105 protein-coding genes and 2 tRNA genes (1 of these 107 cut by a window edge) are annotated in these 113,170 nt (G+C 71.5%); 68 read left to right on the forward strand and 39 right to left on the reverse strand.

What is annotated here, in order from left to right; translation table 11 throughout:
- Positions 1-147: 147 nt before the first annotated feature.
- Positions 148-1,434, reverse strand: coding sequence for an ABC transporter substrate-binding protein (locus ACFY36_RS27430; RefSeq protein ID WP_499748801.1), 1,287 nt, complete (start codon positions 1,432-1,434; stop codon positions 148-150).
- Between the two features lie 300 nt (positions 1,435-1,734).
- On the opposite strand from ACFY36_RS27430, the gene ACFY36_RS27435 reads away from it, so the two are divergent.
- Positions 1,735-2,748: a LacI family DNA-binding transcriptional regulator gene (locus ACFY36_RS27435; RefSeq protein WP_498655141.1), complete on the forward strand. Its 1,014-nt coding sequence runs from the start codon at positions 1,735-1,737 to the stop codon at positions 2,746-2,748.
- Positions 2,749-2,786: 38 nt separating this feature from the next.
- The gene (locus ACFY36_RS27440) at positions 2,787-5,255 is read left to right on the forward strand and encodes an MFS transporter (RefSeq protein WP_499748802.1); all 2,469 of its coding nucleotides are present in this window, start codon (positions 2,787-2,789) and stop codon (positions 5,253-5,255) included.
- Here ACFY36_RS27440 and ACFY36_RS27445 read toward each other — a convergent pair.
- Positions 5,232-5,963 (reverse strand): siderophore-interacting protein, encoded by a 732-nt coding sequence (locus ACFY36_RS27445; RefSeq protein WP_499748803.1) that lies wholly within the window; start codon positions 5,961-5,963, stop codon positions 5,232-5,234. The two genes, ACFY36_RS27440 and ACFY36_RS27445, sit on opposite strands and share 24 nt — an antisense overlap.
- A 135-nt stretch (positions 5,964-6,098) precedes the next feature.
- The gene (gene ilvD, locus ACFY36_RS27450) at positions 6,099-7,946 is read right to left on the reverse strand and encodes a dihydroxy-acid dehydratase (protein ID WP_499748804.1); all 1,848 of its coding nucleotides are present in this window, start codon (positions 7,944-7,946) and stop codon (positions 6,099-6,101) included.
- A 112-nt stretch (positions 7,947-8,058) separates the two neighbouring features.
- On the opposite strand from ilvD, the gene ACFY36_RS27455 reads away from it, so the two are divergent.
- From ACFY36_RS27455 to serA, 6 genes are all read left to right on the forward strand, one after another.
- Positions 8,059-10,371, forward strand: a complete 2,313-nt coding sequence (locus tag ACFY36_RS27455) for a putative bifunctional diguanylate cyclase/phosphodiesterase (RefSeq protein ID WP_499748805.1) — start codon at positions 8,059-8,061, stop codon at positions 10,369-10,371.
- 203 nt (positions 10,372-10,574) lie between these two features.
- On the forward strand, positions 10,575-12,398 hold the full coding sequence (locus ACFY36_RS27460; RefSeq protein ID WP_499748806.1) for an acetolactate synthase large subunit: 1,824 nt from the start codon (positions 10,575-10,577) through the stop codon (positions 12,396-12,398).
- Positions 12,398-12,913: an acetolactate synthase small subunit gene (ilvN, locus tag ACFY36_RS27465; RefSeq protein WP_097318253.1), complete on the forward strand. Its 516-nt coding sequence runs from the start codon at positions 12,398-12,400 to the stop codon at positions 12,911-12,913. Before ACFY36_RS27460 ends, ilvN begins: the two co-directional genes overlap by 1 nt.
- 14 nt (positions 12,914-12,927) lie before the next feature.
- Positions 12,928-13,941, forward strand: coding sequence for a ketol-acid reductoisomerase (gene ilvC / locus ACFY36_RS27470; RefSeq protein ID WP_499748807.1), 1,014 nt, complete (start codon positions 12,928-12,930; stop codon positions 13,939-13,941).
- 94 nt (positions 13,942-14,035) lie between these two features.
- The gene (mpgS, locus tag ACFY36_RS27475) at positions 14,036-15,247 is read left to right on the forward strand and encodes a mannosyl-3-phosphoglycerate synthase (protein WP_499748808.1); all 1,212 of its coding nucleotides are present in this window, start codon (positions 14,036-14,038) and stop codon (positions 15,245-15,247) included.
- A 46-nt stretch (positions 15,248-15,293) separates the two neighbouring features.
- The gene (gene serA, locus ACFY36_RS27480) at positions 15,294-16,898 is read left to right on the forward strand and encodes a phosphoglycerate dehydrogenase (RefSeq protein ID WP_499748809.1); all 1,605 of its coding nucleotides are present in this window, start codon (positions 15,294-15,296) and stop codon (positions 16,896-16,898) included.
- On the opposite strand, the gene ACFY36_RS27485 is transcribed toward serA, so the two are convergent.
- Positions 16,885-17,256 carry a hypothetical protein gene (locus tag ACFY36_RS27485; RefSeq protein ID WP_379036850.1) on the reverse strand — a complete coding sequence of 124 codons (372 nt, stop codon included), beginning with the start codon at positions 17,254-17,256 and terminating at the stop codon, positions 16,885-16,887. The genes serA and ACFY36_RS27485 overlap by 14 nt on opposite strands.
- Positions 17,257-17,588: 332 nt before the next feature.
- Between ACFY36_RS27485 and ACFY36_RS27490 the strand changes: the two genes are divergently transcribed.
- The 4 genes from ACFY36_RS27490 to ACFY36_RS27505 all read left to right on the forward strand — a co-directional run bounded on the left by ACFY36_RS27490 (position 17,589) and on the right by ACFY36_RS27505 (position 22,866).
- A complete protein-coding gene (locus ACFY36_RS27490) occupies positions 17,589-18,620 on the forward strand; it encodes a 3-isopropylmalate dehydrogenase (RefSeq protein ID WP_499748810.1) in 1,032 nt (343 codons plus the stop codon).
- A 132-nt stretch (positions 18,621-18,752) separates the two neighbouring features.
- Complete coding sequence (locus ACFY36_RS27495; protein WP_499748811.1) at positions 18,753-19,850, forward strand: branched-chain amino acid aminotransferase; 1,098 nt, start codon at positions 18,753-18,755, stop codon at positions 19,848-19,850.
- Between the two features lie 96 nt (positions 19,851-19,946).
- A complete protein-coding gene (locus ACFY36_RS27500; protein ID WP_499748812.1) occupies positions 19,947-21,668 on the forward strand; it encodes a caspase family protein in 1,722 nt (573 codons plus the stop codon).
- Between the two features lie 247 nt (positions 21,669-21,915).
- Positions 21,916-22,866, forward strand: a complete 951-nt coding sequence (locus ACFY36_RS27505; RefSeq protein WP_499748813.1) for a LacI family DNA-binding transcriptional regulator — start codon at positions 21,916-21,918, stop codon at positions 22,864-22,866.
- On the opposite strand, the gene ACFY36_RS27510 is transcribed toward ACFY36_RS27505, so the two are convergent.
- Positions 22,863-23,597: a tyrosine-protein phosphatase gene (locus ACFY36_RS27510; RefSeq protein WP_499748814.1), complete on the reverse strand. Its 735-nt coding sequence runs from the start codon at positions 23,595-23,597 to the stop codon at positions 22,863-22,865. The two genes, ACFY36_RS27505 and ACFY36_RS27510, sit on opposite strands and share 4 nt — an antisense overlap.
- A gap of 241 nt (positions 23,598-23,838) precedes the next feature.
- Between ACFY36_RS27510 and cimA the strand changes: the two genes are divergently transcribed.
- Both cimA and ACFY36_RS27520 read left to right on the forward strand, forming a co-directional pair.
- Complete coding sequence (gene cimA, locus ACFY36_RS27515) at positions 23,839-25,410, forward strand: citramalate synthase (RefSeq protein ID WP_499748815.1); 1,572 nt, start codon at positions 23,839-23,841, stop codon at positions 25,408-25,410.
- Positions 25,407-25,778, forward strand: a complete 372-nt coding sequence (locus ACFY36_RS27520; protein ID WP_498691921.1) for a RidA family protein — start codon at positions 25,407-25,409, stop codon at positions 25,776-25,778. The genes cimA and ACFY36_RS27520 overlap by 4 nt, the downstream gene beginning before the upstream one ends.
- Here ACFY36_RS27520 and thrS read toward each other — a convergent pair.
- The 8 genes from thrS to ACFY36_RS27560 all read right to left on the reverse strand — a co-directional run bounded on the left by thrS (position 25,744) and on the right by ACFY36_RS27560 (position 33,751).
- Positions 25,744-26,943 carry a threonine--tRNA ligase gene (gene thrS / locus ACFY36_RS27525; RefSeq protein WP_499749313.1) on the reverse strand — a complete coding sequence of 400 codons (1,200 nt, stop codon included), beginning with the start codon at positions 26,941-26,943 and terminating at the stop codon, positions 25,744-25,746. The two genes, ACFY36_RS27520 and thrS, sit on opposite strands and share 35 nt — an antisense overlap.
- 146 nt (positions 26,944-27,089) lie before the next feature.
- Positions 27,090-27,617, reverse strand: a complete 528-nt coding sequence (locus ACFY36_RS27530; RefSeq protein ID WP_499748816.1) for a GNAT family N-acetyltransferase — start codon at positions 27,615-27,617, stop codon at positions 27,090-27,092.
- Positions 27,614-28,558, reverse strand: coding sequence for an endonuclease/exonuclease/phosphatase family protein (locus ACFY36_RS27535; RefSeq protein WP_499748817.1), 945 nt, complete (start codon positions 28,556-28,558; stop codon positions 27,614-27,616). The genes ACFY36_RS27530 and ACFY36_RS27535 overlap by 4 nt, the downstream gene beginning before the upstream one ends.
- On the reverse strand, positions 28,555-29,565 hold the full coding sequence (locus ACFY36_RS27540; RefSeq protein WP_499748818.1) for an endonuclease/exonuclease/phosphatase family protein: 1,011 nt from the start codon (positions 29,563-29,565) through the stop codon (positions 28,555-28,557). Before ACFY36_RS27540 ends, ACFY36_RS27535 begins: the two co-directional genes overlap by 4 nt.
- A gap of 24 nt (positions 29,566-29,589) precedes the next feature.
- Positions 29,590-30,936, reverse strand: coding sequence for a M16 family metallopeptidase (locus ACFY36_RS27545; protein ID WP_499748819.1), 1,347 nt, complete (start codon positions 30,934-30,936; stop codon positions 29,590-29,592).
- Entirely contained in the window at positions 30,933-32,240 is a 1,308-nt protein-coding gene (locus tag ACFY36_RS27550; protein WP_499748820.1) for a M16 family metallopeptidase, read from the reverse strand. Before ACFY36_RS27550 ends, ACFY36_RS27545 begins: the two co-directional genes overlap by 4 nt.
- Positions 32,241-32,294: 54 nt before the next feature.
- The gene (locus ACFY36_RS27555; protein ID WP_499748821.1) at positions 32,295-32,507 is read right to left on the reverse strand and encodes a hypothetical protein; all 213 of its coding nucleotides are present in this window, start codon (positions 32,505-32,507) and stop codon (positions 32,295-32,297) included.
- A complete protein-coding gene (locus ACFY36_RS27560) occupies positions 32,507-33,751 on the reverse strand; it encodes an AAA family ATPase (protein WP_499748822.1) in 1,245 nt (414 codons plus the stop codon). The genes ACFY36_RS27555 and ACFY36_RS27560 overlap by 1 nt, the downstream gene beginning before the upstream one ends.
- 139 nt (positions 33,752-33,890) lie before the next feature.
- On the opposite strand from ACFY36_RS27560, the gene arfB reads away from it, so the two are divergent.
- Both arfB and ACFY36_RS27570 read left to right on the forward strand, forming a co-directional pair.
- Positions 33,891-34,331 carry an alternative ribosome rescue aminoacyl-tRNA hydrolase ArfB gene (gene arfB / locus ACFY36_RS27565; protein ID WP_499748823.1) on the forward strand — a complete coding sequence of 147 codons (441 nt, stop codon included), beginning with the start codon at positions 33,891-33,893 and terminating at the stop codon, positions 34,329-34,331.
- 25 nt (positions 34,332-34,356) lie between these two features.
- Positions 34,357-34,554: a hypothetical protein gene (locus ACFY36_RS27570; RefSeq protein ID WP_499748824.1), complete on the forward strand. Its 198-nt coding sequence runs from the start codon at positions 34,357-34,359 to the stop codon at positions 34,552-34,554.
- Positions 34,555-34,566: 12 nt separating this feature from the next.
- Here ACFY36_RS27570 and ACFY36_RS27575 read toward each other — a convergent pair whose 3' ends face one another.
- Both ACFY36_RS27575 and ACFY36_RS27580 read right to left on the reverse strand, forming a co-directional pair.
- On the reverse strand, positions 34,567-34,785 hold the full coding sequence (locus ACFY36_RS27575) for a hypothetical protein (protein ID WP_499748825.1): 219 nt from the start codon (positions 34,783-34,785) through the stop codon (positions 34,567-34,569).
- 61 nt (positions 34,786-34,846) lie between these two features.
- Complete coding sequence (locus ACFY36_RS27580; RefSeq protein ID WP_499748826.1) at positions 34,847-35,143, reverse strand: helix-turn-helix domain-containing protein; 297 nt, start codon at positions 35,141-35,143, stop codon at positions 34,847-34,849.
- Between the two features lie 112 nt (positions 35,144-35,255).
- On the opposite strand from ACFY36_RS27580, the gene ACFY36_RS27585 reads away from it, so the two are divergent.
- Positions 35,256-35,486 carry a hypothetical protein gene (locus tag ACFY36_RS27585; RefSeq protein WP_499748827.1) on the forward strand — a complete coding sequence of 77 codons (231 nt, stop codon included), beginning with the start codon at positions 35,256-35,258 and terminating at the stop codon, positions 35,484-35,486.
- Here ACFY36_RS27585 and ACFY36_RS27590 read toward each other — a convergent pair.
- The gene (locus ACFY36_RS27590) at positions 35,473-36,414 is read right to left on the reverse strand and encodes a 3-methyladenine DNA glycosylase (protein WP_498655116.1); all 942 of its coding nucleotides are present in this window, start codon (positions 36,412-36,414) and stop codon (positions 35,473-35,475) included. The two genes, ACFY36_RS27585 and ACFY36_RS27590, sit on opposite strands and share 14 nt — an antisense overlap.
- Positions 36,415-36,588: 174 nt before the next feature.
- Between ACFY36_RS27590 and ACFY36_RS27595 the strand changes: the two genes are divergently transcribed.
- From ACFY36_RS27595 to ACFY36_RS27610, 4 genes are read left to right on the forward strand one after another with little or no spacing between them, the layout of a single operon-like run.
- On the forward strand, positions 36,589-37,524 hold the full coding sequence (locus tag ACFY36_RS27595) for an ABC transporter ATP-binding protein (RefSeq protein ID WP_499748828.1): 936 nt from the start codon (positions 36,589-36,591) through the stop codon (positions 37,522-37,524).
- Entirely contained in the window at positions 37,521-38,363 is an 843-nt protein-coding gene (locus ACFY36_RS27600; protein ID WP_499748829.1) for an ABC transporter permease, read from the forward strand. Before ACFY36_RS27595 ends, ACFY36_RS27600 begins: the two co-directional genes overlap by 4 nt.
- Before the next feature lie 36 nt (positions 38,364-38,399).
- Positions 38,400-38,621, forward strand: coding sequence for a helix-turn-helix transcriptional regulator (locus tag ACFY36_RS27605; RefSeq protein WP_360243580.1), 222 nt, complete (start codon positions 38,400-38,402; stop codon positions 38,619-38,621).
- Positions 38,622-38,660: 39 nt separating this feature from the next.
- A complete protein-coding gene (locus ACFY36_RS27610) occupies positions 38,661-39,452 on the forward strand; it encodes a fumarylacetoacetate hydrolase family protein (RefSeq protein WP_498655114.1) in 792 nt (263 codons plus the stop codon).
- On the opposite strand, the gene ACFY36_RS27615 is transcribed toward ACFY36_RS27610, so the two are convergent.
- Positions 39,441-40,175 carry a TetR/AcrR family transcriptional regulator gene (locus ACFY36_RS27615; protein ID WP_499748830.1) on the reverse strand — a complete coding sequence of 245 codons (735 nt, stop codon included), beginning with the start codon at positions 40,173-40,175 and terminating at the stop codon, positions 39,441-39,443. The genes ACFY36_RS27610 and ACFY36_RS27615 overlap by 12 nt on opposite strands.
- 47 nt (positions 40,176-40,222) lie before the next feature.
- On the opposite strand from ACFY36_RS27615, the gene ACFY36_RS27620 reads away from it, so the two are divergent.
- From ACFY36_RS27620 to ACFY36_RS27635, 4 genes are all read left to right on the forward strand, one after another.
- Positions 40,223-41,026, forward strand: a complete 804-nt coding sequence (locus ACFY36_RS27620) for an NAD(P)H-binding protein (protein ID WP_499748831.1) — start codon at positions 40,223-40,225, stop codon at positions 41,024-41,026.
- An 87-nt stretch (positions 41,027-41,113) separates the two neighbouring features.
- Positions 41,114-41,185: transfer RNA gene (locus tag ACFY36_RS27625), tRNA-Gln, on the forward strand.
- Positions 41,186-41,285: 100 nt separating this feature from the next.
- Positions 41,286-41,358: transfer RNA gene (locus ACFY36_RS27630), tRNA-Glu, on the forward strand.
- A 1,712-nt stretch (positions 41,359-43,070) separates the two neighbouring features.
- Complete coding sequence (locus ACFY36_RS27635) at positions 43,071-43,769, forward strand: MBL fold metallo-hydrolase (protein WP_499748832.1); 699 nt, start codon at positions 43,071-43,073, stop codon at positions 43,767-43,769.
- Here ACFY36_RS27635 and ACFY36_RS27640 read toward each other — a convergent pair.
- The 4 genes from ACFY36_RS27640 to ACFY36_RS27655 are packed head-to-tail and all read right to left on the reverse strand — an operon-like array spanning position 43,718 to position 48,745.
- A complete protein-coding gene (locus ACFY36_RS27640; protein WP_499748833.1) occupies positions 43,718-44,464 on the reverse strand; it encodes an MBL fold metallo-hydrolase in 747 nt (248 codons plus the stop codon). The genes ACFY36_RS27635 and ACFY36_RS27640 overlap by 52 nt on opposite strands.
- Entirely contained in the window at positions 44,461-45,249 is a 789-nt protein-coding gene (locus tag ACFY36_RS27645) for an alpha/beta hydrolase (protein ID WP_499748834.1), read from the reverse strand. Before ACFY36_RS27645 ends, ACFY36_RS27640 begins: the two co-directional genes overlap by 4 nt.
- Before the next feature lie 52 nt (positions 45,250-45,301).
- On the reverse strand, positions 45,302-48,019 hold the full coding sequence (locus ACFY36_RS27650) for a helix-turn-helix transcriptional regulator (RefSeq protein WP_499748835.1): 2,718 nt from the start codon (positions 48,017-48,019) through the stop codon (positions 45,302-45,304).
- 39 nt (positions 48,020-48,058) lie between these two features.
- Positions 48,059-48,745, reverse strand: a complete 687-nt coding sequence (locus ACFY36_RS27655) for an IclR family transcriptional regulator (RefSeq protein ID WP_023561932.1) — start codon at positions 48,743-48,745, stop codon at positions 48,059-48,061.
- Between the two features lie 49 nt (positions 48,746-48,794).
- On the opposite strand from ACFY36_RS27655, the gene leuC reads away from it, so the two are divergent.
- The 4 genes from leuC (at position 48,795) to ACFY36_RS27675 (ending at position 52,432) form a co-directional block, all read left to right on the forward strand.
- Positions 48,795-50,234 carry a 3-isopropylmalate dehydratase large subunit gene (gene leuC / locus ACFY36_RS27660; protein WP_499748836.1) on the forward strand — a complete coding sequence of 480 codons (1,440 nt, stop codon included), beginning with the start codon at positions 48,795-48,797 and terminating at the stop codon, positions 50,232-50,234.
- A 14-nt stretch (positions 50,235-50,248) separates the two neighbouring features.
- Positions 50,249-50,836 carry a 3-isopropylmalate dehydratase small subunit gene (leuD, locus tag ACFY36_RS27665; protein WP_499748837.1) on the forward strand — a complete coding sequence of 196 codons (588 nt, stop codon included), beginning with the start codon at positions 50,249-50,251 and terminating at the stop codon, positions 50,834-50,836.
- A 179-nt stretch (positions 50,837-51,015) separates the two neighbouring features.
- On the forward strand, positions 51,016-51,900 hold the full coding sequence (locus tag ACFY36_RS27670) for an HU family DNA-binding protein (protein ID WP_499748838.1): 885 nt from the start codon (positions 51,016-51,018) through the stop codon (positions 51,898-51,900).
- Between the two features lie 91 nt (positions 51,901-51,991).
- Positions 51,992-52,432: a hypothetical protein gene (locus tag ACFY36_RS27675; protein ID WP_499748839.1), complete on the forward strand. Its 441-nt coding sequence runs from the start codon at positions 51,992-51,994 to the stop codon at positions 52,430-52,432.
- Here the strand turns inward: ACFY36_RS27675 and ACFY36_RS27680 are convergent.
- The 4 genes from ACFY36_RS27680 to cofC are packed head-to-tail and all read right to left on the reverse strand — an operon-like array spanning position 52,389 to position 56,380.
- The gene (locus ACFY36_RS27680) at positions 52,389-53,270 is read right to left on the reverse strand and encodes an NUDIX hydrolase (protein ID WP_499748840.1); all 882 of its coding nucleotides are present in this window, start codon (positions 53,268-53,270) and stop codon (positions 52,389-52,391) included. The two genes, ACFY36_RS27675 and ACFY36_RS27680, sit on opposite strands and share 44 nt — an antisense overlap.
- The gene (locus ACFY36_RS27685) at positions 53,270-55,486 is read right to left on the reverse strand and encodes an RNA degradosome polyphosphate kinase (RefSeq protein WP_499748841.1); all 2,217 of its coding nucleotides are present in this window, start codon (positions 55,484-55,486) and stop codon (positions 53,270-53,272) included. Before ACFY36_RS27685 ends, ACFY36_RS27680 begins: the two co-directional genes overlap by 1 nt.
- 43 nt (positions 55,487-55,529) lie before the next feature.
- Positions 55,530-55,727, reverse strand: a complete 198-nt coding sequence (locus ACFY36_RS27690; RefSeq protein ID WP_498691885.1) for a cold-shock protein — start codon at positions 55,725-55,727, stop codon at positions 55,530-55,532.
- A gap of 17 nt (positions 55,728-55,744) precedes the next feature.
- Complete coding sequence (gene cofC / locus ACFY36_RS27695) at positions 55,745-56,380, reverse strand: 2-phospho-L-lactate guanylyltransferase (RefSeq protein WP_499748842.1); 636 nt, start codon at positions 56,378-56,380, stop codon at positions 55,745-55,747.
- Positions 56,381-56,501: 121 nt separating this feature from the next.
- On the opposite strand from cofC, the gene ACFY36_RS27700 reads away from it, so the two are divergent.
- The 8 genes from ACFY36_RS27700 (at position 56,502) to ACFY36_RS27735 (ending at position 62,870) form a co-directional block, all read left to right on the forward strand.
- On the forward strand, positions 56,502-57,233 hold the full coding sequence (locus tag ACFY36_RS27700; RefSeq protein WP_499748843.1) for a lysophospholipid acyltransferase family protein: 732 nt from the start codon (positions 56,502-56,504) through the stop codon (positions 57,231-57,233).
- Entirely contained in the window at positions 57,230-58,225 is a 996-nt protein-coding gene (locus ACFY36_RS27705; RefSeq protein WP_499748844.1) for an NAD(P)H-dependent glycerol-3-phosphate dehydrogenase, read from the forward strand. The genes ACFY36_RS27700 and ACFY36_RS27705 overlap by 4 nt, the downstream gene beginning before the upstream one ends.
- Complete coding sequence (locus tag ACFY36_RS27710; protein WP_499748845.1) at positions 58,222-59,322, forward strand: cystathionine gamma-lyase; 1,101 nt, start codon at positions 58,222-58,224, stop codon at positions 59,320-59,322. Before ACFY36_RS27705 ends, ACFY36_RS27710 begins: the two co-directional genes overlap by 4 nt.
- Positions 59,319-59,681, forward strand: a complete 363-nt coding sequence (locus ACFY36_RS27715; protein ID WP_498691880.1) for a hypothetical protein — start codon at positions 59,319-59,321, stop codon at positions 59,679-59,681. The genes ACFY36_RS27710 and ACFY36_RS27715 overlap by 4 nt, the downstream gene beginning before the upstream one ends.
- An 81-nt stretch (positions 59,682-59,762) precedes the next feature.
- Positions 59,763-60,113: a GntR family transcriptional regulator gene (locus ACFY36_RS27720; protein ID WP_499748846.1), complete on the forward strand. Its 351-nt coding sequence runs from the start codon at positions 59,763-59,765 to the stop codon at positions 60,111-60,113.
- Positions 60,110-60,988 carry an ABC transporter ATP-binding protein gene (locus ACFY36_RS27725; RefSeq protein WP_499748847.1) on the forward strand — a complete coding sequence of 293 codons (879 nt, stop codon included), beginning with the start codon at positions 60,110-60,112 and terminating at the stop codon, positions 60,986-60,988. Before ACFY36_RS27720 ends, ACFY36_RS27725 begins: the two co-directional genes overlap by 4 nt.
- A complete protein-coding gene (locus tag ACFY36_RS27730) occupies positions 60,985-61,668 on the forward strand; it encodes a hypothetical protein (RefSeq protein WP_499748848.1) in 684 nt (227 codons plus the stop codon). Before ACFY36_RS27725 ends, ACFY36_RS27730 begins: the two co-directional genes overlap by 4 nt.
- A gap of 119 nt (positions 61,669-61,787) precedes the next feature.
- Entirely contained in the window at positions 61,788-62,870 is a 1,083-nt protein-coding gene (locus tag ACFY36_RS27735; protein WP_499748849.1) for a D-alanine--D-alanine ligase family protein, read from the forward strand.
- Here ACFY36_RS27735 and ACFY36_RS27740 read toward each other — a convergent pair.
- Positions 62,864-63,505, reverse strand: coding sequence for a DUF3515 family protein (locus ACFY36_RS27740; protein WP_499748850.1), 642 nt, complete (start codon positions 63,503-63,505; stop codon positions 62,864-62,866). The two genes, ACFY36_RS27735 and ACFY36_RS27740, sit on opposite strands and share 7 nt — an antisense overlap.
- Position 63,506: 1 nt before the next feature.
- Positions 63,507-63,740 carry an Lrp/AsnC ligand binding domain-containing protein gene (locus ACFY36_RS27745; RefSeq protein WP_097318348.1) on the reverse strand — a complete coding sequence of 78 codons (234 nt, stop codon included), beginning with the start codon at positions 63,738-63,740 and terminating at the stop codon, positions 63,507-63,509.
- Positions 63,741-63,799: 59 nt separating this feature from the next.
- Between ACFY36_RS27745 and ACFY36_RS27750 the strand changes: the two genes are divergently transcribed.
- Together ACFY36_RS27750 and ACFY36_RS27755 are read left to right on the forward strand one after the other, a co-directional pair.
- Positions 63,800-64,756, forward strand: coding sequence for a thiamine-phosphate kinase (locus ACFY36_RS27750; RefSeq protein ID WP_499748851.1), 957 nt, complete (start codon positions 63,800-63,802; stop codon positions 64,754-64,756).
- 57 nt (positions 64,757-64,813) lie between these two features.
- Positions 64,814-65,272: a GNAT family N-acetyltransferase gene (locus tag ACFY36_RS27755; RefSeq protein WP_499748852.1), complete on the forward strand. Its 459-nt coding sequence runs from the start codon at positions 64,814-64,816 to the stop codon at positions 65,270-65,272.
- A 121-nt stretch (positions 65,273-65,393) separates the two neighbouring features.
- On the opposite strand, the gene rpmB is transcribed toward ACFY36_RS27755, so the two are convergent.
- Positions 65,394-65,585 carry a 50S ribosomal protein L28 gene (rpmB, locus tag ACFY36_RS27760; RefSeq protein WP_097318353.1) on the reverse strand — a complete coding sequence of 64 codons (192 nt, stop codon included), beginning with the start codon at positions 65,583-65,585 and terminating at the stop codon, positions 65,394-65,396.
- A gap of 157 nt (positions 65,586-65,742) precedes the next feature.
- On the opposite strand from rpmB, the gene ACFY36_RS27765 reads away from it, so the two are divergent.
- The 3 genes from ACFY36_RS27765 to ACFY36_RS27775 are packed head-to-tail and all read left to right on the forward strand — an operon-like array spanning position 65,743 to position 70,264.
- Positions 65,743-67,746: a DAK2 domain-containing protein gene (locus tag ACFY36_RS27765; RefSeq protein ID WP_499748853.1), complete on the forward strand. Its 2,004-nt coding sequence runs from the start codon at positions 65,743-65,745 to the stop codon at positions 67,744-67,746.
- Positions 67,743-69,926, forward strand: a complete 2,184-nt coding sequence (gene recG, locus ACFY36_RS27770) for an ATP-dependent DNA helicase RecG (protein WP_499748854.1) — start codon at positions 67,743-67,745, stop codon at positions 69,924-69,926. Before ACFY36_RS27765 ends, recG begins: the two co-directional genes overlap by 4 nt.
- Positions 69,923-70,264 carry a DUF952 domain-containing protein gene (locus ACFY36_RS27775; protein WP_499748855.1) on the forward strand — a complete coding sequence of 114 codons (342 nt, stop codon included), beginning with the start codon at positions 69,923-69,925 and terminating at the stop codon, positions 70,262-70,264. Before recG ends, ACFY36_RS27775 begins: the two co-directional genes overlap by 4 nt.
- A 46-nt stretch (positions 70,265-70,310) precedes the next feature.
- On the opposite strand, the gene ACFY36_RS27780 is transcribed toward ACFY36_RS27775, so the two are convergent.
- Entirely contained in the window at positions 70,311-71,480 is a 1,170-nt protein-coding gene (locus tag ACFY36_RS27780) for a cell wall anchor protein (protein WP_499748856.1), read from the reverse strand.
- 355 nt (positions 71,481-71,835) lie between these two features.
- Between ACFY36_RS27780 and rsmD the strand changes: the two genes are divergently transcribed.
- From rsmD to mutM, 9 genes are all read left to right on the forward strand, one after another.
- Positions 71,836-72,399, forward strand: coding sequence for a 16S rRNA (guanine(966)-N(2))-methyltransferase RsmD (gene rsmD, locus ACFY36_RS27785; RefSeq protein WP_499748857.1), 564 nt, complete (start codon positions 71,836-71,838; stop codon positions 72,397-72,399).
- Entirely contained in the window at positions 72,396-72,875 is a 480-nt protein-coding gene (coaD, locus tag ACFY36_RS27790) for a pantetheine-phosphate adenylyltransferase (protein WP_097318367.1), read from the forward strand. Before rsmD ends, coaD begins: the two co-directional genes overlap by 4 nt.
- Before the next feature lie 81 nt (positions 72,876-72,956).
- Positions 72,957-73,454: an ATP synthase subunit B family protein gene (locus tag ACFY36_RS27795; protein WP_097318369.1), complete on the forward strand. Its 498-nt coding sequence runs from the start codon at positions 72,957-72,959 to the stop codon at positions 73,452-73,454.
- Between the two features lie 88 nt (positions 73,455-73,542).
- Positions 73,543-74,106: a YceD family protein gene (locus tag ACFY36_RS27800; RefSeq protein WP_499748858.1), complete on the forward strand. Its 564-nt coding sequence runs from the start codon at positions 73,543-73,545 to the stop codon at positions 74,104-74,106.
- A gap of 3 nt (positions 74,107-74,109) precedes the next feature.
- Positions 74,110-74,283 (forward strand): 50S ribosomal protein L32, encoded by a 174-nt coding sequence (gene rpmF, locus ACFY36_RS27805; RefSeq protein WP_097318372.1) that lies wholly within the window; start codon positions 74,110-74,112, stop codon positions 74,281-74,283.
- A 111-nt stretch (positions 74,284-74,394) separates the two neighbouring features.
- Entirely contained in the window at positions 74,395-75,303 is a 909-nt protein-coding gene (locus ACFY36_RS27810) for a phosphate acyltransferase PlsX (protein ID WP_499749314.1), read from the forward strand.
- Positions 75,304-75,305: 2 nt separating this feature from the next.
- Positions 75,306-76,079, forward strand: a complete 774-nt coding sequence (gene rnc / locus ACFY36_RS27815; protein ID WP_499748859.1) for a ribonuclease III — start codon at positions 75,306-75,308, stop codon at positions 76,077-76,079.
- A complete protein-coding gene (locus ACFY36_RS27820; RefSeq protein ID WP_499748860.1) occupies positions 76,076-77,233 on the forward strand; it encodes a mannosyltransferase family protein in 1,158 nt (385 codons plus the stop codon). The genes rnc and ACFY36_RS27820 overlap by 4 nt, the downstream gene beginning before the upstream one ends.
- Positions 77,234-77,247: 14 nt before the next feature.
- Complete coding sequence (gene mutM / locus ACFY36_RS27825; protein WP_499748861.1) at positions 77,248-78,102, forward strand: bifunctional DNA-formamidopyrimidine glycosylase/DNA-(apurinic or apyrimidinic site) lyase; 855 nt, start codon at positions 77,248-77,250, stop codon at positions 78,100-78,102.
- On the opposite strand, the gene ACFY36_RS27830 is transcribed toward mutM, so the two are convergent.
- From ACFY36_RS27830 to ACFY36_RS27840, 3 genes are read right to left on the reverse strand one after another with little or no spacing between them, the layout of a single operon-like run.
- A complete protein-coding gene (locus ACFY36_RS27830; RefSeq protein ID WP_097318384.1) occupies positions 78,056-78,625 on the reverse strand; it encodes a spherulation-specific family 4 protein in 570 nt (189 codons plus the stop codon). The two genes, mutM and ACFY36_RS27830, sit on opposite strands and share 47 nt — an antisense overlap.
- A gap of 25 nt (positions 78,626-78,650) precedes the next feature.
- Complete coding sequence (locus ACFY36_RS27835) at positions 78,651-80,054, reverse strand: hypothetical protein (RefSeq protein WP_499748862.1); 1,404 nt, start codon at positions 80,052-80,054, stop codon at positions 78,651-78,653.
- On the reverse strand, positions 80,051-81,754 hold the full coding sequence (locus tag ACFY36_RS27840; protein WP_499748863.1) for a DUF3492 domain-containing protein: 1,704 nt from the start codon (positions 81,752-81,754) through the stop codon (positions 80,051-80,053). Before ACFY36_RS27840 ends, ACFY36_RS27835 begins: the two co-directional genes overlap by 4 nt.
- A gap of 484 nt (positions 81,755-82,238) precedes the next feature.
- Between ACFY36_RS27840 and ACFY36_RS27845 the strand changes: the two genes are divergently transcribed.
- The 3 genes from ACFY36_RS27845 to ACFY36_RS27855 all read left to right on the forward strand — a co-directional run bounded on the left by ACFY36_RS27845 (position 82,239) and on the right by ACFY36_RS27855 (position 86,828).
- Entirely contained in the window at positions 82,239-82,433 is a 195-nt protein-coding gene (locus ACFY36_RS27845) for a hypothetical protein (protein ID WP_097318386.1), read from the forward strand.
- Positions 82,434-82,630: 197 nt separating this feature from the next.
- A complete protein-coding gene (smc, locus tag ACFY36_RS27850; RefSeq protein WP_499748864.1) occupies positions 82,631-86,212 on the forward strand; it encodes a chromosome segregation protein SMC in 3,582 nt (1,193 codons plus the stop codon).
- Between the two features lies 1 nt (position 86,213).
- The gene (locus ACFY36_RS27855) at positions 86,214-86,828 is read left to right on the forward strand and encodes an HAD-IA family hydrolase (RefSeq protein ID WP_499748865.1); all 615 of its coding nucleotides are present in this window, start codon (positions 86,214-86,216) and stop codon (positions 86,826-86,828) included.
- A 4-nt stretch (positions 86,829-86,832) separates the two neighbouring features.
- On the opposite strand, the gene ACFY36_RS27860 is transcribed toward ACFY36_RS27855, so the two are convergent.
- Both ACFY36_RS27860 and ACFY36_RS27865 read right to left on the reverse strand, forming a co-directional pair.
- Positions 86,833-87,351 carry a DinB family protein gene (locus ACFY36_RS27860; RefSeq protein WP_499748866.1) on the reverse strand — a complete coding sequence of 173 codons (519 nt, stop codon included), beginning with the start codon at positions 87,349-87,351 and terminating at the stop codon, positions 86,833-86,835.
- Positions 87,348-89,018: an alkaline phosphatase D family protein gene (locus tag ACFY36_RS27865; RefSeq protein ID WP_499748867.1), complete on the reverse strand. Its 1,671-nt coding sequence runs from the start codon at positions 89,016-89,018 to the stop codon at positions 87,348-87,350. The genes ACFY36_RS27860 and ACFY36_RS27865 overlap by 4 nt, the downstream gene beginning before the upstream one ends.
- A gap of 119 nt (positions 89,019-89,137) precedes the next feature.
- On the opposite strand from ACFY36_RS27865, the gene ftsY reads away from it, so the two are divergent.
- The 7 genes from ftsY to ACFY36_RS27900 all read left to right on the forward strand — a co-directional run bounded on the left by ftsY (position 89,138) and on the right by ACFY36_RS27900 (position 98,882).
- A complete protein-coding gene (gene ftsY, locus ACFY36_RS27870) occupies positions 89,138-90,322 on the forward strand; it encodes a signal recognition particle-docking protein FtsY (protein WP_499748868.1) in 1,185 nt (394 codons plus the stop codon).
- Positions 90,323-90,357: 35 nt separating this feature from the next.
- The gene (locus ACFY36_RS27875) at positions 90,358-91,155 is read left to right on the forward strand and encodes a phosphotransferase (RefSeq protein WP_097318764.1); all 798 of its coding nucleotides are present in this window, start codon (positions 90,358-90,360) and stop codon (positions 91,153-91,155) included.
- A 191-nt stretch (positions 91,156-91,346) separates the two neighbouring features.
- Complete coding sequence (locus ACFY36_RS27880) at positions 91,347-92,717, forward strand: ammonium transporter (RefSeq protein WP_499748869.1); 1,371 nt, start codon at positions 91,347-91,349, stop codon at positions 92,715-92,717.
- Between the two features lie 35 nt (positions 92,718-92,752).
- The gene (locus ACFY36_RS27885) at positions 92,753-93,091 is read left to right on the forward strand and encodes a P-II family nitrogen regulator (protein ID WP_097318397.1); all 339 of its coding nucleotides are present in this window, start codon (positions 92,753-92,755) and stop codon (positions 93,089-93,091) included.
- Positions 93,092-93,105: 14 nt separating this feature from the next.
- A complete protein-coding gene (locus tag ACFY36_RS27890; RefSeq protein WP_499748870.1) occupies positions 93,106-95,370 on the forward strand; it encodes a [protein-PII] uridylyltransferase in 2,265 nt (754 codons plus the stop codon).
- Positions 95,371-95,411: 41 nt separating this feature from the next.
- On the forward strand, positions 95,412-97,829 hold the full coding sequence (locus ACFY36_RS27895; RefSeq protein WP_499748871.1) for a glycosyltransferase: 2,418 nt from the start codon (positions 95,412-95,414) through the stop codon (positions 97,827-97,829).
- A gap of 96 nt (positions 97,830-97,925) precedes the next feature.
- Positions 97,926-98,882 carry a class I SAM-dependent methyltransferase gene (locus tag ACFY36_RS27900; protein ID WP_499748872.1) on the forward strand — a complete coding sequence of 319 codons (957 nt, stop codon included), beginning with the start codon at positions 97,926-97,928 and terminating at the stop codon, positions 98,880-98,882.
- A 185-nt stretch (positions 98,883-99,067) separates the two neighbouring features.
- On the opposite strand, the gene ACFY36_RS27905 is transcribed toward ACFY36_RS27900, so the two are convergent.
- Positions 99,068-101,185: a glycosyltransferase gene (locus ACFY36_RS27905; protein WP_499748873.1), complete on the reverse strand. Its 2,118-nt coding sequence runs from the start codon at positions 101,183-101,185 to the stop codon at positions 99,068-99,070.
- 68 nt (positions 101,186-101,253) lie between these two features.
- Here ACFY36_RS27905 and ACFY36_RS27910 point away from each other — a divergent pair, with 68 nt between their 5' ends.
- Genes ACFY36_RS27910 through ACFY36_RS27925 form a run of 4 tightly spaced genes read left to right on the forward strand, consistent with a single transcriptional unit; the run spans position 101,254 to position 105,854 of the window.
- Positions 101,254-103,212 carry a glycosyltransferase gene (locus tag ACFY36_RS27910; RefSeq protein ID WP_499748874.1) on the forward strand — a complete coding sequence of 653 codons (1,959 nt, stop codon included), beginning with the start codon at positions 101,254-101,256 and terminating at the stop codon, positions 103,210-103,212.
- Positions 103,205-103,816: a hypothetical protein gene (locus ACFY36_RS27915; protein ID WP_499748875.1), complete on the forward strand. Its 612-nt coding sequence runs from the start codon at positions 103,205-103,207 to the stop codon at positions 103,814-103,816. The genes ACFY36_RS27910 and ACFY36_RS27915 overlap by 8 nt, the downstream gene beginning before the upstream one ends.
- Before the next feature lie 30 nt (positions 103,817-103,846).
- A complete protein-coding gene (locus ACFY36_RS27920; protein WP_499748876.1) occupies positions 103,847-105,397 on the forward strand; it encodes a hypothetical protein in 1,551 nt (516 codons plus the stop codon).
- A gap of 37 nt (positions 105,398-105,434) precedes the next feature.
- Complete coding sequence (locus ACFY36_RS27925; RefSeq protein ID WP_499748877.1) at positions 105,435-105,854, forward strand: hypothetical protein; 420 nt, start codon at positions 105,435-105,437, stop codon at positions 105,852-105,854.
- Positions 105,855-105,865: 11 nt separating this feature from the next.
- On the opposite strand, the gene ACFY36_RS27930 is transcribed toward ACFY36_RS27925, so the two are convergent.
- Positions 105,866-106,351 (reverse strand): CAP domain-containing protein, encoded by a 486-nt coding sequence (locus tag ACFY36_RS27930; RefSeq protein WP_499748878.1) that lies wholly within the window; start codon positions 106,349-106,351, stop codon positions 105,866-105,868.
- Positions 106,352-106,526: 175 nt separating this feature from the next.
- Between ACFY36_RS27930 and ACFY36_RS27935 the strand changes: the two genes are divergently transcribed.
- Genes ACFY36_RS27935 through ACFY36_RS27945 form a run of 3 tightly spaced genes read left to right on the forward strand, consistent with a single transcriptional unit; the run spans position 106,527 to position 110,202 of the window.
- Positions 106,527-108,428 (forward strand): glycosyl transferase, encoded by a 1,902-nt coding sequence (locus ACFY36_RS27935; protein ID WP_499748879.1) that lies wholly within the window; start codon positions 106,527-106,529, stop codon positions 108,426-108,428.
- An 11-nt stretch (positions 108,429-108,439) separates the two neighbouring features.
- Positions 108,440-109,147 carry a hypothetical protein gene (locus tag ACFY36_RS27940; RefSeq protein ID WP_499749315.1) on the forward strand — a complete coding sequence of 236 codons (708 nt, stop codon included), beginning with the start codon at positions 108,440-108,442 and terminating at the stop codon, positions 109,145-109,147.
- 38 nt (positions 109,148-109,185) lie between these two features.
- Entirely contained in the window at positions 109,186-110,202 is a 1,017-nt protein-coding gene (locus ACFY36_RS27945; protein ID WP_499748880.1) for a glycosyltransferase family 2 protein, read from the forward strand.
- Here ACFY36_RS27945 and ACFY36_RS27950 read toward each other — a convergent pair.
- The 3 genes in view from ACFY36_RS27950 to ACFY36_RS27960 are tightly spaced (at most 48 nt apart) and all read right to left on the reverse strand, a layout consistent with a single transcriptional unit that may run on beyond the window.
- The gene (locus ACFY36_RS27950) at positions 110,088-110,870 is read right to left on the reverse strand and encodes a hypothetical protein (protein WP_499748881.1); all 783 of its coding nucleotides are present in this window, start codon (positions 110,868-110,870) and stop codon (positions 110,088-110,090) included. The two genes, ACFY36_RS27945 and ACFY36_RS27950, sit on opposite strands and share 115 nt — an antisense overlap.
- A gap of 48 nt (positions 110,871-110,918) precedes the next feature.
- Positions 110,919-112,181 carry a nucleotide sugar dehydrogenase gene (locus ACFY36_RS27955; RefSeq protein ID WP_499748882.1) on the reverse strand — a complete coding sequence of 421 codons (1,263 nt, stop codon included), beginning with the start codon at positions 112,179-112,181 and terminating at the stop codon, positions 110,919-110,921.
- Positions 112,178-113,170, reverse strand: partial view of a stealth family protein gene (locus ACFY36_RS27960; RefSeq protein WP_499748883.1) — the 3' portion only. Its footprint extends 768 nt past the window's final position; the window shows 993 of its 1,761 coding nt (coding positions 769-1,761); its start codon lies off the right edge, out of view — the gene reads right to left on this strand; it ends in the stop codon at positions 112,178-112,180. The genes ACFY36_RS27955 and ACFY36_RS27960 overlap by 4 nt, the downstream gene beginning before the upstream one ends.

The raw sequence follows: 113,170 nt of genomic DNA on the forward strand, positions 1-113,170 counted from the left end.
ACCGGTTTGCCCCTGGGCGGGGCCGTGGCCGGGGTGGGGGGGGGCGGGGCGGGGGGGGGCGCGGCGGGGGGGGGGGGGGCGGGCCCCCCGCCCCCCCGTGGGGGGGGGGGGGGCGCCCCCCCGCCCCCCCCGCCTCTCGACTGAGGGTCAGGACTTGGCGACCTTCTCGGCTTCCTTGACCGCCTCGGCCCAGGCCGCTTCCGGCTTCAGGCCACCCTGCTGCACCCGGGTGATGACGTTCTCGACCGCGACGCGGGTCGGGCCGTTCTTCTTGCCCAGGTACTGCGGCTGGAGGTTCTCCGCGGTGGCCGCGAAGATCTGGCCGGTGGGGGCGTTGCTCATGAACTCCTTCTTGTAGTCCAGCACCGCCGGGTCCTTGTAGAGCGCCGGCTGCGAGGGCAGGTTGCCGACGGTCTTGAAGACCTCGATCTGCTGCTCCGGCTGGACCATCCACTTCACGAAGTCGACCGCCGCGTCGACGTTCTTGCCCTGCGACGGAACGGTCCACCAGGAACCGCCCCAGTTGCCGCCGCCGCCGGGGATCGAGGCGATGTCCCACTTGCCCTTCTGCTCGGGCGCGGTGTCCTGGATGTGGCCGAGCATCCAGGCCGGGCAGGCCAGCACGGCGAACTGGTCCTTCTTGAAGCCCTGGTCCCAGTTGGGCTGGAAGCTGGCCAGGTCGGCCGAGATGTCGGCCTGGATGGCCTTCATGCTCAGGTCGAACGCGACCTTGGGGCCGCCGTCCATCTTCAGCTGTTCCTGCTCGTCGTAGAAGCCGACCGGCTGCTGGGCGAGCACGGGGTTGAACATGTTGGTGCCGGAGTCGACGAACTTCTTGCCCGTCTTGGCCTTGTACTGCTTGCCGACCTCGATGAACTGGTCCCAGTTGGACCAGAGCTTCGAGACGGCCTCACGGTCGGTGGGCAGGCCGGCCTTCTTGAACAGGTCGGTGCGGTAGCACATGGCCAGACCGCCGACGTCGGTGCCGAGGCCGATCTGCTTGCCATCGGCCGACAATGACTGCTTCCACTTCCAGGGCAGGTACTTCGACTCGAACTCGGCGCCGCCCTTGTCGAGGTAGTTGACGAACTTGTCCGCCTGGCTGCGGAACTGGACGACGAAGCCCTCGTCGATCGCCGAGATGTCCGGTGCGCCGGAGCCGGCCACCAGCTTCTTCTGAAGGTCCTCGTGCTGGGCGTTGTACTCGCCCGAGTTCAGCACGATCTTGACGTTCGGGTGGTCCTTCTCGTACGCCGCCTTCAGTTTGTCGAGGCCCATGTCGCCCCAGAAGGCGACCTTGAGCGTGATCTGGTCGCCGCTCGCCTTGTCCTCGTTGCCACCCTCGAGCGCCTGCCCGCTGCATCCGGCGACCACGAGAGTGGCCGCGATGCCCGCGGCGGCGGCACGCAGAGTCCGTTTGCCCAGCCGTTCCATTGCGCCTCCATGACGGAGAGAAGAATTCACTGAACCGGATAAGTTGTGGAGACGCTAAAGCCGGGGTCGATGAGTGTCAATAGCTTGTTACGGGGTTGATCTGTCAACGTTGTCAGTGGAGAGTAAGCGGGACAAATGGGAAATATTGGTTGATCACTGTTTACAAAGGGAGCTGTGTGCGGTGACACTTAACCGATCAAGTCGGCGGGTCGATGCCTCGAATGGCTTCGTGAGAGCGCTCTACCGATCCGTGCCAAGGCGAGGGACGCCGGTAAGCTCAGCGGGAACAGAGGAGACCGAGTGAAGCGGCCGACGATCGCCGACATCGCGCGGCGTGCCGGAGTTTCGAAAGGCGCCGTGTCGTACGCCCTCAACGGGCAGCCGGGAGTTTCCGAGGCGACCCGGCAGCGGATCGTCGCGATCGCCCAGGAGATCGGTTTCAACCCGAACAGCGCCGCCCGCGCGCTGTCCGGCGCCAGCGCCCGCGCCGTGGGCCTGACCCTGTGCCGGCCCGCCCGCATGCTCGGCATCGAGCCGTTCTTCATGGGCCTGATCAGTGGCTTCGAGGCTGAGCTGGCGGCGCGCTCCTACGCGCTGACGTTGCAGGTCGTCGCCACCCCCGAGCTCGAGGTCGAGGTCTACCGCCGCTGGTGGGGCGAGCGCCGCATCGACGGCGTGATCGTCACCGACCTCCGTGAGAACGACGTCCGCATCCCGGTGCTCCAGCAGCTTCAGCTGCCGGCCGTGGTGATCGGCGGTCCCGGCGACACGGGCCGCATCGCGCAGGTCTGGTCCGACGACGCCGGCGCGGTCACCGAGACGGTCCGCTATCTGGTCGCCCTCGGCCATCGCCGGATCGCCCGGGTCAGCGGCCTGCCCGACCTGCTGCACACGCAGACCCGCACCAAGGCCTTCAGCGCGGTGTGCGCGTCGCTCGGGCTGAACGAGGCGGTCACCGTGCCGTCCGACTACACCGGCGAGGAGGGCGGCCGGGCCACCCGGCGGCTGCTCATCGGCAACGACCGCCCCACCGCGATCATCTACGACAACGACGTGATGGCGGTGGCCGGACTGGCCGTGGCGCAGGAGATGGGCCTGGCCGTTCCGGGCGATCTGTCCATCGTGGCCTGGGACGACTCGCCCCTGTGCAGCCTGGTCCACCCGCCGCTGACGGCGCTGAGCCGCGACATCGCCGAGTACGGCGCGCACGCCGCCCGTGAGCTCCTGGCCGCCATCGACGGCAAGCAGGTGGGCAACGTCGAGGCCGGCACGGCCCACCTGACCCCCCGGGGAAGCACAGCCCCACCCCGCTGAGCCGTTCCCATCGGGCAACATTTCTCGTTGCTCGATCCATGGGCGCAGAGAAGCAGCTGAGTCACCGTCACGTCGTGGAGGTGCTGGCCGGGCTGATGCTCGGCATGTTCCTGGCCGCGCTCGATCAGACCATCGTCACCGCGGCCATCCGGACCATCGGCGACGATCTGCACGGGCTGAGCATGCAGGCCTGGGTCACCACGGCCTACCTGATCACGGCGACGATCTCGACTCCGCTGTACGGCAAGTTGTCCGACATCTACGGCCGCAAGCGCTTCTTCCTGGCCGCCATCACGATCTTCGTGATCGGATCGGCCGCCTGCGCTTTCGCGGATTCGATGTACCAGCTGGCCGGCTTCCGGGCCCTGCAGGGACTGGGCGCGGGCGGTCTCTTCTCGCTCGCGCTGGCCATCGTGGGCGACCTCGTGCCGCCCCGTGAACAGGCCCGCTACCAGGGTTACTTCCTGGCCGTCTTCGGCTCGGCGAGCGTGCTCGGCCCGGTGATCGGCGGCTTCTTCGCGGGCGCCGACGAGATCCTCGGCATCGCCGGCTGGCGCTGGGTCTTCCTGGTCAACGTGCCGATCGGCGCCCTGGCGCTGGTCGTGGTGGCCCGGGTGCTGCGGATCAGGCACGAGCGGCGCGACCACCGCATCGACTGGTGGGGCGCGCTGACGATCTGCCTCTGCCTCGGCCCGCTGCTCACCGTGGCCGAGCAGGGCCGCGAGTGGGGCTGGACCTCGGCCCGGTCCGTCGCCTGCTACGCGGTGGGCGGGGCCGGGCTGCTGCTCTTCCTGCTGGCCGAGAGGCTCATGCGGGAGGAGGCGCTGATCCCGCTGCGGTTCTTCCGCAACCGGACGTTCGCGCTCACCGCGGGCGGCGGATTCGTGGTGGGGATGGGGATGTTCGGCGGGCTTGCGATGCTTCCGCTCTATCTGCAGATCGTGCGAGGAGCGACACCGACCGAGTCCGGGCTGCAACTGCTGCCGATGACCGCGGGCATCATGCTGGGGTCGCTGATCTCGGGGCAGGTGATCAGCCGGACCGGGCGGTACCGGATCTTCCCGGTGCTCGGCGCGGCCCTCATGATCGGCGGGTTGCTGCTGTTGCACCTGGTCGGCGCGGAAACCCCGTACTGGCAAACGGGTCTTTTCATGGGGGTCTTCGGCCTGGGCCTGGGAGGGGTGCTGCAGCCGGTCACGCTGGCCGTGCAGAACGCCATGGCGCGCTCGGAGATCGGGGTGGCCACGGCGTCGTCGACGTTCTTCCGGCAGATGGGCGCCACGGCCGGCACGGCGGTCTTCCTGTCGGTGCTGTTCGCGACGGTCGGCGACAAGATCGGCGAGGCTTTCCGGGACGCGGCGGACGATCCGGCGTTCCAGAGCGCGATCAAGACGCCCGGGCCGGGGGATCGGCCGATCCTGGAGGCGGTGGGTGGCCGGCCGGCGCTCGACGACACGTCGTTCCTGGAGCACGTGACGCCGGTGCTGGCGCAGCCGTTCAAGGCGGGCTTCTCGGACGCGATGGGCACCCTGTTCCTGATCGCGGCGGCGGTCATGGTGGTGGCGTTCGCCCTGTTCCTTTTCCTGCCCGGCCTGCCCCTGCGCACCCGAGCCGACGACGCCTCAGTCGCCGAGCCCTTCGCCGAGCCGAAGTCCGCCGTCTGGGCCAAGCCGCCGGCCGGGGCCGATGGCCGGGCCGCGGGCGAGCCGGCCAACGCGATGCGCATCGAGAGGAAATCCACGTTGGACATGACAAAGGAAGCCGTTGTTCTGGGACGGATCGACGGGCCCGGCGGGATGCCGCTGCCCGGCGCCACCCTGACCATCACCGACTTTCAGGGGCGGGAGCTGGCCCGGGCGGTCACCGGCCTCGACGGCACCTATCGGATGACCCTCGACGCCGGCGGCTCGCTGCTCCTGATCTGCGCGGCCGAGAACCACCAGCCCGCCGCCGCCACCATCAACGTGGGCGCCGGCGAGATCCGCCGCGTGCTGTCGCTGGCCGGCGCCGGCCAGATCACCGGCCGGATCCTCGACCGGGCCGGCCGGCCCGTCGCCGAGGCCGCGCTGACCCTCACCGGCCCGCTGGGCGAGGTCGTCGCCACCGCGACCGCCGGCGCCGACGGCCGCTACGCGATGACCGGTCTGGACGGCCGCGAGTACACGCTCACCGCCACCGCGCCGCACGCCACTCCGGTCTCCCGGACGGTCTCCCCGGGCCGCCCGGCCGACCTGACCCTGACCGTCGGTGGCGTGCTGACCGGCAACGTCCGCGCCGCCGGTTCCGGCCACCCGATCCCGCAGGCCTCGGTGCTGGCCGTCGACCGTACGGGCGCGGTGGCCGGCGCCGCCACGACCGGCCCGGACGGCCGCTACGAGCTGCACGACCTGCCGCCCGGCGTCTACACGGTCGCGGCCAGCGGCCACGCCCCGGTCGCCAGCCGCGTCGAGCTGGCCGGCGACCACACCGACCACGACATCACCCTAGGAGCGGTTGGTGCCCATTGAGCGGCCCTCGATCCAATAGGCCAGGGTGTACGTGTTCTCCTTGGTCGCGCCTTCACGGGAGCGGGCCACCGACCGTACGGACTTCAGTGATCCCGACTCGCCGGCCGCCCACACCTGATGGCCCGGCTTCAACAGCGGTTGTACGGCTGTGGCCAGCGACCCCGAGCCCTCACGGGCCGCGTGGTGCACGGTCAGCCGGGGGTGTTCCGCGAGCGGGAAACCGGGGGCGTCCTCCAGCAGGACCTCGACCTCCGTGGTGGGCGGCAGGGTGCGGAGGATGCCGTTGATCGCCGGCACCGACGACGGGTCGCCGATCAGCAGCACGCCCGGCGTCCCTGTGGCGAGCCGGAACGGGGCCGAGCCGAGCGAGACCACGGCGACCTTCGTGCCCGCCTCGGCCGAGACGGCCCAGGCCGAGGCCGGCCCGGCCGGCTCGTGGAGCAGGAAGTCGACGTCGATCGTGCCGGCCTTCTCGTCGGCGTCGGCGATCGTGTAGGCGCGCTGGTACTCCCGCTTGCCGCCGTCCGGGTCGGGGATCCAGAACCGTACCCAGGCCGCCGGTTCGGGGCGGACCTTCTCCAGCAGCGTCGGCGCCTCGAAACTGAGCCGCACGTAATGCGGGGTCAGCTCGCGCTTACCGGTCAGCGTGAGCACGTGATCGCGGGCGCCGAGCACCTTGAGGACGGCGCCTTCCCATCCGCGCGCCATAGGGACGCCACCACCTTCCGTCGAGCCTCCGCCCGCCTTCCGGTCGAAGGGAGGTAAGGCTAACCTAAGTGGCGATGCGGCGAAAAGGCCCCGCACCCAGCGGGTGCGGGGCCTCGAGGCCGACTGCGAAGAGCTCTACTCGGGGACGCGGCGGTAAGCGCCGTCGCTGGCGCTGGTGGCCATCGAGGCGTACGCCCGCAGCGCGGCCGACACCGGGCGCACGCGGTCGACCGGGGAGTACGGCTTGGGGCGCCGCTCCTCCTCGTGCCGGCGCTGGGCCAGCTCGTCGTCGTGGACGTTCAGCGTGATGCTGCGGCCCGGGATGTCGATGGTGATCTCGTCGCCGGTCTGGACCAGCGCGATCAGGCCGCCGGCCGCCGCCTCGGGGGAGACGTGGCCGATGGACAGGCCGCTGGTGCCGCCGGAGAAGCGGCCGTCGGTGATCAGCGCGCACGCCTTGCCGAGGCCGCGGCCCTTGAGGAAGCTCGTCGGGTAGAGCATCTCCTGCATGCCCGGCCCGCCCTTGGGCCCCTCGTAGCGGATGACCACCACGTCGCCCTCGACCACCTGCTTGCCGAGGATGCCCTCGACCGCGGCGTCCTGCGACTCGAAGACGCGGGCCGGGCCGGTGAACTTCCAGATCGACTCGTCGACGCCGGCCGTCTTGACCACGCAGCCGTCGGGCGCCAGGTTGCCGAACAGGATGGCCAGTCCGCCGTCGACCGTGTAGGCGTGCTCGACCGAGCGGATGCAGCCCTTCTCGCCGTCGGTGTCGAGCGTGGCCCAGCGGTTCTCGGTGCTGAAGGGCTGGGTCGTACGGACACCGCCCGGAGCGGCGTGGAAGAGCTCCAGCGCCTCGGCGGACGGCGAGCCGCCGCGAATATCCCATTTGTCCAGCCAGGACGACAGATCGGGCGAATGGACCGAGCGGACGTCCTGGCGAAGGGAGCCGCCGCGGTTCAGTTCGCCGAGCAGGGCCGGGATGCCGCCGGCCCGGTGCACGTCCTCCATGTGGTACTTCGGGCTGTTCGGGGCGACCTTCGACAGGCACGGCACCCGGCGCGAGATCGCGTCGATGTCGGCCACGCTGAAGTCGAGGCCGGCCTCGCGGGCCGCGGCCAGCAGGTGCAGCACCGTGTTGGTCGAGCCGCCCATGGCCACGTCGAGGGCCACCGCGTTCTCGAAGGCCGACCGCGAGGCGATGCTCCGGGGCAGGACCGACTCGTCGTTCTTCTCGTAGTAGTCACGAGCGATCTCGACGATCAGCGAACCCGCCTTCTCGAAGAGAGCCTTGCGGGAGGCGTGCGTGGCCAGCGTCGAGCCGTTGCCCGGCAGGGCCAGGCCGATCGCCTCGGTCAGGCAGTTCATCGAGTTGGCGGTGAACATGCCGGAGCAGGAGCCGCAGGTCGGGCAGGCCGAGCGCTCGATGGTGTCGAGCTGGGCGTCGGTCACCTTCTCGTTGGCGCTCGCGCTCATGGCGTCGACCAGGTCGAGCTTCTCGTGCACGATGCCCTCGATGGCGACCGTCTTGCCGGCCTCCATGGGGCCGCCCGACACGAAGACGGTCGGGATGTTGAGCCGCAGGGCGGCGATCAGCATGCCCGGGGTGATCTTGTCGCAGTTCGAGATGCAGACCAGGGCGTCGGCGCAGTGGGCGTTCACCATGTATTCGACCGCGTCGGCGATCAGCTCGCGGCTGGGCAGCGAGTAGAGCATGCCGCCGTGGCCCATCGCGATGCCGTCGTCGACCGCGATCGTGTTGAACTCGCGGCCGACACCGCCGGCCTGGGCGATCGACTCGGCGACGAGGCCGCCGAGGTCCTTGAGGTGCACGTGACCCGGTACGAACTGCGTATAGCTGTTGGCAATCGCCACGATGGGCTTGCCGAAGTCGTCGTCGGTCATCCCGGTGGCGCGCCAGAGGGCACGCGCGCCGGCCATGGTCCGACCGTGGGTCGAGGTCCGGGAACGCAGGTCAGGCATCCCCTCATAGTGCCACTGGCCGGGACGTAAACGACCCGTGACGTCCACTGCTCGGGATTATGGATGCCCCTGAGGGCTCCCTAAATCGACGGAGATCAGGCAGAGTGTCTCCGTGCAATCACCGTCCGGCGTGGAGCTGGCGGGGCTCTTCGGCCTTCTGGTCGCGGTCCCGGCCGTCGCATTGCTGGGCAATTCCGGCCGCCGGCACACGGGAGCGGCCCGCCGGGCCCATCTGATCCTGGCCGCCGGCGGCGCCATCGTGACCGCCGCCGCGCTGGCCGGCGTGATCAGTGTGCTGATCACCACTGCGTCGCCGCCCCGGCTGGGTCTCGGCACCGCCGTGGCCGTCGGCACCGCCCTCGGCATCCTCCTGCTGCTGGTCGGCACGGCCGTCCTGCCCGGCGCCGCCGAGAGCCCCGGCGTGGCCGTCCGGCGCCTGCTCGACGGGCTGGTGGTGGCCGCCGCCATCTGGTTCGTGGGCTGGGTGCTGCTCAGCGAGCCGACCCGCGTCCTGGGCGACGCGACGCCGATGGCCTGCCCGTCGGTGCTGGTGCCGGCCGCGTTCGCGGTGATCTCGCTGGGCCTGACCATCGTGCTGGCGATGCACGCCCACCGCCCGCGCCTGGTCACCGTGCGGGTGGCCACCGGCGTGACCGCCGTCGCGTTCGCCGCGGTCGCGATCGCCTCGGGCATCTGCCAGGACCAGGACGGCGTGCTGCTGGGCGGCGCGCTCCTGCTCCCGGCCGGGCTCTTCGTGATCGCCCGGGCCGTCGAGGTGGCCGACCGGCCGGTCCAGGTGGTCGGCGACGTCGCCGAGCGCAGCAACACGGCGTACGCCTTCGTGCCGATGGGCGCCATGGTCGTCGCGCTCGGCTTCCATCTGGCCCAGGGCGGGGAGTTCACGCTGTACGGCTATCTGGGCGCCGCCGTCGAAGGGCTTGCCCTGGTCACCCGCCAATGGCTGGCCTTGCGAGATGTGCGCCGGTACACCCTCGAGCTGCGGCGGCGGGAGGCGCATTTCCGCGAGCTGGCGCACACCGATCCGCTGACCGGGCTGGCCAACCGCCGTGGGCTGCGCAAGGCGCTGCTCGACGACGAGGAGCCGCAGGTGCTCGTCGGCATCGACCTCGACGGCTTCAAGACGGTGAACGACATGCGCGGGCACGACGTCGGCGACGCGGTGCTGGTCGAGGTGGGCGAGCGGCTGCGCCGCAACCTGCTCGACGGCGACGTGGCGGCCCGCCTCGGCGGCGACGAGTTCGCGGTGCTCATGCGGGGCACGGCCGACGAGGCCATGCTGACCGCGCATCGGCTGCTGGCGGTGCTGTGTGAGCCGTACGAGGTGGATGGTGGCTCGGTCTTCCTGTCAGCCAGCCTGGGCGTGGCCGACACAGGCGAGCTGATCCGCGACGCCGACCTGGCCCTGCGCTACGCGAAACAGCGCGGCAAGAACAGGGTCGAGCGCTACCAGGCCCGCTACGACGAGCTGCTGCGCCGCCGCGGCACGCTGGAGAGCGAGCTGCGCCACGCCATCGACCGTGACCAGCTGCGCCTGGTCTTCCAGCCGGTGGTGGCCCTGCCGTCGATGCGCCCGGTCGGGGCCGAGGCGCTGCTGCGCTGGCACCATCCCACCCTCGGCGCCGTACGGCCGGACGAGTTCATCCCGGTCGCCGAGGAGTCCGGGCTGATCAACCGGATCGGCGCCTGGGTGCTGGAGCAGGCCGTCATCCAGCTCGCCGACTGGCTGTCGAAGGGCCACGACGTCTGGGTCTCGGTCAACCTCTCGCCCAAGGAGCTGCACGCGGTCGACTACGCCGGTCAGGTCGCCGACGTGCTGGCCGAGCACGGCGTGCCGTCCCAGCGGCTGGTGCTCGAGGTGACCGAGCACGCGGTCGCCACCGACATGGAGGAGCTGATCAGCCGCCTGGCCGAATTGCGGGCCACCGGCGTGCGGATCGCCCTCGACGACTTCGGCGCCGGCTATTCGTCGCTGGGCCAGCTCCGGACGCTGCCGGTCGACATCCTGAAGATCGACCATGCCCTGGTGGCCGAGCCCGAGTCGCGCACCGGCACGGCGGCGCCGCTGGTCGACGTCGTGGTCCGCATCGGGCACCGGCTCGGGCTCGAGGTGCTGGCCGAGGGCATCGGCACGCCGTCGCAGCGGGCCGTGGTCGAGGAGGCGGGCTGCCGGCTCGGCCAGGGCTCGCTGTTCGGCTGGGGCGTGCCCGCCGAGCATCTCGAGGCCCAGTTGCAGACGCTGCGCACGGGCACCCGCGCGCTGCCCGCGCCGCCCAAGCCGGCGCCGCCCAAGGACCAGCCCGCGCGCAGTCAGGTGGTGGCCCTCGGACCCGGAATGCGGCAGCTCAGGGCCGTGTTGCCGACCGATCCGGCGTTCGGGGCCCGAACGGGTGAGCCGTCCGAGTGATCAAAATGTGGGATCAGTTGACTCACCGCGTGAGATGGGGGAAGGTGTTTCCCATGTGCTTCGCGTCCCGAGTACTTATGTGAGCGCACTCCCGTCGGCTGATCGGCCGACCCGAGTGCGCTAGGTCCCGTGCTTCCCGCACGAGGGCCTTTTTTGTTGCTCAAGTACCGGACCGACTGACCCGTAAAGGTTTGTGAGTAGCCATGACGAGACCCACACCTGAGACTCTCGCCCACCGAGCCAACCCGGCCACTGTCGCGGCGGCCGCCTCCGCCTCGGCCGTAGCCTCCCCGGTCCCCACCTCGGGCGCCGGGTCGCTCGTGCGGTCGCTGGAAGCGCTCGGTGTCGAGGTCGCGTTCGGCATTCCCGGGGGCGCGATCCTCCCGGCGTACGACCCGCTCTACGACTCCAAGGTCCGGCACATCCTGGTGCGTCACGAGCAGGGCGCCGGGCACGCCGCCACCGGGTACGCCCAGGCCACCGGCAAGGTCGGCGTCTGCATCGCGACCAGCGGCCCGGGCGCGACCAACCTGGTGACCCCGATCGCCGACGCCTACATGGACTCGGTGCCGATCGTCGCCATCACCGGCCAGGTCGCCCGCCCGGCGATCGGCACGGACGCCTTCCAGGAGGCGGACATCCAGGGCATCACGCTGCCCATCACCAAGCACAACTTCCTGGTGCAGACCCCGGAGGAACTGCCGCGGATCCTGGCCGAGGCGTTCCACCTGGCCGCCACCGGCCGTCCCGGCCCGGTGCTGGTCGACATCCCCAAGGACGTGCTGCAGGCGCAGACCACCTTCACCTGGCCGCCGGCGCTCGACCTGCCCGGATACCGCCCCACGCTGCACCCGCACGGCAAGCAGATCCGCGAGGCGGCCCGGCTGATCGCCGCGGCCAAGCGCCCGGTGCTCTACGTGGGTGGCGGCGTGCTCAAGGCCGGCGCCACCGACGGGCTGCGCAAGCTGGCCGAGATGACCGGCATCCCGGTCATCACCACGCTGATGGCGCTCGGCGCGTTCCCCGACTCGCACCCGCAGCACCTGGGCATGCCGGGCATGCACGGAACCGTCCCGGCGGTGTACGCGCTGCAGAAGTCCGACCTGCTGATCACGCTGGGCGCCCGCTTCGACGACCGGGTCACCGGCAAGCTCGACTCGTTCGCCCCGGACGCCAAGGTCGTGCACGCCGACATCGACCCGGCCGAGATCGGCAAGAACCGGCACGCCGACGTCCCGATCGTGGGCGACGCCCGGCACGTGATCGACGAGCTGATCGCCGCGGTCAGCGCGAGCAACGAGAAGAACAGCTACGAGGCGTGGTGGGCCACGCTGAACGACCTGCGCGAGCGCTACCCGCTGGGCTACGACGAGCCGGACGACGGCTCCCTCGCCCCGCAGTACGTGATCGAGCGGATCGGCCAGCTCGTCGGCCCGGACGCGATCTACGTGGCCGGCGTGGGCCAGCACCAGATGTGGGCCTCGCAGTTCATCAAGTACGAGAAGCCGGCCACCTGGCTCAACTCGGGCGGCGCGGGCACGATGGGCTACGCCGTCCCGGCCGCCATGGGCGCCAAGGTCGGCAAGCCGGACACCCCGGTCTGGGCGATCGACGGCGACGGCTGCTTCCAGATGACCAACCAGGAGCTCGCGACCTGCGCCCTGGAGGGCATCCCGGTCAAGATCGCCGTCATCAACAACGGCAACCTGGGCATGGTCCGGCAGTGGCAGACGCTGTTCTACGAGGGCCGCTACTCGAACACCGAGCTGGGCACGCACAAGCACCGCATCCCCGACTTCGTGAAGCTGGCCGAGGCGCTCGGCTGCATCGGGCTGCGCTGCGAGTCGAAGGACGACGTCGACAAGATCATCAAGCAGGCCATGGAGATCAACGACGCCCCCGTGGTCATCGACTTCACGGTCGGCAAGGACGCCATGGTCTGGCCGATGGTCCCGGCCGGCACGAGCAACGACGAGATTCTGTTCGCCCGGGACGTGCGTCCCTCCTTCGACGAGGATGACCTCTGATGAATCGGCACACCCTCAGCGTGCTGGTCGAGAACAAGCCGAGCGTGCTCGCCCGCGTCAGCGGCCTGTTCTCCCGGCGCGGCTTCAACATCGACTCCCTGGCGGTCGGCGAGACGGAGAACCCGGACGTCAGCCGCATCACGATCGTGGTCAACGCCGACTCCTCACCCCTGGAGCAGGTGACCAAGCAGCTCAACAAGCTGGTGAACGTCCTCAAGATCGTGGAGCTGGACCCGCAGCAGTCGGTCCAGCGCGAGCTCCTGCTGGTCAAGGTGCGCGCCGATCGCGCGCAGCGCAGCCAGGTGCTCGAGACGGTCGAGTTGTTCCGGGCCCGGGTGATCGACGTCGCTCCGGACACCCTCACCATCGAGGCCACAGGCAACCCCGACAAGCTTGACGCGTTGCTGCGCGACCTCGAGCCGTACGGCATCAAGGAAATGGTCCAGTCCGGGCTCGTGGCCATCGGTCGCGGTTCTCGCTCGATCACCACCGGTCCCGCTCTCCGGGCCGCCTGAAAAGAAGGAATGCAATGACCGCCGAAGTTTTCTACGACGACGACGCCGACCTGTCGATCATCCAGGGCAAGAAGGTCGCCGTGATCGGGTACGGCAGCCAGGGCCACGCCCACTCGCTGTCGCTGCGTGACTCGGGCGTCGAGGTGGTGGTCGGCCTCAAGGAGGGCTCCAAGAGCCGGGCCAAGGCCGAGGAGCAGGGCCTCGAGGTCAAGACGCCGGCCGAGGCGTCGGCCTGGGCCGACGTGATCATGCTGCTCGCACCGGACACCGCGCAGCGCAAGATCTACACCGAGTCGATCGCCCCCCACCTGTCCGCGGGCAAGGCGCTCTTCTTCGGGCACGGCCTCAACATCCGGTTCGAGCTCATCAAGCCGCCGGCCGACGTGACCGTGGCCATGGTCGCCCCCAAGGGCCCGGGTCACCTGGTCCGCCGCCAGTACGTGGACGGCAAGGGCGTGCCGTGCCTGGTCGCCGTCGAGCAGGACCCGACCGGCGAGGGCCTCGCGCTCGCGCTCTCCTACGCGAAGGCGATCGGTGGCGCCCGGGCCGGCGTCATCAAGACCACCTTCAAGGAGGAGACCGAGACCGACCTGTTCGGCGAGCAGGCCGTGCTCTGCGGCGGCACCGCGGCGCTCGTGCAGACCGGTTTCGAGGTGCTCACCGAGGCCGGCTACGCGCCGGAGATCGCGTACTTCGAGTGCCTGCACGAGCTCAAGCTGATCGTCGACCTCATGTACGAGGGCGGCATCTCCCGCATGCGCTACAGCGTGTCGGACACCGCCGAGTTCGGTGACTACGTCAGCGGCCCGCGGGTCATCAACGCCGAGACCAAGGCCGAGATGAAGCGGATCCTGGCCGACATCCAGTCCGGCGAGTTCACCCGCCAGCTGATCGAGGACGACGACAACGGCCGCCCGCTGCTCACCAAGTACCGCGAGCAGGGCGCCAACCACCCGATCGAGGTCACCGGCCGCAAGCTGCGCGACATGATGAGCTGGGTCGACCGGCCCATCACCGAGACCGCCTGATCGACGTACGAAAGAGCCCGGCCCCTTTCCCTGGGGGCCGGGCTCTTTTTATGACGGAAACAGATCTGTCACGTGGCATTCGTAACCTCGCGCCATGAGACTGGCTGATTCTTTCCGGAGTGAGCGTTTCGGGGCGGTCCGGATCCATGAGCTCCAGAGGGTCATCGAGCTGGATTCCGGCAGCTCGGAGGCGCTGCGCGCGGTCGAATCGGAAATGGTTGTCGTCGTTCCGTGCATGAATGAGACACGCTCGGTCATCGAGGGTGTTCTTTCCGGAATTCCGCACGACTGCCTCATCGTGCTGGTCTCGAACAGCGACCGGCAGCCGGTCGACCGCTACGAGATCGAGGCGCAGACCGTCGAGCAGTTCTGCCGGCTCGCCGGCCGCTCGGCGATCACCGTGCACCAGCGTGACCCCGGCGTGGCCGCGGCCATGAAGGCGGCCGGCATGCCCGAGCTGATCGACGACGACGGCCTCGTGCGGGCCGGCAAGGGCGAGGCGATGCTGCTCGGCATGGCGCTCGCCGCGATGACCGGGCGGAAGCACATCGGCTATGTGGACGCCGACAACTACGTGCCCGGGTCCGTGCACGAATACTGCAGGGCCTACGCGGCCGGTCTGGCTCAGGCCGATTCGCCGTACGCCATGGTCCGGATCTCCTGGCACTCCAAGCCCAAGCTTCGTGACGGCCGGCTCTTCTTCAGCCGCAAGGGCCGCAGCTCGCAGATCACCAACGAGTGGCTCAACCGCTTCCTGGCCGAATATTCGGGATTCGGCACCGAGGTGATCGCCACCGGCAACGCCGGCGAGCACGCGATGACCCTCGAACTGGGCCTGAAGCTGCGGATCGCCGGTGGCTTCGCCGTCGAGCCGTACGAGTTCATGGACCTTTTCGAGCAGTTCGGCGGCGTCCTGGAGAGCACCGACGCCGATGTGATGGCCAGTTCGGTGCCGGTCCTGCAGATCGAGACCCGCAATCCGCACTTCCACGACAACAAGGGCGAGGAGCATGTGCGGGGCATGCGGATGCAGGCTCTCAACGTGCTCTACCACTCGCCGGTGACGCTCCCGTCGGTCCGTCAGGCGATCCTCGATTTCATGGTCGAGCAGGGCGCCCTCACGACCGGCCAGGAGCCGCCCCGGGAGCGGGTCTACCCGCCGGTGGGCACGCTCGACCTGGACCTTCTCTACGACGCGCTGGACGCCGAGGCGCTCAGCTTCCGCCAGCCGGACGGCCTGGCCCTCACCGGGCGGCCCTCGTCGCCACCGATCGACCGCGCGTCGATACCACGGAGGGTGGCCTAGCGCTTACCATCGCGGACATCAATGTCCGCAATGGATGGAGCGCCGCATGGCAGCCGTCGTCCTGATCGCCGAGGAGCTGGCGCCGTCCGCCGTCAGCGTTCTCGCCCACGACTACGACGTGCGGGCGGTCGACGGCGCCGACCGTGACGCCCTGCTGGCCGCGGTCGGCGAGGCCGACGCCCTGATCGTCCGGAGCGCCACCACGGTCGACGCCGCGGTGCTGGCGGCCGGCCGGCGGCTGCGCGTGGTCGCGCGGGCCGGCGTCGGGCTCGACAACGTCGACGTGGCCGCCGCCACCGCCCGTGGCGTGCTGGTGGTCAACGCGCCCACCAGCAACATCGTCTCGGCCGCCGAGCAGGCCATCGCGCTGCTGCTCACGGTCGCCCGGCATACGGTCACCGCCTCGACGGCGCTCAAGGCGGGCCGCTGGGAGCGGTCGCGGTTCACCGGCGTCGAAGTGCAGGGCAAGACCGTCGGGGTGGTCGGGCTGGGGCGCATCGGCGTCCTCTTCGCCCAGCGCATGGCCGCCTTCGGGACCCGGCTGATCGCGTACGACCCGTACATCCAACCGGCCCGGGCCGCGCAGCTCGGCGTTCGCCTCGTGGGGTTGGACGAGCTGCTGCGGGAGAGCGACTTCATCTCGGTGCATCTGCCGCGCACCCCCGAGACCCTGAACCTGATCGGCGAGAAAGAGCTGGCAAAGGTCAAATTTGGCGTACGGATCGTGAACGCGGCCCGCGGAGGTCTGATCGACGAGGCGGCCCTCGCGGCGGCGTTGCGCGACGGGCGGGTGGCCGGCGCCGGCCTCGACGTCTTCGTCACCGAGCCGCTCACCTCGTCGCCGTTGTTCGGCTTCGAGAACGTCGTGGTCACCCCGCACCTGGGCGCCTCGACCGCCGAGGCCCAGGACAAGGCCGGGCTCTCGGTGGCCCGCAGCGTCAAGCTGGCCCTGGACGGCGAGTTCGTGCCGGACGCGGTGAACGTGCAGGCCGGTGGGGTGGTCGACGAGGACGTACGGCCGCTGCTGTCCCTCGCCGAGAAACTCGGCAAGGTCTTCACCGCGGTGGCGGGTGGGGTGGCGGCGAGCGTTTCCGTGGAGGTACGGGGTGAGATCGTCTCCCATGACGTGGCGGTGCTCCGCCTCGCCGCCACCAAGGGGCTGTTCACGGCGGTCGTGGACGAGCGGGTGACATACGTGAACGCTCCCCAGCTCGCCGCCGACCGCGGCGTCGAGGTCGAGCTGGTCGTCAGCGAGGAGCCGTGCGAGCACCAGAACCTGGTGACCGTGCGCGGCGCCCTGCCGGACGGCCGGCGGGTCAGCGTGGCCGGCACGCTGACCGTGACCGGGGTCCGGGAGATCGCCAAGCTGACCGGGGTCGACGACTTCGACCTCGACCTGACCGCCGACGGCGTGCTGCTGTTCTTCCGCTACAGCGACCGGCCGGGCGTGGTCGGCGCGATCGGCACGATCCTGGGCGAGGCCGACGTGAACATCGCGGCCATGCAGGTGGCCCGCCGCACGGCCGGCGGCGAGGCCCTGATGACGCTGACCGTGGACTCGTCGGTCGACGCCGAGCTGCTCTCCACGGTGGCCGCGGCCATCGGATCGGCCCGCGGCCACGTGGTCGACCTGCGGATCAACGGGTCCTGAGCGGAGGCGGATAGACCGTGCCGTCCTGCAGGTCGAGCAGGTCGAGGTTGAGCTCGGCGGCCAGCCGCTCGATCGTCTCGAGCACGACGTCCGGGCAGTTCTCGTCCAGCCTCATCTGGATGTGGTCGGCGGCAGCATGCAGCGGCGCGTGCGCCCAGGGGGAGCCGGGCGCCGACGCGCGCGGGCCCCGGTCGGGATAGTCACTGGTCAGGGCGTCATAGAAGGCGACGACACGCGGGTCGGCCGGGCGTTGCGGGTGCTCGCCGCGCGCACAGCGCGCGTTGGCGGCCCGCACGGCGTCCGGCAGGTCCGTCTGGTCCATCGCCCACACCACGAGGTCGAAACTCACCCGGCGCATGCTGCCATCCGCCGCTTGCGAACTACGTTCCCGACACGCGGGGGATGCGTCTTGCGCGTCATTAGTCCGCATCGCTAGCGTTGTCCCTGCCGTGCGATACGACGGTGGGCCCGTCTTCGGGTGACGTGCCCACTGCCGTGCGTGCGGTTAGGTGTATTTCGGCGGGACCGAGCCACGCGTACTCGTCGCAACAGCCCCTTGATCGTTTGCCGCGATCAAGGGGCTGTTGGTGTTTGCGAGGGCTTTAACGTCCATTAAGTGGGACCGCTGTACCGAAGATCGGGAACGGCGCGTTAGCCTCTCGGGGGAACCAACGACTTGAGGAGCATGACGTGAGCGTGGCGCGGATCGCGGTAGTGGCCGGCGACGGCATCGGTACCGAGGTGACCGCGCAGGCTCGCAAGGTCATCGAGACCGTGCTTCCCGGCACCCAGTTCGAGGACTACGACCTCGGCGCCCGCTTCTACAACCGTACGGGCGAGGTCCTTCCGCAGTCCGTCGAGGACGAGCTGGCCGGCCACGACGCCATCCTGCTCGGCGCCATCGGCGACCCCAGCGTCCCGCCGGGCGTCCTCGAGCGCGGCCTGCTGCTCAAGCTCCGCTTCGACTTCGACCAGTACGTGAACCTGCGCCCGTCGAAGCTCTGGCCCGGCACCACCAGCCCGCTCGCGGGCGTGAAGCCCGGCGAGATCGACATGGTCGTGGTCCGCGAGGGCACCGAGGGTCTCTACGTCGGCGCCGGCGGCGTGCTCCACCAGGACACCCCGGCCGAGATCGCCACCGAGGAGAGCCTGAACACCCGGCACGGCGTCGAGCGGGTCGTCCGCGACGCCTTCGCGCGTGCCCAGCGCCGCGACCGCCGCCACCTCACGCTCGTCCACAAGACGAACGTGCTGACCAAGGCGGGCAGCCTGTGGGCGCGCACCTTCAACGCCGTCGCGGCCGAGTTCCCCGAGGTCACGACCGAATATCAGCACATCGACGCGGCCAGCATGTTCATGGTCAGCAACCCGCAGCGGTTCGATGTGGTCGTGACCGACAACCTCTTCGGTGACATCCTCACCGACATCGCCGCTGCCGTTACCGGCGGCATCGGCATGGCGGCCAGCGGCTCCGTCAACCCGGAGCGCACCTATCCGTCGACCTTCGAGCCGGTGCACGGCTCGGCGCCGGACATCGCCGGTCAGGGCATCGCCGACCCGGCGGCCGCCATCCTCTCCGCCTCGCTGCTCCTCGAGCACCTGGGCCACCACGACGAGGCCCGGCGAGTATCCGAGGCGGTCGCGGCCGAGGTCGCGTCCCGCACCGCGGGCGCGCCGCTGCGTACCGCCGAAGTCGGCGACCGCGTCGCCGCCGCGCTCTGAGCTTTCCTCAGGGCAGGCAGGCGACCTCTCACCCGCGGTCTCTCTTTTAACGACCGTTCGGGGTAGATTCTTGAAGCACTACGGGTGCTTCCGCATGCCTAAATCTTTGTAGAGAAAGCAGGTCCACCTGTCATGAGTGGTGGTGACAACCTCGATTTCGAGATCCGTCCGAACCCGGCACCCGTGGGCGACGCCGAGCGCGCCGCGCTCCTCGCCAACCCCGGCTTCGGCCGCATCTTCACCGACCACATGGTCACGGTCCGTTACGCGGACGGCAAGGGCTGGTACGAGCCGCGCGTCGAGGCCCGGGCCCCGATCCCGATGGATCCGGCGTCGGCCGTGCTGCACTACGCCCAGGAGATCTTCGAGGGTCTGAAGGCGTACACGCTGCCCGACGGCGGGGTCGCGATGTTCCGCCCGGACGCCAACGCGGCCCGGTTCGCCGAGTCGGCCAAGCGCATGGCGATGCCGCAGCTGCCGGTCGAGACGTTCCTCGAGTCGCTGCACGAGATCATCAAGATCGACCGTTCGTGGATCCCGCAGAGCGACGAGGGAAGCCTCTACCTGCGGCCCTTCGCCTATGCGAGCGAGGTCTTCCTGGGCGTGCGCCCCGCGATGGAATACCTCTACCTGGTCATCGCGTCGCCCGCCGGCCCGTACTTCGCGGGCGGCGTCAAGCCGGTGTCGCTCTGGGTGACCCCCGACTACACCCGCGCCGCCCCCGGCGGCACGGGCGCGGCCAAGTGCGGCGGCAACTACGCGGCCGGCCTGTCGGCGCAGGCCGAGGCCATCGAGCACGGCTGCGACCAGGTGGTCTACCTCGACGCGATCGAGCGTAAGTACATCGACGAGCTGGGCGGCATGAACGTCTTCTTCGTCCTGGACGACGGCACCCTGGTCACGCCGCCGCTGACCGGCACGATCCTGCCCGGCATCACCCGCGACTCGGTCATCAAGCTGGCCGAGCGGGCCGGCCACAAGGTCGTCGAGCGCCCGGTCAGCCTCGAGGAGTGGCGCTCCGGGGCCGCCTCCGGCCAGATCCGCGAGGCGTTCGCCTGCGGCACCGCCGCCGTGATCACCCCGATCGGAGTGGTCAAGAGCGCCGACGCCGAGTTCACCATCGGCGACGGCGGCACGGGCGAGGTCACCACCTCCCTGCGCAAGCAGCTGGTCGACATCCAGCGCGGCCGCGCCGAGGACCCCTTCGGCTGGGTCCACCGGGTCCTCTGACCCTTCCCTCCGCCCAGGCCCGACTTCTTCCGGCCTGGGCGGTCGGATCTCGGACGTGCCGGATACGGTCGCCTGTGCAGGCGTCATGCTCTGGCCATGGCCGACAGGCGTCTCGCCCTGGTGGTCGCGGTCGACCGATACGACCACCCGGAGCTGCAGCACCTCGCCGCCCCGTCGGCTGACGCGGCGGCGCTGGCCGATGTGCTGGGTGACCCGGCGCTGGGCAGCTTCGAGGTGGATGTCCTGCACAACGCCACGTCGTGGACGACGGCGCGACGCGTGGAGCGGATCCTGGCCGACCGGCACCCGACCGACCTGGTGCTGTTGCATTTCTCGTGCCACGGGCTGAAAGACGATGCGGGCGAGCTGTACCTGGCCGCCACCGACACCGAGCCCGAACTGCTCGGCTCCACCGCGGTCGACGCCGCCTGGATCAGCCGGATCATGCAGCGTAGCCGTGCCCAGCGGGTCGTCCTGCTGCTCGACTGCTGCTACGGCGGCGCGTTCGAAAGGGGCGTGGTCGCCCGGGCCGGCGGCGCGGTCGACGTCGGCGACCAGTTCCGCCAGAAGGAGCTGGGCGGCGGCCGGGGGCGCGTGGTGATCACGGCTTCCACCGCGATGGAGTACGCGTTCGAGGGCGCCGAGCTGAGCGCCGGCCGCGTCCAGCCGTCGGTCTTCACCGGCGCCCTGGTCGAGGGCATCCGCACCGGCGACGCCGACCGGGATCAGGACGGGCAGGTCGCGCTCGGAGAGCTGTACGACTACGTCTTCGACCGGGTCCGCGAGCGCTCACCGAAGCAGACCCCGAGCAAATGGGAGTTCGGCCTCCGCGGCGATCTCTACATGGCCCGGAACCCCCATCGGCGGGCCCGTCCGGTCGCGCTCGCGCCGGAACTGCTCGACCTCGTCCGGCATCCGATCCCCGCGGTGAGGCTGGCCGCGATCCGCGAGCTGACCCCGATCGCCACCGACAACGACCCGGCAAGGGCGGCAGCGGCCCGCGCGGCCTTGGAACAGCTCGCCGACGACGACAGCCGAGCGGTCAGCTCGGAAGCGGCAGCCGCTCTCGCCCTCACCACCGAAGCCTCCGAGCCCCTGACCCTGTCGCCGTCACCCGTGAAGCCCGCCGCCGCGTCGCCCGCCCCCGCGTCGCCTTCGGCCGCGGAGCCCTCAGCTGCTGAGCCTTCGCCGGCGGAGTGGACTCCTGTCGTCGGAGTGCCCCGGCGGACGCGTGTCCTGATCGCGGCGCTCGGCGCTGTTCTGATCATCGCCGCCACGATTACGGTCGTGTGGGCCGGCAACCGAAGCCCGGCCGGCAAGGCCCTTCCCTCCGTGAGTTCTTCCCCGTCGGGGCCGAGCCCGTCGGCGCCGCGCCGCCACGCCACGTTCTCGACGAGTGGTCCCCGCGATCTCGCGGCGCTGCGGAAGATGGCGCCGCGCTCCGTCGCCGCCAAGTGCTGGCCGGCGAACTACCTCGAGGAAGGCACGACCATCACCGCTCACTGTGGCGGCGGGGACTACTCCCTCTGGAAGTCGAAGACCGCGATGCTGCCACCGGGCGTGTTCGACGACTTGAAGGCCGGCAACTGCTCGAAACCGCCGGACGAGATCGGGACGAAAGGTCCGATCACCGCGCTCGGCCTGACCGGCCTGATCCGCTGCTTCCGCGTGGACTTCGACGGCCGGACCACGTACGCCATCACCTGGAGCCTCGAGGACAGGCTGATGAGCGCGACCTTCGAGTCGAAGGACGGCGACGTCAGCAAATACCCCGCCTTCTACCGCGAGGTCGTATCCGCCTTCAACGACCTGCCCTGACGGAAGCGGCGCCACCACCGCCGTCGCGGTGGAATCACCTCGGCGCCGGGGAGGGCCGAGCGGGCCTCCCGCCGGGTCACCTCGACGCTCAGCACCCATGCCAACCCGTCCATGATCGTCTCCTGTCGATGCCGTTAACGGTCACGTGACCGTTAACGGCATCCTGCGCCTGAGGTTCGGGCGGCGTCAAGCGGGTTCGGTCTACGATTTGCTGATCGTGGAAAACAAGCGCGCGACACTTCGGGACGTGGCTCGGCTGGCCGGCGTCTCGCACCAGACCGTGTCGCGGGCGATCAACGACAAGGGCGAGATCGATCCCGAGACGCGCCGGCGTGTGCTCGAGGCGGCCCGGGAGCTGAACTACCGGCCGTCGCGGTTCGCGCGGGGGCTCGTCAAGCCGGACACGACCACGGTCGGGCTGATCGTCTACGACGTCGTGAACCCGTTCTTTCCCGAGCTGATCGCCGGTGTCATCGAAGCGGCCGAGCGGCGCGGCTGGCAGGTCGTCGTCAGCAGCAGCCAGGACGATCCGAAGCGGGAAGCGGACCTGCTGCGGTCACTGTCGGGGCAGGCCGACGCCCTGATCGCCTATCTGTTCCAGCCCGACGACGTGATCACCGCGGCCGTCGCCGGGGTGCCGCTCGTCGTGATGAGCCGCCGCAACGACGGGCAGGGCTTCGGCGCCGTCGACATCGACGTCGAGGCGGGGGTCCGGGCCGCCGTGCGGCATCTGGTCGAGCGCGGACACCAGCGCATCGGAATGATCGACTGCCCGTCGGCGGCCGACCCGGGACGGCGGGCCGCCTTCCTCGCCGAGGCGACCGAGCAGGGCGTCGACAAGCCTGAAAAAAAGATCGTCGGGGTCGAGCAGTCGCTGGCCGGCGGCGGTTCGGGCTTCGAGCGGCTGCACGCCGCGGACGACGGCCTCACCGCCGTCGTGGCCTTCAACGACCTGGTGGCACTGGGCGCCTACCGCGCCGCCCGCCGCCTCGGCCTGGACATCCCCGGCGACATCGCCGTGGTCGGCTTCGACGGCCTCGGCATCGGCGAGCTCCTCGACCCGCCGTTGACGACCATCGGCCTCGACAAGCGCCGGATGGGCGAGCTCGCCGTGGCCGAGGCCGAGCGCCTCCTGGCCGGCGAGCCGCCCACCCTCTCCGTGGTGGAGCCCCGATTGCTGATCAGAGGATCGGCTTAGGAGAGCATGTGCGCCCGGAGGGCGCCGATCTCCTCGGTGGTGAGGCCGATGTCGCGGACGAAACCCTCGACCGAGCCGTGCAGGCGGCGCAGGTCGTCGAGGAACAACTGCATCGCTTCGGGCGGCGAGTCGAACATGTGCTCGTTGCCCTGGACGGCCGACGGGCTGGTCTCCAGCAGGTACGCGGTCAGCGGCGCCATCGCGCTCGTCGTCAGCGCGTAATCGGCCGTGACGTCCTCGTCGGACACGCCCAGCAGCGACAACGTCAGGGCGCAGACCGTGCCCGTACGGTCCTTGCCCGCCATGCAGTGCACGATCGCCGGTGACTTGCCCGGGTCGGCAATCAACCGCAACGACTCGAGCAGGCCGTCACGGCCGTCCTCGGCGAAGTTCAGGTAGCGGTCGGCCAGCCACCGCTCATGGACCACGTCGTCCGGGTGGTCGACCTCTTCCCAGTCGATGTGGTTGAGCACCACGTTGTGGTAATCCAGCCCATGGGAGGCGGAGATCCGGCCGAACTTCTCGATCTCGTGCGGACGGCGGAGGTCGATGACCGTACGCACGCCGAGGGCCTCGAAGGCCGAGGCGTCCGCCTCGCCCAGCCGATGGAGGGCGTCCGACCGGAACAGGCGCCGCCAGCGCACCGTCCGGCCGTCGAGGCCCTGATAGCCGCCGACGTCCCTGAAGTTGTAGGTAGCGGAGAAACCAAGATTCCGGGGGTACTGTTCCACAGCCACAGCCACAGACCCAACCTAGCCCTCGCTGTCGATCCCTCCCACGGGGGACATCGTCCCAGCTGGTGGATTTCTTGTCCCAGCAAGGGCCGCCCATGGCAAACTTCGCTACGTGACCCACCTCGTGCTGATTATTGGCACCTAGCGCGCCGGCTGACCTCTCGCCGACGCGCCGACCTCCCGCATCCGCGGGGGGTCTTTTTGTTGGGGCCACAAAATCCTCGGAAGGGAACGCGCCATGGAGTACCAGGTCTTCGACACCACGCTGCGCGACGGCGGGCAGCGGGAGGGGATCAGCTACTCGGTCGCCGACAAGCTGGCGGTCGCGAAGCTGCTCGACGAGTTCGGCGTGGGCTTCATCGAGGGCGGCTGGCCCGGCGCGATGCCCAAGGACACCGAGTTCTTCCAGCGGGCCAGGACCGAGCTCGACCTGAAGAACGCCGTCCTGGTCGCCTTCGGCGCGACCCGTAAGGCCGGCACGACAGCCAAGAACGACCCCCAGGTGCAGGCCCTTCTCGACGCCGAGACCCCGGTCGTCTGCGTCGTCGCCAAGAGCGACATCCGCCACGTCGAGCGGGCCCTGCGCACGACCGGCGACGAGAACCTCGCGATGGTCGAGGACACCGTGCGGCACCTGGTGGCCAGCGGCCGCCGGGCTTTCGTCGACTGTGAGCACTTCTTCGACGGCTTCCGCTACGACCCCGACTACACCGCCAGCGTGGTGAAGAGGGCTATCGACGCCGGGGCCGAGCGGGTCGTGATGTGCGACACCAACGGCGGCATGCTCCCGTCGATGATCACCAAGGCGGTCAACGAGGTCGTCGAGCGCACCGGCGTCCCGGCCGACCGGCTCGGCATCCACTGCCAGAACGACACCTCGTGCGCGGTCGCCAACACGGTCGCCGCGGTCGAGGCGGGCGTCAAGCACTTCCAGTGCACGGCCAACGGCTACGGCGAACGGCCCGGCAACGCCGACCTGTTCGCCACGGTCAGCAACCTGCAACTCAAGCTCGGGCTGCCGGTCCTACCGGAGGGCTGCCTGGAGAAGGCGACGCGGGTCTCCACCGCGCTCGCCGAGATCGCCAACATCGCCCCCGACACCCACCAGGCCTATGTCGGGGCCGCCGCCTTCGCCCACAAGGCGGGGCTGCACGCGAGCGCGATCAAGGTGGATCCGCTGCTCTACAACCACGTCGACCCGGCGGTTGTGGGCAACGACATGCGGATCCTGGTGACGGAGATGGCCGGCCGGGCCAGCATCGAGCTCAAGAGCCGCGAGCTCGGCATCGACCTGGCCGGCCACCCGGACACCCTCTCGGAGGTCACCCGCAGGGTGAAGGAGCTGGAGGCGGGTGGCTGGTCGTTCGAGGCCGCCGACGCCTCGTTCGAGCTGCTGGTCCGGGGCGAGCTGCCGGGTGAGGGCTTCGCCCGCCCGTTCGGCCTGGAGACGTACCGCGTGCAGGTCGAACACCGCGAGGACGGCGCCGTGGTCTCCGAGGCCACCGTCAAGGTCCGGGTGAACGGCGAGCGGGTGATCGCCACGGCCGAGGGCAACGGCCCGGTCAACGCCCTGGACGAGGCCCTCCGCGCCGCCCTGACCGCCCATTACCCGCAGCTGAAGACCTTCGAGCTGAGCGACTTCAAGGTACGGATCCTGGAGGGCACCCACGGCACGAACGCGGTGACCCGGGTGCTGCTCGAGACCGGCGACGGCGAGCGCGAATGGACCACGGTCGGCGTGCACGAGAACATCATCGAGGCGTCCTGGGTGGCTCTGGTCGATTCATTGACGTACGGCCTGGCGCAGTGAGGATCTTCTCCGGGTCCGCCTTCGAGGAGCAGATCGGATATGCCCGCGCGGTCGTCGACGGCGACCGGGTGTACGTCTCCGGCACCACCGGCTTCGACTACTCGACGATGACGATCGCGGACGACGTCGTCGAGCAGGCCGAGCAGTGCCTGCGCAACATCGGCGCCGCGCTGGCCGAGGCCGGCTGCTACTTCACCGACGTCGTCCGGGTCCGCTATCTGCTGCCGAACCGCGAGGACTTCGAGCCGTGCTGGCCGGTGCTGCGCAAGTACTTCGGCGATGTCCGCCCGGCCGCCACCATGCAGGTGTGCGGCCTGGCGGACCCGCGCATGCTCATCGAGATAGAGGTGGACGCGCGGCGTCGCTGATCATCTCGATGGCCGAGGCGAGCGGCATCGGGGCGAGCTGACCGCCGTCGCGATGCCGCAGGGCGACCAGGCCGTCCGGCGCCTCGCGGCGGCCGATCACCCCGACGTACGGGATCTTGCGCTCGGCCGCGGACCGGATGCGCGCGCCGATCGAGCCCTCGTGGTGCACCTCGGCCCGCAGCCCGGCCTCGATCGCCGCCGCTTTCGCGGCACCGGCCGCCGGGAAGAGGTCGTCGGCGACCGGCAGGACGGCCAGCTGCACCGGCGCGTACCAGACCGGGAAGGCGCCGTCGTGCACCTCGATCAGGTGCCCGAAGAGCCGTTCCATCGAGCCGACCAGGCTGCGGTGCACCATCACCGGCCGGGACCGGCCGCCCTCGGCGTCCGCGTACTCCAGCCCGAAAGCCGCGGGCTGGTGGAAGTCGACCTGAATGGTGGCCAGGCTCGACTCCCGGCCGGCCGGGTCGACGATCTGCACGTCGATCTTCGGGCCGTAGAAGGCGGCCTCGCCGGGCGCCTCCACGAAGTCGACGCCGTCCAGACCCTGACGCAGCAACGCCTCAGCCCGCGACCACATCTCATCGTCACCGGCGTATTTGCCGCCGGAACCCCGCAGGGAAAGGCGATAGGAGGAGGGCTCGAAGCCGAGCGCGGCGTGGGCCTGCCGCATCAACCGCAGCACCCCGGCCACCTCGGCGCTGACCTGATCGGCCGCGCAGAAGATGTGCGAGTCGTTCAGCTGGATCGACCGCACCCGGCCCAGGCCGCCGATCACGCCCGAGCGCTCGGCCCGGTACATCGGGCCCAGCTCGGCTATGCGCAGCGGCAGGTCGCGGTAGGACCGCTGCCGCGACTTGAAGATCAGCGCGTGGTGCGGGCACTGGCTGGGCCGCAGCACCAGCTCGTCGCCGCCGATCCGCATCGCCGGGTACATGTCCTCGGCGTAGTTGCGCCAGTGCCCCGACAACTCGTACATCTGGCGTTTGCCGAGGGCGGGGGAGTGCACGTGCTGATAGCCGGCCCGGCGCTCCAGCTCGTAGAGGTACGACTCGACCGCGTGGCGGGCGGCCGCGCCGCCGGGCAGCCAGAACGGCAGGCCGGCGCCGATCAGCGGGTCGGAGTCGAACAGGTCCAGCTCGCGGCCGAGCCGGCGGTGGTCGACGATCATGAGGGTCTCCTTCGGGTCGAGGCCCGGCGAGACAGCGCCCACAGAAAAGCCCCGGGCGTCTCGCCCGGGGCCGATGCAGAGGTCAGCGCGCGCCGGGTCGTCCCGGCGTCGTCAGCTGCTGACCGAAGTTCATGTCGCCGATGCTAGGCGTGGCGATCGTCGGCCAGCAACTGGAATAGGACGTGGTCCTGCCACTCTCCGGCGATCTTCAGATAGCGGGGCGCCAGCCCGTACCGCCGGAAGCCGTTGCGTTCCAGCACCTTCTGGGATGCGGCGTTGTGCACCAGCGTCCCCGCCTCGACGCGATGCAGGCCGAGTTCCCCGAACGCCAGGCCGGCCACCCGGCCGACCGCGGCCGAGGCGATGCCGCGCCCGTTGGCCTCCTGGGCCACCCAATATCCGAGGTGGCACGACTGGAACGGGCCGCGGGCGATGCCGGTCAGCATGGCGCGGCCGACGATCCGGTCGTCGTCGAGGATCACGTGCGGCAGGGTGACGCCGCCGTCGTACTGCCGAAGCGTCTCCTGAATCAGGCGCCGCTGGCCCTCGTCGGTGAAGAACCCGGCCGGGCGCACCGGCTCCCACGGCGTGAGGAAGTCACGGTTGGCCCGCAGCAGCGCCGCGATCTCGGCCGCGTCGCCCTCGGTGGTCAGCCTGGTCGTGGTGGTCATCGCCCGGCCGCCGGGAGCATCAGCTCGGCCACGATCGCGCGGTGGTCACTGTGCGGGATGGCGTGCACGCTTGTTTCCCGTACGCCGAGACGTTCGTCCACGAGCACATGGTCGATCGTGACCGGCGGGATCGGCTTGCCGTCGTACGGCCCCCAGGTCCCGGCCAGGCCCTTGCCGGTGGCGTCGGCCGCGTCGCGATAGCCGCGCGCGACCAGTTGCCGCATCGGCGTGTGGTCGAGCGTCGAGTTGAAGTCGCCGAGCAGGATCCGGGGGATGCCGCCCGCGTCCGCGCGCGGCTCGGCCCGCAGGTCGGCCCGCCACTGCCCGAGGATCGACTGGGCGTACGGGGCGATCGGATGCGCCGACTCCACGGTCACCGCGCTCGCGCCCGGGGTGTGCACCGTGGCGTACGCCTGCATGAAGCCGCCGCCGTTCCGCCGGGCCCCGGCATCGGTGATCGGAAAGCGGGAGTAGACGCCCGAGCCGTCGGCCTGGGGCTCGTCGGCGAGCGAGGAGTACGGCAGCAGCGCGCCCAGCCCGGCCCCGGCCAGCGCCTGCCGGCCCTCGGGGGTGAACTCCTGCACGGCCAGCACGTCGACGTCGCGGTCGCTGACCAGCTTGACGATCGTGGCCGGGTCGGCCCCGCCGAACAGCATGTTGCTGGTCATCACCGTGAGCTTCACGCCCTGCTGCGGTCCTCGGTCGCGGGCCGGGAAGGCGCGCGGCAGGACGGCGGCGGCCAGCCCGGCCGCGGCCAGCACGGCCACCGCGCCGATCGTCCAGCGCTTGGTGGCCAGGGCCAGGATGGCCGGGAGCCAGGCCCAGGCGGCGACGTACGGGGTGAAGGCGAACAACTGCACCAGCGGGCCGCGCTCCCCTCCGCCGAGCCGGACGATCGCCCAGATCAGGCCGGGCAGGACCAGCAGCGCGATGACCGTCATGCTCCGCCCGCCACCGGCAAGGTCACGGACGCGATCACGGAGCGGTGGTCGCTGCCGGTCACCTTGTGCACCTGGACGTCCCGCACCCCGATCCGCTCGTCGGCCAGCACGTGGTCCAGGGTCACCGGCGGGATCGGCTTGCCGTCGTACGGACCCCACGTCGCGATCAGCCCCTTGCCTACGGTGTCGGCGGCGTCCCGGTAGCCGTCCGAGATCAGCTCGCGCAGCGGTGCGTGGTCGAGCGTCGAGTTGAAGTCGCCGAGCAGGATCCGCGGCGTCCCGTTCCCCGACGGCCGCGGTTCCTCCTCGAGGTCCGCCCTCCAGGACGGAAGGGCCTCTTTCGAGTACGGCGCCAGGGGGTGCGCCGACTCGATGGTGACCGCCGTCGCGCCCGGCGGCTGGATCGTGGCGTACGCCTGCATGTTGCCCGGTTGGAGGTTGTCGCCGTGGAACCTTTGCGATCCCTGACCGGTCATCGGATATCTCGAGTAGAGGCCCGAGCCGGTCGTGCCGGCCTCGTCGGCCAGCGCCTTGTAGGGCAGCAGATCGCCGAGCCCGGCCGCGGCCAGCCCGTCGGCCGCGTGCGGGGTGAACTCCTGCACGGCCAGCACCGCGACGTCGTGCTCGCGGACCAGCCGCACCACCGACGCCGGATCGGCCCGCCCGAAGAACATGTTGATCGTCATGACCGTGAGCGGGACGCCCTGCTGTTCCGTCGCGCCGCCCAGCGCCCGGGGCAGGACCGCTCCACCCAGCATGATCACCGCGAGGGCGGCCACGGCGGCGATCAGCCACTTGCGGGCGATCAGGGCCGCGATCAGCGGTACCAGGGTCCACGCGGCGACGTACGGCGTGAAAGCCATCACCATCACGGCATAGCCGGGCTCCCAGCCGAGCGCCCGGAAGACCGCCCAGGCCAGGCCCGGCAGGGTCAGCAGGGTGAGAAGCGCGGTGCGCCTCACCCGGCGGCCCGGCCGGACCTCGGCCGGCGTCGTGGTGATCGTCATGGCGGCTAAGTTATCTCGCCGTCCTCAGATCTCGGCGTCGACGATCTCCCCGATAGCGGCCGCGACCAGCTCGTCCCGGATGATCGCGGCGTCACCCTCGACCACGAGCGTGAGCCCTTCGGGGTGCAGATGACGGCCGGCGGCGGCCGAGACCTCGGCCAGCGGCGTCTCCAGATAGTTACGGCGCAGCTGCGGGTAGTAGTCGTCGGGCAGGCCGTAGAGGACCAGCGTGCTCAGCGCCCCTACGATCGAGCCCGGCGTCTGCATCTCCACGCTGAGCTGCCCGGCCCGCCACGACCGGGCCACCGCCAGCTCGTCCTCGGTGACCCCGTCCCGCTGGGTGCGGTCGATCTCGCCGAGCGTGTCGACGATGGCCGGCACGGTCACCGCCGTCTGCACGCCCGCGGCCACCTCGAAGCGGCCGAACCGGCGCGACATCGCGTACGAGCCCCGGATGCCGTACGTGTAGCCCTTCACCTCGCGGATGAGGTGGTTGAGCCGCGACGTGAAGGCGCCGCCGAGGATCGTGGCGGCCAGCGTCATCTGTACATAATCGGGTGTCGCCCGTTCGGGTGAACGATGACCGATCCGCAGGGTCGACTGCACCGACCCCGGCCGGTCGACCAGGAGGATCCGCCGGTGGTCGCGGACCGAGAAGTCCAGCGGGCCCTCGACCGGCAGCGGGTCGCCCTCGGTGCCGGAGAACGCGGCCTCGCCCAGTGCGGCCAGGTCGAGCGTGTCGAGATCACCGGCGACCAGCAGCACACCCGGGCGGCGCATCCAGCTCTGGTGGAAGGCGAGCACGTCGTCGACGGTCACGGCGGCCACCGAGGTGGGATCGCCGTGCATGGGCCGGCCGAAGCGCTCGGCCGCGCCGAACAGGTCGGCCCGCAGCGCGGCGTCGGCCCGGGGCCCGGGCTGGGCCCAGTCCATCCGCAGGGCGGTCACCTCGTCGTCGCGCACCCGCGCCACGTCGGCCGGGTCGAGCTTCGGCGTGCGGGTCGCCTCGGCCGCGAGCCGCACGGCGTCGAGGAGCTGGGGAACCGGGGCCGAGACGCCGACCCGGAAAGTGTCCCAGTCGACCGAGGGCGCCAGCTCGGCGCCGAGACTCTCCAGAGCGATGGCGTACGCCGCGGAGTCGCGCCGCTGAGTGCCCTCCTCCAGCGATTTGGCGAGCACGGTGGCGGTGCCCTCGCGGCCGCCCGTCTCCCGGGCCGCGCCGGCGTCGAGCATGAGCATCGCGGTCGCGAGCAGCTGACCCGGCAGATGCGCGCCGATCACCGTGCCGCCGGCGACGGTGACCCGCTGGAGGTCCGGGAACGTGTAAGGCCGGGCCTGACCCGGTTCGGGGCGAGTAGCGATGAGGGTCATGCCTTCTCCTCGGGGACGTACGTGAGGGTGACCCTCGACTCGGGCTTCAAAGCGAACTCGGCGGCCTCGGTGACGTCGTCGGCCGTGACCGCGAGCCACTGCGGCAGGCGGTAGGCGGCGGCCTCGGGCTCGCCGAACTGCGTCGTGTACCGGCTCAGGGTGTCGGCCCGGCCGCCCACCGTGGACACCTGCCGCCACCAGGCGGTGGTGAGCAGCGCCTTGGCCCGGGCCAGCTCGTCCGCGGTCACCGGCTCGGTCACCAGGCTCGCGACGACCTCGCCGAGGCCGGCCTCGAGCTCCTCGACCGCCACGCCGTCCTTGGCGGTGGCCGTGATGATCAGCGGGGCCGGCGCGTGCGCCAGGTCGACGCCGTACGAGCCGATGTAGTCGGGCTGGGCGATCCGCTTGCCGTCGGCCAGGCGCTGGTAGAGGCGGCTGCCCCGCCCGTTGCCGAGAACCGCGGCGAGAACGGTGACGGCGTCGTACCCCTTGGTCCCGAACGGATGGGTCCGGTGGGAGATGTAGATCCTCGGCGCCGGAACCGCGGCCGTGACCTCTTCTCGTTTAGGCCCGATCTCGCCGACATGTCCCCTGGGCGCGGGCGGAATGTTCGGCACCGGCTCCAGCAGCCCGAAGTACTTCTCGGCGAGCGCGAACACCTCCTGCGGCGACGCGTCCCCGGCCACGGTCAGCACCGCGTTGTTCGGGGCGTAGTACTGCTGGTGGAAGGCCTTGAACGTCTCCAGGCCGGCCGCGTTCAGGTCTTCCATCGACCCGATCGTGGGGTGATGGTAGGGGTGGCCCACCGGGTAGAGCAGCTCCAGCAGCCGCAGCCAGGCGTCGCCGTAGGGCACGTTCTCGTACCGCTGGCGGCGCTCGTTCTTGACCACCTCACGCTGGTTGTCCAGGGTCTCCTGGGTCAGCGCGGGCACCAGGCCGCCCATCCGGTCGGCCTCGAGCCACAGGGCCAGCTCGAGATGCTCGGCCGGCATCGTCTCGAAGTAGTTGGTGCGGTCCGGGTTCGTGGTCGCGTTCAGCGAGCCGCCGTTGCCCTGCACGAGACGCATGTGCTCGGTCTTGGCCACATGCTGCGACCCCTCGAACATCAGATGCTCGAACAGATGCGCGAAGCCGGTCTGCCCGTCCGGCTCGTGCCGCGAGCCGACGTCATACCAGAGATTGACGCAGACGACCGGTGCTGTCCGGTCCTCGCTCACCACGACCCGGAGGCCGTTGGCGAGTCGCGTGGTTTCGATAGGCCACGGATAGCCGGTCGTGACAACCGGCGCGCTTGGGGACGTCACCCACCCATACTGCCCCCTGGGTCAACGTCCGCATCCCAAAAGGTCATCCAACTATCAGCCGCGCCCCGCGCATGCCGAAGTGCCCGGTTCGACCGAAGCAAGCAGCAGATGCGTCCCGCTCGACGGATTGTCATCCGGAAACGCCGTGCCGTCACGCCGGTGCCGTTCCTCGAGCTTGACCGCTTTCGCCGCCGCCGCATGGCGGCGAGGCATGTGGAGACTGCCGTCCAGGCCCTTGTCCAGTTGGCTGTCGTGCCTCCGTCCCATCAGCCGTCTCCGAGCATTCCCAAGGCATGCCGCAAGGTGAACTGGTCCACCTGAGGCACCGCCCCGAATCGGCCCTGAAGGTAGGCCCTCTCCAAGTTCGTCGAACGCCGAACTTTGTCGCCGCCGTACTCCGCGAGAGCCGTCAGGCTGGTCGAGCCGTCATCGGCTTTGTCGGTCAACCAGACCTCGTCGCGATTCAGGTGGTTGAGCAGGCTGGTGTCGTGCGTCGTGAAGATGAGCTGCGCGTTCCGCGGGTTCGTCCCCGGGTCCTGGAAGAGCGTGAGCAGGTATGCCGACAGGAGAGGGTGGAGGCTGGCGTCGATCTCGTCGAGGAGCAGCACGCCGCCGGCCCGGAGGACGGCGAGCACCGGCCCGATCAGGGAGAACCAGACCCGTGTTCCGTCCGACTCCTCGCTGATGTGGAACGAGGACCGGTGATCGCCGGCACGGTGTACGAGTTGGAGGCTCTTGCGGACCCCATCACCTCTCATGGTCCCGATGTCGAGAACCTCGACGTCGTCGATGCCGAGATCGGCCAGCCGGAGCATGCTGATCGCCAGTGCTCGGTCGTCAGACGGTTCAGCCCCGAAGTCGTCACCGAAGATCGAAGCGGTGCTGGGCAGCCGCCGGCGGGAGTCGGCGCCCGGCTGCCGGGACGGCGCTCGGTGCAGGTTCAGGTCGAAGATGCCGGACAGGTCCCGTCCGAAGGGCGAGATCTCGGGCTCCTCGAATCGCATGGCGGCGGAAAGAGCCAGCGTCGTCGGGGTCAGCAGGTTTCGGGCGCCCGCCGCCGCAGTCAGGCCCCGGCGGAGGTGGAGGTCCATGCCTTCGCGTTCGAAGAGGACCCGGCGCCGCCGCTCGGGGTAGCTGGCGAGGCTTTCGAACAGGACCTCCGAGTCATTGACCTCGACGTGGTAGACGTAGCGAATGTCGTTGGTCATCATCTCGACCTCGAAGGTCGATGGCCGATTCTTGCCGTCACCGAACCGGAACGGCTCGCGAGGCACGAACTCGCCCCACTGCCGAAGCGAGGAGTCAACGGCGGCCGACAGCCAGGCGATCGCCTGCAGCACATTCGATTTGCCCGAGGCGTTGGCACCGTAGATGCTCGCGAGGGTCAGGACCTTCTCCGGAAGGCGATCGAAGCCGCGAGCAGCGGGCCGATCCTCGTCGACAGCGATCATCGAAAGCTCCACCGGATCTTTGATCGACCGGTGGTTGGCGACCTCGAATCTCAACAGCATGGATTTCCCCGAAGTTGCACGCGTTCGTCGGTGTTTTCGTAACTTTGCGACGCTGAAGGCTTGCAGATTGCAGCATACTGCACATGGATAGCTGAATTGGAGATCAAGAACTCAGTGGCCGAAGCCGGCGCCGGATGCGATGCTGGGCGACGTGCTTGAGGATGTACGCGTCAACGATCGCCTGACCATCCCGGCGGCTGAGTTGGCGTGGCGCTTCTCCCGCTCCAGCGGGCCCGGCGGTCAGGGTGTGAACACGACCGACTCTCGGGTCGAGCTCTCCTGGGATCTGGCCGGTTCGCAGGCCCTGCCGGACTTTCTGAAAGAGCGGGCTCTGGCCCAGTTGTCGAGCCGCCTGATCCACGGTGTGCTGACGATTACGGCGTCCGAGTTCCGTTCCCAGCTTCGCAACCGCGAGGCCGCCGCCATGCGGCTGGCCACCCTGGTCGCATCGGCCGTCGCGCCACCTCCGCGGGCTCGCAAGGCGACCCGGCCGTCGCGGGGCTCCGTCGAGCGGCGCATCGCCGAGAAGAAGCGGCGTGGCCAGACCAAACAGAACCGTCGCTCTTTCCCCACGGACTAGGGTGGTCTGCCCCGATAATCGGGTGGTGACCGCGTCTCGTCCCTCTGCTGCTGCCAAGGCCGCTCTGGTTGCCGGGGGAAGCTTCACCTCCAGCATCGCGGTGATTCTCGTGCTGGCCGCCGTCTGGGGGCTGGGTGACCGCGTCGTCCTGTCGGTGCTGGTCGGTCTCTGCGCGCTGACCGCGGCTGGAATGTTGATCGCGGCCGGACGGCTGCGCCCGTAGCTGGGGGACCGCTCAAGCCGCCGCGAATGCGGCTACCACCGCCACCACGAAGCCGGCCAAGGCTCCGCCGGTCAGCGCGCCGGCCACCGATCGGGCGCCGCTCCAGAGGGCGACGACGCCGCATCCCACCAGTGACCCCGACAGGACGATGACCGCCGCGAGCAGCCCGAGCTGCGACTGCGTCCCCTGGCCCTGAAGCAGGAGCAGAGCTGCCAGAAGTATCTGAGGCAACGCTCCCAGTAGCCCGAGCGTTGATCGGCCGGTCGTGGACATCTGGTCCTCCCGTCCGAAGTTACGCCGCCCGGCGGGTGTGCGGGCCCGGTTCGAGAGCGTCGGCTGAGGGGAAGCCGAAGAGGGCCCTCAAGCGCTTGGTGGCGATGGACATGCCGGCCTCGGCCTCGGCCAGTGTGGCCAACCGGCCCGGCGTGTCGTAGAGGGCGTCCAGGGCGCGGGCGATCGCGACCGTCGGCGGGCGGAGGTCTCTCTCGATGCGGGACAGGTGGCCCGGGTCCACGTGGGCGGCGCGGGCCGCCTCGCGCAGTGAGCGGTCGCCTCGGAGTCGCCGGGCCAAATCCCCGAATGTTTCCACAATGCCTCCCCTGAAGTGTTGCCAACTTCGCGCCGCCTTCTTGGCAACACGGAGCAACTGATCACGGGACTAGTGTCACACGGCTAGTCCGATGTGGAGTGGGAGTCCTGTGATGGTGCCTCAGCCGGGGGATGTGCTGGAGGTGGACCGATCGGCCAGCGTGCAGTTCGCCACGCCGATCCGGTTCCGGGTTATTCGTGTGCACGACTGGCAGACGTACGCCGGATGGGTGTGGATCGACGGCTACGAGCTCGACCGCGTCGGGGACGCGGTCGAGCGCCGTTCGATATTTGTGCAGATGGCGGGGCTGCGGCCGGCGCCCGACGGGCTCATCGATGGTTGAACGGAGCCACGGCCTCGCGACTGCGGGCCGCGTCCTCGGGGCCCATCAGCTCCTCGCAGACGCGGATCAGGCGGGCCCGCAGGGCGGCCGCGCGGCGGGCGAAGTCGCGCTGCCGGGCGACGTACTCGGCCTTGCCCTCGGGGGTTTCGATCTTGACTGGATCGAAGCCGTACGAGGACAGGTCGTACGGGCTGGCCTGCATGTCCAGCAGGCGGATGTCGCCGGCCAGGGCGAAGCAGTCGAGGGCCAGCGCGCCCGGCACCGCGGGGCCGAGCTTGGTCGCCCACTTGTGGACGTCCATCGCGGCGTGCAGGCAGCCGGGCTGGTCGAGGTCGACCTGGGTGGCCCGGGTCGGCTGGAGGCGGTTGAGGCCGACCGCCTCGGGCGTGAAGAAGCGGAACGCGTCGAAGTGCGTACACCTGATCGGGTGATCCTCGACCACTCGATCGGTTTCGGCCTGGCCGAGGCGCAGCGGCAGGGCGTGGCGGTGCTCCGGGTCGCGGTAGACCATGGCCCACTCGTGCAGGCCGAAGCAGCCGGAGAAGACCGGGCGGGACGCGGTCGCGGTCAGCAGGCCGTGGATGTACCGCACCGACTCGCCGCGGGCGTGCATGAAGGCGACCTCGTCGAGGGTCACGACCCCGTCGGGGTACGTCATGTAGAACTTCCACGCGGCGTGCTCGGCCACCCCGGTCGGGGAGGGGGCGAGCCCGGCGCCCACGCCGGGGTGCCAGCGGCGCAGCACCGACGGCCGGGTGCCGTAGTAGTCGTACAGAAAATCCTCGATGGCGTGCTTCTCGCCGGAGGCGCGGCGGGCACGGTGGCCCGCGGTCATCTCGTCGGCGCGCTCGGCGTGCGCCCGGGCGATAGGAATCCAGGTGACCGAGGGCAGCGTCGTGGTGAGCGTCCTCACCTGCTTGATCCCCATCGCACCAGCGTATCCAGCCGAGGCGATCAACACGATCACCGTCACGCGCTAATGAGCCGCGCCACGGTGCTCACTCCCGGCATATCCGTCCAATTCGGTCCGTTAATTTTTTGAAAACAGCACAACTGCAAAAGAATGTAGTACATCTACTACATCCTTGATAACGTCCCGGACATGGGAGGAACGACACTGACGGGGGCGCTCGCGGCTGGACCGGAGGTTCCGGCCGGCGAGCGGGTGATCGACATCCACGATCTCCACATGCGGTACGGGGCGAAAGACGTCCTGACCGGGGTGACTTTCGCCGCCCGGCGCGGCGAGGTCCTCGCTCTGCTCGGTCCCAACGGGGCCGGCAAGACCACCACGATCGAGATTCTCGAGGGCTTTCGCATGAGGTCCTCCGGAGACGTACGGGTTCTGGGCGTCGACCCCGCCTCCGGCGGCGAGCGTTGGCGTTCCCGCGTCGGCGTGGTGCTCCAGTCGTGGCGCGACCATGGCAAGTGGCGCGTCGCCGAACTTCTGGAGCACCTGGGCCGCTACTACCGGGCGTACTCCACGCAAGAGGTCGTCCGTCCCTGGCCCGTCGGCGATCTGCTCGACGTGGTCGGCCTGACCGCGCAGGCCGGCGTCCGGTTGTCCCGGCTCTCCGGTGGCCAGCGGCGCCGCCTCGACGTCGCGATCGGCATCGTCGGCCGGCCCGAGCTGCTGTTCCTCGACGAGCCCACGGTCGGCTTCGATCCGGCCGCCCGCCGCGAGTTCCACGACCTGGTCCACCGGCTCACCGACGTCGACGACACCACGGTCCTGCTCACCACCCACGACCTCGACGAGGCCGAGAAGCTCGCCGACCGCATCGTCATCCTCTCCGGCGGCCGGATCATCGCCGACGGCTCGGCCGACGAGCTGTCCCGCCTGGTCTCCCGCGAGAGCGAGATCCGCTGGACCCGCGACGGGCAGCGCTTCGTCCACTCGGCCGAGCAGGCCACGCCGTTCGTCCGCGAGCTGCTGAACCAGTACGGCGACGAGGTCACCGAGCTCGAGGTGCGCCGCACCAGCCTCGAGGACACGTACATGCGGCTGGTCCGCGACTTCGAGGGGAGCGCACGATGATCGAGACGTTCCGGATCGGCGCGGCCCGTGGCCGCATCGAGCTGCGCCAGACCCTGACCACCCCACTCGACCTGTGGGGATATCTGTTCCCGACGCTGTTGCTGCTCATCGTGCTGTTCTTCATGCGCGACGCCACGATCCCCGGCACCGACTTCTCGCTCGGCGCCGGCGCGCTGCCCGGCATGCTCGGCATGAACCTGGCCTTCGGCGGCCTGATCACGATCGCCCAGCTGCTCGTCGTGGAGCGGGAGGACGGCACGCTGCTGCGGGCCAAGGCCACGCCGAACGGGATGGGCGGCTACCTGATCGGCAAGGTCGTCGCCGTCGGCGGCATGACGCTGGTGTCCATGGTGGCCGTGCTGATACCGGGCGCCCTGCTGGTCGACGGGCTGGAGACCGGGCCGGGCACGTGGCTGACGCTGCTCTGGCTGCTGCCGCTGGCGCTGCTGGCCACCATGCCGATCGGCGCCGCCCTGGGCTCGATCTTCGAGAGCCCGCGCGCCTTCCCGGTGATCATGCTGCCGCTGTTCGGGATCATCGCGATCTCCGGCGTCTTCTACCCGATCTCCCCGTTGCCGGGCTGGATCCAGGGCGTCGCCCAGGTGTTCCCGATCTACTGGCTAGGGTTGGGCATGCGCTCGGCGTTCCTTCCGGACGCGCTGGCCGCGGTCGAGCTGACCGGGTCGTGGCGCACCCTGGAGACGTTCGGTGTGCTCGCGGTCTGGGCCGTGGCCGGCCTCGCGCTGGCGCCGGTGCTGCTGCGGCGGATGGCGCGCCGCGAGTCCGGTTCGGCCGTGGCGGCACGGCGCGAGCGAATGATGAGCACGGTCGGGCGGTAGGAATTGGGCAACGAGGTCACGCACAACCGGATCGCGATGCTGCGCGCCGAGCGCGGCATCTCGCGGCGCCAGCTCGCCGACGCGGTCGGTGTGCACTATCAGACCGTCGGCTACATCGAGCGCGGTGAGTTCAGCCCGAGCCTCCACCTCGCTCTCAAGATTGGCCGCTACTTCGAGGTGCCGGTCGAGGTGATCTTCTCGCTCGATCCGTTTCCCCGTCTCGGTGCGACGGCGGACGGAGCGCAGCGCCCGGCGTAGATTTCCTAGGAGCATCAAAGCCGCGAACAGGAGATCATCGTGCGTTTCGCCCGTTTTGTTCATGCTGGTGGGGTCTCCTTCGGCGTCGTCGAGGGTGACGCCTCCGGCCTGACCGTCGCCGAGATCTCTTCCCTGCCGTTCGAGGAGGTCCGCTTCACCGGCCAGCGGTGGGCCCTGGCCGACATCCGGCTGCTCGCCCCGATCTTCTCGAGCAAGGTCATCGGCGTCGGCCGCAACTACGCCGACCACGCCGCCGAACTCGGCAACGAGGTGCCCAAGGAGCCGCTGATCTTCATCAAGCCGTCGACCTCGGTGATCGGGCCGAACGACGCGATCCGGCTCCCACCGCAGTCGCAGCGCGTCGAGGAGGAGGCCGAGCTGGCCGTCGTGATCGGCGCCACCGGCGCCCGCCGCGTCGACCGGGCCGGCGCCGAAAAGGCGATCTTCGGCTACACCATCGGCAACGACGTCACCGCCCGCGACCTGCAGCGCAGCGACCCGCAGTGGACGCGGGCCAAGGGCTTCGACTCGTTCTGCCCGATCGGCCCGTGGATCGTCACCGGCCTCGACGTGAGCGACCTCGAGATCCGCTGCGAGGTCGGCCGTGATCCTGAGGCCATGGAGGTGCGGCAGATCGGCCGTACGAAGGACATGGTCTTCGACGTGCCGACCCTGGTCTCGTACGTCTCGCACGTCATGACGCTGCTGCCCGGCGACATCATCCTGACCGGCACGCCGGCCGGCGTCAGCGAGATCACGTCCGGCGACACGGTCTCGGTGAGCATCCAGGGCATCGGCGAGCTCCGGAACCCGGTCGTCTCACTCGACTGATCGCTCGATTCCATCGAGCAACAGGCCCAGGCCGTATTCGTACGCGTCCTGGGCCTGCTCGTCGGCACCCCGGTCGAAGCCACCGGCGTTCCACAGCGCGGTCATCGCCGGATGGGCGTCGACGTCGAACCAGGTCTCCCACAGCTCGCCCCGCTGCAGCCACCAGTCGTCGTTGCCCAGACCGGTCGACCGGCGCAGCAGGATGCTCTCCGCCTCACCCCGGGCGGCCGAGGTGACCCAGCTCGCGATCGTCGTCGCGGCCACGTTGATCCGTTGTACGGGCAGGCCGCTCTTCTGGACGGCGGCGATCACGAACTCCTGTTCGGCGAGCATGCCGGGCCCGATCGGCGGCCGGTGCTGCGACACCTGGGCCAGCCAGGGGTGCGCCCGGTACATCGCGAAGGTCCGCTCGGCGTAGAGCCCGATCCGCTCACGCCACGTGCCGTCGCCGCGCAGATCACGCTGGCCCAGCACCTCGTCGACCATGAGGTCGATCAACTCGGGGCGGGACGGGGCGTACGTGTAGAGGCTCATCGTCGCCACGGACAGCTCGGCCGCCACGCGGGCCATCGAGGCCGCCTCCAGCCCCTCCTCGTCGGCGACGCGGATGCCCGTGGCCACCACGAGGTCGACCGTGAGCCGCGGCGGTCGTCCGATGGCCTTGCGGGCGGGAACTGATCTCCGCCAGAGCAGCGGAAGGATCCGGGGGCTGAACTCTTCCATGATTCCGTATACCCTACGGGAAGGGTATTTCCATAGGGGGTACGGGAATGAAGATCCTTGTTACGGGAGCCACCGGGAACGTCGGGCGGATGGTTGTGGACGAGTTGCTCGCGCTGGGAGCGTCCGACGTACGGGCATTGACCGTCGACCCCGCCAAAGCCGCACTCCCCGCGGAAGTCGAGGTGGTCCGAGGCTTCGTCGGGCGCCCCGCGGGCTTGACGGCCGCCCTCGCCGGCGTCGACGTGATGTACCTCGCGCCGCACATCCCCACCGCTGCTGCCGCCTGCCGCATGGCCGCCGAGGCCGGAGTGGGGCGCATCGTCGACCTGGCCGGCGCCAAAGGCGACCACTGGCAGGCCATCGAAGACGCGGTCGAAGCGTGCGGCGTGCCCTGGACCCACCTCGAACCCGGCGAATTCATGGCCAACGCCGACCTGTGGGCCCCGCAGATCCGGGCCGGCGACGAGGTACGCGACGCCTACGGCTCGGTGGCCAACGCGGCCATCGCCCAGGAAGACATCGCGGCGGTCGCGGCCCGGGTCATCATGACCGAAGGGCACGAAGGCCGGTCGTACGAGCTCACCGGCCCCGAGACACTCACCCGGCGCGAGAAGGTCGCGGCCATCGGCCGGGCCCTCGGACGTGACCTCGCCTACATCGACCTGCCGTACGACCAGGCTTTGATCCAATTCGAGAAGACCATGGGCGAGTACGCCAAGTGGTACCTCGACGGCCTGGCGGCATCCGTCGGCCACCCCCAGCAGGCGGTGCCCACCGTGGCCGAGCTGACCGGCCGGCCCGCCATGACGTACGAGGAGTGGACCCGCCGCCACCAGGACATCTTCCGATGATCCGAACCCGATTTGTTGGTCATGCGGGGGTCGGGTAGAGTTCTTTCTCGGCACGGCAACGCGGCAAAAACCGAGAAGCCGAGCCAATGGGGTATGGGGTAATTGGCAGCCCGACTGATTCTGGTTCAGTTAGTCTAGGTTCGAGTCCTGGTACCCCAGCGCTACAACTCCTGCGGGAGGGGCGGCGCTGGACTTCTGATAGAGTTCGGCCCGTCGCAAACGCGAGAGCGAAGCGAAAAGCAGTACAAAGCGAGTCCATGGCCCCGTCGTCTAGCGGCCTAGGACGCCGCCCTCTCAAGGCGGTAGCGAGGGTTCGAATCCCTTCGGGGCTACGTTTTGGGGTGCCTCCGTCTGCGGAAAGCGCAGACGGGGGCACTTCGCATTTCTGCCTGGGGGGCGACCCCCCAGACCCCCACGGTGCGGTGGGTGCGGTGGGTGGGGTGGGCTCGGTTCGCTGCGCGAACCATCGAGGTGGGCCTGGGTGGGGCAGAGCCTTCGGGGCGCGACCGTTGCCGCGAGTGCTGCCACGCTGGTAGCCGCCAGGATTGCCGCGACTGCCGTCCTCGTGGGCGCGGTCGCTGCCGTCTCCGCTGTCCTGGCCGGCACGCCATTGCCCGTGGGCGCTCGGCGGAGGCCGTCGCAGTCGCCGTTGCTCGCGGCGGTGATCGCCGCCTCTGCCGCAGTTCCGCCCGTGTCTGCCGCCGTCTTCGGTCTTGTCCGTCGCCCATTGCCTGTAGCCGCCCCGCCGTTGCCTGTGGGCGCTGGCACTGTCGCCGCCCGGGGCCTCCGCGATCGCCGCGACCGCCATTGCGGACGGCCGCGATCGCCGGGCTCGTCGCCGCGTCTGCTCGCTGGCGCTGTCACGGCCACCGCCGCGATCGCCGCCATCACCGCGACCACCACCGCCACCGCCCGCGCCGCGCCCGCCATCGCCCGCGCCCGCCACCGCCCGCGCCGCGCCCGCCACCGCCCGCGGCCGTCCGCGTCCGCCACCGCCCGCACCCGTGCCCGCCCGCGCCCGCCATCGCCCGCGCCCGCCACCGCCTGCGGCCGTCCGCGCCCGCCATCGCCCGCGCCCGCCACCGCCCCCACCCGTGCCCGCCCGCGCCCGCCATCGCCCGCGCCCGCCACCGCCCGCACCCGTGCCCGCCCGCGCCCGCCACCGCCCGCACCCGTGCCCGCCCGCGCCCGCCATCGCCCGCGCCCGCCACCGCCCGCACCCGCGCCCGCCACCGCCCGCCATCGCCCGCGACCGCTATTGCCGCTGCCGCGAACGCCTGCGATCGCCGCGATTGGGAACTCCGCTGACCGCCGCTGCCGCAGTCGCCGCCGTTGCCGCGAGCGCCACGATCGCTGTTGCTTGTGGCCGCGATCGCCGCTACCGGGAACGCCTTTGATCGCAGCGATCGTTGCCTCTGTCCGCGATTGCCGCCGCCGTCACTGCCTGCGGCCGCTGCCATTGCCGTCGCCCGCGGGCGCTGTCACTGCCATCGCCATGATTGCTGCCACTGTCGCGACCGTCGCCGCCACTGCCCGCGGCTGCCACGGTCGCTATTGCTCGCGATTGCCGCCGCCGTCACCGCCCTGAGCCGCTGCCACCGCCCGTCACTGCACGCGGAAGCCCTCACTGGCCGCTGCCGCCGCTGTCATTGCCCGCGGAAGCAGTCATTGCCTGCGGCCGCTGCTGCCGCCGTCACTGCGCGCGGACGCCGCCGTCGCTGCGAAAGCTGTTGCTGCTGGGGCTGTCTGCGAAGTTGAGCGCTGCGGCTGCCGTTGCTTGCGAGCCGATCTGCGCTGTAGCGGGGATTCGCGCTGTTGTGGTGATCGGCTTGTCTGGGGCGCGGTCGCTTCGGCCGCCGGGCGCTAATGGCGTTGCGGCTGCTGGGTTTGTCTGCGACGCGGCGACTGCGTGCGGTCGCCGTGGCGACGGGGTGATTGTTGGCAGTGCCCTGGGCGCTGCTACTGGACGCGGCGCGCCGCTGCGGGTGGGTGGGGTTCGTTTTGGGCGTAAAAGCTGTGAACGCAACAGGGCTAGCTTGAAAGGGTGAGGGATATCGGGGTGCGGCGGGTCGACTTTGGGTATTTTGTGCGGCCTGCGGAAGAGACCGGGACCGGGGCTGACCGGGTGGAACCCACGCTGGGCTATCTGATCGAGCATCCTGAGCGTGGGCTTCTGCTCGTCGACACCGGTATGGGGCGGGATCCCTGGGTGGATGGGCACTATCAGCCCACGCGGGTTCCCCTGGCTGCTGCTCTCAAGGCGGCCGGCGCTGAGCTCGGCGATGTTCGCTATGTCGTGAACTGCCACCTGCACTTCGATCACTGTGGGGGCAATCCGGAAGTGGCGGGGCGGCCTGTGTTCGCTCAGCGGGCCGAGCTGGAGCTGGCCCGGGCCACGGAAAGCCATACGCTGCCGGAGCTTGTCGACCACAAAGGGGCCCGTGTCGAGGAGATCGACGGGGAAGTCGAGGTTCTGCCGGGGGTTCTCATCGTTCCTACGCCGGGGCATACCGCTGGGCATCAGTCGGTTGTCGTCCGGCGGCGGGATGGGACTGTTGTCGTGGCCGGGCAGGGTCACGACAACGCTCATCTGTTCACCAGTGATGTGCTCGGGGGCCACGCCGGCGTGGGTACGCAGCCGGCGTGGCTGGGGCGACTGATGTCGTTCGATCCCAAGCAGGTGGTCTTCGCTCACGACAACGCTGTCTGGACCCCCGGTTCCAGCCACGTCAGCCTGCCCTGAGGGAACGCCGCCTCGATCTGCGCGCGGCCCTCGTGGAAGTGGGACCAGCCCTCGTAGTGGACCGGCACCACGTGGCGTGGGTTGACGCGGTCGACCAGAGCGGCTGCGTCGCGGCCGGTCATGGTGAAGCGGGCCGGGCCGGTCAGGCCGAACTGGACCTTGCCCAGGTGCAGGATCGCCGTGTCGACCTCGAAGCGGTCGGGCACCTTCAGGACGCCGGGGAAGACGACCGTGTCGCCGGAGATCCAGACCACCGTCGAGGATCCCTTGGGGCGTATGGCGAAACCGGTGGTCGGGCCGACGATCGGGACGCTCCACCACGGGCCGTGCCGGGACGGGGTCGCCGTCACCTCGACGTCGCCGATTCTTGTCGACGACCATGGGGCCAGGCCGGTCGCGCCCAGGCGGCGGCCGCCGGCGACTGTGGTCACCACCAGCGGCACGCGCTTGAGCAGGGCCCGGCCCGTGTCGTCGAGGTTGTCGGCGTGCTGGTCGTGGGTCAGCAGCACGCCGTCGAGCGGGCCCAGCGCTGTCACCGGCAGCGCCGGGCCGGCCGTCTTGCGTGACGACGTGCCCCAGCCGAACGAGTAGCGGCGGCCGGGGGCGTCGAACGTCGGGTCGACCAGGAGGCGTACGCCACCCAGCTCCAGCAGCGTTGTCGGGCCGCCGATGTGGGTGATGGTCAGACCGTTCACTTGGCGTGCCGCAGCGCCCAGTCGAGGACCTCGTCGGCGATGGACTCCCAGCCCTTCTGCGCGGGCAGCAGGTGGGCGTAGCCCTCGTACTCCTTGCGTTCGGTGATGGTGTTCGACTTGTAGTGCTTGTGGTTCGACTCCTGGATGGCCGGCGGCATGATGTGGTCCTCGGAGCCCGAGACGAACAGCAGCGGCGCCCGGTTGTCGTTGTTGTAGTCGACCCACGTGTCCTGGTGGCCGGGCTGGAAGTTGGCCAGCACGCCGCCCCACAGGATGCCGCCGCTGGCCGGGATCGCGTACCGCTCGTAGAGGTAGCGCGACTCCTCCTCGGTGAACGTGTTGGTGAAGGCGTACTTCCATTCCTCGAAGCTGAGCGGGATCGCCTTGTGCCGGTTGGCCGGGCTCTTCAGGACCGGGAAGGTCGACTTCAACTGCGAGAGCGGCACCACCCGTACGCCCTCGGTGGGCGCCGAGTTGAGCGCCACGCCGGCCACGCCGAAGCCGTGGTCGAGCAGGATCTGCGTGAAGGCGCCGCCGGCCGAGTGACCGATGATGACCGGCGGCTCGGGCAGGGCCTTGATGGCCTCCTCGTAGCGGGCGATGATCTGCGGCACGGTGACGTTCACCACCGGCGTCGGGTCGGCGTTGAGCGCCTCCACCTCGACGTCGAAGCCGGGATAGGCCGGCGCGATCACCTGATGGCCCTTGGCCTCGTAATGCGCTTTCCAGTGCTCCCAGCTGCGCGGCGTCACCCAGAAACCGTGGACAAGAACGATAGGAGTCATGCCCCGATCGTCGTGGGAGCGTTACCACTCGCGGACCACGCGCCACACGTAGTCAGTCGTGCAACGTCTCCCGCAGTTGCCGCCGCGAGCTGACGCCGAGCTTCCGGTAAATCTTGCGCAGGTGGTAATCCACAGTGTTCGCGCTCAGGAACAGATGCGCGGCGATCTCGGCGTTCGTCCCGCCGTTGCGCGCGAGGCGCGCCACGGCGGCCTCCTGCGGGGTCAGGGCCGTTTCGTTCTCCGGCTGTACGGGGGTGAGCACCGCACCGCCGAGCGCTTCCAGCTCCTGCCGCGCGCGTGCCGCGAAGGCGCCCGCCCGAACCTCGTCGAACATCTCCAGGGCCAGAGTCAGGTGATATCCGGCGTCGCGCCGTCGCCGGCGGCGGCGCAGCCACTCGCCGTACAGCAGATGGGCCCGAGCCAGATCGCCGTGCGCGATCGTCCCGCTCAGATGGATGATCGCTTGCTGGTAGTGCCTTTCCGCGTCCTCGGGCCCGGACAGCAGCGCGCAGCCGCGCTCCAGCAACCCCATCACGCGGGGCATGCCCGAGGCGATGACGGCCAGCGACAGATCCGAGTACGCCTGTTCGGCGGTCTTCCGGTCGCCGGCCCGCAGCGCGGCCTCGATCAGGTCGGGCAGCGCCCACGCGTAGCGGCGCGGCCGGCCCAGCTCGACCAGCCCGCGCAGGGTGTCGCGGGCCGGGCCGTAGTCGCCCGCCGCGATGTCGAGGACGGCCAGGCTCAGCCGGGTCGTGCCGAGCATGCCGCCCATGTGCAGCGCCGCGAAGACGTTCAGGGTGGGCCGGATGCTCTCGCGCACCTCGGCCGGCCCGTGCCAGGCCAGCAGCTCCGGATGACGCCACACCGGCTCCTGGGCCGCGGTCAGCCCGATGGCCTGGCGCAGCCGCTGCCCGGCGGCGTCGTGCCGGTCGGCCTCGCCGAGCCGCCCGAGCATCGCCTCGGTCATCGCGCCCAGGAAGTGGACCAGATCGAGCCGGTGCAGGGCGCCGGTGCGCCGGGCGACCTTCTCGGCCCGTTCGAGGATGGCCCGCTTGGACTCGTCGTCCCAGAGCAGGTTGCAGAAGTTGACGCCGACGACGAGCCGGTTGAGCAGTTTCTCCCCGGGCAGCGCCGGATCGGTGAGCGCGGTGACGGCGCGGCGCAGGGCGGGCACACCGGATTCGTAGCCGCTGACGGTGAAGGCCGCGTAGCCGGCGAGCAACAGCCCGTCCAGGTCGTCGTCGCCGGCCAGCGGGGCCGCGACCTCGGCTATCCGGGCCTCGGACACGTCGGCCAGGTGCTCGGCGGTGATGACGTGCTCGATGGCCTGGACGACGGCCTCGCGGGCCCGGGACCGGTCGTCGCCGAAGGCCTCGGCGGCGGCCAGGCACTTGGCCGGCGCGGTCAGCAGGCCGGCCGGCGCCCCGGCGTTGATCTCGGCGTAGGCGCGGGTCATCAGGGCCGCGCCGCGGTCCGGTCCGGGCAGCGGGACGTCGACCGCGTCGAGGATCGCGAGCGCCCGGGCCGGCGCCCCGGCCGCCATCGCGGCGCCGGCCGCCCGCACCCGCCGCTGCGCGCGGACGGCCGGATCGGGGGTCAGTTCGGCCGCCCGCCCCAGAAAACCGGCCCGGGCGGTGTGTCCGCCGCGGGCGCCGGCCCGGTCGGCGCAGCGCTCCAGATCGGCCGCGACCGTCTCGTCCGGGCCGTCGGCGGCCGCGGCCAGATGCCAGGCGCGGCGGTCGGCCTCGGCCGGGTCGGTGACCGCCGCCGCCAGCGCGCGGTGCGCGGCCCGGCGCTCGGCCGACGTCGCGGCGCCGTAGACCGCCGACAGGACGAGCGGATGACGGAAGAGCACCGGGGGTGACCCGGTGACGAACCGGTCGGCCTCGGCCGTCGCGGCGTCCGCCAGATCGGCGCCGAGCGCCCGCGCGGCCGCCGACACCAGCGCGCCGGTGCCGCCCGCGTTCGCCGCGGCCAGGAGCAGCCACGTGCGGGTTCCCCGTGGATAGGCGGCGATCCGGGCCGCGTAGTGGCTCTCGAGGCGGCTGCCGATCGGCACCGGATCGGGCAGGGGCGTGGCGCCGCCCCACTGATCGGCCGTCAGCTCGCGGCCCAGATCGGTCAGGGCGAGCGGATTGCCGCCGGTGGCCCCGGCCACGCGGGCGGCCAGGGCCGGGTTCACCGGGCCGTCGACCACCTCGGCCAGCAGAGCCGCCACGGCGTCGCGGCCGAGGCCGGTGATCTGCCGCACGGGCAGGCCCGGCAACGGATCCGCGTCGTCCGGCTCGGCCCGCAGGCCGAACAGCAGCACCACGCCCTCGGCGTGCAGCCGGCGGCCCACGAAGGCGAGCGCCCGCAACGATTCGCTGTCGATCCATTGGGCGTCGTCGACGACGCAGAGCCGGGGCTCACGGGCGAGCAGGGTGAGGGTGGCCAGGCTGACCAGATAGAGATCGGGCGGTGGCCCGTCGGAGAGCCCGCAGGCGACCTCGAGGGCGGCGCGCTGGGTGGCCGGGAGCCGGTCGAGCAGGGGAGCGCCGAGCAGGGGGACGAGGAGCCGATGCAAGGCGGCGTACGGGAAATCGGCCTCGGCCTCGACCCCGCTCACCCAGAGGGCGCGGGCGGCCGCGCGCTCCGCGTGGCGCAGCAGCGAGGTCTTGCCCACGCCGGCCTCGCCGCGCAGCACCAGAGTCGCGCTGCGCCTGCTCCGGATGCCGGCGACGAGCTCGTCGAGAGTGGCGCACTCCGCTTCGCGCCCGAACAGCCGCACGTGGCGACCCTATCGATGGAACTACCTGCTCAGCGACCCTCAGAGACCCGAAAGTCGTTGCCCGGCGCGGACCACGGCCATCGCGTGGCGCTCACCGGGGCGGCGGCCGAGGCGTTCGATCGGACCGCTTATCGAGATGGACGCGATGACCCGGCCCGTCCGGTCGCGGATCGGGGCCGAGACACTGGCCACACCGGGCTCGCGCTCGGCCACGCTCTGGGCCCAGCCGCGGCGGCGGACCTCGGCCAGGGTGCGGCCGGTGAACTTGCAGCGGGGCAGCAGCGGCATGACCGCCTCGGGCGGCTCCCAGGCGAGCAGGATCTGCGCGGCCGAACCGGCCACCATCGGCAGCACCGAGCCGACCGGAACGGTGTCGCGAAGGCCGCTCGCGCGCTCGGCCGCGGCCACGCAGATGCGCTCGTCGGCGCGGCGCAAGTAGAGCTGCGCGCTTTCCCCGGTCGCGTCCCGCAATGCGGAAAGCAGGGGCTCCGCCGCGGTCAGCAGAACGTCGGGGGCGGCGTTGGCCAGCTCGCCCAGACGGGGGCCCGGGCGCCAGCGGCCCTGGGTGTCCCGCACCAGCATCCGGTGGATCTCCAAGGCCTGGGCCAGGCGATGTGCCGTCGCCCGGGGCAGCTTCGTTCGGTCGACGAGTTCCGCCAGGCTGGCGCCGTCGACACAGGCCGCCAAGATGACGACCGCCTTGTCGAGAACGCCGACACCGCTCATACTGTGTCCCACAAGCCGAAACATACCTCCCAGAATTTAGGATGTCCAGATGGTGGGAGTCACTCCGAGGACCCTGGCCGAAAAGGTCTGGGACGACCACGTCGTGCGTGCTGCCGAGGGTGAGCCTGATCTGCTCTACATCGACCTGCACCTCTTGCACGAGGTGACCAGCCCGCAGGCCTTCGACGGCCTGCGGATGGCCGGTCGTCCGGTTCGACGCACCGATCTCACGCTCGCGACCGAGGACCACAACACGCCGACGGGCTATGCCGACCCGGCGTTCAACACCAAGCGCGGCGAGCTCTTCACGATCGCCGACACCACCTCGCGGACGCAGATCGAGACGCTGCGCAAGAACTGCGCCGAGTTCGGCGTGCAGATCCGCCCGCTGGGCGACATCAACCAGGGCATCGTCCACGTGATCGGGCCGCAGCTCGGTCTCACCCAGCCCGGCACGACCATCGTCTGCGGCGATTCGCACACGGCCACGCACGGCGCGTTCGGCGCGCTCGCGTTCGGCATCGGCACCAGCGAGGTCGAGCACGTGCTGGCCACACAGACGCTGCCGCAGGCGAAGCCGAAGACGATGGCTGTCACGGTCGTCGGCGAGCTCGGCCCCGGCGTGAGCGCCAAGGACCTGATCCTGGCCCTCATCACGCAGACCGGCACCGGCGGCGGCAACGGCCACATCGTCGAATATCGCGGCGAGGCCATCCGCAAGCTCTCCATGGAGGGCCGGATGACCATCTGCAACATGAGCATCGAGTGGGGCGCCAAGGCCGGCATGATCGCGCCCGACGACACCACTTTCGCTTACCTGGAGGGCCGCGAGCACGCGCCCAAGGGCGAGCAGTGGGACGCCGCGGTCGACTATTGGCGCACGCTCGTCACCGACGAGGGCGCCGAGTACGACACCGAGATCATCCTGGACGCCTCGGCGATCAGCCCGTTCATCACCTGGGGCACCAACCCGGGACAGGGCGCCCCGCTCGACAGCGTGGTCCCCGACCCCGAGGAGTTCGTCGAGGAGACCGACCGCAGCGCCGCCCGCCGCGCGCTGGAATACATGGATCTCGCGCCGGGCACGCCGTTCAAGGACGTTCCGGTCGACGTGGTCTTCGTCGGCTCCTGCACCAACGGCCGCATCGAGGACCTGCGCGCCGCCGCCGACGTCATCCGCGGCCACAAGGTGCACGACGGCGTCCGCATGATGATCGTGCCGGGGTCGTACAAGGTGCGCGAGGCGGCCGAGGCCGAGGGCCTCGACAAGGTCTTCACCGAGGCGGGCGCCGAGTGGCGGTTCGCGGGCTGTTCCATGTGCCTGGGCATGAACCCGGACACGCTCACGCCGGGCCAGCGCGCCGCTTCGACCTCCAACCGCAACTTCGAGGGACGGCAGGGCAAGGGCGGTCGTACGCATCTGGTCTCGCCGCAGGTCGCCGCCGCCACCGCCGTGGTCGGCAAGCTGGCCGCCCCCGCCGACCTCTGAGACCGGAGACAGACATGGACAAGTTCGTGACACACAGCGGCAAGGTCATGCCGCTGCGGCGCTCCGATGTGGACACCGACCAGATCATCCCCGCCGTCTATCTGAAGCGGGTCACCCGCACCGGTTTCGAGGACGGTCTGTTCAGCGCGTGGAAGGACGACCCCTCCTTCGTGCTCAACAATCCGGCCCACGCCGGGGCCACGATCCTGGTCGCCGGGCCCAACTTCGGCACCGGATCGTCGCGCCAGCACGCGGTCTGGGCGCTGCGCGACTGGGGCTTCAAGGTGGTCATCGCGGCCCGCTTCGGAGATATCTTCCGGGGGAATGCTCTGAAGGAGGGTCTGCTGCCCGTCCAGCTCGACCAGAAGGCCGTCGAGGCCCTCTGGGATCTCGGTGAGAGCGAGCCGGACAAGCAGATCACGGTCGACCTGGGAGCTCGTCAGGTGCGCGTGGACGACGCCTCCTGGCAGTTCCCGATCGACGATTTCAGCAGGTGGAGGCTCATGGAGGGCCTCGACGACATCGGACTGACGCTGCGCCATGAGGAGCTCATCACGGCGTACGAGCAGAAGCGTCCCGCCTTCAAGCCGGTCGTCGTCTGACCCTCGCGGAATCCCTGTCCTGGCAAGAAATTTCGCCCCCACCGAGTCCCCGGTGGGGGCGATTTCGTTGTAACACAAGGGCTTTTTTGACACTAATGTTTGTGTCCGCTGGTCAGAGGGCATACGGTGCGCGCAGAATGGCTCGCATTGGGCCACTTCTCACGTTCGGGAGGAAAATCGTGAACAAGGCCGAGCTTATCGAGGCGCTGGCCGCCCGGCTAGGTGACCGGAAAACCGCGACGGCGGCGCTCGACGCGGTCATCAGCGAGGTGGAGAACGCCGTCACCAAGGGCGACCGGGTTGCCATCACCGGCTTCGGCGTCTTCGAGAAGCGGGCACGCAATGCGCGTACGGCCCGCAATCCTCGCACCGGCGAACCGGTGAAAGTGAAGAAAACATCGGTGCCGGCGTTCAAGCCTGGCACCGCCTTCCGCGAGATGGTGGCGAGCGGAAAGGTCGCGAAGGCCGCGGCCCCGGCCAAGAAGGCCGCCACCGCCACCAAGGCGACGGCGACCAAGGCGACGGCGACCAAGGCCGCGCCCGCGAAGTCCACCGCCACCAAGGCGGCCGCGACCAAGGCCGCGCCGGCCAAGACCGCGGCCACCAAGACGACGGCGGCCAAGAAGACCGCCGCCACCAAGGCGACCCCGGCGAAGTCCACGACGGCCGCGACCAAGACGGCCGCCGCCAAGAAGACGACCGCCACCAAGGCCGCGCCCGCCAAGACCGCCGCCACCAAGGCGACGGCGACCAAGGCGGCGCCGGCGAAGTCCACTGCCACCAAGGCGACCGCCACGAAGGCGACGGCTACCAAGGCCGCCGCCACCAAGGCGACGGCTACGAAGGCCGCCGCCACCAAGGCGACTGCCACCAAGGCCACCGCCACCAAGGCGACCGCGGCGAAGAAGACCGCCGCGACCAAGGCCGCCCCCGCCAAGAAGGCTGCCACCGCGACGAAGACCGCCGCGGCCAAGAAGACCACGGCTCGCAAGACCACGACCGCGGCCGCGGCGGAGACCCCGTCCCGCGCCCGCGCCGCCCGCTCCAGCCGCAAGACCAGCTGAGGCACGCACCGCCGAGAAGGCGTCCACCCGTACGGTGGACGCTTTTTCTGTGTCCCGGCGCGGAAGTGGCCACTGTGCCTACCGTCCGGTCATGGAGCGCAGAGCGTCGCCGCGGGGGTTGGTGGGCCGGTCGCTGATCGCGGCCCTTCTGTTCGCGGCCGCCATCGTGCCGGGCTGGACGATGGGCGGGCTGGCCGAGCGGTGGACCGGGTCGGGCCTGCTCGACTGGATCGTCACCGGCGCCTGGGCCGGCCTGGCCGTGCGCCTGCTGGCCCCGTGGGCCTCGTACCGGCCCCGGGACGCCTTTCTGGGGTTGATCCCTGTCTACAGCTGGTATCTCGTCTGTGTGTTGAGCTGGCGGGTCGCGCTGCTGCCCTATCGCGACTGGGAACCACGCGGGGACGAGCTGTGGCGGGCCCGCTGGCTCACCGGCGACCGGCTCGGCCTGTGGCGGGCCGACCGGCCGCCGGTGAGAAGCCGGGAACGCGTCAGAGCCGCGACAAGCCCAGCAGGCGGTCGCCGGACCAGGTGAGCAGCCAGCCGTCGCCCTTGGCGGTCTTGTAGGGCGCCGGATCGGGCGCGTCGGCCAGCGCGGCCAGCAGACCCGGAATCAGCTTGCCCTGGCTGCAGACCACGGTCAGGCCACCGGAACGCAGGTCGGACAGGCGCTGCGCGGCCAGTTTGGCCTTGGCCGGCGCCTCGTCGGCGTCGGACGGCTCGGCGAAACCGCCGTCCATCACGATCGGCTTGCCGCCCAGCGCGGCCGCGAGCGGCTCCAGGGTCTGCTTGCACCGCAACGGCGTCGCCGCCACCAGCCGGTCCGGGGCGAGCGGCGCGACCAGCTCGGCGATCCGCTCGGCCTGGGCCAGCCCGACCGGGTCGATCGGGCGCAGCGCGTCGTTGCCGTTCCACTTCTTACGCTCGCCGGCGTGCGCGTGGCGTACGAGAACCGCCACCGCCGTGACCGGCGGCAGCGCCGCCACATGCTCGAGCAGCGCGCGCTCGTCGTCGTAGCTGACCCGCTCGGCGGCCTCGGCCAGGGGCAGCCACGCGATCTGGTCGACCTCGCCGGTGTCCTGGACCGGAGCCTCGTCGCCGGTGACGGCCATCAGCCAGTAGTCCACCGTCTTGGGGCGGCCGTCGGGCAGGTCGTATTCGACGCGGGGCAGGGCCAGCTGGGGGCGTCCCCGCCGGCCGGTCTCCTCCAGCACCTCGCGGACCGCGCCCAGCAGGGCCGGCTCGCCCTTGTCGAGGTGGCCCTTGGGCAGCGCCCAGTCGTCGTAGCGGGGACGGTGCACCAGGCAGACCTCGAGGCCGTCGCCGGCCGGGCGGTGGAGCACGCCGCCCGCGGCGCGGATCGGTTCCGGCATCAGACGGCCTTCGTCCGCTTGTCGACACGGCGCAGCAGCGCGTCCTGCAGGTGGGTGCTCGGGTCGGTGGGGCCGGCCGGGTTGCGGTGCCAGCTGCCGTCGCCGTGCAGGTCGAAACCCTCGGTGCTGTCGTCCATCGACAGCTCCAGGACGTGCCGCAGCTCCTCGCGGGCGCTCGGCTTGACCACGCGGACCAGCGCCTCGACGCGGCGGTCGAGGTTGCGGTGCATCAGGTCGGCCGAGCCGATCCAGTATTCGGCGTCGTCGCCCAGGCCGAACCGGAAGACCCGCGAGTGTTCCAGGAACCGGCCGACGATCGAGCGGACCCGGATGTTCTCGGAGAGGCCGGGGACGCCGGGCCGCAGCGCGCACATGCCCCGGATGATCAGATCGACCTTCACGCCGTCCTGCGAGGCGCGGTAGAGGGCGTCGATGCTCTCCTCGTCGACCAGCGAGTTCACCTTGATCTGCACGAGCGCCTCACCGCCCTCGCGGGCGATGCGGGCCTGCTCCTCGATCCGCTCGATCAGGCCGGAGCGCACGCCGTGCGGCGCCACCAGCAGACGGCGGTATTTGCGCTGGCGGCTGTATCCGGTCAGCACGTTGAACAGGTCGGTGACGTCGGCGCCGACCTCGGGATCGGCGGTGAGCATGCCGAAATCCTCGTAGAGGCGCGCGGTCTTGGGGTGGTAGTTGCCCGTGCCGATGTGGCAGTAGCGCCGGATCTGGTTGCCCTCCTGGCGTACCACCAAAGCGGTCTTGCAGTGGGTCTTGAGACCCACCAGGCCGTAGACGACGTGGCAGCCGGCCCGCTCCAGCGTCCGGGCCCAGGCGATGTTGGCCACCTCGTCGAAGCGCGCCTTGACCTCGACCAGCACCACGACCTGCTTGCCGGCGGCGGCCGCGTCGACCAGCGCGTCGACGATCGGGGAGTCGCCCGAGGTGCGGTAGAGCGTCTGCTTGATGGCGAGCACGTTGGGGTCGGCCGCGGCCTGCTCGATGAAGCGCTGCACGCTGGTCGAGAACGAGTGGTACGGGTGGTGGACCAGGATGTCGCTCTCGCGCAGGCGGTTGAAGACGCTGCGCGGCACCTCGCCGTCGGCCAGCTGCGGATGGGTGGCCGGCACGAACGGGCGGTCCTTGAGGTCGTCGCGGTCGCTCTCGCCGAACACCTGCCACAGCGCCGACAGGTCGAGCAGGCCGGGCACCCGCTGCACGTCCTCGCTGTCCATGTCGAGCTCGCGCACGAGCAGCTCGAGCACGTGGTCGCTGATCGAGGCGGCCACCTCGAGCCGCACCGGCGGGCCGAAGCGGCGCTGGGCCAGCTCGCGCTCCAGGGCCTGCAGCAAATCTTCGTCGCGGTCCTCGTCGACCTCGAGCTCGGCGTTGCGGGTCACCCGGAACAGGTGCCACTCGAGCACCTGCATGCCGGGGAAGAGCTGGTCGAGGTGGACCGCCACGAGCTCCTCGACCGGCAGGAAGCGCACGCCGCGGCTGTCGTTCTGCACGGTGACGAAGCGGGGCACGTTGTTCGGCACCTTGATGCGGGCGAACAACTCGGCGTTGGCGTCGTCGGGATCACGCAAGGCCACCGCGAGGTTCAGGGACCGGCTCGAGATGTACGGGAACGGGTGCGCCGGGTCGACCGCCAGCGGGGTCAGCACCGGGAAGATCTGCTCGCGGAAGTACGTGCGCAGCCGCTCGCGCTCGGGCGCGTCGAGCTCGCTCCACGAGACCAGCTCGATGCCCTCGGCCGACAGCTTGGGGCGCACCTCGTCGGCGAAGCAGGCGGCCTGGCGGGTGACCAGATCGGCCACCCGCTGCGAGATCATCTCGAGCTGGTTGCGCAGCGAGCTGCGGTCGCCGCCGCGCATCGGCAGGCCGGCGCTGAGGCGCCGCTTGAGCCCGGCCACCCGCACCATGTAGAACTCGTCGAGGTTGCTGGCGAAGATGGCCAGGAACTTCGCCCGCTCCAGCAGCGGCGTCTTCGGCTCCTCGGCCAGCGTCAGCACGCGGGAGTTGAAGTCGAGCCAGGACAGCTCGCGGTTGAGGAAACGGTCCTCGGGCAGCTCCGGGCGGTCGTGCTCGGGAGCCTCGACGGGTTCAATGCTGGCGGTCACGAGTTGCTCCGTTGTCTTCTGCTCGGCCGATCGCGGGAGAAAACGGCCGTTCGGGCCACGCCGACGGCTGTCCGGGGTCCGGGGCGGGGTCTGCATCGCTCCATCATTGCCGCTTTCGGCGGAACGTGAAACGCGCTGGCTAGACGATGCCGGGGATTCTCACCTGACGGACAATGCCCCCCGGATCGCGCTCGACGTCGACCCGTTGACCGAGCCGGAGCTTGCGCAGCCCGGAACCGTCGAAAGCGGGCGCGTCGAAGGCCAGCTCAGTCCCGTCGTCGAGAAGAAGCGTGCCGGTGCGGTCGCCGGCGTCGAATGTCGCGATCGTCCCCTGCATGGCCTCGACGCTACCGGTCAGGCGGCCGAGACGCAGGCCACCTTGAGTCCCAGATCACGCAGAAGCGCGCAGGTGTGCGCCCCGGCGCCCAGGGCGAGGACGGTTTCCAGGTCGGCGGGGGTGTCGACGTCCTGCCGCAGGCCCGGCCAAGCGCCGTCGAGGGCCCGCGCGCCCGACTCGGCATGGGCCCGCGCCGAGCCGATTCCGAAGAGCGGTTCCAGGTGTACGCCGGGTCCGGCGGCCAGGAGCACGGTGCCGGTCCCCGCGGCGTCGGCCACGTAAGCCCTTTTCGAGACGTCGCTCAGCGCCTCGTCCAACTCGGCGGGGCGCAGCGCCGGGAGATCACCGGCGAGAACGGCCCGGCGCCGCGTGAGTCCGGTCACCTCGTCGGCGCCGTACCGCATGGCCTCGTTCAGCCCGGCGCCCGGAAGATCGGGCACCACCTGGGCGCCCAGGCCCGCGACAGCGGCGGCCGCCACCGGATCGTCGGTCACGACAGTGAGGTCGCACACCGCGAGCACCGCGGTGGCCGTGTCGAGCACCATGGCGAGCGCCAGGTCGGCGTGCCGGGCCGCCGGAACGGCCCCGCGCAGCCGGCTCTTAGCCAGCCCCAGTCGCTTGACCGGCATGACAGCCGTCCAGTCCCCACCCATCCGGCCAAGTGTGCCAGCCCTCCGGTGGTAAGGACCCCACCTGGTACCGCGGGCTTCGAGCGGGCATGATTTCGTATTTGAGACGCGGCGGGGACACGCCGCACAGCAGGTAGGAGGGGCCGTGGCGCACCGCAGGCTCGGATTCTGGCGGCGGTTCGCGGCCGTGCTGGTGATTCCCGTGCTCAAGGTCTGGACCAAGCGGACCTGGCTCGAGATGGAGAAGATCCCGAAGACGGGCGGCGTGATCCTCGTCCCCAACCATGTGTCGCACTTCGATCCGCTCGTGGTCGCGCACTACATCTACGGCACCGGCCGCTGGCCTCAGTTCCTCGGCAAGGCCAGCCTGTGGCGGGTGCCGGTGATGGGCCCGTTCCTGCGCAAGGTCAAGCAGATCCCGGTCGAGCGCGGCAGCGTCGAGGCCGTGAAGTCGCTCGACGTGCTCGTCGACGCCCTGAACCAGGGCGGCGTCGTGGTCATCTACCCCGAGGGCACGACCACCCGCGACCCCGAGCTGTGGCCCATGCGCGGCAAGACCGGCGCCGCCCGGCTCGCCCTGGTCACCGGCGCTCAGGTGATCCCGATGGCCAACTGGGGTTCGCAGGACATCTTCGATCCGCGCAGCGGCAAGCTCAGCCTGCGCCCGCGCCGCCGGGTGACCGTCACCGCCGGCGACCCGGTCGACCTGAGCCGCTGGACCGGCGCCACCCCGTCGCGGCCCGTGCTCGAGGAGATGACCGAGCACATCATGCGCGACATCAGCGCGCTGCTCGGCACGCTGCGCCACGAGCAGCCGCCCGCGGTCCTCTACGACCGCCCGAAGCGGAAGGCCACCACGTCGGAGGAGAGCGCGTGACGCGGGCCGCGGTCATCGGATCGGGCGCCTGGGGCACGGCCTTCGCCAAGGTGCTGGCCGAGGCGGGCGCCGACGTGACGATGTGGGCCCGGCGCGACGCGGTCGCCACCTCGATCCGGGACAGCCACGTCAACGAGGGCGCGCTGCCCGGCATCAAGCTGCCCGAGCGCATCACCGCCACCACCGAGCTGGCCGAGGCCGTCGCCGGGGCCGGGCTGGTCGCCATCGCGGTGCCGTCGCAGACGTTGCGCGGCAACCTGGCCGAGTGGGCCGGCGCCTTCGAGCCCGGCTCGACCATCGTGTCGCTGATGAAGGGCATCGAGCTCGGCACGACCAAGCGGATGAGCCAGGTCATCGTCGAGACCGCGCACGTCGAGCAGGACCGGGTGGTGGTCGTCTCCGGACCCAACCTGGCGCCCGAGATCGCGGCCGAGCAGCCGGCCGCGACGGTGGTCGCCGGCACCGACGCCGCGCGCTGCCGGGCCGTGCAGCACGCGATGGCGCTGCCCTACCTGCGGCCGTACACGAGCGAGGACCTGATCGGCTGCGAGCTGGGCGGCGCCGTCAAGAACGTGATCGCCCTGGCCTACGGAATGGCGGCGGCGATGGGCCTGGGCGACAACACCCGGGCCTCGCTGATCACCCGTGGCCTGGCCGAGACGGCCCGGCTGGGGGCGGCGCTGGGCGCCGACCCGCTCACCTTCGCCGGCCTCGCCGGTCTGGGTGATCTGGTCGCGACCTGCTCGTCGCCGCTGTCGCGCAACCGTACGTTCGGTGAGCAGCTCGGTCTCGGCAAGACGCTGGAGCAGGCCCAGGCGGCGGCCCGGCAGACCGCCGAGGGCGTGAAGAGCTGCCTGGCGATCCGCGACCTGGCGCGGGCGCACGGGGTGGAAATGCCGATCACCGAGCAGGTCGAGAAGGTCTGCCACGAGGGCGCCGATCCGCGGGTCGCCGTGAAACTTCTGATGGGCCGGGAGATGAAGCCGGAATGAGTTATTCGGATGGCACGCGCGCGGTGCACGCCGGACTGCCCGACCCCGCGGTGGGCGAGCCGTTCCTGCCGGGACCGGTCTTCGCCGCGCCCTATCACCTGGACCCCGCCGACGGTCCCGGGCTGAACGACTACGCCCGCACCCAGCACCCGACCCGGCGCAACCTCGAGTCGGCCATCGGCGAGCTCGAGGGCGGCCGTACGCTCGTCTTCTCCAGCGGCCAGGCCGCCATCACGGCGCTGATGCTGGCCGTGCTGCGCACCGGCGACACCGTGGCCCTGCCCTCGGACGGCTATTTCACCGTCCGCGCCTTCGCCGAGGGCACGCTGCGCGACCTCGGCGTGAAGACGGTCCTGGTGCCCACCGCCGGGCCCTATCCGAGCTTCGAGGGTGTACGCCTCGTACTGCTCGAAACCCCGGCCAACCCGGGCCTCGACGTGTGCGACATCCAGGCCGTGGCCGATGCCGCGCACGCGGCCGGCGCCCTGGTCGCCGTGGACAACACGACCTCGACGCCGCTCGGGCAGACCCCGCTGGCGCTCGGCGCCGACGTGGTCGTCGCCTCGGGCACCAAGGCGCTGACCGGCCACTCGGACGTCCTGCTGGGTTACGTGGCCACCAACGACATCGCGGTGTTCGACAAGGTCGAGACGTGGCGCAAGCAGACCGGCGCGGTGCCGGGCGCGTTCGACGCGTGGCTGGCCCACCGCTCGATCGCCACGCTCGACCTGCGGCTGGCCCGCCAGACCCAGAACGCGGCCGCCGTCGCCGCGTTCCTGGCCTCGCGTGACGATGTGACCGGGGTGCGCTGGCCCGGCCTGGAGGGCGACCCGTCGTACGAGGTGGCCCGGCGCCAGATGCGCCGCGTTCCCGGCGTGGTCTCGTTCGATCTGGGCGACGAGCAGCGGGTGGCCCGCTTCCTGGCCGCCTCGGGCCTGGTCTTCGCGGCCACCTCGTTCGGCGGCGTCCACAGCACGGCCGACCGGCGCGCCCAGTGGGGCGACGACACGTCGCCGGGCTTCGTGCGGTTCTCCTGCGGCATCGAGGACACCGCCGATCTGCTGGCCGATCTGACGGCGGCGCTGGACGAGGCGTGAGCGTGGCCTGGAACAGCTTCTCGGGCGACCAGGTCGCGTCCCTGACCCAGGGGTCGAGCTTCTTCGCGGAGCCGGGCGAGCGGGACTGCCCGGCCTGCGGGGAGCGCCGCCTGCGGGCGTACTTCAACGCGCCCGCGAACGCGCGGCGCCCGACCCTGGTCAGCTACGTGTGGTGCTCGGCCTGCCTGAAGTTCGTCGGCACCCGGGCCAAGCACCCGGAGGGCCTGGTCTTCAGCGACCCGCTGGCCGTGCTGCCCGAGACCGAGCGCCGCGACCTGGAGCGCAGCCTGGTCGGCTTCCTGGCCCATCTGGACCGTCTGTGGGACGAAGGCGTGCTCCCGCAGACGTTCGCCGCCTAGAAATCCTTCTTGCCGTCGTTGGCGCCGTGGGTCTATGGTTCGTTACATGAGTAATGAACCACTGAAGTAGGGAGGCTCGGCGTGTTCCACGACCGCAGCCCGATCTACCTCCAGATCGCCGAGGGCATCAAGAACGACATCCTCAGCGGGGGCCTCGAGGAGGACCAGCAGGTGATGTCGACGAACCAGTACGCGGCGTTCTACCGGATCAACCCCGCCACCGCGGCGAAGGGCTTCGCCCAGCTCGTCGACGAGGGCGTGCTCTACAAGCGGCGCGGGATCGGCATGTTCGTCAGCCCCGACGCCCGGGCCAGGCTGCGCGCCGAGCGGCGCGAGCGGTTCTTCGCCGAGGTGGTCGCCCCGATGCTCGACGAGGCGAAACGGATCGGCATCAGCGTCGACGAGATCGTCAAGCACCTGGGGGAGAAGTGAGCATCGAGATACGCGACCTCACCGTCCGCTACGGCGGGACCGTGGCCGTCGACAGCGTCGATCTCGACCTGGAGGGCGGCAAGATCTACGGCCTGCTCGGCCGCAACGGCTCCGGCAAGACGAGCCTGCTGAGCGCGATCGCCTCGTACCGCAAACCGTCCTCCGGTCTTGTCCGGATCGACGGCGAGGACGCCTTCGAGAACCCGCGCGTGGCCCGCCGCACCAGCTTCGTCCGCGACACCCTCGACCTGAGCGACTCCGACCGCCTCCAGGCGGCGCTCGACCTCGCCGCCCGGCTGCGCCCCACGTGGGATCCGGCGTACGCCTCGCATCTGATCGAGGTCTTCGGGCTGAACCCGCGCAAGCGGGTGTCGGCGCTCTCCCGGGGTCAGCGCTCCGCCTTCGGCGTGGTGCTCGGCCTGGCCGCGCGCGCCCCGCTGACCATCCTGGACGAGTCCTACCTGGGCATGGACGCGGTGGCCCGCACCCTGTTCTACCGCGAACTGCTGGACGACTATCTCCGGCACCCGCGCACGATCCTGCTGTCCACCCACCTCATCGAGGAGGTCGCCGACCTCTTCGAGCGGGTGATCATCATGGATCGCGGCCGGGTCATCGTGCACGACGAGACCGACGCCCTGCGCGGCCGCGGCGTCACCGTCACCGGGCCCTACGAAGCGGTCACCGCCTTCGCGGCCGGGCACACGGTCCTCGGCGAGCAGACCCTCGGCGGCGTGCGCGCCCTCACCCTCGACGGCCGCTTCGGCGCCGGCGACATCGAGCGCGGTGAGGCGGCCGGGCTCAGCTTCGGCCCGATCGGCATCCAGGACCTGTTCGTCCACCTCACCTCGCAGCCGCTGGAGGCGTCGCGATGACCGTGTTCAGCACCCTGTTCCGGCTCTACCGGTTCATCCTGATCGTCTTCTGGGCCATCCTGCTGACGGTCGAGGCGGTCGCCCTGGTCGTCATCAATCGCGCGGCCGGCGAGTCGAGGTTCAGCTTCTGGCTGGTGGTGGCCGGTTCGGCGACCAAATACTGGCCCCTGGTGGCCGGCATCATCGTGATCAGCCTGCACCTGAAACAGTTCGTCGCCAACGGCATCACCCGCCGTGAGTTCCTCGGCGGCCTGGCCCTGTTCGGGGCCGGGCTGACCGCGCTGTTCACGGCGCTGGTCGTCGCCGGGCACGCCGTGGAGAGCCTGCTGCTGGGCGCCCTCGGCCTGCGCGGCGAGACCTACCCCGTCTTCCACGTCACCGGGGCGGTGTCCGAGTTCGGTCATCTGCTGCCGGGCGCGATGGCCTACATGGTGACCGGCATGCTGGTCACGGCCGGCTTCTACCGGTGGAACCCGTGGATCGGTGTGCCGCTGATCCTGCCCAGCGTGATCCCGCTCGCGGTGGCCGACAACCTGATCCGCTTCGACGAGTTCGGCGAGACGCTGCACCGGCTTCCGTACGGGCCGGCGCTGACCGTCACGCTCACGGCGACCGTCGCCGGCTTCCTGGCGATCTACGCGGTTCTGCGCGACACACCGATCCGCCGGACCTCGGGCTGACTACACCCCGTAAAGGCCTGATGAACTGCGAGTTCGCGGCAGACCGGCGGATCCCGGAGGTGGCTCACGCAGAGTAGGGTCACCCCCGGCAAGCCCGCTAGCGAGAGGCCCGAAGAGAAGTGACGACCCCTCGGAAGACCCGAGTCGCGATCGTGTTCGGCGGTCGCAGCACCGAGCACGCGATCTCCTGCGTGAGCGCCGGAGCGATTCTGGGCGCGCTCGACCCGGATCAGTACGAGGTGGTTCCGGTCGGCATCACCCGGTCGGGCCAGTGGGTCCTGGCCGGCGACGACCCCGGCTCCCTGGCCATCGTCGACCGGAAGCTGCCCGAGATCACCGCGGCCAGCGGGTCCGAGGTCGTGCTGGCCAACGCCGAGCTCATCGTGCGGGACCCGGGTGCGGGCGTGTCCTCGCTGGCCGGCGTCGATGTCGTCTTCCCGGTGCTGCACGGCGCCTACGGCGAGGACGGCACCATCCAGGGCCTGCTCGAGATGGCCGGCCTGCCCTACGTGGGCGCCAACGTCTTCGCCTCGGCCGCGGCCATGGACAAGGAGTTCACCAAGAAGCTGGCCGCGGTCGAGGGCATCCCGGTGGGGCCCTACGCGGTGCTGCGCGCGGGCGTCTCACTGTCCGAGGCCGACAAGGAGCGCCTGGGCCTGCCGGTCTTCGTGAAGCCGTCACGCGCCGGCTCGTCGCACGGCATCACCAAGGTGACCGACTGGGCCGACCTCGACGACGCCGTCGCCACCGCCCGCCAGATCGATCCCAAGGTGCTCGTCGAGGCCGCCATCGTCGGCCGCGAGATCGAGTGCGGGGTGCTCGAGAGCGAGGCCGGGGGCGCGCCCGACGCGTCCCTGCTGGCCGAGATCCACGTCGGCGACAACGACTGGTACGACTTCGAGACGAAATACATCACCGGCGGCGGTTACGACCTCCCGGCGGGTCTGCCGGACGAGGTCACCCGCCAGGTCCAGGACTACGCGCGGCGCACCTTCACCGCCCTCGACTGCGCCGGCCTGGCCCGCGTCGACTTCTTCGTCACGGCCGACCACCAGATCTACCTCAACGAGATCAACACGATGCCCGGCATGACGCCGACCTCGATGTTCCCGCTGATGTGGGCGGCCACCGGCCTGGAATATCCCAAGGTGGTCGACCGGCTGGTCCGCACCGCGCTACGCCGCGGCACCGGCCTTCACTGATTACATCCGGTCGGGACGCCGGTGGTCTTCGACTTCACCGTCTGGACCACGGCGTCCGAGAACTCGTTGGCCCACTGCCCGGTCTGCTCGTAGCTGCCCGGTACCTGGACCTGAACGGGAACCTCACGGTCCATCGTGGTGAAGACGTCGGTCGCCGGCAGGTCCTGCCCGTACCAGCAGACGCCGTTCATCTTCAGCATGGTGGCGTCCAGCGGCACACAGCCCGGATGGCCGCCGTCGACCCGCTCGCACATGGTCGGCTGGGGCAGGCCACACGCGACGGTGATGGCCGGCTCCCCGTACGCCGCGTTCTGCTCCGGGCCGGCGCTCACCTTGCGCTGGGGCAGACCGCGGACCTCGGTGGGCAGCTGCGAGGTCACCGCGAGGCAGACCTGGGCCGTACGGGCGTCGAGTTTCGGGGCGTCCATCCGGACCGGAGTGGACGGCGCGACGACCGGGGTGGACGCGCTGGCGGCCGGCTCGGCGGCGGAGGTGTCGCCGTCCGGCGTGATCCTCCAGAAGACCAGGAGACCCACGATCAGAGCCACCGGCACGGCGATGAGGGTGGCCCACAGCGCCGCGCCCTTCGCCGCCGGATCAGGCTTCTTGACCGGGGGGTTCTCCACATCAACCATGTCAGAGGTTTACCACGGAGCAGGTCAGCGTCCGCATGATGCCCGGAACGTACTGGACTTTGCTCACAATGAGGCTGCCGAGGTCGTCGACCGTGTGCGCCTCGGCCAGCACGACCACGTCGTACGGCCCGGTGACGGCGTCCACTCGTACGACGCCCGGTATTTTGCCGATCGCGGCGGCCACGTCATGGGCCTTTCCGACCTCGGTTTGGATCAGGATGTATGCCTGGACCACGCTCTGACTCCATTCCCCACCGCCGTAACCCGAACGTGAAACTACCGTAAAGACCAAGAATGAAAGGCCGTGTACACGTGAGCATTGCCGAGGCCGGCGAGTTCGGGCTCATCGCCCGGGTGGTCGCACGGCTCGAGACCGGCCCGACGACGCTGCTCGGTCCGGGCGACGACAGCGCGATCGTGGCCGCGCCCGACGGTCGGATAGTGGCATCCACCGATGTCCTTGTCGAGGGCCGGCACTTCCGCCGCGACTGGTCCGGCCCGGCCGACGTCGGTCATCGGGCCGCCGCGGCCAACCTGGCCGACATCGCGGCGATGGGCGCGGCGCCGACGGCGTTGCTGGTCGCGCTGTGCGCTCCGCCCGACATGGACATCGCCTGGGCCGAGGATCTGGCCTCCGGCCTGTCGGCCGAGGCGTCCCTGGTCGGGGCGAGCGTGGTCGGCGGCGACATGTCGTCGAGCCCGACCCTGACCATCGCCGTGACCGCACTGGGCGACCTGGCCGGCCAGGCGCCGGTGGTGCGTACCGGCGCCCAGCCGGGCGACGTGATCGCCCTGGCCGGGCGCATCGGCTACGCGGCGGCCGGATATACGGTGCTCTCCCGGGGCTTCCGTACGCCGAAGGCGCTGGTCGAGGCGTACCGCCGCCCGTCGGTCCCCTATGCGGCGGGCCCGGCCGCGGCCCGCGCCGGCGCCACCTCGATGATCGACATCTCGGACGGCCTCCTCCAGGACCTCGGCCACATCGCCAAGGCCAGCGTGGTCGGCCTGGACATCGAGTCGGGCGCCTTCGAGGTCTCCGACCAGATGCGCGACGCGGCCACGGCCCTGGGCGTCGACCCGCTCCAGTGGCTCCTGGCCGGCGGCGACGACCACGCCCTGGCGGCGACGTTCCCGGCCGGGGCCGAGCTGCCGGACGGCTGGCGCCCGATCGGCCGGGTCCACGAGGGGACGGGGATCACGGTCGACCGGAAGCCGTGGAGCGGCCCGCTCGGCTGGGACCACTTCCGCTGAGGCCGGTGGTGTCCCACGCCACGGCGCGGGTCACCGCCGCGCCATAGGGTTGGCCTCGTGCCAGAGATCAAGATCAGGCGGGCCGAGCTCGCCGAGCCCGTGGTCCGCCTGCTGCTCGCCGACGTGATGCAGGAGCTGGCGGACCGCTACGGCGGCAGCGGCGACGACACCCCGATCGACGCGGCGGAGTTCCTCCCGCCACAGGGCGACTTCTTCGTGGCCGACGACGGCGAAAAGCTGGTGGGCTGCGCCGGCTGGCGCCGTCACGGCGAGGACGCCGAGCTCAAGCGCATGTTCACCGCGAAGGCGGCCCGGGGCCGGGGCTTGGGCCGCCGCCTGCTGGCGAAGGTCGAGGAGTCGGCCCGCGAGGCCGGTTGCCGCCGGCTCATCCTGGAGACGGGCGACAAACAGCCAGAGGCGATCGGCCTGTACGAGTCGGCCGGTTACGCCCGCATCGAGGACTTCGGCTACTACGCGGGCGAGGAGGGCGTCCTGTCCTTCGCCAAGCCCCTCTGAGGCTCCCCGTCCCGGTCGTCCGCCCGGTGCTCAGCACCGGGCGCCGGCCCTCCCGCGCTGGGCGGGGCAAACACAACCAGCCCTCCGGCCAGTGGCCGAAGGGCTGGTGGACGAACTCAGGTCAGGCGCGAGTGACCTTGCCGGCCTTGATGCACGAGGTGCAGGCCTTGACCTTGCGGGTCGTGCCGCCACCGGCGGGGGTGCGCACAGACTGGATGTTCGGGTTCCAGCGGCGGTTGGTCCGCCGGTGCGAGTGGGACACGTTGTGGCCGAAGCCCGGTCCCTTGCCACAGACGTCGCACACGCTAGCCACGGGTAACTCCTGGGTCGAAACGAAAACTGAAGGCGCCCAGCGAGCATGGCCGCAGGCAACCCGGCAAGGTTACATGATGCCCGGGCGAGTCGGCGAATCGGTCCTGGCCACTCGCGGCGCCCCGGCAATTGTCAGAGGTGGTTAGTACGATTTTCGCGTGCTCGAGACCCTGGACGTCGCCGCCGTTCGCCGCTGGTGCGGCGGCGGCCTCCAGGCGCTTCGTGCCCATCAGCGCGAAATCGACGAGCTGAACGTCTACCCCGTCCCCGACGGCGACACGGGCACCAACCTGGTGCTCACCCTCACGTCGGCCCAGGAGGCCCTGGACGCTTCAGAGGCGCACGAGGCCACCGGGACCCCTGATTTCCCGGCGTCGCCGTTCGGGAGGCCGGCGGGCGCGATCGGTTGGCCAGGTGCGATCGGTTCGGCGGGTGCGACCGGTCCGGCGGGCGCGATCGGTTCGGCCGGCGCGATCGGCCCGGCCGGCGTGGCCGACCCGGCCGGCGTGGGCGATCTGCCCGACGGCACCCCGCTCGCGCGGGCCATGCGGCGGATGGCCCGGGGAGCGCTGCTGGGCGCGCGGGGCAACTCCGGTGTGATCGTCTCGCAGATCCTGCGGGGCATGGCCGACAGCCTCGCCGCGTCGGCCGCGGTGCGCGGCGCCGAGCTGGCCCGGGCGCTGAGATCGGCCTCCGAGGCGGCTTATTCGGCCGTGGCCCGCCCGGTCGAGGGCACTGTGCTCTCCGTCGTCGCCGCCGCCGCCGAGGCCGCCGCCCGCATAAAATCCGACGACCTCCTGGCCGTGGCCCGCGCCGCCGCCCGCGCCGCCTCGGAGGCCCTGGCCCGCACCCCTCAGCAGCTGCCCGCCCTGGCCCGGGCCGGAGTCGTCGACGCCGGCGGCCGCGGCCTCTGCCTCCTGCTCGACGCTCTGGTCGAGGCCCTGACCCCGGCCGGCGCCCACGACGAGCAAGTTGCCGAGCCGGACAACAAACCCGGCCCCACCAAGAGCCCTTCCCCCGGCGGCACCCCCTTGCCCGCCGCCTCCTCGGTGGGCGGTGACCCTGCCCTCGAGGGCCGTTCCGCGTCCTCGCCCGCCGGTCTTTCCTCGCTGGGCGGTGGCCCTTCTCTCGGTGGTGACTCTGCTCTGGGCGGCGGCGGCTCCTCGCTGGGTGACGACCGGGCATCCGGGGACCGTCCCGCCGGCCTGGTGGTCGCGCGTGAGGCCGGTACGGGTGAGGGGGAGTACGGCTACGAGGTGCAATATCTGCTCGATGCCGAGCCCGAGGCCGTCGACGGGCTGCGGCGGGTGCTCGACGCCCTTGGTGACTCGCTGGTCGTGGTGGGCAGTGGTGGGGCCGGGCGGCAGACCTGGAACGTGCACGTCCATGTCGGGGCGCGGGGGATCGGGCCCGCGGTCGAGGCCGGTGTCGAAGCCGGGCGGCCCCATCGGATCAGTGTCACGCCGCTTGACGACCGTGGGCATGGGCCCGGTGAGGCCGAGCGGCCGGCCAGCGGGCGCGGCGCCGTCGTGGTCGCGGCCGGGGAAGGGCTCACGTCGCTCTTCGAGGCCGAAGGGGCCACCGTCGTCGGGCGTAACCCGTCGACCCGGGAGATGCTCGAGGCGATCACCGCCTCGGGTGCCCGCTGCGTCGTGCTGCTGCCCAATGACGCCAACACCCATGCCGTCGCCGTCTCGGCCGCTCGGGAGGCTGAGGCGGCCGGGGTCCGGGTCAGTGTCGTGCCCACCCGGTCGCCGGTTCAGGCGCTGGCCGCCCTGGCCGTCCGCGATCCGGAGCGGTCCTTCGCCGATGATGTCATCGCCATGGCCGAGGCGGCCGGGGCCTGCCGATACGGCGAGGTCTGCACCGCGCAGCGTGATTCGCTCACCGTGGCCGGGCCCTGCCGGGCCGGTGATCTGCTCGGGCTGGTCGACGGTGAAGTTCACGTGATCGGCGACGATGTGGCCGCGGTCGGTCTCCAGCTGCTCGACCGCATGCTGGGTGGCGGCGGTGAACTGGTCACGCTCGTGCTCGGCGCCGACGCGCCCGACGGCCTCGAGGACAAACTGCGGGCGTACGTCACCCGGGCCTGGCCCTTCGTCGAGCTGCACAGTTACGCCGGCGGGCAACCCCGCTATCACCTGCTGGTTGGAGTGGAATGACCACCATCGACACCCCGCTGGAGAAGGTCCTCGGCGCCAAGACGGCCAAGGCCCTCGCCGACCACCTCGAGCTGCACACCGCCGGCGATCTCGTCTACCACTTCCCGCGCCGCTACGACGAGCGTGGCGAGCACACCGACATGCGCGGCCTCCAGATCGGGGAGCAGGTCACCCTCCTCGCCCAGGTGCAGGGCATCGCCGTCAAGCCGATGCGGCAGCGCCGCGGCAACATGCTCGAGGTCACCATCGGCGACGGCTCCGGCGCCACCCTGACCTGCACCTTCTTCAACCAGGCGTGGCGTGAGCGCGAGCTGCGCAAGGGGCGCTGGGGACTGTTCGCGGGCAAGGTGACCGACTTCCGGGGCAAGCGCCAGCTCAACGGCCCGGCCTACCAGCTGCTCAGCGCCGACGCCACGCAGGACGAGGCGGCCGAGGAGATCGAGGAGTTCGCCGGCGCCCTCATCCCGGTCTACCCGGCCGCGCAGGCCGTGCCGACCTGGGTGATCGCCAAGTGCGTGCGGACGCTGCTCGACACCTTCGAGGCGCCGCCCGATCCGCTTCCGGCGCCGGTGCGGGCCAACCGCAACCTGATCGGCATCGGCAAGGCGCTTCACGAGATCCACCGCCCGTCGTCCAATGAGGCGCTACAAGTCGCAAAATATCGCTTGAAATGGGATGAAGCGTTCGCGGTTCAGGTGACCTTGGCGCAACGCCGGGCGCGAGCCTCCGCGACGGCGGGCCGGGCCCGCCCGAAGAAAGACGGCGGCATTCTGGCCAAGTTCGACGCCGGTCTGCCGTACGAGCTGACCGACGGCCAGCGCAGCGTCGGCGAGGAGATCGCGGCCGACCTGGCCCAGGCCCACCCGATGCACCGGCTCCTGCAGGGCGAGGTGGGTTCCGGCAAGACCCTCGTCTCGGTGCGGGCCATGCTGCAGGTCGTCGACGCGGGCGGTCAGGCCGCCCTGCTGGCGCCGACCGAGGTGCTGGCCACCCAGCATTTCCGCGGCATCGGCGCGCAGCTGGGCGCGCTCGGCCGGGCCGGCGAGATCGACGGCGACCCGGCCGGCACCCAGCTCACCCTGGTCACCGGTTCGCTCGGGGCCGCCGCGAAGAGGGCGGCGCTGGCCAAGGTGGCCGACGGCACGGCCGGCATCGTCGTGGGCACGCACGCTCTGCTGTACGAAGGGGTCGACTTCCACGATCTCGGACTGGTGGTCGTGGACGAGCAGCACCGGTTCGGTGTCGAGCAGCGTGACGCGCTGCGGGCCAAGGCCGCCACCCCGCCGCACGTGCTGGTGATGACCGCGACCCCGATCCCGCGCACGGTGGCCATGACCGTCTACGGCGATCTCGAGACCTCGGTGCTGTCGCAGCTGCCGCGTGGCCGCTCGCCCATCGCCTCCCATGTCGTGCCGCCCGAGAAGCCCGCCTTCCTCGACCGGGCCTGGCGACGGTTGCGCGAGGAGGTCCAGGCCGGCCATCAGGCGTACGTCGTCTGCCCGCGCATCGGCACCGGCGCGTCCGAAGAGGAAGAGGAGCCGCCGGGCGACAACGAGCCGGCCCGGCGCCCGCCCCTGGCCGTGATGGACGTGGCGCCGATCCTCGAGGAGGGCCCGCTGCACGGCCTGCGGATCGCCGTCCTGCACGGCAAGCTGCCGGCCGACGAGAAAGACGCGGTGATGCGCCGCTTCGCCGCCGGCGACCTGGACGTGCTGGTGGCGACCACGGTGATCGAGGTCGGGGTCGACGTGCCCAACGCGACGGTGATGGTGATCATGGATGCCGATCGGTTCGGCGTGTCCCAGCTGCACCAGCTGCGGGGCCGGGTCGGCCGGGGCTCGGCGGCCGGCATCTGCCTGCTCGTCACCGAGTCGGTGGAGGGCACGGCGGCCCGCGAGCGGCTGGACGCGGTGGCGTCCACCACCGACGGCTTCAAGCTCTCCGAGATCGACCTGGAGCAGCGCCGCGAGGGCGACGTGCTGGGCGCCTCGCAGTCCGGCAAGCATTCCCATCTACGGCTGTTGTCGCTGCTGCGCGACACCAAGCTCATCACCGACGCCCGGGCCGAGGCGGCCGAGCTGGTCGGTGACGACCCGGACCTGTCCAAATACCCCGCCCTGGCGGCCTCGGTGGCCGCGTTCGTCGACGAGGAGCGGGCCGAATATCTGGAGAAGGGATGATCCTGCACATCTGCCCCCGGGCCGCCTGGGACGAGGCGGTCGCGGTGGGGACGTACGAGGCCGACTCGCTGGCCACACAGGGCTACATCCACTGTTCGACGGCCGCGCAGGTCAGCGGCCCGGCCAACTTCCTGTTCCACGGCCGGCGCGACCTCGTGCTGCTGGAGATCGACGAGGACCGGCTGCCCGTGCCGGCCACCTGGGAGCAGGGCGATCCGCCCAAGCCGGACGGAGAGCTTTTTCCCCATCTGTACGCCGCGTTGCCCGTCAGCGCCGTGGTGGCCGTCCATCCGTACGACCCGGAACCGGATGGGTCCTTCCAGCCGCCACGGATATGAAAAAAGCGCCCCGGCCGAAGCCGGGGCGCTTTTCGTCAAGCAGCTATCAGGCGGTGAACTTCAGCTTGCGACGACGCGCGAGGATGAAGAGCACGGCGCCCGCGGCGAGCAGAGCAGCCGCGCCGGCCGCGATGCCACCAGCGGCGGCACCGGTCAGCGGCAGGGTCTCCTCGTCATCGCCGCCACCCTGGCCGGGGGCCGGGGCGGGGGAGGTGCTGGCGCTGGCGGACGGGCTCGGCGAAGCGCTGTTGCACTCGGCCGGCTTCTCCTCGTCGTCCCACTTGATCGCCTCGAACTCCTCACCCTTGAACTTCGGGGTGACCTCGAGACCCTTCTCGCCCTTGAAGGTGACCTGCTTCTTCTCGCCCGGCTTGGCGACGATCGTCTGAGCGGCGCCCTTGTTCGGGGTGAAGGTGACCTCGATGGTGGTCTTGCCCTTGGTGTTGTCCACCTGGAAGATCAGCGAGTCACAGGTGACCTGGTAGCCACCCTCGAAGTTGTCCTCGGGCTGCTGGCAGTCCTTGGGCTCTTCCCACTTGCCGACGAGAACCGGCTTGTCGCTGCTCTTCTCGGTGACGACGACCTTGCCGGCGTTCTTGGCCGGGATCGAGACGGTGACCGGCTCCTCGCCGACCTTGACCGTCACGTTCTTGGTGAAGTCGGTGCCGACGATGGTGAACTCGGCGTCCTTCTTGGCGTCCTTGCCGTTGGACAGCGTCACGGTCACGCCGTCACAGCTGGAGGCGAGCTGCGCGTCCGGCTTCGGGGCGTCCTTGGTGCAGGTGCCGTCGAAGGTCACCGTGCCGGTGGACGGCTTCGGCTCGACCCACCAGTTGCCGTCCTTCTCCTTCCACATGGCCTTGACGGCCAGCGTGACGGATTCGGTGCCACTGGCGACCTTCTGGGTGCCCAGGACCGGCTCGCCGCTCTTGAACGGGAAGTCGGGACCCTCGGTCTCCTTGATGCCGTCGATGGTGCCTTCCGGCGTCACCTTGACCTCAGCCAGCTTGAACGGCTGCGCCTTGTAGACACCGACCGCGTCGACGGACCAGTTGATGGTCCAGTCGCCGGTGGCGGTGTCACACGTGGGGGTGCCCTTGACCACGCTGTGGTGGGCGCTGGCGGGCGACGCGAAGAACGCGACACCGGCGAGGCCGATGAGCGTTCCAGCGACCACGGCGGTGGAACGCCGCAGCTTGGACTTCAGCAGGTTCACGCCTACTCCTGTAACTGGGGAAAAACGTTCAGGGGTGTGCGTAAGGAAGCGGCGAGCCGTCACCGAGATGGAGAATGGGCGATGGCCTGCGACAACGCCTCCCCACGTCGTCGGCCGGCGCCCGGTGGAGGACGCCTGCAACAGCGCCTGACCATAGTCACTAATGCCTATCTAGGAAATCCCTCAGAGGATCCTAAGGGTGTTGTTGCCGATTCGTGATCTTCGCTTAACTGAGGGAATTTGACCCAACGCTGAGCGTGGTGATGCTCTGCGCATTTGTTCACTCGCAGGCCACAATGAGTAAGTAGTCAAGTAGTTTCCGAAGCGTGTTCATCGCAGAATCGCGTGAGGCGTCATGACCCGGATCATCGCGGGGGCGCACGGCGGCCGGCGGCTGTCCGCGCCCGCCGGCGCGCTCACCCGGCCCACATCGGACCGTGTGCGCGAGGCGTATTTCAGCGCACTCGATTCGATGACGGATCTTTCCGGCGTTCGCTTTCTTGATCTTTATGCCGGGTCGGGGGCGGTCGGGCTCGAGGCGCTCTCGCGCGGCGCGAGCCACGCGCTTCTGGTCGAGGCGGACGGCCGGGCCGCCCGCACGATCCGCGACAACATCGTCGCGCTGCGCCTCGGCGGCGCGGCCCGGCTCGTCACCGGCAAGGTCGCCCAGGTCCTGGCCTCGCCGCCGGACGGCGGACCGTACGACGTGGTCTTCGCCGACCCGCCCTACGCGGTGACCGACCGCGAGGTCACCGAGGTCCAGACGGCGCTGGTCGAGCTCGGCTGGCTGGCCCCGGACGCGGTGGTCACCGTGGAGCGTTCGACCCGGGGCGCGTCGATGAGCTGGGTGGACGGCATCACCGCGGATCGCAGCAGGCGTTACGGGGAGACCACTCTTTGGTACGGTCGCCGATCATGAGACGAGCGGTGTGTCCCGGCTCCTTCGATCCGGTCACCAACGGCCACCTCGACATCGTCGGGCGGGCCAGCCGGCTGTTCGACGAAGTGATCATCGGCGTGTTGATCAATCAGTCGAAAACCGGCCTGTTCACCATCGAAGAGCGCATCGAGATGTTGCGGGAAGCGACGTCTTCGTACGCCAACGTCCGGGTGGCCTCGTTTCACGGGCTTCTCGTCGATTTCTGCCGTGCGCAGGGCGCGGCGGTGGTTGTCAAGGGTCTGCGCGCGGTCAGCGATTTTGATTACGAGTTGCAGATGGCGCAGATGAACATCGGGCTCTCCGGCGTGGAGACACTGTTCATGCCGACCAACCCGCTGTACTCATTCCTGTCGTCGAGTCTCGTCAAGGACGTGGTGAAGTGGGGCGGCGACGCTTCGGCGTACGTCCCGGACTTCGTCGGCGAGCGTCTGGTGACACGCCTCAAGCAGAACTAGGGGCGCACCGGCGCGCCGGTGCCTCCTTCTGCGGTGACCCACGCAGTACCGTGAGCGAACCACGTGGAAAGGCAGGGACCGGTGGATCCGCTCGACCGTATCGACGAGATCATCGAGCTCGTGCAGGAGTCGCGCTCCGTGCCCATGTCGCGGACGAACTTCATGTTCGACCGCAACGAGATGGTCGAGCGCCTCGACGAGCTCCGCTCCGAGCTGCCCAGCGAGCTGCGCAAGGCCGCGGCCGTGCTGGAGGAGCGCGACCGGATCATCGAGGCCGGCCGCCGCGAGGCTGACCGGATCATCAGCGAAGGTGAGACCGAACACGCCCGGCTCGTCTCGGTCAACGAGATCACGGTGTCGGCCGAGCACGAGGGCGCCCGGATCATCGCCGAGGCCCGCACGGAGGCCCAGCGCCTGCGTGAGGAGGTCGACGACTACGTCGACACCGCCCTGGCCAACTTCGAGCAGTTCCTGACCAGGGCACTGGCCTCGATCGAGCGCGGCCGTGACAAGATGCACGCCCTCCGCGAGATCGGCAACTTCCAAGGGGAAGATAGTGAACGGCCGCTGCCGTTCTAGTTCCTGCGCGGGGGTAACCCCGGATTCGACGGTACGGCGGCAGCTCAGGTAACCTTTTCTGTCGGCCTACCCAGGCTGAGGAACAACGATGCCCAAGTCACCACAGAGTCACCTCGATCCCAGGCAGCCGCTCGTCGTCGACACGACGAAACTTCCGCGCCAGCCTGGTGCGACGCGTGCCCTCAAGCGGGTGATCCCGGCCCCGGCGGACCTCGGACTGGAGTTGCTCTCGGTTCCCGAGGGGTCTGACGTCGAGCTCGATCTCGTGCTCACGTCGGTCTCCGAGGGGGTGTACGTCAGCGGTAACGCCCGCGGCTCGCTGGTCGGCGAGTGCGGTCGGTGCCTGAACGAGATCAACGAGTCCTTCGAAGTCAAGATCGCGGAGTTGTTCGCCTACGCGGACAGCACCACGGAGGAGACGACCGACGAGGACGAGGTGGGCCGGATGCAGGGCGACCTGCTCGACCTGGAGCCGGCTCTGCGGGACGCGGTGGTGCTGACCTTGCCGACGAACCCGCTGTGCCGACAGGACTGCCCAGGCCTGTGCCCCGACTGCGGGGTGCATTTCGACGACCTTCCGGCTGGTCACAGCCACGAGGAAGTCGATCCCCGCTGGGCCGCTTTGCGTAACCTAACGAATACCGAGGAGTAAGCCGTGGCCGTCCCCAAGCGCAAGATGTCGCGCAGCAACACCCGGTCCCGCCGGGCGAACTGGAAGGCGACCGCGGTGCAGACCGTGGCCTGCCCCCAGTGCAAGTCGCCGCACCTGCCCCACACCGCGTGCGGGGTCTGCGGCACGTACAACGGCCGTCAGGTCCTCGAGGTCTGAAACCGCGTTTAGGTGACGCGCCCGATCATCGGGCGGGTCGCACCTGCGCATCGGCGTCCCGGTGTTTCGGTCTCCCCGCAGCAAGCTGCCGGGGAGCCGGGCACCGCGCGGATCGCCGTCGACCTCCTCGGCGGGGACAGTGCTCCCGCCGTCGTGGTTGACGGCGCTCTGCGTGCCTGCCAGGCCGACCCCGCCCTTCACCTGCTGCTCGTCGGACCGGCCGAGGCCGCCGACGAGTTTCTTGACGCCTTCGACCCGGCCGAGCACGGCCGGGTCGCTCGCATGCCCATAGCGCCGGGTGAGCGCGTGGAGAGCTGGGTCGAGTCGGGCGTCCGCTCGGCCGTGCTGGCCGTCGCCCAGGGCGAGGCCGACGCGGTGATCTCGGCCGGCAACACCGGCGCCACCGTGACCTCGGCCGCCCTCGGCCTGGGGCGATGGCCGGGTGTACGGCGCCCGCCGCTGGCCGCCGTGCTTCCCGCCCGCGCCGGGCGTCTCGTTCTGCTCGACGTGGGCTCGTCCGTCGACCCGGACGAGGAGACCGTGGCCATGCACGCCCGGCTCGGCGCCGCGTACGCCTCCGTCGTGCACGACGTCGCCGCTCCCCGCGTGGGCCTTCTCACCATCGGCACCGAACGGGGCAAGGGCGACCGGCTGCGCCGCGCCCTCCCACCCCTGCTGGCCGGCCTCGATCTGCCGGGCGGGGCCCGGTACACCGGGCTGGTCGAGGGCAACGACGTCGTCACCGGCACCGTCGCCGACGTCGTCGTGACCGACGGATTCACCGGCAACATCCTGCTCAAGGGGCTCGAGGCGGCGTACGCCGAACTGGGGCCACCCGCCACCGGCGCACCGCCCCCGCGCGCCGCCCTCCTGCTCGGCGTCGCCGGCACCGTGGTGGTCTGCCACGGCGCCGCGTCCGGGCCGGACGTCGCCGCGGGCATCGCGTTCGCCGCCGACCTGCACCGCCGGGCCGCCGTCGCGGCCATGGCCGACATGATCGAAGCACAACGAGGTGTCTGAAGATGAGTGACAAGCGCCGCCGGCCACCGACCCTGCCCCTCGAGGAGGCGTTCGGCGTACCGATCGAGCCCAATCTGCTCGAACGCGCGCTCACCCACCGCTCCTACGCGTACGAGAACGGTGGCCTGCCGACCAACGAGCGGCTGGAGTTCCTCGGCGACTCGGTGCTCGGCGTCGTGATCACCTCGGCGCTGTTCCACAACCACCCCGACCTGCCCGAGGGGCAGCTGGCCAAGCTGCGGGCGAGCGTGGTCAACATGCACGCGCTGGCCGACGTGGCCCGCGGCCTCGGGCCCGAGGGGCTCGGCAAGCACCTGCTGCTGGGCAAGGGCGAGGAGACGACCGGCGGCCGCGACAAGGCGAGCATCCTGGCCGACACCCTGGAGGCCCTGCTCGGCGCGATCTACCTGGACCACGGGCTGGACACCGCGGGCGAGGTGATCCACCGCCTGTTCGACCCGCTGATGGTCGAGTCGGCCAGCCGGGGGGCCGCCCTCGACTGGAAGACCAGCCTCCAGGAGCTGACCGCCGCCCTCGGCCTGGGCGTGCCCGACTACGTGATCGAGGACTCCGGTCCCGACCACGCCAAGACCTTCACGGCCTGGGTCGTGGTGGCCGGTGAGCGCTACGGCGGTTCCGAGGGCCGCAGCAAGAAGCAGGCCGAGCAGCGGGCCGCCGCGGCCGCCTGGCGCATCCTCACCGAGCGCACCGCCGAGCCGGACGGCGCTCTGCTGGACAAGGCCGAGGAAAAAACGGAAGAAAAAGACACCGAGTGAGCGTCGCGGTCGAGGAGCGCCCCCGGCTCTGGGACGCCGCGGGCGCCTGGCGGGGCGTCGGCACCGCGATCGGGATCTTCGCGCTCACCCGCGTCGCCCAGCTCGTCGTCCTGGGCTGGCTCGACGCCGCCTCCGACGATCCCGTCGGCATCCGCAACCGGCTGCTCGTCTGGGACGCCGGCTGGTTCCTGAAGGTGGCCGTCAACGGCTATCCGCACGAGTACACGTACGACCTGGCCGGCCGGCTCCAGGGCAACGAGCTGGCCTTCTTCCCGGTCTACCCGCTGCTGATCCGGGCCGTGGCGTCGGTCGGCATACCGGCCTCGACCGCCGCCCTCATCGTGAGCTGGGTGGCGTCGGTCGGCATGGCGATCGCGCTGCACCTGCTCGGCACGTCGCTCTACAACAAGCGGGTCGGCTGGGCCCTGGTCGCGATCTGCTGCACGGCCCCCGTTTCGATCGTCTTCTCCATGGCGTACTCCGAAGCGGTCTTCCTGGCCCTGGTCGCGGGCATGCTGGTCGCCGCGCACCGCAAGGTGTGGTGGGCGGCCGGACTGCTGGGCGTGCTCACGGCGCTGAGCCGGCCCACCGGCGCGGCGGCCGCGGTCGCCCTCGCGGTCGCCGCCCTGCTCGCCGTGCGCGACGATCGCCGGCAGGCGTGGAAACCCCTGCTGGCGGCGGGGGTCGCGCTGGCCGGGGTGCCGGCCTTCCTGGCCTGGGTCGGATGGCGCGTCGGTGATCCGGCGGCCTGGTTCCGCATCCAGGCGGCCGGGTGGGGCACGGCCTTCGACTACGGGGCCAGCACGGTTGAGTTCCTGGCCACCACGCTGAGCACGGGCGACGGCTGGGTGCCGATCAGCGTGGCCTTCATCCTGCTGGCCGCGGCGGCCGCGGCCTGGGTGGCGCTGGCCGGGAAGCCCTGGCCGCCGCTGGCTGTTTACGGATTGATCGCCATGGTGCTCGTCTACGGGCAGGCCGGCTTCTACCATTCGAAGCCGCGGCTGCTCGTCCCCGTACTCTTGACGCTGCTTCCCGCGGCGATCGCCGCCTCCCGGGCCCGGCCCCGGGTGGCGATCCTGTCGATCATCGCGTGGGCGGCCTTCGGCCTCTGGTACGGCGCCTATCTGGTGGCCGTCTGGCCGTACACGCTTTAAGAAGGAGACCCGCGGTGCCCGAACTGCCCGAGGTCGAGACCGTCCGGCAAGGCCTGGCCAAGTGGGTGACCGGCCGGACGATCAGGACCGTCGAGGTGCACCACCCCCGCGCGATCCGCCGGCACCTGCCCGGCGACGCGCACTTCATCGCGCTGCTGACCGGCCGGACCGTCGTGGACGTGTCCCGTCGCGGCAAATATCTGTGGTTCCCGCTCGACTCCGGCGACGCGCTCATCGGCCACCTCGGCATGAGCGGCCAGCTGCTGATGCAGCCGGCCGACGCCGAGGACGAGAAGCACCTGCGCATCCGCTTCACCTTCACCGACGACGGCCCCGAGCTGCGCTTCGTCGACCAGCGCACCTTCGGCGGGCTGTCGCTCTCCGAGGGCGGCGCCGAGCTGCCCGACGAGATCGCGCACATCGCCCGCGACCCGATGGACCCGCTCTTCGACGACGAGGCGTTCGTCGCCCGGCTGCGCGGCAAGCACACCGAGATCAAGCGGGCCCTGCTCGACCAGACGCTGATCTCCGGCGTGGGCAACATCTACGCCGACGAGGCGCTGTGGCGGGCCCAGCTTCACGGCGCACGGCCGACAGATCAACTGACCAGGCCGGCCGTACGCCGCCTCCTCGCGCACGTCCGTGACGTGCTCGGCGAAGCGATCGTGGCCGGCGGCACCAGCTTCGACGAGCTGTACGTCAACGTGAACGGCGAGAGCGGCTACTTCGACCGGGCGCTCAACGCGTACGGCCGGGAGGGCGAGCCCTGCCACCGCTGCGGCACGCCGATCCGCCGCGAGCAGTTCATGAACCGCTCGTCGTTCAGCTGCCCCCGCTGCCAGCCCCGCCCGCGAACGATCCGGCACTGATGTACGGGCTGGCGTCGGTGGCCAGCCCGAAACCGGCGCCGCGCCGGCCCATCAGCCGGCGCGCGGCGGTGAGCAGCGCGGTCGGCACGCCGTGCACGATGTGGCCGTCCCCCGGGCGTACACCGTCGCCGTCCCAGCTCTGATAGGCCTCCCACGGTCCTTCGAACGTGCAGATCCGCACGCCGAGATCCCGGTAGAGCGGGTGCGTCGGCACGCCCGGGTTCAGCACCACCCGGTGCAGCCCGCGGCGGGCGGCGAGCCGGATGGTCAGGGCGACCGGGCCGACCCCGCCGGAACCGGCCGGGGCACGGTCGAGGAAGAGACCCTCGGCGCCGTCCTCGCGCCAGGCGTCGACGTCGGCCAGCACGTCGGCCAGGGAGCGGCTGCCCCAGTCGAGATCGATGCGGCCCAGCGACTGGTGCAGGCTGCGGCGCTCGCCGGGCAGGTCCCGGACGATCCAGGTGTCGCCGTCCAGCGGCAGCTCGGGCGACGGGTGCGCGTACGGGGGGAAGAGAGTCTTCACGAGGTTCTCCGTTGGTCGGCGGCGGTCATGGAGTTCTCTGGTCGTCGGCGGCGGTCATGGTGACGACCAGCAGGCCGGCCAGGTGGGTCGCGGCGAGCACGGCCACGGCGTCGGGCAGGGGGCCGGCGGCGGGCAGCGGAAGGATCGGGAGGGCCAGCACGGCCAGCGGGGGCGCGGCGGCCAGGGTCGCGGCGAGACCGGTACGCCCGCGCGCGGCCAGCAGGAAGGTGACGGCGAAGACGCCGCCGAGCAGGGTGCCGCCGGCCAGGCCGAGCACGTCCTCGCCGTCGTCGGCCGGAAGCTGGTAGGCGCCGACGGCCAGGGCCACCCCGACGGCGAGCGGCGGCAGCAGCCCGGCCAGCGTGATCAGGGTGACGCCGCGGACGTGCTTGCGATATCCGGCCTGGTCGGTCGTGGTGTCGAGCCCGGCGTCGACCTGGTCGGTGTGCCAGCCGATGAGGGCCTCGAGAATCGGCACAGCGAGCAGCAGCGGAAGCCAGAACGGCGCGGTCGAGCCGGACGGCCCGGCCTGCCAGAGCAGCCCCACGCAGATCGCCTGGGACGCGCCGATCACCCCGAACATGCCGCCGCGCCGCAGCTCGGCCCCGGTCGGGCGGGGCATCCGGCCGCGCAGCCCGGGAATGACCACCGGCCGGAACGCGCGCACGGTGGCCACCACGATCGCGGCCGGCAGCAGCGTGCCGATCGGCAGCTCGTCGGCGACCGACTCGCCGGCCAGCCCGGCCAGCGTCGCCGCGGCGAGCAGCCAGCAGGGCAGGCTCCACCCGGCCAGCGCCGCCTCGGAGCGGGTGACCAGGGCCGCGGTGACCGTGGCGAGACTGGCCAGGCCGCCGAGGCCGATGACCAGGGCCAGTCCGCGTTCCGGGCCGACCAGGGCGGCCGGCGCGACCCAGACCAGGGCGCACCACAGTGCCGAGACCGCACTGAACCCGTATCCGACCAACCGCGCGGCCGCCGACGGCCCGGCGTGCCGCGCGACGGCGGCGCCGGTGCTGGTCAGGGCTTGGGCGGCCGACCATCCGAGCAACAGGGCGGCGATCGGCACCGGCCAGGCGACCCGGCCCAGAGGCTCGGCCGCGGCCACGGCCACGCTGAGCGGCCCCAGATAGAGAGCACAGCGCAGGAGAGCCGACCGGAGATACGTGCGCCGAGCCGGCGCCCGGCGCGACCGAGGCTCGGCCGCCGCCCGGCGTGATCGGGTCGTGGCTACCGCCGAAGCGTGGCGAGCCGGGAGGTCGGTTGACGCTGTTAAGTGGCGTGCGGAGGACTCGCTGTCCGGAGTGAGGTCGGTGGCCGGGTTCGGGGCCGGGTCGGGCAGCAGGCTTATCGCGTGCCGGGGCGGTGCCGGGACGCGGTGCCTTCTCTTGCCCGGCGTGTGCGTGCGCGGGCGCGCGGGGGTGATCGTCATCTGTCCTCCCGGACTAGCCAGCGGAGTGTGACCGGCGGTTCCGACCGGGGAGCCGGGACCGCGAGCGCCAGTTCGAAGGCGGCGGCCGGCGGGGGCGCCGCGAGATCGGTGTAGAGGGCGCCGTAGACGCGGACCACCCGGTCGTTCGTGAAGTGGGTGAGCGCGCGCCGGCGGGCCGCGTCGCCCAGCTGGCGGCGGCGCGACGGCGACCGCAGCAGGTCGGTGACGGCGATCGCCAGCTCGGCCGGGTCGTCCGGCTGCACGAGCACCCCGGCGTCGCCGAGCGTCTCGGCGGCCGGGCCGACGTCGACGCCGACCACCGCGCGGCCCGACATCATGGCCTCGATCAGGCGGTACGGCGGGTCGGCCGGCCCGGGCACGTGCGCCACCACGTGCCCGGCGGTGTAACGATCACGGGGGTCGGCCGGCAGCGGGTGCAGGCGCACGGCCCGGCCCAGCCGCATCCGGTCGATCTGCTCGGCGCAGTGGTCCTCGTGGGCCGCGGTCACGCCGACCAGGTGCAGGACGGTCCCCGGTACGGCCGCCACGACCTGCTCGAACGCGGCCAGCAGCGGGGTCAGGCCGCTGTCCGGGCCGCCGCTGCCGGCCCACACCACAGCGGGCTCGGTGTCGAGCTCGGCCGCGCCCGGATATTCCGACGGGTCGACCCCGGCCGGCACCTGGACCAGCTTGGTCGCCTGGGCGCCGTGCCGTAGCGCCCAGCCGTGGTGATAGGCGCTGAGCGGGGCGATCAGCCCGGCCTCGGCGTATCCGGTCCGGGCGACGGCTCCCCGGAAGCGGCGCAGCACCGTGCGGACCGCCGGGGAGAGCCGCTCCTCGTGCGGCTTGTGCCGGGCGACCGGCGTGCGGGCCTCGGTGAGCAGCAGCGGCGTGCCCGTGCGCCACCGGCCGGCCAGGGCGGTGAGCAGCGGCGTCGTGCCGCCCACGCAGTGCACCAGGTCGGCCTCGGGCATCGGCACGGCGAGCGCTCCGAGCGCGTGCCGCAGCAGCGTGGCCGCCGTACGGGCGTCCCGCGTGCTCAGCCGCCCCTCGGCCCGCCAGGCCCCGGCCAGCGCGTCGGCCAGCGGTAACGAGGCCAGGAGGGCGGGCCGCTCCGCGATCAGCTCCGCGACCTGCCGGAGCCCTTCCGAGAAGACGACGTCGGCCGGCACACCCCCGACCTCGCGATCATCCCCGGCGGCGCGGCCACCCTCAGCCCCGCGCCCCTCCCCGGCTTCGCGGCCGTCCCAGCGGTCGTCCCGCCGGAGGCCTCCGGGGCCGTTCGAGCTTTCGCGGTCGTCCCAGCGGTCGTCCCGCTGGAGGCCTCCGGGGCTGTTCGAGCTTTCGCGGTCGTCCCAGCTCTCGCCCCGGCGGAGGGTTCCGGCCGGGCCTTCACCCAGCAGACCTTGGCTGAGCAGGCCCGCGGCGGCGCGGAGGCGGTCGTCGGCATCGCCGCGGCGGCGTTCGGGGCGGGTGGTTGACCGGGTGACGGCGACGGCACGGGCCGAGCGCACGTTGAAGGGCAGCGGGTACGCGGGAGCGGACGGCGGCTCGCGGTCCGTGACGGTGAGCAGTTCGAAGCGGAACCGGCGCAGCCCCTCGACGAGGGTGCGGCACCAACCGCTGAGCGCGTCCCGCCGGTACGGGTACCCGCCGCCGGTGAGCAGGCAGACTCGCTCTCGCGACGGGGTCGGATTCACGATGGGGGCAACGACGGACCGCCGCCGGGCGCGGGAGCGTGTCGGGTAGGCGACACAATTGGACGGTTTTCATCCGATTTGCCTACCCTTATGACAAAGATTGTCCGGATTCGCGTTTCACGGGCCGTTTTGGATCTTTACTAGCGCCCGCACGCGCGTGCATAACGGCCGCAAGGTCATATAAGCCCAGGTGAAGCCGTCAAGGTGGCAAGATTCACTCTCACTCTGTGCCAGTGGCAGGCTCCACGGCTTGACGGGAGTTGAGTCTCGGCGGACTATGGAGAAGTCGCCAGTCGCGCCCACTCATGCCCGGTTCCAGCTTGGTATGAGACATCTGCACCTTAAGAAACACATCCGACGGTGCATAGGTCTGTGCTCATGCGTGCCCTTGAGCATAGATGCGCGGTGCACTGGGCGCGCGTAGCGCCGGCCTCTCCGGCAACGCTTTCCACAAAGAAGAAGCACAGCTTCTCAAGGAGTCACCATGGCGAAGGCCCTCTTCGGCCACGTAGGTGCGGCGCCCGATCGGCGCCTGCTCGACGAGGTCACCCGACTGCGTTCCCGGGTCCAGTCCCTGGAGTTCGAGGTCACCCGCCTGCGGGCGGAAAATGATCGTCTCGCGGCGGCAGCCGCGGAGGCAGACGATTTCGCGCGGCTGACCGAGCCCGCGCTGACCTGAGCTTCGCCGGCCGTCGTGACCCGGCGGCCCCAGCTGTCCCTCGACGCACCCCCCGAGTAAACGGCGCGCCTCCACTCTGTGGCGGCGCGCATCTTTTTGCCCGATTTCCGCGGCTCGGGGTGTTGCGGGTACGGCCACCGGCGCGGGCGGCGGGTAGCCTGCACCAAACGTAGGTACCGCTGACCCCCGGGAAATCCGTGCACCTCAAGAGCCTCACGGTCAAGGGCTTCAAGTCCTTCGCCTCCGCTACGACGCTGCGGCTGGAGCCGGGCATCACCTGTGTGGTGGGCCCCAACGGCTCCGGCAAGTCGAACGTCGTCGACGCCATCGCCTGGGTTCTCGGCGAGCAGGGCGCCAAGGCGTTGCGCGGCGGCAAGATGGAGGACGTCATCTTCGCCGGCACGTCCGGCCGGGCCCCGCTGGGCCGGGCCGAGGTGACGTTGACGATCGACAACAACGACGGCGCGCTCCCGATCGAGTACACCGAAGTCTCGATCACCCGCCGCATGTTCCGGGACGGCGCCAGCGAGTACGAGATCAACGGCAACGCCTGCCGCCTGCTCGACATCCAGGAGCTGCTCAGCGACTCCGGCATCGGCCGTGAGATGCACATCATCGTCGGGCAGGGCCGGCTCGACGCGATGCTGCACGCCAAGCCGGAGGACCGCCGCGCCTTCATCGAGGAGGCGGCCGGCGTCCTCAAGCACCGCAAGCGCAAAGAGAAGGCGATCCGCAAGCTCGACGCGATGCAGGTCAACCTCAACCGGCTGACCGACCTCACGGCCGAGCTGCGCCGCCAGCTCAAGCCGCTCGGCAAGCAGGCCGAGGTGGCCCGGCGCGCGGCCGGCATCCAGGCCGACCTGCGCGACGCCCGGCTCCGGCTGCTCGCCGACGACCTGCACACGTTGCGCACCACCCTCGACAAGGAGATCGCCGACGAGTCGGCGATGCGTGAGCGCCGTCAGCAGGTCGAGGCCGAAAACCGCGAGATCCAGCGTCTGCTGGCCGACCTCGAGCTGGCCCACGCCGAGGACGCGCCGCTGCTCCAGGCCGCCCAGGACACCTGGTACAAGCTGTCCGCCCTCCAGGAGCGCTTCCGCTCCACCGAGCAGCTCGCCACCGAGCGCCTGCGCCACCTCGCGGCCACGCCCGACGAGGAGCGGCCCGGCCGCGACCCCGACCAGCTCGAAGCCGAGTCGGAACGGGTCCGCGAGCAGGAGGAGGAGCTGCGCGAGGCGCTCACCGACGACCAGATGCGCCTGGCCGAGGCGATCGAGCACCGGCAGGATCTCGAGCGTCAGCTCGCCGCGGCCGAGGGCGCCCTGCGCTCGGCGGCCAAGGCGATCGCCGACCGCCGCGAGGGCCTGGCCAAGCTCGTCGGCAACGTGAACGCGGCCCGCGCCCGCACCGAGGGCGCCACCGACGAGATCGAGCGGCTCGCCGCGGCCCACACCGACGCGATGATGCGGGCCGAGGCCGCGCAGGCCGAGGTCGACCTGGTCGCGGCCGAGTCGTCCGAGGCCGACCGTGACAACGTGGAGCTCGACGCCCGGCACGCCGAGGCGGTGGCCGAGCAGGACCGCGCGGCCGCCGTGGTCAGGGAGCTCTCCGACGCCGAGCGGGCCGCCGAGAAGGACGCCGCGAGCTGGAAGGCCCGCGAGGAGGCGCTCGCCCTCGGCCTCCAGCGCAAGGACGGCGCCGGCGCGCTGCTGGCCAAGGGCGCCGAGGTGCCCGGCCTGCTCGGCAGCCTGGCCTCCATGCTCACGGTCCGGCCCGGGCACGAGGCGGCGCTGGCGGCCGCGCTGGGCACGCTGGCCGACTCGGTCGCGCTCTCCGGAGTGGACGAGGCCGTCGAGGCGATGCGCACGCTCAAGATCGCCGATGCCGGGCGGGCCGCCCTCGTGGTCGCCTCGCCGGCCGGCCCGGGTATGCGGGGCACGCTCGACGCGCTGCGGCCCGCGTTGCCGGAGGGCGCGATCTGGGCGCCCGATGTCGTCGACTGTCCCGACACTGTGCGTCCCGCGCTCAATCGGGCGCTGCGTGACGTCGTACTGGTGAATGATCTTCCGGCCGCGGCCGCGTTGATCGCCGGAAACGCGGAGTTGCGGGCGGTCACGCCGGACGGGGACGTCCTCGGGGCGTACGCCGCCGCCGGAGGCTCCGGCAAAGCCTCCAGTTACATCGAGGTCCAGGCCGCGGTCGACGAGGCGAAGGCCCGGCGGGCCGAGGCCGAGGCGTCCATCGGCGAGCTGAAAGCGCAGCTCGCCGACGCCCGGGCCGAGGTGGCGCGCCACAAGGAGGCGGTGAACGTCGCCGCGCAGGCCAAGCGCGCGGCCGAGGGTGAGCGCAACGCGGCCGCCCGGCGGCTGGCCGAGCTCGGCGCCGCCGCCCGTTCGGCCAAGGCCGAGTCGGAGCGCCTGGGCGCCTCCCGGCAGAAGGCCGAGTCGGCCCGCGAGGCCGACCTGATCCGCGTGGCCGAGCTCGAGGAGCGCCTGCGGCTGGCCGAGGCCACCCCGATCGACGAGGAACCGTCCACGGACGAGCGTGACCGCCTGGCCGCGCTGGTGCCCCAGTCACGGCAGAACGAGATGGAGGTACGCCTGGCCGTCCGCACCGCCGAGGAGCGGGTCTCCTCCATCGCCGGCCGGGCCGACTCCCTGCTGCGCCAGGCCAACGCCGAACGGCAGGCCCGCGAGCGGGCGGCCGCCCGCCGTGCGGCCCGGGCCCGCGGCGCCGAGATCGCCCGGGCGGTCGCCCTGGGCGCGGCGGCCGCGCTGGCCCGCGTGTCGGTCTCGCTGGCCGCGGCCATCGAGGTCCGCGACGAGCTGGCCCAGGCCCGCACGGCCCGCGAGGCCGAGCTCCAGGAGGTGCGGGCGAGCGCCAAGCGCTTCGTGGCCGAGCTGGAGCGCCTCACCAACGAGGTCCACCGCGACGAGGTGGCCCGGGCCGAGCAGCGCATGCGCATCGAGCAGCTCGAGGCCAAGGCGGCCGAGGACTTCTCCCTCGACGTCGACACGCTCATCACCGAGTACGGCCCGGAGCAGCTCGTGCCGCCCACCCAGGCCGAGGTGGCCCAGGCCGAGAAGGACGGCAAACCGGTGCCCGAGCCGGTGCCGTTCCACCGGCCCACCCAGGAGAAGCGGTCGAACAAGGCCGAGCGCGACCTGGCCCTGCTCGGCAAGGTCAACCCGCTCGCCCTGGAGGAGTTCGCCGCGCTCGAGGAGCGCTTCAAGTTCCTCTCCGACCAGCTCGAAGACCTCAAGGCCACCCGCAAGGACCTGCTCACCGTGGTCAAGGACGTCGACGACCGGATCCTCGAGGTCTTCGCGTCGGCCTTCGAGGACACGGCCCGCGAGTTCCAGCTGGTCTTCCAGGTGCTCTTCCCCGGCGGTGAGGGCCGGCTGGTCCTGACCGACCCGGAGGACATGCTGACCACCGGCGTCGAGGTCGAGGCCCGCCCGCCCGGCAAGAAGATCAAGCGGCTGTCGCTGCTCTCCGGCGGCGAGCGCTCGCTGACCGCGGTGGCCATGCTCTGCGCGATCTTCCGGGCCCGCCCCTCGCCCTTCTACATCATGGACGAGGTCGAGGCGGCCCTGGACGACGTCAACCTGGGCCGGTTGATTACCCTCTTCCAACAGTTGCGGGAGAAGAGCCAGCTGCTCATCATCACGCACCAGAAACGCACGATGGAGGTCGCGGACGCCCTCTACGGCGTCACGATGCGCTCCGGCGTCACCCAGGTGATCAGCCAGCGCCTCAACCGCGAACCGGAGGACTGAGATGGCGCGCGACCGCGCACGGGCACTGCTGATCGACTTCGACGGCGTGCTGCGCCGCTGGGACCCGGCGCCGATGATCGCGGTCGAGGTGAAATACGGCCTCAAGCCGGCCGCCCTGCTCGAGACCTCGATGTCGTGGGACATCTACCGCCCGGCCATGGCCGGCGAGATCACCGACGCCGAGTGGATGAAGCTGGTCGCCGGCCGCCTGCCCATCGACAGCGCCGCCGAGGCGGTGGCCGAGTGGCAGACGTACCGCGGAGAGCCCGACCCGGACGCCCTCGCCTTCGTCCGCTCGGTCCGGGCCGCCGGCCGCAAGGTGGGCCTGGCCACCAACGCCACCGACCGCCTCGGGGCCGACCTCGAGGCCCTGGCCCTGACCGACGAGGTCGACGTGGTCATCAGCTCCTGGGACATCAAGGTCCACAAGCCCGCACCGGAGTATTTCGAGCGGGCCTGCCAGCTGATCGGCGAACAGCCGAAGCACGTCCTGTTCGTCGACGACGACGACCGCGTCGTCCGGGGCGCCCGGGCCGCCGGCCTCTCCGCCTATCGCTGGTCCGGACCTCAGCACGTCGACTATCTGCGCCGGGCCCTCGACCTGCCGGAGGCCTGACCCCTCAGTCGCCCGTGCGCCCGTCGATCCGTTCGCGGATCAGGTCGGCGTGGCCGTTGTGGCGGGCGTACTCCTCGATCATGTGCAGGTAGACCCAGCGGAGGCTCCGGCGGCCGCGGGCCGTGTCGAACTCGTGGTCGAGGGGCAGGGGAGCGGCGGCCCGGTCGGCGTCGGCGCAGGCCTGATCGAAGCGGGCGAGGTCGGCCTCGGCGTCGGCGGTCGCGACGTCGTCGAAGTCGCCGTCGGGGTTGTCCTCGGAGTTGTAGGGCGAGCCGACGGTGTGGTCGCTGGCCGCTCGCCAGCGGAACCACACGCGCTCGACGTCGGTCATGTGCCGCACCAGGCCCAGCAGGGTGAGGTTCGACGGCTCGGCCGAGGCCAGCTTGAGCTGCTCGGCGGTCAGGCCGGCGCATTTGGTGAGCAGGGTCTGGCGGTGCCAGTCGAGCCAGCCCTGGAGCATCGGGCGTTCGGGGCCGGTCAGGGGCTCGCCCGTGCGGTCGGGCGGCGGCGCTGTCCAGGTCATTTCGGGTACGTCACCTCGGCTACCTCGAAGAGTGTTCCGTCTTTTTCTGTGCCCTCGACCCGCACCGTCGCTTTCGGGCCGTCGAGGCGCAGGGTGCTGATCGCGTTTCCGAAGTACGGGCCGGCCAGCCGCTTCCAGCGCCAGGCCGGCTTGTCGACGCCGGCCGAGCGGGCCAGGCCGCGGACGCCCTTGGCGGCGGCCCGGGACCAGCTGAAGCGCATCAGGGGGCGCATGAAGGCCGGCACCTGGTTGTGGACGGGGGAGCAGGTCAGCTGCATGACCGGCGTGGTCACCCCGGTGCCGAAGTCGGCCTCGGCCACGTACGAGTGGTGGACGTCGCCGGAGAGGACGCTGATGGACGCCGGAGCGGCGTAGGCGCCCCCGGCGCCGACCCGGTGGGTGGGCGCGCCGGTGCCGCCCTCGCCCAGGCGGCGGAAAAGCTCGCCCAGGGCGTTGAAGGAGCGGCTGAAGGCGGCCCAGTGTTCCAGGTCGACGGCGCGGCGCAGCTTTTCGGCGGCGGCGCTCACCCGGGGCGAGGAGGAGTCGGCCGTGCGCTCGTTCCACGCCTCGAGGTGGTGGATGGCGGGTGGCATCAGCCAGGGCAGGGAGGAGCCGACGACCAGATGGTCGTACGAGCCGTGGGCCTGGTCGATGAACCAGTTCCACTCCTGTGCGGGCAGCATCTCGCGGCGGCCGGGGGTCAGGACGCGGCTGCACCGGTTGTCGAGCATCACCAGGCGGGTGCGGCCGATGTCGAGGGCGTAGCTCCACTGGTACGGCTGTTCGCCCGTGTCGAGGGAGCGGCCGAACTCGTGCAGCAGGTCGGTGGCGTCGTCGACCGTGGTGATCTTCTGGAAGAGCTGGTCGGCGGCCAGATCGTCGGGGCTCATGTTGCCCAGGTGCTGGTAGACCCAGTAGGACGCGAGGCCGCCGGTGATCCGCTCGGTCCACCACGACTGTTCCGCCATGTCGGCCCGCCACGAGGCCGAGGTGTTCCAGTCGTCGATCAGCTCGTGGTCGTCGAAGATCATGACGGTCGGCACGGTGGCGAACAGCCAGCGGACCTCGGGGTCGCGCCACGACTCCAGGTAGAGCTTCGTGTATTCGTCGAACGTGACGACCTGGTCGGACGGGCCGTCGTGGCCGGCCGCGCGGCGGCGCCGGAGGAAGCGCTTGACCTTGGCCGAGGTCTTGTCGGCGTACACCTGGTCGCCGAGCAGGACGATCAGGTCGGGCCGCAGCTCCGGGTTCTGCGGGTCCTTCATCAGCCGGCGGGCGTACGCGTCGAGGGCGTCCGGCGGGAGACGGCGGCCGGTCGCGTGCGGGGTGGCCTCGCGGCAGGAGCCGAAGATCAGGCGGACCGGCGTGGCGTCGTCGTCCTCGGGGCGGGTCCGGATGACCGGCGGCGGATACGTCGACTCGGCCGAGGGCCAGACCACGCGATCGTCCAGGAGCACGGTGTACGCGCTGGCGGCGCCCCGGCGGAGGCCTTCGACGACCACGAGCGCGTAGTGATGCCCGTACGCGGTGAAGGTGGGCGCCGAGCCGGAACCGCCGCCGTCGGCCTCGACACGCACGTAGGCCGGCTCGGTCGTCTCGACCCAGACGGTGGCACGGTCGCCGACGACGCGGCGCAGCAACGGGCCGATGAGCAGGTGGGCAGTCACCGGGTGGGGGTCCTTAAGCGCTCAGGGAAGGGGGCGTCCCATCTTCCTGCACGAGGGCCCGGGGCCGCCACTGCACGGGCGACGCCACGGCCGGACGGCTCATCTGTCAGGATTTCCGCATGGAATACGTGGTCGCCGCAGTAATCCTGCTCGTCGTCCTGATCGCCGGCGCGGTCGGCCTGGTCGTGCCGCGCATGCGCCGCCGGGAGCTCCCCCCGCAGGGCGGGACCACGACGCTGGAGAAGCCCGCCGTCGACGAGCAGGCGCCGCCCGTGGTGGTGCCCCCGGTCCGCGACGAGGAGCTGCCCCCGCTGATCGTGGCGGAGCCGCCGGTGGCCGAGCCGGTCGAGGTGAAGCCGGAGATCGAGCAGCCCGAGCCCACGGCCGGCCGCCTGGTCCGGCTCCGGGCCCGCCTCTCGCGCTCGCAGAACATGTTCGGCCGGGGCCTGCTCAGCGTGCTCTCCCGCGACCACCTCGACGAGGACGCCTGGGAGGAGATCGAGGACACCCTGATCACCGCGGACGTCGGCGTCGAGGCCACCCAAGTCATCGTCGAGCGGCTGCGTGAGCGGGTCCGGGTGCTCGGCACCCGCACCGCGGCCGAGGTGCGCGCGCAGCTGGCCGAGGAGCTGACCGCCGCCCTCGAGCCCGACATGGACCGCACCCTCAGGACGGCGCCGCACGACGGCCGCCCCGGCATCATGATGGTGGTCGGCGTGAACGGCGCCGGCAAGACCACGACCTGCGGCAAGATCGGCCGCGTGCTGATCGCGGACGGGCGCAGCGTGCTCTTCGGCGCGGCCGACACCTTCCGCGCGGCCGCCGCCGAGCAGCTCTCCACGTGGGGCGAGCGGGTCGGCGCCGAGACCGTGCGCGGCCCCGAGGGCGCCGACCCGGCCAGCGTCGCGTTCGACGCGGTCAAGCGGGGCATCGAGGTCGGCGTGGACACCGTGGTGATCGACACCGCCGGCCGCCTGCAGAACAAGGTCGGCCTGATGGACGAGCTCGGCAAGGTCAAGAGGGTCGTCGAGAAGCACGGCCCGGTCGACGAGACGCTGCTGATCCTGGACGCCACAACCGGGCAGAACGGACTCGAGCAGGCCCGCGTGTTCACTGAAGTGGTGGACGTTACCGGTGTGGTCCTCACCAAGCTGGACGGCACCGCGAAGGGCGGAATCGTCATCGCTGTCCAGCGCAAGCTGGGCATTCCGGTCAAGTTGGTGGGTCTGGGCGAGGGTCCGGACGACCTTGCCCCGTTCGAGCCGGCCGCGTTCGTGGAAGCATTGCTTGGGGGCGCCGCGTAGTCTCGGGGGAGACATACGGGGCGGGGAGGGTGTTGGTGACGCAGGAGCCGGTGCGGGAGATCCCGCTCCACGGCGGCAACGTCAGCACGGTCTCGCGCGTCGGCGACACCGTGCGGCGCAACGCCGGACCGTGGACCCCGGCCGTGCACGGGCTCCTCAACCACCTCGAGCGGGTCGGTTTCACCGGCTCGCCGCACGCCCTGGGCATGGACGAGAAGGGCCGCGAGGTCCTCTCCTACCTCGACGGCGAATGCGGCGAATATCCGCTGGCGCCGCATTGGGTGACCGAGGAGGCCCTGGTCACCGTCGCGACCATGCTGCGCATGTTCCACGACGCGCAGTACGGCTTCGTGCCGCCGCCCAACGCGGTGTGGCGCTCGTTCGGCCCGCCGCCGCCGGACACCGAGGTGATCTGCCACCACGACGCCGCGCCGCACAACGTGGTCTGGCGCCCCGACGGCACCCTGGCCCTGATCGACTTCGACCTGGCCTCGCCGGGCGCGCGCATCTACGACGTGGCCTACGCGGCCTGGACCTGGGTGCCCCTGTTCAGCGACCGCGACTCGTACACCCTGGGCTGGAAGAGGCCGAACCGGCCGCGCCGCCTGCGGCTGTTCGCCGACGCGTACGGGCTCATCCCCCGCGACCGGCACCGGCTGGTCCGGACGATCCGCAAGAGGATCGTCGACCACGTCGAGGGCATCCGGCGCATGGCGGCCGCCGGTGACCCGGCCTTCGTCCGCATCGTGCACAAGGGCCACCTGCGACGACCCATGCGTGATCTTCGATTGCTCGACTACGAGCGTCACACGCTCGAATACGCTCTTCGCTGATTCCGGCAATCCGCCCTTACGGGCTGTGAGAGTTTCTTCACACGTACGAAACAACCCGTCACGCGCCGGAAATCGCGCGTAGACCGTGCGTGAAACAGCGGAACGGAAGGCTCCCGTCATCAACCGGCCGATGGGGCGACGCTGCTCTGAGGGTCGTGTACGAGGACACCTTCATTCCGAGAGGAGGCAGCGTGGAGATCGATACCGGCAATACCGCCTGGTTGCTCCTGTCGTCTGCGCTCGTTTTGCTCATGACCCCGGGCCTGGCGCTGTTCTACGGTGGCCTCAACCGGTCCAAGGGCGCCCTGAACATGATGATGATGAGCTTCTCGAGCATCGGCATCGTGTCCGTGCTCTGGGTGCTCTACGGCTTCACCCTCGCGTTCGGCTCGAACGACGGCGAGGGCCTCAACAAATTCATCGGCAGCTTCACCCAGTACTTCGGTACCGGCACCAGCTGGGCCGGTGACATCTGGCTCGAGACCGGCATCCCGGTCTACGTCTTCATGGCGTTCCAGATGATGTTCGCGATCATCACCGTCGCCCTGATCAGCGGCGCGCTCTCCGACCGCTTCAAGTTCGGCGGCTGGGTGCTGTTCGCGATCGGCTGGTTCACCATCGTCTACGTCCCGGTCGCGCACTGGGTCTGGGGCGGCGGCTGGATCGGCGCCAACCTCAAGGCGCTCGACTTCGCCGGTGGCACGGCGGTGCACATCAACGCCGGAGCGGCGGCTCTCGCGGTCGCGATCGTGCTCGGCAAGCGCATCGGCTGGCCGCGCGAGAACATGCGCCCGCACAACGTGCCGTTCGTCGCCCTCGGCGCCGGCCTGCTCTGGTTCGGCTGGTTCGGCTTCAACGCCGGCTCCGAGCTGACCGTCGACAGCACCACCGGTGTCGCCTTCGTCAACACGCAGGTCGCCACGGCCGCCGCGCTGCTCGGCTGGATCATCGTGGAGTGGCTCCGCGACGGTAAGCCGACCCTGGTCGGCGCGTCCTCGGGCGCGGTGGCCGGCCTGGTCGCCATCACCCCGGCCTGTGGTTTCGTGGCCCCGCTGCCGGCCGCGCTCATCGGCATCATCGCCGGTGCGCTCTGTGCCCTGGCCGTCGGCCTGAAGTACAAGCTGGGCTACGACGACTCGCTCGACGTGGTCGGCGTCCACTTCGTCGGCGGCTGGATCGGCTCGCTGGCCATCGGCTTCTTCGCCACCACCCAGGTCAACGGCGCCATCACGGACGGCCTCGGCGCCAGCGAGGGCCTGTTCTACGGCGGCGGCTTCACCCAGCTGGGCCGGCAGTTCGTCGGCAGCGCGGCCGTCACGGTCTACTCCTTCGTGATCGCCCTGGTGCTCGCGCTGATCCTCAAGGCCGTCAAGCTCGGCCGGGTCAGCGAGGAGGCCGAGGTCGGCGGCATCGACATCGCGGACCACGGCGAGACCGGTTACGACCTCACGCCCGCGGCGGGCTCGGGCGGTGGCGGCGCGTTCGCCATGGCCGGCCTCAAGCCGGGACAGGGTGTCGACGCTGACGGCAAGGCCGACGTCAGCCAGAAGGTCGCCGGTTAGATAAGACCATGACTGCTCCGAGAGAGGGACTGAGCATGAAGCTGGTGACCGCGGTCATCAAGCCGTACCAGCTCGACGCGGTGAAGGAGGCCCTGCACGCTCTGGGGGTGACCGGACTGACCGTGAGCGAGGTACAGGGCTACGGACGGCAGAAGGGCCACACCGAGGTGTACCGGGGCGCCGAGTACACGGTGGAGTTCCTGCCGAAGATCAAGGTCGAGGTGGTGACCGACGAGATCGACGTCGACAAGATCGTCGACGCCATCGTCACCGCGGCCAAGACCGGCAAGATCGGTGACGGGAAGGTCTGGGTGACCTCGGTCGACGAGGTGATCCGGGTCCGCACCGGCGAGCGCGGCCTCGACGCGCTCTGAGAGCACAGAATTAGATGACACGCATGACCAGCGAGCCGCCGGCGCCACCCTCGGTGCCCGCCGGCGGCTCGCCGGCCAAGCTTCGCGAGCACATCGGCGCCGCCGCCCGTGACGAACGGGCCGCGGCGCTCGACGCTTGGCTGACCGGCATGTTCCCCGCCCACCTGCCCGGCGTGAGTCTCGTCGCCGTGGGCGGGCTGGGCCGGCGCGACTGCGCGCCGTACAGCGATCTCGACCTCGTGCTGCTGCACAACGGCGCGGCCGGCATCGACCGGATCGCCGCCTCGCTCTGGTATCCGATCTGGGACGCCCGGCTCGGCCTCGACCACTCCGTGCGCACCCTGCCGGAGGCGCTGTCGGTCGCGCACGACGACGTCAAGGTCTCCCTCGGCCTGCTCGACGCCCGGCACGTCGCCGGCGACGCGAGCCTGAGCGCCGACCTGATCGCGGCCGCCTCGGACCAGTGGCGCCGCACCGCCGTACGGCTGCTGCCCCAGCTCAAGGAGCTGACCACCGCCCGCTGGGCGAGCCACGGCGAGCTGGCCTTCCTGCTCGAGGGCGACCTCAAGGAGGCGGCCGGCGGGCTGCGCGACGTGACCATCCTGCGGGCCATCGGCCGGGCCGGGGTCGCCGACACCATGCGACCGGCCGTCCGCGCCGCCCACCTGCGGGTCCTCGACACCCGCGACGCCCTGCACCTGGCCGTGGGCCGCCGGGTCGACCGGCTGGTCGCCCAGGAGCGGGCCGCGGTGGCCGAACTGCTCGACCTCGACGACGGCGACGCGCTGCTGCGCCGGGTCGCGGGCGACGCCCGGACCATCGCGCACGCCCTGGACGACGCCTGGCGCGCGGCCGACCGGCTGCGCGGCCGCCGGCGGGGCCAGCCCGGCGGAGTCTCCACCCGTCGCCCGGTCGCCCGCGACGTCGTCGAGCAGGACGGCGAGCTGGTGCTCGCCCGCACCGCCATCGGGCCGGTGCCCGACCCCAGCCTCTCCCTGCGGGTGGCCGCCGCGGCCGCCACCGTGGGGCTGCCGATCGCCCGGGCCACCAGCGAATGGCTGGCCGCCTTCTGCCCGGCGCTGCCGAACCCGTGGCCGCCGCAGGCGCGGGCCGCCCTGGTCTCGCTGCTCGGCTCCGGGCCCGGCCTGCTGCCGACCTGGGAGGCCTGCGACCGCTACGGGCTGACCGACGCCTGGCTGCCCGAGTGGGCCCGGCTGCGCAGCCTGCCCCAGCACCACCCGATCCACCGGTACACGCTCGACCGGCACCTCGTGCAGGCCGCGTACGAGGCGACCGCCTATGCCCGCGAGGTCGAGCGACCGGACCTGCTGCTGATCGGCGCTTTCCTGCACGACGTCGGCAAGGGCCTGCCCGGCGACCACAGCGTGGTCGGCGCGCCGATCGCGGCCGCCATCGCCGCCCGGATCGGCCTGCCCGAGGCCGACGTGGCCACCATCGAGAAGCTGGTCCGGTTGCACCTGCTGCTGCCCGATGTGGCCACCCGGCGCGACCTGAGCGACCCCAAGACCATCTCGACGGTGGCCGAGGCGGTCGGCGACGCCGGCACCCTGGACCTGCTGCACGCGCTGGCCCGGGCCGACTCGCGGGCCACCGGGCCGGCGGCCTGGTCGGACTGGAAGGGCCGGCTGATGGCCGAGCTGGTGAGCCGGGTGCACACCCGGCTCGACACCGGCGGGCTGCCCGAGCCGCCGGCGCCCGATCCCGAGCTCCTGGAGGGCGGCCTGCCCGCCGTGCACCTGGACGGCGACCGGGTCGCGGTGGCCGCGGCCGACCGCCGGGGCCTGCTCGGTCAGGTGGCGGCGTGCCTGGCCATGCACCGGCTGGACGTGGTCGGCGCGAACACCGTGACGGTGGACGGCCGGGCGATCGTGGAGTTCCTGACCCAGCCGCGCTTCGGCAGCCCGTACGACCCGGTGGCCCTCGCCGCCGATCTGCGGCGGGTGGCGGCCGGGGACGTCTCGGTGACCCAGCGGGTGCGGGCCCGGGCCATGAGCGCGCGGGGCGGCACAGCCTCGCCGCGAGTGGTGTGGCAGCGCGGCGCGGCCACCGGCGCGGCGATCCTCGAACTGCGGGCGGCCGACTCGGCCGGGCTGCTCTTCCGGGTGGCGACCGCCCTCGACGAGGCGGGCGCGGACGTGCGCGCGGCCCGCATCTCCACGCTGGGCGGCGACGTCGTGGACGCGTTCTACCTGGTCGGCTCGTGGGCCGACGAGGCCGAGCGGGACCGGGTGGGCGCGGCGGTGCTGGCGGCGGTCTGAGGGCCCGTCACCGCTTCTGGGCCGCGTCCGTTGGTCCCGGCATGCACCAGCCATCCGGCCTGCTCGATGATCATGTGCAGGCGATCGGTCCCCGACTGCGTCTCGCGTTGACCGCCACGGCCGTCCGCAACCGCTCCCTCGACGCCCGGGTGCTGCTCGCCCGGGCCGCCCTCGGCCCGCACGGCACCCTGGACGAGCTCGTCGAGGCCGCCCGGCGGGGCGACCGGCGGTGGCTGCGCCGGCGCCGCCGAAAAATCGATGCGTCACTGGTCGCCGCGGTCGCGCAGAGCCTGGTCCTGGATTCGGGGCCGGAGGACGCCCTGGCCGTCTTCGAGCTGGCCCGGCGGGCGCTGGGCGCGCGGGCGCTCTCGCCGGCCGGCCAGCTCCTGCACGCCCAGCTCGCGCTCGCCCACGAGGGCCCCGAGCGGGCCCGCAAGCTGCTGCGGCGCTACCGGAAGATCGGCGAGCCGGCCCGCAGGAGCCTGGTGGCCGACCTGCTCAACCCGTTCGTGACCGATCGGGCGGCCGAGCCGTGGCTGACCGCTTTCGGCTCGCTGCTGCCCGCACCGTCCTTCACGCTCGGGGAGGGGGCCACGCCGTTCGACAAGATCGTCGCGGCGGAGGCCGCCAAGGTCGAGGGGCCCCACCGGATCTCGGTGGTGCTCACCTCCTATCGCCCCGACCGGGGCCTGATCACCGCGGTCCGGTCGATCCTGGCCCAGAGCTGGGCCAACACCGAGGTGATCCTCGTCGACGACGCCTCGCCGTCGGAGTTCGGCTCCCTCCTGGACGAGGCGGTGGCGCTCGGCGACCGGGTGCGGCTGCTCAGGATGCCGGTCAACTCCGGCACGTACGCGGCCCGCAACGCCGGGCTCGACGCGGCCGGCGGCGAGTTCGCCACCTTCCAGGACTCCGACGACTGGTCCCACCCGCGCCGGCTCGAGCTCCAGGTGCGGCCGCTGATCGACGACCGGCGGCTGGTCGCCACCACCTCGGACGGGCTCTCGGTCACCGACCAGCTGCTGTGCACCCGTCCCGGCGTGCGCAGCGGCCGGTTCAACCCGTCCTCGCTGCTGATCCGGCGCGGCACGGTGCTGCGCACGGTCGGCTACTTCGACCGGCTCCGCAAGGCCGCCGACTCCGAGTACATCGGCCGGATCCAGGCCGCCTTCGGCGCCGGGCGGGTACGCCACGTCGACTCCAAGCCGCTGGCCCTGATCCGGCTGTCGGACGGCTCCCTGTCGCGCTCCGAGATCCGTGCACAGTGGATGCACCCGGCCCGTACCGCCTACATGTCGGCCTATCAGCGCCACCACCAGCTCATCGCGACCCGCCGGGCCAGCGCCTTCCGCCCGGCCGACGGCGCCGACCGCCCGTTCCCGGCGCCGGACCACCTGCTCGGCACGGTGCGCGACCGCCGCTACGACGTGGTCATGGTGGCCGACTGGCGTTTCCTGGAGAGCACCCAGCGCACGGCCCTGGACGAGATGCGCGCCCTCACCACCGGCGGGCTGCGCGTGGCGCTCACGCAGATCGACTCGCTGCGCGCGGTCTACCAGCGCCGGATGCCGGCCTGCGCGCCGGTGCAGGACCTGGTGAACGACGGCGTGGTCGACTGGCTCGCGCCGGACGAGAGCGCCGAGACCGCTCTGCTGATCGTGCGCCAGGCCGCGGTCCTCCAGTTCACCGGCGGTCTCGCCAGTGGGATCCGGGCCGGCCGGACCGTCGTGGTGGCGGATCGTGCCCCGGCCCGGGCCGACGGATCGGATCAGCGGTACGACCCGGCGATGTGCACGGCCGCGGCCCGTCGTCTCTTCGGGCCGGACCCCGTCTGGGTTCCGCAGGACGACGGGGTGCGGGCCTTGACGCGTACGGAAATCGCGCCCTTGAATCTGCCCCTCGCTCTCGCCCCGGCGGGCTGGGTGGCCGACCGGACCACGGCCGCGCCCGGCCCGGCCATCGTCGGCGCCGACCTGTGCGACACCGCCTGCTGGCCCTCGGCCGCCGCCGAGAGCCTGGCCGTCTTCGGCCGGCTCCCCACGGCCGACGTCCGGATCCGGCTGCCCGACCGGCCGGCCGGTGAGACCGCCGTCGCCCTCGCGCCGACCTGGCTCGGCTATCAGCCGGCCGACCTGGGACCACGCCCGTTCCTGCACCAGCTCGACTTCTACCTGCACTTCCCGCCGCGCGAGTCGGCCGAATGGTATTCGCGGCCGGCGATCGAGGCGGCGCAGACCGGCTGCGTGGTGGTCATGCCGGAGAGGTACGCGCCGCTCTACGGCGACGCGGCCGTCTATTGCGCGCGGTCGGAGGTCGAGCCGCTGGTCGCGCGCTACCGGGCCGATCCGGCCCTGTTCGCCGAGCAGAGCCGGCGTGCCCGCGCGGTCGCCACCGGCGCGACCGATCCGGCGGCGTTCGTCGACTGGGTCCGGCAGGCGTTGCCGCTGGCGGTCGCGTAACGACCCGGCCGATGCCCGCGTTACCCCGATGTGTGGGCGACCAAGGAGATCATCAGGCGCAGGCTCCGCCGCCGGGCCCGGCGGTACGCGAACCGGTTGACCAGCCTCTCCCGGCGTCAGTGGGCCGGCGTCGCCGTCGTGCTGGCCGGCTCGGCCGGCGTGGCCGTGGCCGCGGCGTCCGGACAGGCCGCGGTGGCCACCTGCCTGCTGGCGCTGCTGCTGGCGGCCGTGCTGGCCGGCGTCATCCACCTTTCCCGGCGGATCGGCCGGGTCAACCGCTCGACCCAGGCCGCCGTACGGGACCTCCGTTCCGTCGTCGACCAGCTGCAACGACGGGTGATCGCCGCGATCGAGAAGGAACGGCTGGCCGCCGGCGACCGGCACCAGGAGCTGGCCGAGTCGCTGGCCCGGGCCGAGCGCCTGACCGGCCGCGGCGCCGAGCTCCTGCTGCGGGAGCAGAGCCGCGAGATCGAGGCCCTGGTCCAGCTCTTCCAGTGGGTCGCCCCGCGGGCGCCGATGCCGGCCGGGGTGACCCTCACGCCGTCCGACCTGCTGGGCCTGGTGCACATCGCCCGTGACCGGCGGCCGGCGACGACGGTGGCGCTGGGCAGCGGGCCGTCCACGATCTGGCTCGGCTACACGGTCGAGGCCCGCGGGGGCCGGCTGGTCGTCGTCGACCACGACCGGGGCCGGGCCGGGCGTACCCGGGCGCTGCTGGCCGAGCACGCGCTGACCGCGGTCGAGGTGCGGCACGCCGGGGTGGCCGAGCTGTCGGTCGAGGCGGGCACGGTCGACTGGTACGACGTCGACGTGCTCGACGGCCTGCACGACATCGACCTGCTGGTGGTGGACGGCTCGATCGCCCCCACGCCGTCGAACGCGCTGACCCCGGCCCTGCACGTGCTGGGGCGGCGGCTCGCGGCCGGGGCCGCGGTGGTGGTGGACGAGTCGCCGGTGCCGCGGCAGGGCGGATTCGGGCTGACCGCGCAGCGCCCGCTGCCGGGCCGCTGGGTGGCGCTGGCTGATCCACAGTCGACGGTCGCGGCCGGATAGGGAGGCCGCGGCCGTCAAGACGGCGCGACCCCCGCCGAGGGGGACGGCGGGGGTCGCGGTCGCGGTTGACGTCGGGGGAACGCCGCCCGCGCGGGGCGGCGGGGGCCGCTCCGAGCTTGTGCTCTTGTGCCCCTATGAATCGGCGGCGGGAGCGGCGGCTTGACGGTTCGGCGGGTGCCAATTCGTCACGGCTGCGTTGCCAGGACGGCGACGCGGTCGGCGTACAGCTCGTGGGCGTGGTGGCGGCGGACGAAGTCGGCGCCCCGCTGACCCTGTTCGCGCAGGGCCCGGCGGTTGCCGTGCAGCATGCGCACGGTGTCGAGCAGCTCGTCGGGCGCGCAGTAGACGGCGGCGTCGCCGAACGCCTCGGCGTAGCGGTAGGGCAGCACGGCCACGCAGCCGGCGGCCAGCGCGGCCAGCACATCCGGCTCGGGGTCGGCCGGCACGTCGTCCGGCGGCAGGTGCAGGTAGAAGTCGATCTGGTAGAGGAACGAGCGCGGGCTGACGTCGGCCGGTGAGTAGACGAGCCAGCTCCGCGGCGGCCCGAACCGGCCGAACGAGCGGACGGCGGTGCCGGCCGCGTCGAGCAGCCGCACGTCCATCCGGACCGTGTCCGGCAGCTCCTCGCGCAGGCGGCGCCAGTCGGCCCGGCCGCCGCGGCAGCAGCGGCCGACCACCGGGCGGTCGGCCCTCGGCCCGCGCCGGTCCAGGCGCCACTGAAGGGCGTCCAGCGTGCCGGGCAGGTCGAGGGAGGCCGCCTCGGCGGCCAGGCGGCGCCGCCCGTCCGGGCCGGCCGGAGCCCACAGGGGCCGGCGCCCGAACAGTCGCAGGGCGGCCGCCGCGGCCGGCTCGGAGACCGTGGCGTCCTCGATCACCACCCGCTGGGCCCGGACCCCGCTGGGCAGGTCGGGCGCGTGCTCGAGCACCCGGGCCGTGCGGGCCACCACGAGCCGGGCCCGGACGTCGTCGGTGATCTCGACCTGGGTCAGCTCGCGGGTGTTGATCAGGCGCTGCACCGCCGGATCGAGGTTGCGGGGCCCCTCGCGCAGGTGGGCCGGCACATCGAGCTGGAGCAGGGCGGCGCGCAGACCACGGGCGGCCAGAGCGCGCAGCTGCCCGGTCCCGGCCAGGCCCGCGCCTCCGGCGGTAGTCCAGTCGCCGGCCAGCACGACGTCGTACGCCTGGGCCCCGGTCTCGCCCCGCAGCCGCCGCGGCGCCGCCCAGCCGGTGGCCCGCTGAGCGTGCGCCGTCTCGAAGGCGGACCGGTACGACCGGCGGGCCGGGTCGATCCAGCCGACGTGCTCGTCGTCGCCGGAGCGGCGGATCAGGGTCAGCGCCTCGGCGAGGCGGCGGACCGAGCGGGCACGGGCCACGTACTCCTCGTCGGCGCCGAACCGGATCGGGTCGAAATAGCCGGCGCCGCGCCGGACCATCAGCGCCGACAGGTCGCCCGACCGGAAGTCGGTCACGCCGGGCCGGGTGACGACCAGCTCCGGCGTCACCCGGATGCCGGCCGGAACCACCATGGCGAGCGCCTCGTCGGCCAGCAGCGGCGCGACCTGCCTCTCCAGCCGCGCCGGGTGGGACCACCCGGCCGGGTCCTGGAAGGTCACGAAGTCGCCGGTGGCGGCGTCCAGGCCGGCGTTGCGGGCCACGTAGGCGCCGCCGGTGGCCACCATCCGGATCAGCCGCACCCGGGGGTCGAGGGCGGCCGCCCGCCGCAGCACCGCGTCGTACGCGGCCGGTGAGCCGTCGTCGACCACGAGGATCTCCTGGTTGGTCCAGGTCTGCCCGGCCAGCGAGCGGACCGCCGTGAGCAGCCGCTGGCCGGGCCGGTGGGTGGTGACGATCGAGGTGATCCGCCGGGGATGGCCGGCGCGCTGGGCCGGGCGGGCGGAGAGCCGGTCGAACGGCGTCCCGGCGCCGTCGGCCACCGAGACCGAGGGCATCACCTGGCCGAAGTCCCAGGGGCCGCTGCCGCCGGCGTACGGATTGCCGAGATCGAGGCCCAGGCTGAGCCGGACGAGGGGGTCGATGTCCGAACAGGACGCCAGCAGCGTGCCGGCCCGGGCGTGCGCGCCCGAGGCGTACGCGACCTGGCAGTGCAGCCCTTGAAGTTCGGGCGAGAGGTCACCGCCGTCCCGCAGCTCCTCGAACAGGGCCAGCGCCGTGGCGAGGTCGTCCGGGCGCAGATTCTGCAGGGCGATGACCCGAGCCAGCTCCCTTTTCAGGCCGGCGCGGGCGAGCGGTTCCCGGGCGGCGACGGAGCGGGCCTGGAGGGCCGCGACGGCGAGGGGGTGCATGGGCGGGCGTCCTCCTCAGGGGGCGAATTGTCCGTATCGCACCTTAGTCGCTTCTCGTTGACCCAGCCGTGTACGACGTCGCCATCCTGTCCGACCTGCGCTGTCCGGGCGGCAACTCGGCGAGCATCGTGGCCGAGGTCCGGTCACAGGCCGCGGCCGGTCTGCGGACCGTCCTGATTCACGTGCCGTCACCGCATCCGCGGCACGACCGCCCGTTCCAGTCGCGCGTCGTGGCCTGCCTGCGCGACGGCCTGGCCGACCTGGCCCACGACGACGGCGCCGAGATCGAGGCGAAGGTGCTGCTGATCCGGCAGCCCCGGATCTTCACGCGGGACCTGGCCGCCCCGCCGCGGATCCGGGCCGGGCACGCCATCGTCGTCATCAACCAGGCGCCGGGTGACTTCGACGAGGTCCGCGAGCGCGTCGAGCGCTACTTCGGCAAAGACGTGGTGTGGGCGCCGATCAGCGCCCGGGTCCGGGACAGCGTCGGGCCGCGGGCGGCGCTGACCGGCACCGACTGGCACGAGATCATCGACGTCGCCGACTGGCAGGCCGAGCGCCGGCGCGGCCCGGTGCCGGTGATCGGACGGCACGGACGGCCCGATCCGGCGAAGTGGCCGCGCGATCCGGAGGAGCTTCTCCAGGCCTATCCGGACGCGCCGGACGTGCGGGTGCGCGTCCTCGGCGGCGGCGACATCGCCGTCGAGCGGCTCGGATATCGGCCCGGCCACTGGGAGCTGCTCGACTTCGGGGCCGAGTCCCCCCGCGAGTTCCTGGCCACGCTCGACTTCTTCGTCTACTTCCACGACCCGGATCTGGTCGAGGCGTTCAGCCGCACCATCCTCGAGGCCATGGCGAGCGGAGTGCCGGTCATCGTGGGGCCGCGTTTCCGGGCCGTCTTCGGTGAGGCCGCGCTTTACACAGAGGCTTCGGGTGTACGGGATCTGGTCCACCGCCTGCATGCCGACCGCCCCGCCTACGACGCCGTGGTCCGGCGGGCCCGCGCCTTCGTCACCGAGCAGTTCGGCAGCGCGTCGCACCTCGCCCGGCTCGCCTCGCTGGGCGTGATGCCGGGACCGCGCCGGCCCGGCCCGGCCGCGGTGAGCCTGGCCCGGCCCGCCCGGCGGGTCCTGTTCGTGGCCGACGACATCGCGCGGTTCCGGGCGATCGCCCGTCGCCTGCCCGAAGGGCTGGAAGCGGTCGTGCTGACCGGATCGGCCGGTCTGCCCGAGGCACACGCGGCCGGGCTGCTGACCGAACATCTGCCCGATGCGGCCGAACTCGGCGTGTCCGGCCGGCGCTGGACCGGCTTCGTCCGCGACCGCCTGCGCCACCTCATCGAGCTCTACGGCCCCCGCGCGGTGCTCGTCGGCGGCGCGCCGCACGACGGCATCACCGCCGCGATCGCCGACTGCACCGGCCCGCGCTGGCTGTGGCTGCGCCCGGCGATGTGGCGGCGCGGCACCGGCGGCGAATGGGCCGCGCGGGGCGCGCTGTTCGCCGGCATCCTCGAGCCCGGCGAGTTCGCGGCGGCCGGCGACGAGGGCTGGACCACCACCGCCCGGGCCGGAGTGAGCACAGTGGACCCCATCCTCGATCCGCCGCCCCGGCCGCGGCGCCGCACCCGCGACCACACACTGCTCTGCCGCGGCGTCGAGGCGAGCCTGCCCGGGTTCCGGGCGGTGCGGGCCGGCCCGGCCGAGCTGAACCAGGTGGCGCTGGCCGTCTCGCGCGCCGACTACACGAACTTCCACGAGCTGCTCGGCGCGGCGGTGCCGACCGTCTTCGTGCCCGATCCGCGCGGCGCCGACGACGAGCTGGCCCGGGCCCGGTTCGCCGCCGCGGCCGGGGTGGCGGTCTGCGCGACCACCGACGACGAGGCGGCCGAGGCACTCGAGCGGCTGGCCGGCCGCGAGGCGCGCGAGGCGCTGAGCCGGCGCTGCGCCGAGATCTCGCTCGGCGACGGCGCCGGCGACGCCGCCGCGTGGGTGGCCCGGCACACCGCGGTGGGGGCCCACGTTGGATGACTTTCTGGCCCGCTGGGAGGTGGCCACGCTGACCGGCCGGCTGCGCTGGGTCGAGGAGGAGCGCGACGCCGCCCTCCGCGACCGCGACCGCCACCGCGACCTCGTGCTGGCCCTGCGCCGCAGCCGCTCCTACCTGCTCGGCCGGGCCCTGGTCGACCTGGCCCGCGACCCGGTGCGCTTCGGTCCCCTCATCGCCCGCCGGGCCGCCCGGCGGCTGCGCCACGGCCCCCCACCGCCGCCCCCTGCGGCGAAGCCGCCGGCGCCCCCGGTGCCGGCCCGGGTCTACGTCGCGATCGGGCTGTCCCGGGCCGGCTCGCACGCGCTCGTGCGGGCGCTGCGGCAGCGGATCGTGGTCGACGCCGACCACCTTCCCGTGGTGGTGACCGACCAGCCCGCGCTGAACGGCCTGCGGGTGCCGGGCGTGGTGCTGGAATATCTGCCCGATCCGCAAACCTGGTCGCGGCACGGCACCGGCGAGGACTGGGAGACGCTGCTGGCGGGCCGGATCTCGCAGCTCTGCCGCGATCACCGCGCGGCGGGCGCGGTGGTGATCGATCCCAGGGATCCACCGACGTTGGCGCGCCTGCTGGAGGCCGCCGCGTAATCCGGGGCCCGGCCGCTCGTTGGCGATGGCATGAGCGCCCCCACGGTCGACGCCCCGCCCGCCCCTCGCGTAGCCATGCGCTTCGTGGTCGAGGGGCCGCCGGTCGGCGCGCTCTGGCGGCGGGCCCTGCTGCGGGCCGTGCTGGTGCCGCTGCCGGTGCTGGCCCCGCTGGTGGCGCTCGCGCCGAGCCGCGACCACCGGTTCAACATCTACTGGCACGGCGGGCTGTTCCGCGACGACCCGCTGCGGATCGTGCCGCACACGGTCGATTCGCTGCCCGGCTATCTGCGGCTGGGCAACTTCCGGCTCTTCGGCCGCATGCTGGAGAAGGCGCTCGACCTGGCCGCGTACACCCTCGGCGACGTGGTCGGCCTGCCGGCGAACGTGGCCTTCCGGCTCGTCTCGTTCCTGTCGGCGCTGCTGTTGTGCGTGGTGGCGCTGATGCTGGTGGAGAGCGTGGTGACGCGCGGAAAGCTGTTCACGCGGCCGCCGTCGGTGGCCGCGCCGGTGGTGCCGTTCGCGGTGGCCGCGGGTTTCGTGGCGGCCGGCGGTTCGAGTCCGATCGTGCTCTTCGGCGGTCTCTACCTCGCGTCGGCGGCGCTGATGCTGGGCGTGGCGGCCGCCCTGTGCCGGCTGGCGAGGTGGCGGCTCTGGTGGGCGCCGCCGCTGGTCATCGGCGGGGCCGCGCTGGCCGCGTTCAACGAGATCGCCTATCTGGCGCCGCCGCTGGCCACCGTGGCCGTCCTCGCCCGGGGCCACCTGGTGCTCGGGCAGGGCCCGCGCCAGATGCTCACCTCGGCCCCGGCCCGGGCCATCGGCCTGCTCTGGGTGGGTTTCCTTCCGGTCTTCCTGGCGGTACGGGTCGTCATCCACCGCTACTGCGCGACCGGGCCCTGCTATCGCGGCTCCGACGTCCAGTTCGGCCCGGACACCTTCGAGACCCTTCCGGTACGGGCGGTCGCCTGGCTCCCGCCGCTCATGTGGCAGGCCGCCACGCGGGGCCCGTGGCTGGTCGGCGTCGTCCTGGTCGCCGCCGTGCTCGTGCTGATCCCGCTGGCCTGGCAGGCGATCCGCGACCTACCGCGTCTGTCCGCTGTGGACCGAAGGCCGGCCGCGGCGCTCGTGGTCGTCGCGGTGACCGCCGTGCTGCTCGCGGCCGGCATGGGCGCGCTCAACGCCGACGTGCAGAAGATGACTCTGTGGGGTCTCGGCTGGCGCGACTCGGCCGTCACCACCACCGCCGGCGGCCTGATCGTGGTGGCCGGGGCACTGCTGGTGGCCCGGCGGAGGCGCTGGGCGCTGGTGGCGGCGGTCGTGCTGCTGGCGGGGGCGACGGCCGTGTCGGCGGCGGCCAACAAGCGGCAGCGGGACACCTTCATGGCGAGCGTGCCGGCCCGGCTCTACGACCGGATCGCCGTCGAGATGGCCGACTTCGACCGCACACCGGCCGGAGGCGAGCGGCGGTGTGCGTTGCGGCAGGAGTTCGCGGGGCTCTATCCCGAGTCGCTGCGCCGGTTCGACGGGGCGATGAACGTGGCCACCGGGCAACGGGCCGGTGTGCCGTTCTGCGTAACCCGCTGAACGGCGCCCGCGTTGACGAAGGGACGAGGGGAGACCGATGCGACGGCTGCGAAATCTGACACGGCGCCAGGCCGGTCTGCTCGCCGGCGCCGCCCTGCTCTGCGCCACGATCGCCGCGGCCGCGCTGACCGGATACGTCGGCGTCGCCCTGACCGTCCTCGGGCTGTTCTTCGCCGTGCTGATCGGCGGTCTGCTGCTGGTGATCCGGCGCCTGGCCACGCTCCAGCGGGCCCACCGCAAGGCGCAGGCCGAGACGCGGGCCGTGCTCGACCAGACCCAGCGGCGGGTGCTCGGCGCCATCGAGGAGCTGTTGCTGCACTCGGGCGACCGGCATCGCGAGCTCTGCGACGCCCTGGCCGCCCAGCAGCGCCGGATCGACGCGCTCACGCCTTTCGGCCCGGGAACGCCGAAGGGCCCCACCGGTGACGGTGAGGCCCTCGAGACGATCGGTCAGTAACGCCGGTAAAGTCAGTAACCGAAGTTCTGGGTGTAGTACGGGTTGCCGTTGGCCGCGTAGGCGGCGGCGACGCCGACCGTGGTGGCCTTGCAGTTGAGGATGTTGGCGCGGTGACCCGGGCTGGCCATCCAGCCCTTCACGACGTCGGCGCCGGTGCGGTAGCCGTAGGCGATGTTCTCGCTCAGCGGGCGCGGGTAGGCGGCGGCCTTGACGCGGGTGACGAAGCTCGAGCGGCCGGCGCCGGTGTGGCTGAACGCGCCACCGCGGGCCATGTAGGCGCTGTGCCCGGCGGCCGCCTTGGCCAGGCGGGCGTCGACCTTCAGGGCCTTGCAGCCGTGCGCGGCGCGCTGCTGGTTGGTCAGGGTGACGATGTCGGCGGCCAGCTGCGTGGTGCTGACGGCGGCGGCGTTGGCGGGCGAGGCGAGCAGAACGATCGCAAACAGGGTGGCGGGGATCATGGCGATCAGGGCCAGACGCTTGGTGATCGAGGAGCGCATCGACTGCCTTTCGGTAGTGGCCGCTGCGGTTGCTACCGCCGCGTTCACCGACCTAGTTCGGCCCGGATCCAGTGATGATTACCGTTGGATGGGTGCGGTACCGGCGCTCTTCGGTTGCCGAACGGTTCGCTGAGCGTCACGGCTCCATTCCAAGATCGTTAGGCAGCCTGTGACCGTGCACGACGTGGCCGTCCTGGCCGACTTCCGGCAGCCCGGCGGGGCGTCGGCGGCCGTCGCGGCCGAGGTGCACGCCCAGGCCGAGGCGGCGCTGAGCACCGTGCTCATCCACGTGCCGGCGACGCTTGCCCGCGCCTCGGACGGTTTCGGCTTCCGCCCGCGGATCAGCGACCTGATCCGCGACGGGGCGGCCACGCTGGCCCGCGACGACCAGCCGGTCGCCGCCCGGCTCCTGGTGGTCCGGCGACCCTGGACCCGCCCGGCCGCCCTCTCCGTCCGGGCCGAGCGGACGGTTCTCGTGGCCGGCCCGCCACCGGTCGAGCCGGCCGTCTACGACCAGGCCCGCCGCTGGTTCGGCGAGGAGGCGGCCTGGGCGCCGACCAGCCCGCGGGCGCGCGAGCAGCTGCTGCGGATCGCGCCCGGCGTGCGCACCGCCACCGTCGACTGGCACGAGATCATCGACGTCGCGCACTGGTGGCGCGACCGCGACGGCTTCGTCGCCGACGAGCCCGTGGTCGGCCTGCGCGGGCCGTTCCCGATCGACCTGGGCGACCTGCGGGTCCGGTGGTTCGGCGACAGCTCGCCCTTCCCGCACTGGGAGATGGTCCCGTTCGGGGCCGAGATGCCGGGCGAGTTCCTGCGCACCCTCGACTTCCTGGTCGACTTCCAGCAGACGTTCTCGCGCTCCGCCCTCGAATCGATGGCGGCCGGGGTGCCGGTGATCGTGGGGGAGCACCTGCGCCCGTTCCTTGGCGAGGCCGCCCTCTACTCGTCGCCCGGCCGGGTCGCCGACCTGGTCCGTGAGGTCTACGCCGACCCCGGCCGCTACCGGGCGGTGGTCGGCCGGGCCCGCGAGTTCGCCGAGCGGCACTACGGCCACCGCTCGCACCTGGCGCGGCTCGCCCGCCACGGCATCCGGCCCCGGCTCAACGTGCCCGGCCCGAGGCGCGAGCCGCGCCCGGTCGTGGTCGCCCCGCCCCGGCGGATCCTGATGGCCGGCGACGACGAGGCGAAGGTGAGCACGGCGATCGCCCGGCGCCTGCCCAGCGATCTGGCCGCCGTCATCGCCACCCAGCGGGGCGCCGCGCTCGCCCACGCCGAGGGCTTCCTCACCGAGCAGCTGCCGTCGCGGGAGGCTCTGGGCGCCACGGAAGCACGCTGGAACCGGCTGCTGCACGACCGCCTCACCCACCTCGTCGAGCTGCACGCGCCCGAGGTCGTGGCGGTCGACGGCGTGCCCCACGAGGGCATCGTCCAGGCCGCCCGCGAGCGGCCCGACATCGTCTGGGTGTGGGTGCGCCGGGCCCTGCGCCCGCGCCATCCCGGCCTCGACTGGGACGGCGTCCACGTGCTGGAGCCGGGCGAGTTCGCGGCGCTCGCGGTGGCCGACGAGGATCGCGCCCACCGGGTCGAGCCGGTCACCTTCCTCGACCCGGCCGAGCTGCTGGAGCCGGTGGCGGCCCGGGAGGAGCTGGGGCTCGGCGACGGACCGTTGGCGCTGCTGGCGCCCGGCACACTGCCGCGGATCGCGGAGCACCTGGGGCGGCACGGGTTCCGGGTGGTGACCGGCGAGCCGCCCGCCCGCTGCCTGCGGGCGTTCGACCTGTCGGTGAGCGGGGCCGGCTACGACGCGTTCCACGAGCGGCTCGCCTATGCGATCCCCACGGTCTTCGTGCCGGGCCGGTACGACCACGGCCGGGCCCGGTTCGCCGACGCGGCCGGGGTGGCGCTGACCGTCGAGGATCCCGGATCGGACGAGCTGGAGCAGGTGCTGGACGCGGTGGTGCGGCCGGAGGTGCGGGCCGCGCTGCGGCAGCGCTGCGCCGAACTGGCTTTCGGGAACGGCGCGGTGGCCGCCGCGACGTGGTTGAGCGGGCTGCGGGCCCGGGTGAGGGGCTAGGCGTGCGGGAGATGGCCCCGGAGCGGCGGACCGGCCTTCCGGAGAGTCCGCGCGGGCGGTCGCTCGCGCTGCCGGAGCGGCCGCTGGACGGGTTGGAACGAGCGGGGTGGGAGCGGGCGCGGTGGGAGCGGCCGCTGGACGGGATGGAGCGGGCGCGGTGGGAGCTGGCCGCGATGGCCGGGCGGCTGCGCTCGCTGGAAGCGCGGCTGGTCGAGGAGCGGCGGCTGACCGAGACGTACCGCAAAGAACGCGACCGCGCGCGCAAGCGGGCCGACCGCCTGGCCTTCGGACCGGTTTCCTGGCGGGCGATCCTGGGCCGATGGCGCGGGCGGAACCGGGCCGGCGCCCGCCCGCCGGCGAGCCCGGGCCACGCCCCCGTCGCCACCGCGCGGCCGCCGGTCCACCTCTACGTGGTGATCGGCATGGACGCGGACGGCGTCCGCGACGTGGTGCTGACCCTGCGCCAGCGCCTGCTGGTCAGCCCGGACCATCGGCCGGTGGTGATGACCGACTGCCCGTCCTTCGCGGGCGACGGCGACCACAGCGTGCTGCTCGAATATCTGCCCGACCGGCTGACCTGGGAGAAGCACCGGCCCGACCGCTCGTGGGAGGACGTGCTCTCGGAACGGCTGTCCCGCCTCTACCGCGACCACGACACCGTACGCACCGTCATCGTCGACCGGGCGAAGCCGCCGACCCTGGCCGAGCTTCTGCGGTAAATCGCAACCTTCTCCTCCGGCGCGTCGTTTGCCCGGTCATGAGCGCGCTCATCTCCGTGGTCGCGCCGGTCTACAACGAGGGGCCGGGCGTCGAGCGATTCGTGCGCCGGCTCACCGAGGTACTCACCGGCGCCGGGCTGCGCTACGAACTCGTGCTGGTCGACGACGGCTCCGGGGACGACTCCTGGGACCGGATCGTGCGGCAGTCACTGCTCGACCGGCGGGTACGCGGCGTCCAGCTCTCCCGCAACTTCGGCAAGGAACCGGCCGTGCTGGCCGGGCTCGAGCACGCGTACGGCGACGCCGTGGTGGTCATCGACTCCGACCTCCAGCATCCGCCGGCGGCCATCCCGGCCATGGTGAAGCGCTGGCTCGAGGGAGCGCACGTCGTCGAGGCGGTCAAGCGCAACCGGACCGGCCAGGGCCTGATCGGGCGCCTCGGCGGGCGGCTGTTCAACCGGGCGTTCACCGAAATGACCAAAGTGGACCTGGTCGGCGCCACCGACTTCCGGTTGCTCAGCCGGGCCGCCCTGGACGCTCTGCTGCGCCTGCCCGAGCACTCGTCGTTCTTCCGCGGCACCAGCAGCTGGATCGGATTCCGCCGCAGCACCGTCGAGGTCGACATCGACCACCGGGAGGGCGGCGGCTCCCGCTGGACGTTCCGGTCGCTGTTCCGCCTGGCCGTCAACGGGATCACCTCGTTCAGCTCGGCCCCGCTGCACCTCGTCACCCTGGTCGGCATGGCCTTCGCCGCGTTCGCGGTGCTGCTCGGCGCGCAGACGCTGATCCGCTGGATCGGCGGCGGCTCGGTCGAGGGCTTCCCCACGGTCATCCTGCTGCTGCTGGTGATGGGCACCTTCGTGCTGCTCGGCCTCGGCGTGATCGGCGAATATCTGGCCCGCATCCACGAGGAGGTGCGCGGCCGGCCGCGCTATCTGGTTCAGGAGCGCGCGGACGGCCTGTCCATGCCGGAGGAGTGGACGGCCCGGCCGCCGAGAACCAGGGTGAGCGCGGCCAGTGCCAGCCCGAACAGCACGAACGGCCGGGCACCGTAGAAGAACGCGAAGTCCCAGGGCAGGGCGAACGGCCCGGTGCCACCGACGGCGATCGCGTCGTCGAGCAGGCTCAGGGTGACGCTGAGAGTGTTCAGGGCCAGGAAGACGAGCGCGGCCAGGCCGATCGGGTTGTCGAAGCGCCCGGCCACCCGCCATCCGATCACCGATCCGGCGATCCAGGCCAGGGCGGTCAGCGCCAGCGCGGCGACCGGCGCGCCGCGCTGCACCTTCAGCACGGCGTCCGACCCGTCGCCGTCGGTCGGCTGGAACGTCAGCCGCCAGTCGTCGTTGGCCGCGGTGAGAGTGCCGTCGCCGTCCTCGCCGACGCGCCACCCGTCGGCCTCCAGACGCTGCCCGGCCGCCGCCAGGTCCGTCTTCGCGGCGCCGAACGAGGTCTCGGCGAAGCCCGGCCCGTACGCGTCCACGCCGAGCAGCCAGTTCGAGCCGTCCGCCACGTCGTCGCCGTAGGCCGAGCCGGCCACGTGCTCGACCCGGCTGATGTCGGTGCCCTTCTCCGAGCCCTCCACGACCATCCCGGCCAGCGCGTGCATCCGCTCGTCGGCCGGCAGATCGCCGGCGAACGCGTGCCAGGCGGGCCAGGCGGCGGCCGCGGCGAACAGGGCGGCGATCGTCAGGGCGACCGAGACACGCAGGACGAGGTGGCGCATGGCGCGCATGATCCACCAACGGGATCTAGCGCCGCCACCCCGATCCGGTCAGAGGCGGTGCGCCCGCCGGTCGGTGGTGACGCCGCGGGTGTCGAAGAAGCGCTTGGCCAGACCGGCCAGGCGATCGGCGTCGTACTCGCGGTGGTTCTGCACCAGGATCACCAGGTCGGCCGAGACCGTGGCCCCCTCGAGGTCGTCGGTGCGGGAGACCTCGACGTCGCCGACTGTCCACTGCGGAACGTGCGGGTCGTGGTAGAGCACCGTCGCGCCCAGCGCGGCCAGCTGGCGGGCCAGCGGGGTGGCCGGTGACTCACGCTGGTCGGCGATGTTCGCCTTGTAGGTGACCCCGAGCAGCAGCACGGTCGCGCCGTGCACGGCCTGGCCGTCCGCGTTCAGCAGGTTCTGCGCCCGCCGGGCCACATAGCCGGGCATGGTCGCGTTGATCTCCTGGGCCAGCTCGACGAAGCGGAACGGATATCCCAGGCGGCTGCGGACGTTGTGGCTCAGATAGTTCGGGTCGATCGGGATGCAGTGCCCGCCCACGCCGGGTCCCGGATAGAACGCCTGGAAGCCGAACGGCTTGGTGGCGGCGGCCCGGATCACGTCCCACAGGTCGATCTCGAGCTCGTGGCAGAACCGGGCCATCTCGTTGACCAGCGCGATGTTCACGTGCCGGTAGGTGTTCTCGAGCAGCTTCGCGGTCTCGGCCTCGCGGGTGCCGCGGGTGCGGACGACGGTGTCGACGAAACGGCCGTAGAAGGCGGCGGCCCGGTCGGTGCAGGCGGGCGTGTAGCCGCCGACCACCTTGGGGGTGTTGCGGGCGCCGAAGCGCTCGTTGCCCGGATCGATCCGCTCGGGCGAGAACGCCAGATGGAAGTCGATGCCGGCGGTCAGCCCGGACAGCCTTTCCAGCAACGGCCGGACGATCTCGTCGGTGGTGCCCGGATAGGTCGTCGACTCGAGCACCACCAGCATGCCGGGGCGCAGATTGCGGCCGATCGCCTCGGTGGCGCCGATGACCGCGCGCAGATCGGGGCCGTCGCCTTCGGCGAGCGGGGTCGGTACGCAGATGACGGCCGTCCCGGCGGCGGCGATGGCCCGCTCGTCGGTGGTCGGCTGGAACCCGGCCGCGAGCATCTCGGCGATGTCGGCGTCGCTCAGGTCGTCGACGTGCGAGCGGCCGGCGGCCAGCGACGCCACCACCGGCGGCTGCACGTCGAAGCCGGTCACGGCCAGCCCCTCGCGGGCCGCCTGCTGCGCGAGTGGCAGCCCCACGTAGCCGAGGCCCAGGATCACTACGTCCACGGTCATGACAGTGGCCTTTCGGCGAGGCGGGTGGCCCTCGTCGCCTGCCGGGCGATGACCGGCTTGCGGGTCGAGGACGGCGACATGGTGCCCGGGCGGGGCGTGCTGAGCTCCCAGCGCGAGGGGAACGGCAGATAGGCCGGGAGGAACTCGGCCAGCAGCGCCGCCTGCTCGGGCACCAGCGCGTCCGGCGAGTCGGTGTCGTTGAGGCAGAAGGCGTCGAGGTTGCGGTTGTGCAGCAGCCGGGCCAGCCGGAACGGCGTCGACGGGTCGGCCAGGTCGGTGTACATGTACTCGATCTCGCCGGGGGCGGCCCGCCCGGTCAGATAGGCGTAGTACTGCTGCAACGAGGAGAGCAGCGCGATGTCCTCCGGATGCCGGAACTGATGCTCCGAGGTGGCTTTGACCTCGTCGGCGAAGCGCAGCTCGATCTCGGCCAGCACACTGCGCCGCGACGGGTGCGGCGTGTGCTTCATCTTGCGGGTCAGCACCCGGCCGAACGTGTCCCGGATCAGGTCCCGGTTGTTCTTGCCGGCCGAATTGGCCGGGGTGTCGCCGGGACGCCGCGGCGCCGGGTCGACCCGGGCCCCGGACGGGAAGAACCGGGTCAGCCCGCCCGGCGTGAAGAACATCTCGGGCGGCACCGGCCGGCCCAGGAAGACGTCGTCGTTCAGGTAGAGGAAGTGCTCGGCCAGGCCCGGCACGCGGTGCAGCCGTGACTCGATCGCCTGCGAGTTGAAGGTCGGCAGCCGGCCGGTGTCGCCGAAGATCTCCCGGTGGCTCACCACGGTCAGGTCGGCCCGGTCGAGGTCGAGCCAGGCCGGCACCTGGTCGTCGGTGACCAGGAAGACGTGCCGGATCCAGGGCGCGAACGCGTGCAGCGAGCGCAGCGAGTAGCGCAGCTCGTCGCGGGAGACGAAGCGTGACGGGTTCGCGGTCTGCCCGTTCGAGCCGGCCACCCAGCCGTTGTCGCGCAGCGCCCGCGCCTTGCGCTC

It is taken from the genome of Actinoplanes sp. NPDC000266, assembly GCF_042899005.1.
Classification (GTDB): domain Bacteria; phylum Actinomycetota; class Actinomycetes; order Mycobacteriales; family Micromonosporaceae; genus Actinoplanes.

What these genes read in the sequence shown, in the direction of transcription:
- ACFY36_RS27430 (WP_499748801.1), bottom strand. Translation starts at nt 1,434, where the DNA reads ATGGAACGGCTGGGCAAACGGACTCTGCGTGCCGCCGCCGCGGGCATC.
- ACFY36_RS27440 (WP_499748802.1), top strand. Translation starts at nt 2,787, where the DNA reads ATGGGCGCAGAGAAGCAGCTGAGTCACCGTCACGTCGTGGAGGTGCTG.
- ACFY36_RS27445 (WP_499748803.1), bottom strand. Translation starts at nt 5,963, where the DNA reads ATGGCGCGCGGATGGGAAGGCGCCGTCCTCAAGGTGCTCGGCGCCCGC.
- ilvD (WP_499748804.1), bottom strand. Translation starts at nt 7,946, where the DNA reads ATGCCTGACCTGCGTTCCCGGACCTCGACCCACGGTCGGACCATGGCC.
- ACFY36_RS27460 (WP_499748806.1), top strand. Translation starts at nt 10,575, where the DNA reads ATGACGAGACCCACACCTGAGACTCTCGCCCACCGAGCCAACCCGGCC.
- ilvN (WP_097318253.1), top strand. Translation starts at nt 12,398, where the DNA reads ATGAATCGGCACACCCTCAGCGTGCTGGTCGAGAACAAGCCGAGCGTG.
- ilvC (WP_499748807.1), top strand. Translation starts at nt 12,928, where the DNA reads ATGACCGCCGAAGTTTTCTACGACGACGACGCCGACCTGTCGATCATC.
- mpgS (WP_499748808.1), top strand. Translation starts at nt 14,036, where the DNA reads ATGAGACTGGCTGATTCTTTCCGGAGTGAGCGTTTCGGGGCGGTCCGG.
- serA (WP_499748809.1), top strand. Translation starts at nt 15,294, where the DNA reads ATGGCAGCCGTCGTCCTGATCGCCGAGGAGCTGGCGCCGTCCGCCGTC.
- ACFY36_RS27485 (WP_379036850.1), bottom strand. Translation starts at nt 17,256, where the DNA reads ATGCGCCGGGTGAGTTTCGACCTCGTGGTGTGGGCGATGGACCAGACG.
- ACFY36_RS27495 (WP_499748811.1), top strand. Translation starts at nt 18,753, where the DNA reads ATGAGTGGTGGTGACAACCTCGATTTCGAGATCCGTCCGAACCCGGCA.
- ACFY36_RS27500 (WP_499748812.1), top strand. Translation starts at nt 19,947, where the DNA reads ATGGCCGACAGGCGTCTCGCCCTGGTGGTCGCGGTCGACCGATACGAC.
- cimA (WP_499748815.1), top strand. Translation starts at nt 23,839, where the DNA reads ATGGAGTACCAGGTCTTCGACACCACGCTGCGCGACGGCGGGCAGCGG.
- ACFY36_RS27530 (WP_499748816.1), bottom strand. Translation starts at nt 27,617, where the DNA reads ATGACCACCACGACCAGGCTGACCACCGAGGGCGACGCGGCCGAGATC.
- ACFY36_RS27535 (WP_499748817.1), bottom strand. Translation starts at nt 28,558, where the DNA reads ATGACGGTCATCGCGCTGCTGGTCCTGCCCGGCCTGATCTGGGCGATC.
- ACFY36_RS27540 (WP_499748818.1), bottom strand. Translation starts at nt 29,565, where the DNA reads ATGACGATCACCACGACGCCGGCCGAGGTCCGGCCGGGCCGCCGGGTG.
- ACFY36_RS27545 (WP_499748819.1), bottom strand. Translation starts at nt 30,936, where the DNA reads ATGACCCTCATCGCTACTCGCCCCGAACCGGGTCAGGCCCGGCCTTAC.
- ACFY36_RS27555 (WP_499748821.1), bottom strand. Translation starts at nt 32,507, where the DNA reads ATGGGACGGAGGCACGACAGCCAACTGGACAAGGGCCTGGACGGCAGT.
- ACFY36_RS27560 (WP_499748822.1), bottom strand. Translation starts at nt 33,751, where the DNA reads ATGCTGTTGAGATTCGAGGTCGCCAACCACCGGTCGATCAAAGATCCG.
- arfB (WP_499748823.1), top strand. Translation starts at nt 33,891, where the DNA reads ATGCTGGGCGACGTGCTTGAGGATGTACGCGTCAACGATCGCCTGACC.
- ACFY36_RS27585 (WP_499748827.1), top strand. Translation starts at nt 35,256, where the DNA reads ATGGTGCCTCAGCCGGGGGATGTGCTGGAGGTGGACCGATCGGCCAGC.
- ACFY36_RS27590 (WP_498655116.1), bottom strand. Translation starts at nt 36,414, where the DNA reads ATGGGGATCAAGCAGGTGAGGACGCTCACCACGACGCTGCCCTCGGTC.
- ACFY36_RS27595 (WP_499748828.1), top strand. Translation starts at nt 36,589, where the DNA reads ATGGGAGGAACGACACTGACGGGGGCGCTCGCGGCTGGACCGGAGGTT.
- ACFY36_RS27600 (WP_499748829.1), top strand. Translation starts at nt 37,521, where the DNA reads ATGATCGAGACGTTCCGGATCGGCGCGGCCCGTGGCCGCATCGAGCTG.
- ACFY36_RS27605 (WP_360243580.1), top strand. Translation starts at nt 38,400, where the DNA reads ATGCTGCGCGCCGAGCGCGGCATCTCGCGGCGCCAGCTCGCCGACGCG.
- ACFY36_RS27615 (WP_499748830.1), bottom strand. Translation starts at nt 40,175, where the DNA reads ATGGAAGAGTTCAGCCCCCGGATCCTTCCGCTGCTCTGGCGGAGATCA.
- ACFY36_RS27620 (WP_499748831.1), top strand. Translation starts at nt 40,223, where the DNA reads ATGAAGATCCTTGTTACGGGAGCCACCGGGAACGTCGGGCGGATGGTT.
- ACFY36_RS27645 (WP_499748834.1), bottom strand. Translation starts at nt 45,249, where the DNA reads ATGACTCCTATCGTTCTTGTCCACGGTTTCTGGGTGACGCCGCGCAGC.
- ACFY36_RS27655 (WP_023561932.1), bottom strand. Translation starts at nt 48,745, where the DNA reads ATGAGCGGTGTCGGCGTTCTCGACAAGGCGGTCGTCATCTTGGCGGCC.
- leuC (WP_499748836.1), top strand. Translation starts at nt 48,795, where the DNA reads ATGGTGGGAGTCACTCCGAGGACCCTGGCCGAAAAGGTCTGGGACGAC.
- leuD (WP_499748837.1), top strand. Translation starts at nt 50,249, where the DNA reads ATGGACAAGTTCGTGACACACAGCGGCAAGGTCATGCCGCTGCGGCGC.
- ACFY36_RS27675 (WP_499748839.1), top strand. Translation starts at nt 51,992, where the DNA reads ATGGAGCGCAGAGCGTCGCCGCGGGGGTTGGTGGGCCGGTCGCTGATC.
- ACFY36_RS27680 (WP_499748840.1), bottom strand. Translation starts at nt 53,270, where the DNA reads ATGCCGGAACCGATCCGCGCCGCGGGCGGCGTGCTCCACCGCCCGGCC.
- ACFY36_RS27685 (WP_499748841.1), bottom strand. Translation starts at nt 55,486, where the DNA reads ATGCAGACCCCGCCCCGGACCCCGGACAGCCGTCGGCGTGGCCCGAAC.
- ACFY36_RS27690 (WP_498691885.1), bottom strand. Translation starts at nt 55,727, where the DNA reads ATGCAGGGGACGATCGCGACATTCGACGCCGGCGACCGCACCGGCACG.
- cofC (WP_499748842.1), bottom strand. Translation starts at nt 56,380, where the DNA reads ATGGGTGGGGACTGGACGGCTGTCATGCCGGTCAAGCGACTGGGGCTG.
- ACFY36_RS27710 (WP_499748845.1), top strand. Translation starts at nt 58,222, where the DNA reads ATGAGTTATTCGGATGGCACGCGCGCGGTGCACGCCGGACTGCCCGAC.
- ACFY36_RS27730 (WP_499748848.1), top strand. Translation starts at nt 60,985, where the DNA reads ATGACCGTGTTCAGCACCCTGTTCCGGCTCTACCGGTTCATCCTGATC.
- ACFY36_RS27740 (WP_499748850.1), bottom strand. Translation starts at nt 63,505, where the DNA reads ATGGTTGATGTGGAGAACCCCCCGGTCAAGAAGCCTGATCCGGCGGCG.
- ACFY36_RS27750 (WP_499748851.1), top strand. Translation starts at nt 63,800, where the DNA reads ATGAAAGGCCGTGTACACGTGAGCATTGCCGAGGCCGGCGAGTTCGGG.
- recG (WP_499748854.1), top strand. Translation starts at nt 67,743, where the DNA reads ATGACCACCATCGACACCCCGCTGGAGAAGGTCCTCGGCGCCAAGACG.
- ACFY36_RS27775 (WP_499748855.1), top strand. Translation starts at nt 69,923, where the DNA reads ATGATCCTGCACATCTGCCCCCGGGCCGCCTGGGACGAGGCGGTCGCG.
- rsmD (WP_499748857.1), top strand. Translation starts at nt 71,836, where the DNA reads ATGACCCGGATCATCGCGGGGGCGCACGGCGGCCGGCGGCTGTCCGCG.
- coaD (WP_097318367.1), top strand. Translation starts at nt 72,396, where the DNA reads ATGAGACGAGCGGTGTGTCCCGGCTCCTTCGATCCGGTCACCAACGGC.
- ACFY36_RS27800 (WP_499748858.1), top strand. Translation starts at nt 73,543, where the DNA reads ATGCCCAAGTCACCACAGAGTCACCTCGATCCCAGGCAGCCGCTCGTC.
- rnc (WP_499748859.1), top strand. Translation starts at nt 75,306, where the DNA reads ATGAGTGACAAGCGCCGCCGGCCACCGACCCTGCCCCTCGAGGAGGCG.
- ACFY36_RS27835 (WP_499748862.1), bottom strand. Translation starts at nt 80,054, where the DNA reads ATGACGATCACCCCCGCGCGCCCGCGCACGCACACGCCGGGCAAGAGA.
- ACFY36_RS27845 (WP_097318386.1), top strand. Translation starts at nt 82,239, where the DNA reads ATGGCGAAGGCCCTCTTCGGCCACGTAGGTGCGGCGCCCGATCGGCGC.
- ACFY36_RS27855 (WP_499748865.1), top strand. Translation starts at nt 86,214, where the DNA reads ATGGCGCGCGACCGCGCACGGGCACTGCTGATCGACTTCGACGGCGTG.
- ACFY36_RS27860 (WP_499748866.1), bottom strand. Translation starts at nt 87,351, where the DNA reads ATGACCTGGACAGCGCCGCCGCCCGACCGCACGGGCGAGCCCCTGACC.
- ftsY (WP_499748868.1), top strand. Translation starts at nt 89,138, where the DNA reads ATGGAATACGTGGTCGCCGCAGTAATCCTGCTCGTCGTCCTGATCGCC.
- ACFY36_RS27885 (WP_097318397.1), top strand. Translation starts at nt 92,753, where the DNA reads ATGAAGCTGGTGACCGCGGTCATCAAGCCGTACCAGCTCGACGCGGTG.
- ACFY36_RS27890 (WP_499748870.1), top strand. Translation starts at nt 93,106, where the DNA reads ATGACACGCATGACCAGCGAGCCGCCGGCGCCACCCTCGGTGCCCGCC.
- ACFY36_RS27895 (WP_499748871.1), top strand. Translation starts at nt 95,412, where the DNA reads ATGCACCAGCCATCCGGCCTGCTCGATGATCATGTGCAGGCGATCGGT.
- ACFY36_RS27905 (WP_499748873.1), bottom strand. Translation starts at nt 101,185, where the DNA reads ATGCACCCCCTCGCCGTCGCGGCCCTCCAGGCCCGCTCCGTCGCCGCC.
- ACFY36_RS27920 (WP_499748876.1), top strand. Translation starts at nt 103,847, where the DNA reads ATGAGCGCCCCCACGGTCGACGCCCCGCCCGCCCCTCGCGTAGCCATG.
- ACFY36_RS27925 (WP_499748877.1), top strand. Translation starts at nt 105,435, where the DNA reads ATGCGACGGCTGCGAAATCTGACACGGCGCCAGGCCGGTCTGCTCGCC.
- ACFY36_RS27930 (WP_499748878.1), bottom strand. Translation starts at nt 106,351, where the DNA reads ATGCGCTCCTCGATCACCAAGCGTCTGGCCCTGATCGCCATGATCCCC.
- ACFY36_RS27940 (WP_499749315.1), top strand. Translation starts at nt 108,440, where the DNA reads ATGGCCCCGGAGCGGCGGACCGGCCTTCCGGAGAGTCCGCGCGGGCGG.
- ACFY36_RS27945 (WP_499748880.1), top strand. Translation starts at nt 109,186, where the DNA reads ATGAGCGCGCTCATCTCCGTGGTCGCGCCGGTCTACAACGAGGGGCCG.
- ACFY36_RS27950 (WP_499748881.1), bottom strand. Translation starts at nt 110,870, where the DNA reads ATGCGCCACCTCGTCCTGCGTGTCTCGGTCGCCCTGACGATCGCCGCC.
- ACFY36_RS27955 (WP_499748882.1), bottom strand. Translation starts at nt 112,181, where the DNA reads ATGACCGTGGACGTAGTGATCCTGGGCCTCGGCTACGTGGGGCTGCCA.